Consider the following 112,305-nt stretch of genomic DNA (forward strand, 5'->3'; position numbering starts at 1 on the left):
TCGACCGGGGCGTGAAGCTCATCGGCGCCACTGCCCACTATGTCACTTCCGATCTCGACGAGGGCCCGATCATCGAGCAGGAGACCGAACGTGTCACCCATGCAATGAGCGCCGAGGATTTCGTCGCGGTCGGCCGCGACATTGAAAGCCGGGTGCTGGCGCGCGCGGTGAAGCTGCATCTTGAAGGCCGCGTCATGATCAACGGCCACAAGACGGTGGCCTTCTGAGACGACCGAGCGGCCGGCTGCTAGGCGCGAACGGACACCCTAATCAGGTTCATATCCGGAGCGTTTCACAAAACGCCACTTTGAATACCGCGTCAGCCCGGTCGCCTCAGCGTTCGCTTCAGACATTTTCGTGACGTCACGCAGAATCGTCGGATCTGGTCGCCGCCGGACGAAAATCCGAACGGAATTCGCCAGGCCGGCCGCGGATTTGGAATGGCGGTTCTTGGCCCGCCCTGCGGTCCGAGCGGATAATGCGGTCTTGTCGGCAAAGTGCCCCTTGAAAGCCCGCGCTCCGTGCTCATCGTTTCCGGCTGATCCAAAAAAGACAATCGAAGAAAGGGCCGTTCCATGGCTCAAGACCGAAAGCTGCGGCTCGGTGCCTTCATGCGGCCCGTCAGCCTGCATACCGGCGCCTGGCGTTATCCCGGCGCCTACGCGGATGCCAATTTCAACTTCGGCCATCTCAAGCATTTCGCGCAGAGGCTGGAAGCCGCGAAATTCGACGCCTTCTTCATGGCCGACCACCTGGCTGTGCTGAACATGCCGATCCAGGCGCTGCGGCGCAGCCATACGGTGACTTCGTTCGAGCCGTTCACGCTGCTCTCGGCTCTGGCGGCCGTCACCCAGCGCATCGGCCTGGTGGCGACGGCTTCCACAACCTTTGACGAGCCCTATCACATCGCTCGGCGCTTCGCCTCGCTCGACCATATCAGCAATGGGCGAGCTGGCTGGAACATCGTGACGACCTCCAATCCGGACGCGGCGCTGAATTTCGGGCTGGAGGACCATGTCGAACATGACGAGCGTTATCATCGCGCCCGCGAGTTCTACGATGTGGTCACCGGCCTGTGGGACAGCTTTGCCGACGACGCATTCATCCGCGACAAGGCGAGCGGGCTGTATTTCGACCCGGCCAAGCTGCATGTCTTGAACCACAAGGGTCCTCAGCTATCGGTGCGCGGCCCGCTCAACATCGCCCGGCCCGTGCAGGGCTGGCCCGTGATCGTCCAGGCCGGCGCGTCCGAGGCCGGGCGGCAGCTCGCCGCGGAAACGGCCGAGGTTATTTTCGCAGCGCATCAGGACCTCGCAGCCGGCCAGCGCTTCTATGGCGACGTCAAAGGGCGGGCGGAAAAGCTCGGCCGCCCCCGCGATTCCATCAAGATACTGCCCGGCGCCTTCGTCATCGTTGGCGACAGCGTCGAGGAGGCGCGCGCCAAGCGGGCTAAGCTCGACAGCCTGATCTATTACGAGAGCGGAATAGCCTCGCTGTCGATCGCGCTCGGCCACGATGCGTCGGCTTTCGATCCGGACGAACCGCTTCCCGACATCCCGGAGAGCAACCAGAGCAAGAGCGGCCGCGAGCGCGTGATCGACCTCGCGCGGCGCGAAAACCTGACCGTCCGGCAGTTGGCGCAACGGCTCGGCGGCTATTCCGGCCTCGCTTTCGTCGGGACGCCGCAAACCATCGCCGACGAGATGGAGTCCTGGCTTTACGGCGACGGCTCCGACGGCTTCAACGTCATGTTTCCGTATCTGCCGGCCGGCCTCGACGATTTCGTCGATCTGGTCGTTCCCGAATTGCAGCGCCGCAAGCTTTTCCGGACCGAATACGAAGGCGCGACGCTGCGGGAGAATCTCGGGCTCGCCCGACCGCAAAATCGTTTCTTCAGCGATGGCGCGCATCACTGACGTGAATGCAACGGCCAGCGACAGCGCCGCCACGGAACGCGGCAGCGTCCGCCTGCCATGCCGGGTAGACGGAGCGGGCGGTAGAGCCGCCGGCGTCATCACGCGCAACCGAAACGACGGCGACGCCCGCATCGCCAGCGGCAGCCTATCCAAGTACCCAGAGGAATGGTGGGAGGGGAAAGGCCGTCTTCGCCATAAAACTGTTCGACGCGGGCCAACGAATCGTCTGGTAATTGGGCAGGTCTTGGGAGGAAGACATGAGCCAGAAAGTGAACATAGGCGTGATCGGCGCCGGCTGGTGGGCAACGCTCGCGCATATCCCGGCGCTGCTCGCCAATCAGCATGTGGGCATCGTTGCCGTCAACCGGCCGGACCGCGACGGGCTTGACAGGGTGATCGCGGCCTTTCCCCAGGTGAAGCCGTATCTCGATGCGGCGGCGATGCTCAAAGACGAGACGCTGCATGGCGTCGTCGTCGCATCGCCGCATGTCCTTCACGCCGAACACGCCTCGCTCGCTTTCTCGAAAGGGCTGCATACGCTGATCGAAAAGCCCATGGCGACGACCGCGGCGGATGCACGCATGCTGGTGGCGAAAGCGCAGGCCCACGGCGTCGAGATCGTCCTGCCCTATGGCTGGAATTTCCGTCCGATCGTCGAGGCCGCGCATCGCCTGGTCGGCGAAGGCTGGATCGGGGAGGTTCGGCACGTGGTGGCGCAGATGGCCTCGGCGCTGGCGGACCTGTTCGGCGGCGAGCCGATGATCGAGACCAGGGACCATCTTTTCCGTCCGCCGGTGGCGACGTGGGCCGATCCGGCGAAATCCGGAGGCTATGGCTGGGGCCAACTGACCCACGGCCTTGGCGCTTTGTTTCGTATCGTCGATCTCGATCCGGTGCGCGTATTCGCCAAAACCGGCCTGTCGAAAGCCGGCGTCGATTTCTACGACGCGGCCGTGGTCGAACTGTCGAACGGCGCGACCGTTTCGCTGTCGGGCTCGGCGACCGTGCCAAAGTCGCGCGGCTACCAGATCGACATACGCGTCTTCGGGACGGAAGGCATGCTGCTCTTCGACATCGAGCGCCCGCGCCTCGAAGTGGTCCGCCACGACGGCAAGAGCCAGATCGTGGATTTTGGGCCTGGCGCAGGCGACTATGAACAGACCGCGCCGGTCAATCTGCTCGTCGATCTTTGCCGGGGCGAGAAGGTCTTCAATCCCGCCAACGGCATTGTCGGCATGCGGTCGAGCCTGGTGCTAGACGCCATGTACCGCTCGGCCGCAAGCGGCCGCATGGAAGAAGTGGGGTGAGAGGGCCTCAGTAGGTCGTGCGCCCGCCCGACAGGTCGAATACCGAGGCCGTGGTAAAGCTGTTTTCCTTCGACACCAACCAGGCGATCATCGAGGCGGCTTCGTCGACCTCAAGGAAACGCCCGCGCGGGATGCGCACCAGCATGTAGTTGATGAATTCCTCGGTGAGGCTTTCCAGGATGCGCGTGTTGGCGGTGGCCGGCGACACGGCGTTGACCGCGATATCGTATTTAGCGAGTTCCTTGCCGAGCGACTTCGTCAGGCCGATGACGCCTGCCTTGGCGGCGGAATAAGCCGACAGATTGGGATTGCCCTCCTTGCCCGCGACCGACGAGATGTTGACGATGCGCCCGTAATTCCGCTCCTTCATGGCCGGCACGACGACCTTGTTCACATAAAAGGTGCCGTTGAGGTTGATCTCGACGACACGCCGCCATTCGTCCGGGTCGTAAGCATCCAGCGATGCATTCGAGCCTGCGATGCCAGCGGAATTCACCAGAATAGACACGGGGCCGACCTCGGCTTCCACCTCGGCATGGACGCGCTGGAGGCCGGCAAGGTCGGTGATGTCGACCACTTTGGTGGAAGCCGCATCTCCCAGCGCCGCCTTTGCCTGATCGAGGATCTGGGCATTGATGTCCCACAGGCTGACCTTGGCGCCGGAAGCGATCAGCCGGCGAGCGATGGCAAAGCCGATGCCTTGGGCGCCGCCGGTCACGACGGCAACCTGGCCCTTCAAATCAATATCGTTCATCAGTCCAACTCCGAATGCGGGAAACGATGGTTATGGTCACCTATAGACGGGCGGCAAAGGCTTCGCCATGTTCTGCCCGGCTGGCGTATTTCATTAAATCGTCTGATCCGGCGACGCAGCGTGGACATGATGCGCCACTACCCGCATGCGCCGCAAAAGTTCCGAGACGTGCCTATCTGCCCAAGCCTGCCGCCACAAACTCCGCCGCCCGCTCGCCGACGACGAGCGCGGTGAGGTTGGTGTTGTGCTGGACATTGTCGGGATAGATGCTGGTGTCGGCGACGCGAAGATTGTCGAAGCCGTGGACCCTCAGATCCGTACCGACCACGGCCGTCGGGTCGTCCGCAGGCCCCATCTTCGCCGTACCTGCCTGATGGTGGGCGGCGCCCATGCGCTCGGCCAGCGCCTCGGCGATCGGCTGGTCGATGTCGTCCACCCATTCGGCGCCGTGCCGCCTGAAAGTGGCGGAAGCCAGCATTTCCTTGCAGAAGGTGCGGGCGTCGTCGAAGTTCTGCCGGTCCTGGATAACGGTGTTGTAGCGGTGGTCGATCAGTGGCGCCTGCCGGGGATCGCGGCTTTGGATGACGACCTCGCCCTGCGCCAGCGCATGGGTGAGGTAGGTCCAGAACCCGGCCATGCCTTCCTCCTCGTCGACGGGGAACGGATGGGTCTGCCATGCCGGTTCTCCCGTTGGTCCGCCAGGCCCGCGAACATCCGCCACGAAGGAGCGGCCCGTGGTCACGCCAAGCCCCTTGCCCTTGAAGATCATGCCGAAGCCGGGATGGTCGAGCAGGTTCTTGCCTACCGGCAGGTCGGCGGCGACGTCGATGCCCAGCGGTTTCAGCCATTCGGCGGGACCGATGCCGGAGCGCTGCAGGATAGCTGGCGTGTTGTAGACGCCGGCGCTGAGCACGATCTGGTCGGCGTAGGCCGTCGCCGTCTTCCCGTCGCTGCCGATATAGGCGACGCCTTCCGCCCTGCCGCCGGAAAGCACGACGCGCTCGGCCACGGCGCCGGCCATAAGCGTGAGATTGGCGCGCTTGCGCGCGGCGCGGATGTAGGTGACCAGCGTGCCGAGCCGCACTTCCTTGTAGCGATTGTGCGGCATCACGCCGACCACGCCGGCATGGGCGTCTAGGCCGTTCAGGTCGGGCGCCTCGCGAATGCCGAGTTCGACGCAGGCCTCGTACATGACGCGGTTCACCGGCGCCCAGCTTTCCGGCTTGTAGCGCTGGATGACGATCGGGCCATCCTTGCCGTGGATCGGCTGGTCGCCGAAGTCGAGGTCGTTCTCGATCTTGATGAAATAGGGCAGGACGTCATTCCAGGCCCAGCCCGAACAGCCCATCGAGGCCCAGCGGTCGAAATCGAACGGCGCGCCGCGCGCCGCTATGGTCGCATTGACCATCGACGTTCCGCCCATCAGTTTTCCGCGCGGCAGCCAGAGTTGCCGTCCGTTCAAGGTTCCAGAACGATCGGCATTGAAAAAATCCCAGTCGAATTCGGGGATGGCCGCGGTCTTCCAGCTATGCTCGCCGCTAACGGTGAACAGGGGAGGGATGGTTTCCTCGCGCGGAAAATCGGGGCCAGCCTCGATCAGCAGGACCTTGCAGTCAGGATTTTCAGTGAGGCGCGCGGCAACCACGCCGCCGCCTGATCCCGCGCCGACCATGATAACGTCGAATCGATCCATCGTTCCCCCTGACCGAAAATCGCGGCTGAGCTTTTTGCGATGATCCGCCTCGCGGCTTTCCGGCTATCGCAGACAATGGCTCGGCACCGTTTCCAGCCTAGCCAACGTGATGCGAAACGCAAGGGCCTCGGTTGGTATCTCGTGATCTCTCTAGGCCAGCGACGAACTTAAATTGTTGATATAAGTTCGCTTTCTGTCGCCACTGCTTTGTGATACGGCCCCTCCCATGAGCTCGATGACCAAACAAAATATCCGCAACCCACTTGCTCATCATGATAACGTTTCAATATAGTTGGCGTCGGGATTGCCTGGTAGAGAAGCCATAGTGGCCAACCTTGCGATCATGCCTGGGAGGTGGACGTCGTGACGGGTGCGGGAGGAGCGCATGCCGAAACTGCCCTGCCAGCCGCGCGCATCGGCGTTGCGGCGTCGGCTCCCGTGCTTGCCATGCGCAACATTGCAAAACATTTCGGCGCGACCCATGCGCTCGAGGATGTCTCCCTCGAACTATTCCCCGGCGAAATCCATGCGCTGCTCGGCGAAAACGGCGCGGGCAAGTCGACCCTGATCAAGATCATCACCGGCGTCTACCAGCCGGATCGTGGCGAGATCGAGCTCGATGGCAAGCCGGTCGTGGTCCGCAGCGCCGCCGAGGCCCAGCGCCTCGGCATAGCTGCGATCTATCAGGAACCGCTGCTCTTTCCGGACCTTAACGTCGCCGAGAACATCTTCATCAGCCACCAGGATCGCGGAAAACTGGTCGGCTGGAAAAAGATGTTCCGCGACGCCGAAGCCATTCTCGGCGAACTTGGCGTGGCGCTTGACGGCCGCAGCGCCGCGCGCGGCCTGACGCTCGCCGCCCAGCAATCGGTGGAAATCGCCAAGGCGATCTCACTCAATGTGCGTGTCCTGATCATGGACGAGCCGACCGCGTCGCTTTCGGCGCACGAGGTCGCGCAACTGTTCAGGCTCGTGCGCGACCTCAGCGCCAAGGGCGTTGCGATCCTGTTCGTCAGCCACCGCATGGAAGAAGTGTTTGAGATCGCCGACAAGGTAACCGTCTTCCGCGACGGCCGCCTGATCTCGACACGTCCGCGCGCGCAAACGACGGCGCGGGGCGCGATCGCCGATATGGTGGGCCGCGAGATGGGCCTGCTTCAGCCGCGCCCGCTGACTGCAACCAGCGACCTGTTGCTTTCCGTGCGGGGCCTGGCGCGTGAGGGAGCGTTCGAAAATGTCAGTTTCGATCTGCATCGCGGCGAGGTGCTGGGTTTCGCCGGCCTGATCGGGGCAGGGCGGACCGATGTCGGTCTCGCGCTGTTCGGCATCGAGCCCGCGACGTCGGGAACGATCGCGCTGAACGGCAAGGCGGTTGCCGTGAAGACGCCAAGCGACGGCATGGATCTGCGCATCGCCTATGTTTCGGAGGACCGGCGGCAGCTTGGCCTGTCTATGCCGATGTCGATATCGGCCAATATCACGCTGCCGATCCTCCGGCGATACCTCAACCGTTTCGGGCTGATCAAACGATCGATGGAGCGCGCGACGGCCGAGATGTTCCGCAAGCGGCTGGCCATTCGCACGGCGACGATCGATCTTGCCGTCTCAAAACTTTCCGGCGGCAACCAGCAGAAGGTGATGCTGAGCAAGTGGCTCAACACAAAGCCCGCGGTGCTGATCCTCGACGAGCCGACACGCGGCATCGACGTGGGCGCGAAGGCCGAGGTTCACGCGATCATCGGCGAACTTGCCGCCGAGGGTATCGGCATCATCCTGATTTCATCAGACCTTCCTGAGGTGCTCGCCATGAGCGACCGCGTGCTGGTTATGCGCGAAGGCCGGCAGATGGCGATTTTTGACCGCGCCGACGCCACCCAGGAAGCGGTGATGACGGCTGCCATGGGCCAGGCCGGCAATGATGTGTCCATCGGGGTGCCCGCATGAATTGGGTGCAGCGCCATGTCCGGCCGGAACAGGTGCGTGAACTCAGCCTGTTGTTGCTGATCATCGTCGCCATCCTGTTCTTCGGCTCGCTGATCGATAATTATTACAGCGCGCGCACCTTCAACCGTATCGCCTCCAGCGTCGCCGTCATCGCCATCGTCGCCGTCGGGCAGACGCTCGTCGTGCTGACCCGCAACATCGATCTTTCGGTGGGCTCCATCGTCGGCTGCACGGCTTATTTCGTCGGCACGCTGATCGCCGGCAACAACAACATGCACCCGCTGGTCGCCGTTCTCATCGCCGTCGGCATGGGCGCGCTGATGGGCGCGGTCAACGGCCTGCTGGTCGCGGTCGCGGGCATCCCGTCGATCATCGTCACGCTGGGCACGCTGGCGATCTTCCGGGGCATGCTCGTCGATCTGTCCGGCGCCAGGACCGTCACCACCGACAGCTTGCCGCCCTGGCTGGTCGACCTGCCGCGCCTCAATTTCATTGCGATCGACGGCTTCGACATAAGGGCGCTGTTCATGATCGCGGTGGCGATGGTCGTCATCTTCCATCTAGCGACGAACTATCTGTCGATCGGCCGCCGCCTGTACGCCATTGGTTCCAATCCCGATGCCGCCACGCTGATCGGCCTGCCGATGCGGCGCATGATCTTCCTGGTCTTCGTGCTGTCGGGTGCGCTCGCCGGCCTTGCCGGTTTCGTGACGCTCGCGCGGTTCGGAAACATCACCGTCGAGGCAGGGCGCGGGCTGGAACTTGCCGTCGTCGCGGCGGTCGTCGTGGGCGGCGTCAACATCTTCGGCGGATCGGGAACCGTGGTCGGCGCATTGCTTGGCGCGGTGATGATCGGCATCATCGAGCAGAGCCTGTTCCGGCTGCAGATCAGCGAATTCTGGCGCGACGCGCTGCTCGGCCTGCTGATCCTGCTTGCCGTTGCCAGTGACGCGGTGATCCTGCAGCGCCTGCGCGCGCTCTGGGCGCGGGGCGAACTAAAGCGCATCGCCGATCCGCCATCCGGAACGAAGCGAGCGCCGTCATGACCATGCTCGGGCGCCTGAGAAGCTGGGAAGGGCTGCTGCTGGCGATCCTGGTCGCCGTTGTTGCGGTGAACGCAGTGGCGTCGCCTTACTACTTCGGCGTCGGCAACATCGTGAACCTGTTCCAGCTCTCCATCGAGAAGATCATCGTGGCGTTGGTGATGACGCTGATCATCATCAACGCTGAGATCGACCTGTCGGTGGCGTCCGTCATGGGACTGGCCGCCTGCCTGCTCGCCTGGCTGTTCCAGCAGGGCGTGCCGATGCCGGCGGCAATCGCCGTGGCGCTGCTATCGGGTCTCGTGGCCGGCCTCTTTAACGGCTTCTGGGTTGCCTATATCGGGCTTCCCTCGCTGGCGGTGACGCTGGCCGGCCTCATCGGCTACCGTGGCGTCGCGCGCATCTTCGTCGAGGACCGGGCCATCGGCGGATTTCCGGCATGGTTCAACACGATGGGACAGCAGGCGCTGATCGGCCCGCTCACCGTCTCGATCGTGATCTTCCTTGTCCTGTTCGTCGTCGTCGCGGTTATCCTGCACGGATCGGCGTTCGGCCGGCTGGTCTATTTCATCGGCAACAATGCCGAGGCCGCCCGCTATTCGGGCGTGCGGGTGAAGCTGGTCAAGATGGCGCTGTTCGCGGCGTCGGGGTTTGTCGCAGCCCTTGCCGGCGTGCTCTATGCGGCCCGGCTCGGCTCGGTGCGCGGCGACATGGCCACGGGCTTCGAGCTCGACATCATCACCATCGTCCTCTTGGGCGGCGTCAGCATTTTCGGCGGTTCGGGAAACATCGTCGGGGTCGGCCTGTCGATCCTCGTGATCCTGAACCTCCGCAACGGAATGGGTCTCGCCAGCATAACCGGCAACACCCAGACAAGCGTGATCGGAGCCTTGCTGATCCTTTCGGTTCTGGTCCCGAACATAGCGCAGGCAATACGTCGCAATGTCAAAGGGAGAGTGACATGAGAAAGTACCTACTCGCCACCGCCACGACGGCGTTGGTCATGGCAATGGCACAGGGCGCATGGGCGCAGGCAAAGCCGGGCGCTGCGCTGGACATGGTCCTCCTGCCGAAATTCCTCGGTATCCTGCCTTTCGACCAGGCTCACGCCGGCGCGCTCGAGGCGGAAAAGGAACTGCAGAATTCCAAGCCGCTGCAGTTCCTCGGGCCGACGCCGGAAAACAGCGTCGCCGGACAGATCGAAATCACCACCAACGCGACAACGCAGGGCGTCGCGGCGATCATGATCTCCAACAATTCCGGCGACCAGATCGTGCCGGCCGCCAAGGCCGCGCACGACAAGGGCATCAAGGTCGTCACCTGGGATTCACCGATCCCGTCGGCCGAGGGCGAAGACGTGTTTGTCGCCCAGGTGGATTTTTCCGAGACCGGCAAGGTCATGGCGGACATGGCGCTGTCGATCCTCGGGGCCGATGGCGGCAAGTTCGCGATCCTGTCGGCATCGCCGGACGCGGCCAACCAGAACGCCTGGATCAAGGCGATGATGGAGGCGCTGAAGGACCCGAAATATGCCAAGCTCGAATATCTCGCGACGGTCTACGGCAACGACCAGTCGGAAGAGAGCTACGACCAGACCAACGCGCTGATCGACAAATATCCGGACATGAAGCTGGTCATGGCGCCGACTTCGGTCGGCATCGTGGCTGCGGCGAAGGCCCTTCAGGACGAAGGCCTGTGCGACAAGATCAAGGTCAGCGGCCTTGGCGTGCCGAGCGAGATGCTCGCCTACACCAAGAACGGCTGCGCGCCGGAATTCGCGCTCTGGAGTTTTGTCGATCTTGGCTATCTGACCTATCAAACCGCTTACCAGCTCGCGACGGGCACGCTGAAGGCGGAAGACGGCGCAAAATTCACGGCCGGCCGCATGGGCGAATACACGATCACGAAAGATCCGACCCGAGACGCCGGACTGCGCGTGCTGATGGGGCCGTTCTCGGTCTACAACAAGGACAATGTCGAGGCGGCTGCGAAGTAGCAGTTCCCTGGGAAACGGCTGGCGCGCCCTCGGCACGCCAGCCGTTTTCGTTTCCCGCGGCAGGAGACGCTTGCCATGAAGTCCTTTGCTTTGCGTTCAGATCGGGTTTCCCTCGCGGTAACGGAAACCGGAGGGCATCTGTCGGACGTCGCCTTCACGCTTCAGGATGGCAGGCGCGTCACTCCCATGCATGTCGCGCCCTGGGCGGATGAAGAGCTTCCCGCGGATACGCCGCCGATCATCCGGGTGCTGCGCGGCGATTTCTTCTGCGCCCCGTTTGGCGCCAGCGATTTGATTCCCGACATGCCGTTCGTTCATGGCCTTCCTGCCGGCGGCACATGGCGAGCGACGGAAGAGGCGGCGGGCAACATCGGGATGAAACTCGACGGCACGGTGATGGGTGCGACCGTCACCAAGCATGTCGAGCTTCGGTCGGGCGAGACAATTGTCTATCAACGGCACACCATGACTGGAGGATCGGGCCGGATTTCCATCGGGCACCACGCCATGCTGCGTGCCGAGCACGAACTGCAACTGGCGTTCTCTCCCTGGACGCTGGCGCTGACCACGCCGGAACCGGATGAGACACCGCCGCAGGGCCGGTCGCTCCTGCTCAACAACCAGACCATCGCCGATCTGCACCGAGCAGAACGCATGGATGGCGGTACGGTCGACCTGACCCGTTTCCCCAGTCCGGAGGGTTTTGAGGCGATCTGGATGGTGGTCGCCGATCGCAGCCCGTCTTTCGCCTGGACCGCCGCCGCCTGCGCGGAGGAAGGCTGGGTGTGGTTCGGGCTGAAGAACCCTCGCATCCTGCCGCAGACGCTGCTCTGGTTCTCGAATGGCGGCCGCGACTATGCGCCGTGGAACGGCAGGCATCGCAAGGCGATCGGGGTGGAGGAGATCTGCGGCTATTTTCACCTCGGACATGCAGCGTCCATCGCTGACAATCCGGTGGCCGCATGGGGAAGTCCGACGGCCGTCAGGCTGACGCCGGATGTGCCGACCGTCGTGTCCTACATGTTCGGCCTGGCCGCCGTTTCGCGTGACTTCGGCGCTGTCCGCGATATCGTCGGCGCCAGCGGCGGTGTCACGCTGATTGACGGCGAAGGCCGGGAGGCTTTTGTGGCCTGCGATTTGGGTTTCATCGCTGGCTGACCCTGTCGGAGGATGAGAGGCGGCTCGACCGACTTCGGGTCGTCGAGGCGATGTCGGCATCAGCCAAGCAGTTTTGCGGTAATCATCCGCCCGATCGGGATGGCCGAGGTCGCGGCGGGTGAGGGGGCGTTGCAGACATGCAGCGTCCGGCCCGTCTCCGCGAACAGGAAATCGTGGATCGCCTCGCCCTTCGGCGTCACCGCCTGGGCGCGGATACCCGCGGCATAGGGCTTCAGGTTCGCCAGCGTCAGGCTCGGGCAATATTTCCGACACTCCTCGAGATAGCCGCGCTTCCACAGCGAATTCCTAAGCTCGCCGGCGGCGTGCCGCCAATTTTTGCCGACGAGTTTCCAGAAACCCTGGAACGTCAGGAGGTCGAGCGTATCCCCAACGTTGATCGAAAGCCTCGGATAGCCTTCGCGTGAAAACCCGAGAACCGCGTTCGGGCCGACGGTGACGCTGCCATCGATTATGCGCGTCAGATGGATGCCGAGAAAGGGCAGGTCGGGGTCAGGCGCGGGATAGATCAGGTGCTTGACGATCCGGTTCTTTTCGGGCGGGAGGACGAAATATTCGCCGCGGAACGGCACAATGCGGAAATCCACCTTGGCCCCGGCCATGCGCGCCAGCCGGTCTGATTGCAATCCACCGCAGCAGACGAGTTTTAGCGCCTGCCAGGACTCGCCGACGGCTTCGATCCGTACGCTGTCCGCTTCCTCCTTGATGCCGGTGACAGCCTTGCCAAGGCGGATGTCGGCGCCTGAGGCCTTCAGAAGCTCGGCCATCTTCGCGCAGATCTGCCGGTAGCTGACGATCGCCGTTTCCGGGCTGAGCAAGGCGCCGATGCCGGTGATGTTGGGTTCGATCTCCCGCAATTCGCCGGAACTCACGAGCGAGAGTTTCAGCCCGTTGGCGGTGGCGCGCTCGTAAAGAGCTTCGGTGCGGCGCAGTTCCATCTCATTGGTGGCCACGATGAGCTTGCCGCAGGTGTCATAGGCGATGCCGTGCTCGTCGCAAAACGCCTTGGTGGCGTGCAGCCCTTCGAAGCAGAGTTTTGCCTTGAGACTGCCCGGTGCGTAGTAGATGCCGGCATGGATGACGCCGCTGTTGTGGCCGGTCTGGTGCTGGCCCACGGCCTGCTCCTTCTCCAGCAGCAGGAGGCTGGCGCCGGGCCTCTGGCGGAGCAATTCCAAAGCCGTCGCGAGCCCGACGATGCCGCCCCCGACCACGCAGAAATCGTAGATCATCGCCGCCTTTCAAGTTCACGATGCAACGCCGGCGCCGCTATACGCCGGTTTGCAGAATAGAAGTTTTGTTTCGGGACGCCATGTCCGGTCACGTACCCCTTCTTGATAAATCCGGGGTCGAAAGTTTCTTGCGGGGCTGCGCGCTACGCCGCTAGCATGGGGTCAGTCGGTATCGTCGCGGGAGGCTGCGTCGATACTTGGCGGAAGTTAATGGAGCCCACCCAGCCAAGGGGAGCGATTTCATGACAACCGACATTGCCGTCATCGCGGGAGCAGGGCCAGGGCTAAGTGCATCGCTGGCGCGGCTGCTTTCCCGCGAGGGTTTTGGCGTTGTTCTCGCCGCGCGCAATGTCGAAAAACTTGGCCCGCTGCTGGCCGAAACGGGCGCACAAGCCGTCGCCACCGACGTCTCTGATCCGGCCTCGGCGGCGCATCTGTTCGAGGTCGCCGACAGCGCCGGATCGCTTGCCCTCACCGTGTTCAATGCCGGCGTGCGCGCCCGTGGAAGCATTACGGAACTTGACGCCGAAGAGGTGAGGAAAGCCCTGCTCATCGGCGCCTATGGCGGCTTCCTGGTGGGCCAGCAGACCGCTCGCAGGCTGTTAAAGCGCGGCTCCGGCTCGATTTTCTTCACTGGTGCGACCGCCAGCGTAAAAGGCTTTCCGGGGTCGGCCGGTTTCGCCATGCCGAAATTCGGCCTGCGCGGACTGGTGCAGTCGATGGCCCGCGAGCTCGCGCCAAAGAACATCCATGTCGCGCATTTCATCGTTGACGGTGGGATCGCTTCCGAAGCCACCGGCCGCTCCGCTGTTTCCGATCCGCCGGACCGCTGGCTGTCTCCCGATGCTATCGCCGAAGCCTATCTGGCGATCCACCGCCAGCACCGCAGCGCCTGGACATGGGAGCTCGAACTCAGGCCTTGGGTCGAGACTTTTTGATCCTTGCCGGTCAGGGCAGGGGACGCCGCGGCTGGAAAGCCTCGCTTCAACGACGAAGATGCGTCATCCGTTTTCGGCTGTTCGTTTGGAAATCTAATTCCGATGAAGCGACCGGCGAAGGCGACGGTTCCTTCTTGTCCCCGGTTATCTCTATAAAATTTATAGACATTGGACGCGCATCGTCGAACTGGGACATCAAATCGATATGGCCAATCTCAATGTCGTCGGGTTTTCCGGTAATTTCGCCCGGCCCTCCAAAACCCGGACCTTCGTGGAGCATGTGGTCAAGGAGATCGCCCGGCGGCACGGGCTTTCGGCGGTCACCTATGACATCGAAGATCTCGGCCCTTCGCTGGGCGCCGCGAGATGGGCGCGCGATCTCGACGAAAACGCCCGCAACATCTTGCAAAGGGTGGTCGAGGCGGATGTGCTAGTCGTCGGCTCACCGACTTACAAGGGCAGCTATACTGGCCTCTTCAAACATTTCTTCGATCTGGTCGATCCGGCCGCGTTGCGCGGCAAGCCCGTCCTGCTGACCGCAACCGGGGGTGGAGACCGGCACGCGCTGATCGTCGAGCATCAGCTTCGGCCGCTCTTCGGTTTCTTCGAGGCGTTTGCCCTGCCCACCGCTGTCTACGCGACCGACAGGGATTTTGCCGACGGCGTGCTCATATCGGATCATATCCGCAACCGGGCGGCACAGGCGGTCGAGGAAGTCGGACGCACGCTTTCGCGCGCGCATCCGGTTCAGCGCGTGGCGGCGGAATAACGAGCGGCCTGTTATCGCATTGGCCGCGACGGCCGGCAGATGGGTCGTTTGAAACGCGGCAAGCCTGCGCTCAGTCCTTGGCGCGCTCCACATAGGAGCCGTCGGCGGTCATTACCACGATGCGCGTGCCGACGCCGATATGCGGCGGCACGGCGGTCTTGACGCCGTTGGAAAGCACCGCCGGCTTGTAGGATGAGGAAGCGGTTTGCCCCTTGGTCGTGGGCTCGGTATCGACCACTTCGAAGGTCGCACGCTGCGGCAGTTCCATGGCAATGGCCACGCCATTATGCAGCGAAAGCTGCACCGCCATGCCCTCCAGGAGATACGGCGCCTGGTCGGCGATATCTTCGGCGGGCACCGCCACCTGCTCGTACGTCTCGGGGTTCATGAAATGATACCCCTCGCCGTCGCCGTAGAGGAAAGTATGCTCACGGTCTTCCACATGGGCGCGCTCGACCTGCTCGGTGGTACGGTAACGCTCCGAAACCTTCACCCCGTCGGAAATGCGACGCATGTCGAGCTGGGTCACTGGCGTGCCCTTGCCGGGGTGGATATTTTCGGCAAACAGGATGACGTAGAGCTTGCCGTCCTTGTCGACGACATTGCCTTTGCGCAAGGAACTGGCGATCACCTTCACGGGCTTAAATCCTGATCGAGACAGGCCGGCACGCGCCAGCCGAAGAAGCGTTTGCGTGCGCCCTACAACATCTTTATGGCCGCCGCCAGTCACCTTCGCTGCCGGTAGTGCCTTGGCTTGACCTTTGGCCATGGATGATTGCGGGTATTTGGGGAGAGCACAGGATACCGAGATGAGACACGCCGAGCTTTGCTCAATCGCTCACAACTTCGCCGACTCGCTGGCCTGCGGTCTCGGACTCGTGATCGGCCATTACCCGACAGATGTCTTCAGGGAGGCAGGCAACTCTTCCAACGGTCACATTACCGTCGATTTCTTGACGGGAACCATTTTGGAAGGGCGGCCTTCGACAGGTTTAGCTCAGGCGATTGCGCTCTACAGCGAGGCGCTCCCCGCCTTTTGTGAGAAGCATGGGGCGTCGATATCGGATTTTCGTGAACTCGCGGTCCGTTACTCCGGAGGCCAACCGGACAGAAGGTTTGTCGTGACCGTCGTGGATGGACAAGGCCGTCGATCGTCAAGTGAATACGGGGGCCACGGTGAGCGCCTGATGGTTCTCGACCCTCTCGGGAGGCGGCGCCCCAAAGTCAGCGACGGCCCGTGAGCCGAATTCAATCTTCGCCGTTACTTTCCATTGGAACCCAAGAATGACCCAAGCCTCGCCCTGGTGGACGCCGCATGTCCATGCCGACCGCCGTCCCCGTCTGCTCGCGCGCAACGCCATCGCTGCCGCCATGCGCGATTGGTTCGCCCGCCGCGACTTCATCGAGGTCGAGACCGCGGCCCTGCAGATATCGCCCGGCAACGAGACGCATCTGTCGGCCTTCGCCACCGAGGCGATCCGCCCCGACACGATACGCCAGCCGCTCTACCTGCATACTTCGCCCGAATTCGCCTGCAAGAAGCTGCTCGCCGCCGGCGAGAAGCGCATCTTCAGCTTCGGTTCTGTATGGCGCAACCGCGAGCGCGGCCCACTGCACCATCCGGAATTCAGGATGATCGAGTGGTATCGCGTTGCGGAAACGTATGAGAGCCTGATGGCCGATTGCGCGGCGCTGCTGGCTCTGGCCGCCGAGCGGGCCGGTGCCACGCGCTTCTCCTTCCGCGACCGTGAGGCCGATCCTTTCGCCGAGCCGGAACGGCTGACGGTGAACGACGCCTTTTTGCGCCATGCCGGCATCGATCTGCTGGCAACGGTCGCGTCGGATGGGGAAACCGACCGCGACGGCCTCCATACCGCCGTTGCACAAGCCGGCATGCGCACCGCGCCCGACGATACCTGGTCCGATCTGGTCAGCCGGGTGATGGTCGAGCGTGTCGAGCCAGCCCTCGGGCAGGGCCGAGCCACCATCCTCTATGAATATCCAATCCCCGAAGCCGCGCTTGCCCGCCCAAGCGCCCGCGATCCACGCGTGGCGGAGCGTTTCGAACTCTATTGCTGCGGCGTCGAACTCGCCAACGCCTTCGGCGAACTCACCGACCCAGACGAGCAGCGCCGGCGTTTCGCCGCCGACATGGACGAAAAGGAAAAGATCTATGGTGAGCGCTATCCAATCGACGAGGATTTCTTAAACGCGCTTTCCATCATGCCGGAAGCCAGCGGCATCGCGCTGGGTTTCGACCGGCTCGTCATGCTGGCGACCGGGGCGCGGCGGATCGAGGAGGTGATCTGGACGCCGGTGGCGGATGTCTAGAAATCCCGGTGCCGGATCGAACTGCCCGGCAACAGGTTTCGGCAGATAAGAGAGGTTGTCAGTGCCTATATTGCTGAATCCGCGTGGTGCGAAGGCCGGCGAGGCCGTATTCGTCGATCGAGGCCTGCCAGGACAAAAATTCCTCGGTGGTCAGCTTGTAGCGCTGGCAGGCTTCCTCGAGGCTGAGCAAACCGCCGCGCACTGCGGCAACGACCTCGGCCTTGCGGCGAATGACCCACCGGCGCGTGTTCGAGGGCGGCAAATCGGCAATTGTCAGAGGGCTGCCGTCCGGCCCTATGACATATTTAACACGCGGCCTTACCAGATCGGTCATCGTACTCTCTACAATATTCACAGACCTAATCGTGCCCAGACTAACGCCACAGCTTTAAAAATTGCCTAAGCACCTCCGACAAGCGTAGGGACGACTCCCTCAACACTTCCTTTCCATCGGTCATACAATTTTAACGTTTTCACGCCTGGCGCGAACAAAGCAACGGGTTCAATGACTTGTCGGATGCGCCACGGTGCGCTTCCTGGAATCTCCGAGCGCCTTCGCCGTTCCCCGGCATTTCCGGTCGACCCAATTTTACCTGGCTCGGCTAAATTTTGGCCGGCGAAGTGGCCGCCGGTTCCCTAAAAAGGGGGATGGTAAATTCATGGCAACCAGAAAATTTTCCTCGACGCAGGCTGCATGTGCCAGCAGGCCCTTGTTCCTGCTTGACTTGCCTTCGGGCATGCCGGCCCGAAACAGGCATGATTGCGGAATCTCGTCCCCCTTGCCGAAAGCTGCTTCATACTCAGTGCAGTTTCTCCCGCGGGAACGCCGGTCATGACGGTGATTTGCGGGGAGGGGTCGGTGTCCGGAGGGTAGCGGCTAACGTGGCCGCGAGGGCCGGCGCTGCTTCGGAGTTCCGGAAGTCCCGCCCTGGTAGCGGGTACAAGGCTCTGCTATGGCCGGGAGCCGGCATGAACGGGATATCACCGGCATCGCGCCGGGATGTGTACAAGATCCCATGCTGTGGGGAATGAAGCGGCGGAGATCACCGGATGGGCGGCCGGAAGGTCGCAGATAAATAGTTAGATGAGCGAGCTTGCGGCCGCCCGTCTTCCCGAACCCATGACGCCCGACCGGCGAAGCCGGGTCGGACAGCGGATAATGGGCAAACAAAGAGTTCAATGGCCAGGGCGGCTTTCCGCAGCGTGGCAACGAGCAAGGCTGAATCGACGGCGCCGACCGCCCGATATGGCGACAAAGCCTTGCTTGACCTATATTCAAGGCCTTGGCATGAAACTTCGGTTCAAAACCTTGGAAATCGCTTCATGAACAGCCTCGATCTGCCGGGCAGGCCCGAGGATACCCGTGTCGTCGTGGCCATGTCGGGCGGCGTCGACTCTTCGGTAGTTGCCGGCATCCTCAAGCGCGAAGGCTACGACGTCGTCGGCGTCACGCTGCAGCTTTACGATCACGGCGCCGCCACGCATCGCGCCGGCTCCTGCTGTGCCGGGCGCGACATAGACGATGCACGCCGCGTTTCCGAGACGCTTCAAATCCCGCACTACGTGCTCGACTATGAGGAGCGTTTTCGCAAGGCCGTCATCGATCCCTTCGCAGAGAGCTATGTCGCCGGCGAGACGCCGATTCCTTGTGTCGCGTGCAATCAGACGGTCAAATTCGCCGACCTTCTGGCGACCGCGCGGGACTTGGGTGCCGCCGCGCTTGCCACCGGCCACTACATCCGCAGCCGTGCCAACGGCGCGCACCGCGCGCTCAACCGGCCTGTCGACGCCGACCGCGACCAGAGTTATTTCCTGTTCGCCACCACGCAGGAGCAGATCGACTATCTGCGCTTTCCGCTGGGCGGCCTGTCGAAGCCGGAGGTGCGCGCCATTGCGGCCGACCTCGGCCTGACCGTCGCCGACAAGCAGGACAGCCAGGACATCTGCTTCGTGCCGCAGGGCAAATATTCCGACATCATCTCGAAACTGAGGCCCGCCGCCGCAACGCCCGGCGAGATCGTCCACATAGACGGCCGTGTGCTCGGCCGCCATGAAGGCATATTGCGCTATACGATCGGCCAGCGCCGCGGCATCGGCATCGCCTCCGGCGAGCCGCTCTACGTCGTGCATCTCGACGCCGAGCGCGCCCGCGTCATCGTCGGCCCGCGCGAGGCGCTGGAAACCAGAAAAGTCTATCTGCGCGCCATGAACTGGCTGGGCGATGAGAGCCTGGACGCGGCCGGCGCCGAGGGCATCGAGCTGTTCGCAAAGGTCCGCTCGACCCGGCCGCCGCGTCCGGCGACGCTGCATCGCCGCGATGGCGTGACTTGGGTCGAACTCGCCGAAGGCGAGTCCGGCATCGCGCCCGGCCAGGCCTGCGTGCTCTACGGCGACGATTCCAACGAGGCGCGCGTGCTCGGCGGCGGCTTCATCGAGCGCTCGGAGCGCGGCGCCCAGGCCGAGGCAATGCTGGCGCGGCTCTCCGCTCCGGCGCATATTGCCGCGGAGTAGGGTCCCTTAGATGGGCCGAGTCGGGATTAGAGATAGGGCGACAGCGGTCGGTCGCACTTTGATCGCGTCCTTCCTCGCAATGACGGATTTCAGAACGCCTTCGCGAGCGAAGCTGGCAGTCGGATTCGTACTCGTCGGCTGGATGACCGCAGGAGCCCTGATCAATTCGTTGACGCCGCTAAACGGACTCTCTGAACTGGCCTGGACCGTTGTCGGCGTTGGTGCAGCCGTGACTATCTTGGACTGGCTCGTTCCCGCGAAACTTATGGGTGAACTCAGGGAGAAAGCCGGTTCGATAGAAATTCAAGCACGCCTTCGCGCTTATTTCGAATGTATCGCTCTGCTTGTCGCCGCAGCCGCGGTTTTCGCCATTTGGTACGTGGCTTGGCAATGACGGACCGCCTGGCATCGCCGCCACTTCGGGGTTGGCCGTCAGCTATGTGCGATGGTCCCGGCGGTCAGGATGCGCAGCACCGCGACCCCCTCCTCGCCGCTGGTGCGTGGCGGCTCGCGGGTCTCGATGCATTGAATAAAATGCTCCAGTTCGCGCGTCAGCGGCATGCCGCCTTCGACCGGCACATAGGTCGGCTCGTTGGTGGTGGCGAGCCATTGCCCGCTGTCCTGCCACACCTCATGATGGTAGATCGCAAGTTTGCGCTCCCACGGCTCGACATCGTCGAACACCGCCATGGCCTTGGTGCCGACGACCGTCAGCCTGCGCTCGCGATAGGGGTTGAGTCGCGAGGCGAAAAGGTGGCCGCGCAGGCCGCCGGGAAAATGCATGTGCAGATGCGCGAAGTCGCTGAGCCGGTCGAGAAGCGCCGCGCCTTCTCCGCGCACATCCGTCGGCGCCTGGCCGGTGATCGCGAGAATCATCGACAGATCGTGCGGCGCCAGATCCCAGAGCGCATCGTTTTCGGTGTGGAATTTGCCGAGGCCGAGCCGGTGCGAATGGATGTATTTGACCTCACCCAGCTCACCGTCGTCGATCAGCGCCTTGAGTTTTTCGAAAGCGGGATGAAAACGCAGCACATGGCCGGTCATGAAGATGCGGCCGTTGCGCTCGGCGGCGGCCACGGCCCGCTCCGCGTCGTGCACGGTCAGCGCGATCGGTTTCTCCACCAGCACGTCCTTCCCCGCCTCGACGGCGCGCACTGCCTGCTCGGCGTGGAACTGCGGCGGCAGCGCCATGACGACCGCATCGATATCGTCCCGCGCAAACAATTCCGACGGCGCAATCGCCAGGCAGTCGTGCTCGACGGCGAAGCCTTCGGCGCGCGCGCCGTTCACATCGGATACCGCGCGCAGAACCCCCAGTCCCCTCAACGTACGGACATGGTTCGCCCCCCAGTATCCGCAACCCAGGACAGCGATGCTTGGCTTCATCAAATCGAAAACTCTGGGGCGGGCATTCGCCGGCGGACTGTATGGCCGGGCAGACATAACCACGCGTGCATTTGAACTCAAGTCCATGCCATGCACGATTGATTTCAGCCGAAAACGTCGCTTCACCGGTAATGGCAGCGTTCACCCGCGACGGAGAGCCGGCACCGGATGGGAAACCTTCGATGCCAGGGGCCGGCGGCCCGATCTCTCGGAAACGCGATGTTTTTCCCGATCGTCACGGTCGCTTTCCAGGCGATGCGATATTCCAACGAATATGGCCCAGGAATGCACGGTGGTGTTCCCGCGCGATCTGTTTTGCGAGGCCGCGGCTCGACAGGGTCCCTTTTCGCCAGATACGCAACTTCCGAACTCGCCAACAAGTCGGTGTCTTCAATACACCGCGTGCTTGACAGGTCCGGTCCGCCGCCCCTATACCGCCGCAGCTTTCGCTTGCGGCGCGGTCAGCGGCCACTGCGGGCTTGGGCGGAGTAGCTCAGTTGGTTAGAGCACGGGAATCATAATCCTGGGGTCGGGGGTTCAAGTCCCTCCTCCGCTACCAAAAATTTCCTAGCATTTTCATTGCTTTGAGAGGTGGGCATATGCGCGCCGGAGGGCTTTTCATGTCGCGAGAGGCCCTGAGCGATGTCGACGAGATCGAGATCTTAGCGGCTAGCGTAGGATCGCCAGCGCAGCGAAGACGAGCCCACCGAAGACGCCGCAGGCACCGGCGGCCGTGTAAACGGTAACATCGCCAATTCTGCCGCGCAGTTGCGTTGCGAAGGCAAAATAGAAGATACCGATCGCGACGAGCGCGAAGCCGACAATCAGATAGAGGCCGGACCATTGATGCAACGAATCGTTCTCCGTCGATGACCCTGGAACGTTGGATTCTGTTCCCCGGTTCCGCCCAGACCGTCGATAGATCAAGGGCGAAACAGAAGCCCGCTCCCTGCTTGGCCAAAACCGCTAGTCGTCTCCTGGCCAGGGCGGCATCTGGTGGGCTTCGCGTTCCAAGCGGCGGACGGTTTCCCGAATATGCTTCGGGTCTTCGTGCTCCAGGCCGACCACGTCGTTGCGTGTCTCCCGCAAAGCCACAACGATCTCGTCGAGCTTCGCATGGATCGCGGCAGTGTCGCGGTACCCCTGAACGAGCACGACACCGGTGATGACGATTGCCGCGACACTCAGACCGAAGGTGATGAAGTCGGCGCTCAATCCCAACGGAACCAGTAGCGTGCATCCGAACATCAGAAGAAGGATGAAATAGAAACCCGGCGGCCGGCTGAGGAAGTCGGCGGCTCGAAAGAGATGCGGGTCAGGACGCATGATGCCTGTCCTCCAGACGTTAGATGTCGGCCCCCTCGGTTGACTGATTTGGAAGGTCGGCGAGCCCGATAAGTTCATCGCGCCCGCGAACGCCGCGCCGGAAAGCAAGGATGAGCGCGCTTGCGATTTCCCCTCCTCGTTCCGATCGCGAATCCAGGAAGCGCCTTGCCACGATCGTGTCGTAGCACTCCTGCAATAGCTTGATTTCGTCTGGTCGGAATGCCTGCGCTTCGCGGCGAGCCTGCATACGCCAACCTCCAAGATGCGCCCGTCGCCGAGTATAGCTTTTGACAGGCCCGGCGACGGGCAACAACCCTTTGGCCTGTTGGTGCAAGGGCCTGTCTGCGCAGTCGGGGAGGGGACCTGCGCATTTGTGAAACCGCGAACTCAACTGAAAATCACTTCCATGCTCAGGAACGCGACGCCCGCTGCCATGACCGGGAAGAAAAGCCAATGCGCCTGATAAACGCTGTTGTTCATGACCGCCTCCTTTGGGTTGGCCAGCAAACGGAAAGCCGTCCGGAGCGTTCCTCAACGCTGTGCGGCTGAGACCAATGCAGCCCCCGATTGGGACTTAGGTCCCGTACCCAATAGGCCCGAAGCCCCAAGCAGGAACCTCCGGGGCCAGGCCTCGTTGGGTCAGCAGCTTCGAGAAGAGCGGAGCATTCAGGCCTTCACAAGGAGATTGCTATGAAGGGGTATTTCATTAACACACTCGCCGGCCTGGTTCTGGCAGCGTTTGCTGGTTCTGCGATGGCGCAGGACGTCGTCGTCATCAAGCCGGAGCAGGAAACAGTGATCCGCGAGTATGTGAAGAAGGAGCCGCTTGCGTCGATCAGTCTGCTGGGCGTGGAACTGAATGTCGGCAATACGGTTCCGGAGACGGTCGAACTGCACGAAATCCCGGACGTACAATACCGCTACACGGTGGTCGACAACCGGACGGTGCTGGTCGACCCAGGCACCCACAAAATCATCCACGTCATGGACTGATTGGCGGTGTGGGCACGAACCCCGGCCTTCGCGCCGGGGTTTGTGTAATTCGACGATTGACGAAGGCCGCGAGGGTTATTTCACAACCATAGACCTTCATGGCTTGATCCACGCCGTTTGGGAAACGGATGTGCCGAACAAGAAGGGATTGCGGAAACGCTGTGGCGGCGGCGACATACCTGCCGGGGTGACGCTCCGGTGGAATCGCGAGGTTACACGCCCCCAACTGCGCAGCGCTGCCGCAACGTGAACGTCGGATGCGCTGAATGTCGTTTGTACTCGATCTGCGTCCCGCCCGGAACCGGGCCATGGTCCCCGCATTTCTGATGAATAAGCGCGAGCGAGGAACGCGGCATGAAACTCTTTCTGGTCGGGCTGAGCGGCTTCGTCCTGACGCTCGCGATATTTGCCACGGGTGCGATTTTCGCAGTCTACTTCACCACCGCCGAGCCCATACCAGCTTGGCAGCTCAACAAGGGTTCACGCTGGACGGTCGAACCAATCCCAGCCTATGCCGGACCCGTCGAGCGCTTGCCCGCGAAACCTTCCAAACACCTTGTAGTCGCCGATGACGCCGATGCTCCGGCGGTTGACATGATCACAACCAGCGCAATTTCAGATCAGGAGGCGGTGGAACCGGCACAAGCTGAAGTCGCCTCTATGGCGCACATGCGATGGTGCTCCGAGCACTATCGCTCCTATCGGCCGGAAGACAACAGCTATAGGTCCTATAGCGGCGTCCATCGGGAATGCATCTCTCCGTTTGGGACGAGCAATCGCGGCGATGAAATCGGTGCCGCCGAGCAGGCCACCGGTGAAACGGCTTTCGGGTATACCCTGAACGAGGTTGAACCGACGGCGTACGCGGATCCACGACATATCGCATCGTGCTTCGCGCGTTACCGGTCCTACAATCCAGAAGACAACTCCTATCAGCCGTATGGGCGCGGAGCGCGCCGGCAGTGTGAATAGTCGCCCCAATGCGGGCCGGGGCCGAGTGTCCGGCCAGCCTCTCGCGGTTGGGCGCTCAAGTCATGGAACGAGATCGCGGGCACGGCATTGATTTGTCAGCCCCGAATGTCCTGCGTTCACCCTGGACCAGGGGCGTGTTCGGCGAAAAGCGGGAGGTAGCGCCGTGAGCAAGGTTCAGACATTCAGGGCTCCTGAAAAGATCTACAAGATAGGCGATGTGGAATGTCCCGTTCGTCATAGCGACGCGCAACCCAACTTCGTCGATCTGGTCATCGAGAACAGGCACTGCAACGGCAATGTCTACCTGTCCGTGGGAGCTGTCATCATTGACGGGACGAACGTCCCCGAAATCCAGATCGTCAGCCGGCTGCGCATGAGCTTGGTCATAGCGCAGCACATGCGCGACTTGCTGACGGAAGTCATCGACCTGGCATTGAAGCCGGCCGACAAGAAGCATGCGAACTGAAAAAGCATGCCTGACGGCTAGCTATCGGCGGGGACGTTTTGGCAGTAAGTTTTGCGCTCGCAACCAACGCAAATTAGGCGTATCGTAGCATATCGTCGGTCGCTAATAGATGGGCCGTCGACTGAGAGCGCAAGACTCCCGCATTAGACTGGGCGCGCTGGCATCCACAACCAATAGACGCGCTCACCAGACCATCTGCCTCTGCCGAAACCTCTTTTGCTCGGTTCCGGCCGGAATTGCCTTTTTGCAATTCGGAAGAGGAGGGTTCCGATGCCGATCATCCAATCACGCCGCCGCTTCCTGGCCGGCGCTGCAATGGTGGGCGCCGCTGGTATCGTTGGTCTTCCAAAGCCGCTGCATGCGGAGCCGCCGCTGGAAACGACCACAGTTCGCCTGCCGAGATGGATTGGTGGTGCCTATTGCTGGGCCGGCGCGTACATCGCCGGAGAACTGATGCGCGCAGATGGCTTGACCGACGTTCGCTTCGTCGAGGCCGACAAAAGCGTCGATCAATCGGAGTGGATCGCACGCGGTGAGACCGATTTCTCCGTCAACTTTCCAGCGAACCAGATCGCGTCGATCGACAGCGGTGTGCCGATCAAGGTGCTTACCGGGTTGCACTCGGGATGCCTCGAACTGATCGCCAAAGAAAACATCGGCAGCATCACGGAATTGCGGGGCAAACGAGTCGGCGTGGACGGGTTCAACAACTCGCGACACGTCTGGCTGACCCTCATGTCCGCTTATGTCGGGCTCGATCCCGTGAACGATATCCAATGGGTCCTGACCGAAGACGCAACTCCAGCGGAACTCTTCGTCCAAGGAAAGATCGACGCATTTCTCGGCACGCCACCCCAGCCGCAGGAACTGCGCGTCAAGAAGATCGGCCACACCATCCTCAACAATGCCATCGACCGTCCATGGTCACAGTATTTCTGCTGCATGATCTCGGCCAGGACGGAATTCGTGGACAGGCACCCGGTGGCGACCAAGCGGGTCTTGCGATCGATCCTCAAGGCCGCCGACCTCTGCGCGTCGGATCCGCAGTTGGCGGCCCGGCAGATGGTCGAACGCGAATTCGTCCCGTCGTATGACTACGCGCTGCAAACGCTGAAGGATATCCGATACGACCGCTGGCGGGACTTCGATCCTGAAGACTCGCTGCGGTTCTACACACTGCGGATGCAGGAGACAGGCATGATCAAATCCAGTCCGCAACAGATCATCGCCGACGGAGCGGACTGGCGATTTCTCGACGAATTGAAGCGTGAGCTGAAAACCTGACTCCATTTGTCTCAACAGGAGACGTGGACATGCAACTCCTCCAGAGCCGCCGGCACTTCCTGGCCGGCCTTTCGGCAGCGGGCGCCGCGAGCCTCGTTGGGGTCAAGCAATCGCTCCCCGCGGAGCCACCGCCGGAAACGACTAGCGTCCGCCTTGCAAAGATCAGGGGCATCTGCATCGCGCCTCAATATGTTGCCGAGGACCTGCTGCATGGGGAGGGCTTTGCCGAGGTCCGCTACGTAATGACTGAGCCAGCCACCGGGCAATCTGACGCGGTCGCGAGTGGCCAGGTGGACTTCACTTTGAATTTCGCCGCGCCGCTTGTGATGACGATGGATGCAGGAGCCCCGATCAAGGTTCTGGCCGGGGTACACCCCGGCTGTTTCGAGCTATTCGGAAACGAGAATATCCGCGGGATCAGAGACCTGAAGGGCAAGAGTGTCGGCGTCCAAGCCCTCGGCTCGAGTCCGCATCTGTTTTTGACGGGTATGGCGGCTTATGTCGGGCTGGATCCAGTGAAGGATATAAACTGGGTTACCAGCCCAACCGTCAAACCAAAGACTCTCTTCATGCGAGGGGAAATCGATGCGTTCCTCGGCTTCCCGCCGGAGCCCCAGGAACTGCGCGCCCAAAACATCGGCCACGTCGTAATCAACAGCGCCATCGATCGTCCCTGGTCGCAATACTTTTGCTGCATGCTGGCGGGCAACGCCCACTTCGTTCAAAACAACCCGATCGCGACAAAGCGCGTTCTCCGCGCCATTCTGAAAGCGGCGGACCTTTGTGTCACTGAGCCGCAGCGCGTCGCGCGACAGATCGTCGATGACGGATTCACGGCCAACTATGACTATGCACTGCAGACGATGACCGACGTGCCTTACAACAAGTGGCGCGAATACGATCCGGAAGACACGATCCGGTTTTATGCGCTGCGGCTGGAAGAGGCCGGCATGATCAAGTCGGGGCCCCAGAAGATCATCGCGGACGGTACCGACTGGCGGTTTCTCGACCAGCTAAAGCGGGAGTTGAAGACGTAAGATGGCCTGAAACTCGCCATGCTGGCCCGGCCGACGCTCGGGCTCGTGCACCGCAGAGCATCCCCGGATCAGCGTTCCGGGCGTCACACTGGCCAGCATTTGGACGGGAGGTTTATATGCATACCTCATACCGACCTGAACGGTTCAACCGGCGGAAGTTTCTGAGCGGGGTAACGCTGGCGGGAACGGCAGGACTTTTGGGCTTGCACTCGGGGCCGGCGGCTGCGGAGCCGCCGCCTGAGACGACGCGAATCCGGCTCATCCGGATTCCCAGCATCTGCCAGGCCCCCCAATATGTCGCCGAAGAACTGCTGCGCGGTGAAGGGTTCACCGACGTGCAGTATATCCAAAAACGGGGTACGGCAGACATCGCTCCAGCCCTCGCCTCCGGCGAGGTCGACCTCAGTGCGCATTTCGCCGCCCCGCTCCTTCTCCACTTGGAGGCGGGGGATCCGATTGTCATCCTGACAGGACTCCACGTCGGCTGCTTTGAACTGTTCGGGACTGATCGCGTCCAGGCGATCCGGGACCTCAAGGGGAAAACCGTGGCTGTGCCGGCCCTGGATTCCAGCCGATACGTCTTTCTTGCCGCTATGACGGCGTATGTGGGCCTGGACCTCCACAGGGACATCAACTTCGTCGAACAACCGGGAGCCGAGTCCATCCGGCTCCTGAGGGAAGGGAAGATCGACGCCTATTTGGGCTTCCCCCCCGAACCCCAGGAGATGCGGGAGCAGCAGATCGGCCATGTGGTGATCAGCAGCACCGTCGACCGGCCCTGGTCGCAATATTTCTGCTGCATGTTGGCTGGGAACCGGGAGTTCGTCCGTACGAATCCGGTGGCTACCAAACGCGCTCTCCGCGCCATCTTGAAAGCAGCGGACTTCTGCGCTAGCGAGCCCGAGCAGTCCGCTCAGTTCATAGTGGGGCGGGGCTATACAAAGCGCTATGACCATGCCCTGCAGGTCATGAGGGCGATCCCCTACGGTTGGCGTGAGTATAGCGCCGAGGACACCCTGCGCTTCTACGCCTTGCGCCTCCACGAAGTCGGGATGCTCAAGAACACCCCTCAGGATCTCCTGGCCCAGGGCACCGACTGGCGCTTCCTCGACGAACTGAAGAAGGAGCTGAGGACCTGAAAGTTGGCTGGCTCGTTGTGCCTTTCCTGGGAAGGAGGAGCCCATGCAGATCATTCAAAGTCGCCGCACATTCCTGACTGGCCTGACAGCCGCCGGCACCGTGGGCCTCGTCGGCGCCCCAACGCAGACCCGGGCAGAGTCACCGCCCGAGACTACCCGTATCCGCACGTCGGTCTTCCGCAAGGTTTCCGATTGCCAGACGCCGTTCTATGCGGCCGAGGATCTTTTGCGCAGCGAAGGTTTTAGCGAGATCGAGTTCATCGAGCCGGCCAGTGATGCCGAGTCGCTGCAGATGTTGCCCAAGGGCGTCATCGATTTCGACTGGTGGTTCGCGCCGGAACTTGTTCGGATGATCGACCGGGGCACGCCGCTGGTGATCCTCTCCGGCATGCATACCGGCTGCCTCGAGCTGCTCGCCAATCAGGACGTAGGCAGCGTGAAGGCCCTGCAAGGCAGGAGGGTCGGCGTCAATGAACTGAACGGCATCCCGCACGTGCTGCTCAAGCTCATGGCCGCCAATGTCGGGCTCGATGTCGAGAGGGACATCGAATGGGTCGTGACGCCCAACTCGTTGGATCTGCTGGCCGCGGGCAAGATCGATGCGTTTCTGGCCACGCCGCCTGATCCGCAGATCGCTCACGACCGCAAGATCGGCCAAGTGATCCTCAGGACGGCACTCGATCGCCCATGGGCCCAGTACTACTGCTGCATGCTGGCCGCGAACGTGGATTTCGTTCGGCAATATCCGGTGGCCACCAAGCGTGTGATGCGGGCTGTGCTCAAAGCCGTCGACCTCTGCGTGTCCGATCCTCAAACGGCCGCGAGGCGCTCGGCGGACAAGGGCTTCGCCAGCAGCTACGACTACGCGCTGCGAACGCTCGGCGCCGCGCGCTACGACGTGTGGCGAGAGTTCGATCCTGAAGACACTTTGCGCTTTTATGCCTTGCGCATGCACGAACTTGGGATGATCGCCGCGAGCCCCCAAGAAATCATCGCCAAAGGCACGAATTGGCGTTTCCTCAACGAGTTGAAGCGCGAGTTGAAGCTGTGAACGGATTTTCGGCCAGATTTCCCGGTGATCGGGCGACGACTCGTCCGTCGGGAGGTGACCGGCGGGACGGTTGGCCATCCGAGCGCGCAATAGATGGAGGCTACAATGCAGTTCATGCAGAACCGTCGCCGCTTCCTGACAGGCCTGTCTGCGCTCGCAACCGCGGGGCTTGCGGAGAGCCGCGACGCCGCGGCCGCTGCTGAAGAAGCATCCGAAACCACGATCGCCCGCTTTGCAGCCGCGCCTGGTATCTGCATTGCTCCGCAATACGTTGCCGAGGATCTGATCCGCGCCGAGGGGTTCACGGATTTCGGCTTCGTTGCCGCCGACGCCGGCATTGCCCAGACCGAGATGCTGGCGCGCGGCGATATAGACTTCGGCATCGACTTTGCGACCGCCCTGATCATTCCGATCGACGCTGGAGCCCCGATCAAGGTGATCTCCGGCGTGCATGTCGGCTGCTACGAATTGTTCGGACGCGAAGACATCAAAAGCGTCGCTGACCTCAAGGGCCGTAAAGTCGGCGTCGGCGGCAATCTGTCATCGGACCCACATGTCTTCGTCAGTGCCATGGCGACCTATGTCGGCCTGGACCCGCAACGCGACATCGAATGGGTCGTCGGCGAGGCAAAGCCGGCGGAACTTTTCGCCGAGGGCAAGGTCGACGCGTTCCTGGCTTTTCCACCTGAGGCGCAGGATCTTCGCGCCCGCAAGGTTGGCAAAGTCATTCTCGACAGTTCCAAGGATCGGCCATGGTCGCAATATTACTGCTGCATGCTGGCGGTTAACGCGGCCTACGCCGAGAAAAATCCGGCTGCCACCAAGCGCGTCGCCCGCGCCATCATCAAGTCGGCCGACATCTGCGCGGCCGAACCGGAACGGGTGGCGCGCCTTCTGGTGGAGGGCGGACACACCGAACACTACGACTACGCCGTGCAGTCGCTCCGCGAGGTCCCGTACTCAAATTGGCGCGACTTCGATCCCGAGGATACGATGCGGTTCTTCTCGCTGCGGCTGCATGAAGCCGGGATTGTCGCGGCGAACCCGAACGACATCATTGCGAACGGCACTGACTGGCGGTTTTTCAACCAGATCAAGCGGGAGTTGAAGATGTGACCAGGTGGCCGGCGCTCATTCTGCTTTTGGCGCTGCTGGCCAATCCGGCGCATGCACATGACGCGCCGCATAATGAGCGCCTGCCGACGATCGGACAGGCGCCGGACTTTACCCTGATATCGCAGGATGGCGGACCTGTGTCGCTGCATGACTTTCGCGGCAAGGTGGTCGCCATTGCATTCATCTACACCTATTGCACCGACGTCTGCCCGATGCTGACCGCTCACATGGCGAGCGTGCAGGAGAAGCTGGGCTCGAGGTTCGGATCGAAGATCGTCTTCATATCGATCACTGTCGACCCGGAGCGGGATTCGCCCGCTGTTTTGAAGGAATATGCGCAGAATTTTGGCGCCGACCTTAGGGGCTGGTCATTTCTTACCGGTAATCCGGTGGTCGTCGATGAGGTGGTCCGGAAATACGGGGTCATCGCGAAGAAGGTTGCGAACGGAGACATCGACCATACCTTGCTGACCTCGCTCGTGGACCGCGATGGCATGTTGCGCGTGCAGTATCTCGGCGTCCGGTTCGACCTGGAGGAGTTCCGGGGTGACCTTCTCAGCCTCTTGGACGAGTCCAAATAGCATTACGAACCGGCGTTGGCTTGGTCCCGGTTGCCGCGCGTCAAGACCAACCTCTTGATCGCCTGCTCTTATTTCACCAGCCTCAGAATACGGCCAGCGTACATTTTGCGCCCACCCAGAACGTCCTCGCAGTTGGAGCCGACCTTCGAGTTTCCTGTCATCTCGATTGTCTTGCCTACGAGCCGCAAGCATTTGCCAGCCGCCGTCATGTCAGCGGTTCCGGCATAGGTGATCGGCGCACCTGGCGCATAGATGAAGCCGTCGACGTTGGACCCGGAGGTTCCGTTGATCACAAGCGGTTTGTCATTGTTGGCCGCCTGGTAGATCGTCACCCCAGCATAGGGCCCTGTGGTGGGCGGACTGAGATTGACGATCTCGTTTCCATTCGAGCTGAATTCGGCCCCTTCCATGAGGAAGATCGTCACGCCGCTGCCCATGAGCTTGCCGTTTCCACCCAGGTTGATCTTCCCGCCTCGGAGGATGTAGACGCCCGGCTCGAGTGTGACCTCTCCGGAAATGCTTCGGTCGCAGTAGGTTCCCGGTGACAGTTTCTTTGTCTTTCCGTTCGGAACATTCAGGCACCCCGTGTAGGATGGCGGGACAACATTGGCCAGCGGGTCCATCGAGGCCAGTTGTTTCTCATAGGGGGATGGACACACCAAGTCAGTGTTGGACGTCCGCAGTCCGAGCGTTTGACCGACGGTGGTCACGCATTCGGCCGCGAGCTGGGCCGATCCGCCACGGGAAACCGCGTCGGCCGCATCCGAGTTAGCGGCGATGACGCAGCCGTCGAAGCGCACCTGGGTCGAACCTTGAAGCTTGAACGCGGATGACGCATGCTCATCCAACGCAAGCGCACAGGCAGGCGGCCCCACCAAAATCTTCACATACGCTTCCCGCCAGGCCTTAAGCGTGTCCCGCCCTGCGATCATACCCTCGTGGGAGATATTTGATCCGACCTTGATGTAATAGTCCTGACCGCTGGCGGTTGCATCGACCTCCAGGGCGCTTACCTGGTCGGTGAATTCGAGTTCGAGGTCGCTTGGTGGCTTGTCCCCGTACAGATTGGCCGAAAAGAAGTAGTTGCCGAGCTGTTGCAGTTGCTGGTGGGTCATGCCCGAAAAGTACTTCGTCGCGATGGCAAGTGCTGTCGCGTCGAGCGAGTTCTGAAGATTTGAGGCTTTTGTACTAATGGACGAATAATCCACCGCCATGGCGACGCCGGCCAGGATCGGAACGCTGGCAATGGTGAAGATCGCGGCTAGGTTGCCGCGTTCATCTACTAGGAAACGCCGTAACATTGATCGAGCCGCCCCATTGGCTTGATCATGCAGATTCACGGCTGGATTATGTCTTACCAACGATCATAAAATTCTAACTGTTTGCGAAATTGGGGATTAGCGAAGCCTATCCGGCGAATCCTTGTCGTGTTTGCGTACAGCATTCCACAGGCTCCAGCGTTGCCGCAATTGGGTTCTCGCGCTCGGTTGAACTGCCCTGGACGACGACATGGACCGGATGGTAACGATCGTGCACAGCCGCGGCGTGGGAGAAAGTAATGAGCGTGCCCTCAATGAGCTCTGCGCAAGGGCGCCAATCGTACCCAGCGGTCATGGAAAAATATGCGCGAGTGTTCATCGGATCCGGAGCCCGCCCTTGCGCCCAGAGGCGGACTTGCTCATTCATCCATTCCCCAGCCTTACGAACGCTGCGCCGAACGGATGGCTGGCCGATTAGCTTCGTCTCAGATCACCACGAAATCGGCTGCGGTCAGAGCTAGGCCAGTGGCCACAGAAGCGAACTTGACGTTGCTGAAAGCGCCGTTCGAACCGTCTGCGTCGTAGTAGAGGCCGCCGGTGTCGGAGTTGTAGATGATGCGGTCGCTGACGTCCTTCGGCGCGGCTGCGATGTCCTTGAAGGCGCTCGCAGCGAGCGGCCCGGTCGTGGTCAGGGCTGCGAAGTAGGCGTTGTCGAGCTGGATCGTGTCGGCGGCAACATTGAAATCGGTAATGGTGTCGACATTGGTGGTGTTCGATAGCGCCGCGTTGAAGACGAAATTGTCCTTGCCGGTCCCGCCCGTGAGGATGTCGTTGCCGCCCAGCCCCTTGACGACGTCACTGCCCGCCTCACCGTCCAGCCGGTTGGCGCCGGAGTTGCCGACGACCTCCTGGTGGCGTTCGTTGCCGGTCAGATCGATCGCCGAGGTTCCAGCCGTGCCGTTGGTGGCCAGCCGCTCGATATAGGCACCGGCGGTCAGCACATAGTCCACCGCCGCCATGACTATGTCGTAGATGCCCTCCGACGCCTGCTCGACGATCGTGTCGCCGGCGTTGAAGACACGATAGGTGTCGTTGCCGCCGAGACCCTGCAAGATATCGGCAGCTCCAACCCCGCCGTCATGCAGGACATTGACCCCGGCGTTGCCCATGATGGTCTGCTTGAGCGTGTTCCCGGTGAGATCGATGGCCACGGTCCCGCCGTTTGACGTGGTGCGCAGCAGTTCCGCTTCCACTCCTGGGCCGAGAATGTAGGTGACATTGGCCGTCACCGTGTCCGTGCCACCTCCAGCAGCCTCGACCACCTGATCGGCTGCATTGTCCACGTAACAGGTATCGTTGCCCATGCCTCCATCAAGCGTATCGGCACCCCCGTCGCCGTTAAGAGTATCGGAACCGCCGAGACCGACGAGCAAGTTTGAAGCGCTGTTGCCACGAATTGAATCCACGCCGTAGCCGCCCGTGGCATTCTCGATCACAACGCCGTTGGCGATCGTGAAGCCCCCATGGACTCCTTTGGCTGAAGACACCCAGCCACCGCCTCCGACAGCCGCCTGAAGCGTTGCCGCCCGCAGGTCGATCGTATTGCCCCCGTCTCCTCCCACCATCCGATCGGTTCCGCCGGCATCCCAAATGCAGGCGTAGCCCGTTCCAACCTGATCAGCGACAGGAAGAGCATAGACATCGTCGCCCGCGTGGTACGATGTGTTCGCGCCGTACATGAACTGCAGAGCGGCAATGTCGAACGCCATCGGGGTGAGTTCGTAGCCGTAGCGCGGATCGGTGGTCTGGCCTTGCGGTGCCGTCTGCCAGCCGTCGTTATAGGACATCATGGTGAAGACGCCCTGGTTCATGTCGAAGTTGCCATAGCTCCCGAACGGCCCGGTGACGCCCGGGAACACTGTCGAGCTGCCGCCCGTGTCGTGCGGGTGTGCAAGGCCCATGGCGTGGCCGAACTCGTGGATGAAGGTGATATAATCGAACCCACCAGGGGCGATCAGGTCCGGATCGGGATGGTTGGGGTCGTATGCCTCGTAGTTGATGGCGATCAAGCTCTGAAAATCATTGTAGGTTGTTGAATGCTCGGTGCCGGGTGGGTTCGCCCATCCCAGAGCTCCGTCGGCATCCGTGTCATTGACGCTCGCCCATATGACATCCGCGGCTGACTGACTTGCGACACTCAGAAATTGCACGTTGCAGACGTTCGAGAAGGCCTGCATTGCACTCGTGATTGCCATCAGTTCCTGGAAATAAACCGGCGACGAGGCAGTAACCTGATTGTTGTCGAGAGTAATTGTCTCACTGCCGGTGAGCCCTGCGATATAGTAACAGATCTGCGTTTTGGCATCGCCCGTGGCGCCGCTGTCCCACTGTGTTCCCCAAAGGATGCCTTCGAGCCAGACGTTGCCGGTATTTGGTGTCGAAATCGGTGCCGCTGTGCCTGCCATCGACTTGCTCCACAAAGGACATGCAAATAGCGTGACATTTGCCGCGAAAGACTATCGGCCTGCTGGGATGATCATGTTGCAAAGCTCATTCCCTTGACGAGCGGGATCATCCACCAAGTTAGATTACCAGATACTTGCAAGTATTCAACGGACTGCTAGTTGCACGGCAACACGACTCCTGACGGGGCGCTAATTTCCCAGCCTCACGCCTTGCCTGTCATCGATGCGTGCCGCATGTCGTAGATGCGCCCGGCGATCGGAGGCAATAAGGCCTGCTTCCGCGCGAAGGCCGGTTCATTGCCAAAATCAACGGCTGGCAATTGCCGAGGCCGGTGCACACGTATATCGTGTATGAAAAAGGGTGGAGCACAAGGCTGGGCTCACCGTTCAAGGTGATTTTTCTTTCGGATTTTGCCGATAGCGCATCCCGAACCGCGCCGCCATCTGCTTGGATTCGATGGAGATTCTGTCATGCCTGTAAACGCCAGCTCGCTCACCCGGATTTCGGTCAACTCCGGCGAAGGCGGCGCCAATAACATCGCGACCGGCGGCGTCATGTCGGCCGACGGCCGCTACGTCGTGTTCCAGAGCACCGCGACCAACCTGGTGGCCGGCGATGTCAACGGCTTCTTCGATGTCTTCCTGCGCGACACGCTGACCGGCATCACCACGCTGCTCTCGACCGCGGCCGGCGGGACGCAGGGCAACAACGTCTCCAGCGTGGCAGCTATCACCGATGACGGCCGCTACGTGTTCTTCAACAGCACCGCGAGCAACCTGGTCGGCCTCGACAGCAATAACGCGCTCGATGTCTTCATGCGCGACACGCAGACGGGCTTAACCACCCGGGTCTCGACCGCGTCGAACGGCATCCAGGGTAACGGTGCGTCGCAGAATGTCGACGTGACCGGCAACGGCGCCTTCATCGCCTTCCAGACTACGGCCACCACGCTGGCTCTTGGCGACGAAAACGGCGCCAGCGACGTCTTAGTCAAGAACCTGTCGACCGGCTTCGTCACCCGCGTCTCGGTGGCGGACGACGAGTCGGAGGCGAACGGCAACTCCCTGGTGGCCCGCCTGTCCGACGACGGCAACCGCGTCTCCTTCGTCAGCACCGCCAGCAACCTGACAGCGAACGACAGCAACGGCGCCGTGACCGATATTTTCGTCCGTGACATCGCCGCCGGCACCACCACCCTGGTCTCCGTCTCCACCGCAGGCGGGTCTGGGGACGGTCAGTCCTCCGGCTCATCGATCTCCGGCAACGGCCGCTATGTCGTGTTCCAGAGCGACGCGACAAACCTGGTCGCCGGCGACACCAATGGCGCCACCGACATCTTCGTCCGCGACCTGCAGACCAACACCACCACCCGTGTCTCCACCGCCAGCGACGGCAGCCAGAGCGACGAACTGTCGGGCCAGGCGGTGATCTCCACCGACGGACGCTACGTCGTCTTCTTCAGCCTCGCCAGCATTCTGGTGCAGGGCGACACCAACGGGCTGCGCGACATTTTTCTGAAGGACATGGTGACAGGCACGGTGACGCGCCTGTCCGTCGGCGCCGACGGGAGCGAGCTCAACGACCTTTCGAACACGCCTTCGATCTCGGCCGACGGCCGCTACGTCACCTTCCAGACGCAGGCGACCGACACGGGCGTGGGTGTCGACGGCAACGGCAGCGGCTTCGACGTGTTCCGGGTCTCGCTGGTCGCGTCGGCCGTGGCCGACCGCATGATCGGCTCCGACGGCAACGACACCATCGACGGTTTGGCGGGCGACGATATCATCACCGGCGGCTTCGGCAACGACACCCTCACCGGCGGCGCCGGGGCCGATTCGCTCGACGGCGGCGACGGCACGGACACCGTCGACTATTCCGGTTCGTCCGCCGGCGTGAACGTCAACCTTGTTTCCGGCACCGGCAGCGGCGGTGACGCCACGGGCGACACTCTGACCGGTTTCGAGCATGTCGTCGGCTCGGCTTTCGGCGACGTGCTGACCGGCATTGGAACAGGCACGCTCGAAGGCCGTGACGGCAACGACCTGCTCGCCGGTGCAACCACGCTGGACGGCGGGACGGGTAACGACACCTTGCTCGGCGGCGCCGCGGCCGAGATCCTGAACGGCGGGGCCGACAGAGACACTGTGAGCTATGCCGCTTCCTCGGCTGGCGTGACCGTCGATCTCGGTCTGGCGGGACCGCAAGTTTCGACCGGCGATGCTTCCGGGGACACGCTCACGGGCATCGAGAACCTCAAGGGCTCGATCTTCGCCGACGTGCTGACCGGCGATGCCGGCGACAACATTCTCAACGAGGGCGGCGTCGGCGGGTCCGACACGCTGACCGGAGGCGGCGGCAATGACAGCTATTCGGTCTACAATGCCAGCGCGACCATCGTTGAGATCGCGGGCGAAGGCGCCGACCGCGTCAGCGCCGGGGTGAACTTCGTGCTGGCCAGCGGCGTCAGTGCCGAATATCTCAACACCACCTCGCTTCAGGCCACCTATGCGGTCAACCTGACCGGCAACGAGCTTGCGCAACTGGTGCGCGGCAATGACGGCGCCAATGTGCTCGACGGCGCGGGCGGCAACGATGTGCTGTGGGGCATGGGCGGGACGGACACCTTCCGCTTCTCCAGCGCGCTCGGCGCCGGCAATGTCGACCGCATCGGCGACTTCACCGTCGGCGAAGACCTGATCGAACTGGATGATTCGATCTTCTCGGCGCTTGGCCTGGGGACGCTGGACGCCTCGGCGTTCAAGGACAACGCGATTGCGCCGCGCGATGCCGACGACCGGATCTTCTACAATTCGAACACGGGTTCGCTGTTCTACGACGCCGACGGCACAGGCACGGATTTCGCGGCGGTCAAAATCGCGGTCCTCGCAACCGGCCTCAGCCTGAGCGCCGCGGACTTCATCGTGATCTGATCGGCGGATGGCGCGGTAGGAGGTCGCGGCTAGCGTGAAGCTTGCCGCCCCGCGCTGACCGCGTGAGTGTTTTCCGTCTTATCCCGGCACCGGTGCTTCCAAAATATCCGCGTTTCATCAGATCCGAGGCCCCGGCAGCTTTCACCAGCGATGGGCTTGCTTCCAGGTGCTTGACATGGCCGGCACATCTGCCACCAATCAGGTATGTTGAGCTCTGCGCTGAGGGGTGCGAGCGTTATGTCGACACACAGTCCGGATATTGGCCGCGCCACGCTGTTGGTGTTGTTCATAGGCGGCCTGCTGGTCGCGAGCTTCTGGATCCTGCAACCCTTCCTGCCGGCAGTCCTTTGGGCCACGACCTTGGTGCTGGCAACTTGGCCGGTGATGTTGTGGGTGCAGCGCCATACCGGCAATCGACGCGCTGTCGCCGTTCTGGTCATGACGATAGCGATCCTGCTGGTGTTGATCATTCCGCTTTGGCTCGCGGTCGGCACCGTGGTGGCCAACATCGACGTCATCAGCGACCTAGTCCGGACGGCGCTCTCCCTCAAAATGCCGCCGGCGCCGGATTGGGTGGTGCAGCTTCCACTGGTCGGCGAAAGTGTCGCGCAAGCATGGGAGCGGATCAGGCAATCCGGCGTGGCCGACCTTGCTTCGAGGCTGGCACCCTATGCGGGAGCACTTACGCAATGGGTTGCCGCCGCCGCCGGCAGTGTCGGCGCCATGTTCATCCAGTTCCTGCTGACGACGGTCATTGCCGCCGTCATGTATGCCGGCGGCGAACGCGCGGCCGCGCAGCTCGTGCGCTTCGGACGGCGTCTGGCCGGCGAACGCGGCGAAAAGGCGATATTCCTGGCCGGACAGGCCATCCGCAGCGTGGCCCTTGGCGTCGTGGTGACAGCCCTGGCACAGAGCGTCATCGGCGGAGTTGGACTTGCGTTGGTCGGCCTGCCATTCGCGGCGCTCCTGACCGCGCTGATGTTCGTGCTGTGCCTGATCCAGTTGGGCCCCGCCCTCGTGCTGGGTCCAACCGTGGTGTGGCTCTATTATTCCAATGAAGTCGTTTCTGGCAGCGTACTGCTCGTCTTCACGATCGTCGCCGCTACCATCGACCAGTTCATTCGGCCGATCCTGATCCGAAGAGGCGCGGATCTGCCTCTGCTGCTTATCCTGGCGGGGGTCATTGGCGGGCTCGTGGCCTTCGGCATTCTGGGCATATTCATCGGCCCGACTGTGCTCGCGGTAGCCTATACATTGATGAATGCCTGGATTGACGAGGCGGAAAGGTCGCAGCCAAAGTCGGAAGGTGAGTAGGGCGCCGAAGATGGCCTTCTCCGCACTGATCGAGATACGCCGGTTACGCCAAAAACATACGGACCGGCTACTTACGATGCTGGCCGTATTACTCACGCTTGAGATGTTCGTAATTGCTCCGCTTCAGGCGATGGGCATATTTGTGTTCCAGGGTTTCGCAATCGTTGCCCTAATCGGCATAATTGGCGGGATGATCGTTATTTCGAACCACCCTGGGGCGCTCGTCGTGATGTCGATCTGCCTTGGCGCCAATGTGGTCGTCTTTATTGTGCGCCTGTTTTACCCACCCTGGCCATATAATGTCTACCTATTGACGACTGCCTGGCTCGCCATCGCAGCCACGCTCGGATTGGTGACCGCTGAAGCAGTATTCAGAGGCGGCCGAATTACTTATCATCGAATTGCTGGCGCAATCCTGCTGTATTTGCTCATAGCACTGGCATTTGCAACGCTGTTTATATTTGTCGGGTTGGCAATCCCCGAGGCCTTCAAAGGAATTACGTTCGAAGAGAATTCAGGTCTTGCCAGCGAGGTCTTTTATCTGAGTTTTGTCACCCTGACATCGACGGGATATGGCGATCTGGTTCCGGTGCATCCGATAGCGCGAACCCTATGCAACATTGAAAGCGTAGTTGGTCAGCTTTACCCCGCGACGTTGTTGGCGAGGCTTGTGACCCTCCAGCTAAGTCATAGCCGCCGTGAAGAATGAGCTCACGCCCAATGGCGGATGGCGTCTTGAATGAGGAGAATGCACATTGTCTTGGCGAGCCACGGGCGCCGGCTGATTTCGCAGCGCAAGGCCCGTGGCTCCACCTGTCTTCCAACGCGCGCAAGCTAGCAGTTGTACACTCCGGTCGCACAACGCCGCGCCGACCGCCTCGCCACACCGGCGACGCTGACCGGCGTCAGCGGACGTCCGACCTTGGCCTCAGCCGTTGAGACAAAGCCTAAAGCACCTTGGATGGACAGGTGTTCGCTAAACGCGCCCGAACCGCCTAGGATTATCACAGCGGCGACCAGGATACCGACTTGCTTCAGTGCGTTCATTTGCTGTCTCCCCTCACAAAATTCGAAGGCAATTCACTCGTCTTGTCCTGCAAATCCTTCAGGTCGATTTTCTCCGCGTTCGTTGGATTGCTGAAGGCAAAATCGTCCTTGACGGCGGCATCGCCCGTTTTCCAGTTTGTGAATTCGACCGTATATTGCGGCCCATCAGCGACAAGCCTTGATGCAATGACGTACTTGCACGGGCTTGGTTGATCGCCCTGCCTGATCCACACCTGAAGGTCCACGTCGTCCTTGCGGAAGGCGACGAAATCACACTCGATGCCATGTATCACCCCGCTGCCGAGATCCTTCGAGTCATAGACGTCTTCCATCAGCGCCGCATAGGCATCCGACGTCAGCAGATCGGCGGCCGGCAGCGGCCTGTCGTATTTGTTCCTCAATTCATCGATGATTTGCTCGACGGTGCCGGGGACTTCAAGCTGCGTGTATTTGTTGGCGTTTTTGCCGAGCAAGGTCAGGGTTTTGCCGTCGAATACGGTTTCCAGATCGACGAAGCCGCCGGAGCGAGTGGTACGCACCTTGTCCGGTCGGTTGAGCGTCACCGTGCCGGAACTCGCAAGCGCAAGCGTCTGCTTGTCATTTGTCACGACTTCGAGGTTCGCGTCGTAATCGAATGATATGGCTTGCTGCTTCGCCAAATAGTCCGACATCGACTTGAGCAGTTGCTTGGCGGCCTCAGAGTCGGTGAACCTGATGAGTTCGACCCGGCGGTTTAGCGCACGTCCCTCCGGCGTATCGTTGCTGGCGACGGGCCGCTTTTCTCCGGCACCGGCCGTGGCCAGCTTTTGCGCATCAACGCCACGTTCGACCAGGGCAGCCTTGATCGCGTCGGCGCGCGCGAGCGAAAGAGCTTCGTTGTGCGCCGGATCGGCCGTCGCATCCGTGTGGCCGACAATCCTTAGATGCCATTCGGGATAATTTCCGAGTGTCGTGGCAATATCGTCGAGGAGGGTTTTTGCGTCACCCTCTATCGTCGCCTGGTCACTGGCGAAGCGCAGGCCGTAAAGCTCGTACCGCTCCTTGGTCTGCAGCGCCTGTTCCATCGTTTCCATTTTGTATTGCTTTGCCAGATCGTCTGCTGTCTGCGCCCAGCCCGGAACGCTGAGCACGGCAAGAGCGATGGCGACGGCGACACCCCTGAGTGCGCGTCTTGCTGTGCTTCTTTCGAACGACGCACGCTCCGGTGCACGAAGCCTATCCTCCCGCTGGCAAATTCGCTCATGTTTCAGAAACGTTCGGAAATGCATTTCTATCCTCCCTCTTGATAGATTCTTGGCAACCGATCACGTTACAGCCTGACCACGGCGCGCGAGGTCGTCCCTACTCCTCTTTTTGTCTGTAATGATTGACAGGCGGAAACCTCTTTTGCGGTGGCCGCTCGAGGAGTGGCAACGGCAATCGAGGGATTGGAGCGTGCTGCGCCTTGTCCGGCGCACCGAGCCCCGAAATGAACCCATTCGGATAAACCCTGCACATCGGCCAGGTTTCCCTCAACGGTCGCAGGGCCGGCTGCCGATCGTAGTGCCTTCGATCCCGGACCGGAGACGGAAGGGGCGTCCTTCACACTGCGAAACCCTATACTATCACTGATATCGAAACTCTCACAGTCACCTTGAGACCGACCAGCCGCAAGCAACAACCAATACCGCGTCAAAATCCTCCAGCCCTTGCCGCATTAACCCGGATTCACAGCCGTGAGGATTGCCCCCGTGTCCGGAAAGCCAAAAAGTTAGTGGCGCTCGACAGTGTCGCGCTTCACCAACGCCGAGGCGGAGGCGGTGAGCAAGGCGGAGGCGGCGAAGAACCACAGGCCGGGCCTGGTGAAGGCCGCTGCGACGCCGCTTGTCTTGGCCGCGAACACCACCAGTGCCACCAGCACCACATCCAGCATCGACCAGTTGGCGAGCGCCCTGAACCAGGCGGGGATGCGCGGAGAGCGATGTTCCGCATAGGCGGCGCAATGCAGGAGCATGAGCTTCAGCGCCGGAAAAACCAGCGAGAACAGTCCGATAACGGCTGCGAGCAGCCCGTCGCCCTGATTCCACAGGCCCGTGACGATGCCGATGAGCGAGGGCTCGTCAGTGAAGACGAAGAGCCTGTCGACCTGGATGAGCGGAAGGCTGACGCCGAGCGCGAAGCAGAATGTCGCGGCGAACAGGGTGAGGGGCAGGAGCAGCGGCATATCAGCCGCTTTAGCCGATAGGCCGACACCGGGGAAGCGTCGTCGTCAGGCTCGTCTGCTTTCAGGCGGAGTCCGTTGCTCGGGGAGCGGGATGTCGTTCAGCCGATCATGGCGCTACGGCCGTGGATGTCGGTGTCGCGCATCTTGGTGTCGCGCGATTCCAGCATCTGCGCCTTGGAAAGCTCCGCTTCAGCCTCGCGCAGTAAAGAGAGGGCGGTGGTCCGCTGGTCGGCGAGATCGCCCTGCGAATTCTTCAGATTGTCGCGGCGCTGGCGCGCGGCCTTGGCGAAGGTCGGATAGGCGAAATGGTTGATGTCGGTAATTCCAGCCTTCTTCTCCTCGGCACCGATCTGGACCTCGAGATCGTTCGCCATGCGTTCGAACTCGGCGATCATCATGTCCAGTTGCGCGAGCTGCCGGCGCTTTTCGTTCACCTGAAACTGCTTCAGCCGAACGAGGTTCTCACGTGACTTCATGTCCACACTCCGGAAACGCAACACAGGACCCTAATTGCTTCGTCACAAAACCTCCGTTTCGCTTCGTCCGGATGCTCCTTAACGAAATGAAACGAAACCCTAAGAAATTTTGCGCCCGGTAACCATTCGTTTACGGGCATTGTTAATCATACGCGCTAGGGCTTAAGGCGCGGTAAAAAAATCCGGTTGTTTCCGGTCGATGCCGAGTTGATGAGTCGGATGAGTCGCTTGGGCCGGTTTGTTAACGTTCGGCGTAAGTCGTTTCGAGGAATGATTCGCGAATTGAATCAACGGTATGTACCCCAAGGCTGATAGGCGATCTTACGACTTGCCAAGCGGAATCAGGTTTTGTTAACCATTCCGTGGCAGCTTTGGGGCCAGGCAATCACTGCTCTGGCACCGCATGGCCGGTGAAGGCCGGTGCGGCAGCAGAAAAGGGGAATTAGATGCGCGTTCTGCTGATTGAAGACGACAGTGCGACGGCCCAGAGCATCGAATTGATGCTGAAGTCGGAGAGCTTCAACGTCTACACGACGGACCTCGGCGAGGAGGGCGTCGATCTCGGCAAACTCTACGACTACGACATCATCCTGCTCGACCTGAACCTGCCCGACATGTCCGGCTACGAAGTGCTGCGGACTCTCCGCCTTTCCAAGGTCAAGACGCCGATCCTCATCCTCTCCGGCATGGCCGGCATCGAGGACAAGGTGCGCGGCCTGGGCTTCGGCGCGGACGACTATATGACGAAACCCTTCCACAAGGACGAACTCGTGGCGCGCATCCACGCGATCGTCCGCCGCTCGAAGGGCCACGCCCAGTCGGTGATCGCCACCGGCGACCTGATCGTCAATCTCGACGCCAAGACGGTGGAAGTCGGCGGCCAGCGCGTGCACCTGACCGGCAAGGAATACCAGATGCTGGAGCTGCTCTCGCTGCGCAAGGGCACGACCCTTACCAAGGAAATGTTCCTCAACCATCTCTATGGCGGCATGGACGAGCCGGAACTGAAGATCATCGACGTCTTCATCTGCAAACTGCGCAAGAAGCTCGACGCAGCCTCCGGCGGCCAGAATTTCATCGAGACCGTCTGGGGCCGAGGCTACGTGCTGCGCGAGCCCGAAGACATCCGCGAAAGCGCCTGAACGGAAAAGGCGGACGGCCCGAAACGCGCCTCGCCTGAGCCTGCCAATTCCAACGAACTTGTGGACTGACGCCACTCGCCCCCGCGAGCGGCTGACGGCATTCACGCCGCTGTTGCCGACGATTTCGTCGCGCTCATCGTGCGGAAGCGCTCCAGCAACTGGGCGCGGTTGAAAGGTTTCAGAATATAACTCTGCGCGCCCGCGCGCTTCGCCCTCATGATGGCGGCCACGTCCATCTCCGTCAGGCAGATGGCGATATGCGGAACGATGGCGCTGGGGATGGCACGGATGCGGCGGATGACGTCGACCGTCGGCAGATCCGGCAGTGCCGAATCGATGATCACGATATCCGGCATGTCAGCCTGGCACATCTCGATGGGGTCCAACCCGCTGCCCGCCTCGACCATCACCATGTCCGGACCGTTGAGGATGCGCTTCGCGACCTTGCGGATCACGCTCGAGTCGTCGACGAACATGCAGCGTTTCATCCGGAGCCCTCATCTCCACGGCCCAGCGAAAGGCCGTGGCGTGATCCAGGTGACGTTAGGATAGGGCCGGTAAAAATCGAGAGAATGTCTTAGGTAAAGTTTCCGCTAAATTTGCCGTATCGCCCGAATGACGCGATGTCTGTGCGTCATTCGGGGCGAGAGGCCGAGAAGACGATCTCGTCGGCCGTGGCGTGGATGGAGATGGGCATGCCGGATTCCCGCGACAGCAGCAGCGTATAGTAGGGTTGCACCGCGTGCGCGTCGATGGCCTCCTCGGGACGGTTTCCGGAATGCAGTTCGAGGAATTTCGGCGGCACGCGCAGCATGGGCCCCCGTGCGGAAACGGTGAATCTGGGATTGCTGTCGGTGCCGTCCAGCTTCACCGAAATCCTGCCGCCGCGCGGGATTGCCGCGTTGGCGATGAGCACGAGGTTGAGCAGCAGCTTGACGATGTTCTTGGGCAGCAACCAGCGCGGCCCGCTCCACTCAAATTCCGGCTTCTCGTTGCGCAGGAAGGCGGTGGCGACGGATTCCGCATCGCCGGTATCGATGACCATTCCCGCCGATCCGGCGGCCCCGAAGGCGATGCGGGCGAATTGCAGCCTGGCCGAGGCGTTTCGCGCGCTGGCCCGGATCAGGTTCATGGCGTCTTCGTCGGCGCCACCCTCGTCCAGCAGTTCCAGGCCGTTGTTGATCGCGCCGACCGGCGAGATGATGTCGTGGCATACCCTGCTGCAGAGAAGCGCTGCGAGATCGGCTGCGGAAAGCGTTAGAATGTCGGCCATCGATTGTTCATTCCCCGGCGATTCCCTCACGTCGGATCAGGCCACGGTCGCCGTGCCGGCCCGCCCGAATCATGCCTGTTTCGCGGTCGTCTGGCTATAAGGCATCCGGCCGCATCGGCAAATCCAGTCAGGAAAAAAGGGTCGGGATGCGGCAGTCCAAAGCCAATCCTCGCAGGCAAAAGACAGCTCCAGCAGGTCTTCGAACCGCCATCTTCATGTGGGAGCTTAATGGTTGAAAAAGGATTACGGCATAGGGTGTCATGGTGAACTTCTCGAGCGGCCTTGAAGAGCCGCCGAAGCCAGGGACGTCGGCGAAGCGCTCGCGGACGGAGATCAGAAGCATGAATTCCCGAATTTTTGGCCGGTTCGCGCTCCGGCTTGTGACGATCGTTGCGACGCTGATCGGCGCGATGGGCCTGGCGGCGACGCCGCTCAAGGCGCAGGAATACACGGCGCGGGAAATCGTCGATTCAGGACACCGCTTCTTCGGTGCGACCTCCGGCGGGCTGGCCACCGCCATCGAGACCATTTTCTCCTCATACGGGCTGCCCAACGGCTATGTGCTGGGCGAGGAGGGGTCCGGCGCCTTCGTCGGCGGCCTGACCTATGGCGAAGGCACGCTCTACACGAAGAATGCCGGCGACCACAAAGTGTTCTGGCAAGGGCCGTCGGTGGGCTTCGATTTCGGCGGTGAGGGCTCGCGCATCATGATGCTGGTCTACAATCTCGACCAGGTCGATGCGCTGTACGACCGTTTCGTCGGCGTCGCCGGTTCTGCCTATGTGGTGGCGGGAGTCGGCTTCAACGTGCTCAAGCAGGGCGATGTTCTGCTGGTGCCGGTACGCACCGGCGTCGGAGCGCGTCTCGGCATCAATGTCGGCTATCTCAAGCTGACGCAAAAGCCGACGTGGAACCCGTTCTAGGATTTTAGCCGCGTCCTTGCACTATCCTTGAAATCCGGCATTAGTGAAACGCGAAAGTCAGCGACTTTCGCGTTTCGCTTGTAAGGCTCGCCGTGATTCAGTCCGTGCTCTTTTTCGCCCTCGGCTTCCTGTGCGCGGGGTTTCTTGCGTTGATGATCGTCCCGGCGATCTGGCGGCGAGCGGTGAGGCTGACGCGCACGCGCATTGAGGCGTCGGTGCCTTTGTCGCTCGAAGAGATCCAGGCCGACAAGGACCGATTGCGGGCGGAGTTCGCGACGTCCACCCGCCGCCTCGAAATGAGCGTGAAGGAATTCCGCGAGAAGGCGTCCGCGCAGATCGTCGAGATCGGCCGGGGGCGGGAGGAATTGCGCCAGCTTGCCGCCGAGCGCGACGACCAGAACCGGACGCTGTCCGAACTGGAGGCGAAGGGCGCGGACCTTCGCGCCGAGCTGCGCCAGCGCGAGGAGGAGTTGCGGCAGTATTCGAACAGCTTGGAGGAGGCGGACCGCGCGCTGGAGCAGCGGGCGGCGGAACTGGAAAAACTCAACGGCCTCTACGAAAGCGCGAGCCTGTCATCGACCACCCGTCAGGTCGAATTGATTGCCAAGGAGACCGAGGTCGAGAAATTGACCGGCGATCTTGGGGTGCTGAAGGGCGAGCGGCGCGAGGTGGACCGCCGGCTGCAGGATCTGGCGGTGGAATTGCGCGCGGCGCAGGACGGAGCGCGGGCCGAGAAGCGGAAGGCGTCGGATCTGGAACGCAAGGTCGAGCGCATGGTCGCAAGCGTTGCCGACCGCGAGGAGACGATCGCGCGGCGCGAGAAGGATCTTTCTCAGTTCCGCGAGCGGCTCAAGGCGGCAACGGCGACCGAGAACGATCTGAACAGCAAACTCGCCAAGGCGCTTGAAGAGAAGCTCAGGCTCGAGTCGCAGGCCGCCGACCAGACTTTGCAGATGTCGAACCTGCTCTCCAGCGCTGGGGGAGGCGATGTTCAGGCAGCGGTTGCCAAGCTTACTTCGGAGCGTCGCCGCCTCGACGAGCGCCTCGTGGCGATGACGCGCGAGAACCAGAAGCTGCGCGCCGATCTCGCGGGCCGCCAACGCGCCAAGGCCGAGGAATGGGAGGTCGAGCGCCGCGAGAGCGCGCTGCTGCGCGAGCAGATGAACGATCTCGCCGCCGAGGTGATTTCTCTGACCGCGATGCTCGACGGGCCGGACTCGCCGATCCGCAAGGCGCTGGAAACGCCGGTGCAGGGCGTGGAGCAGGGCGGACGTCCAGCGTCCGGTGTGACGAGCCTCGCCGACCGGGTCAAGGCGCTGAAGAAGATCGCGCCGCTACCCTTGAGTTGAAGTCGTCTTCCGAGAGCCGGTGAAGCGCGATCGCCGAAGTCGCGGCGACGTTCAGGCTGTCGAAATCCGCTGCAATCGAAATGCGCGCCGTCTGCATCGCCGAGAGCACCGATTCGGGCAGGCCGTCGCCCTCAGTGCCCAGAAACAGCGCCGTGCGCTCCTCGTTGGCGATCTCTCTGATGTCGGTCGTTCCGCGCGGCGAAAGCGCGACCGGGTGGAAGCCGTGGTCGATCAGGCTGTTCGCAAAACTGGCCGTGCCGTCGAAGCGGGCGAAGGGAACGCGAAAGACGCCCCCGACCGAAACGCGGATGGATTTCCGATAAAGCGGATCGCAGCAGGTAGGGTCGATGAAGACCGCCGCCGCGCCAAAGGCGGCGGCGTTGCGGAAGATCGAGCCCATGTTGTCGTGGTTGGATATGCCGACCAGGACCAGCACCAGCGCGCGGCGGGGGAGGGACTGAAGCAACGCGCTGGCAGCCGGCATCATGCGCGGCCTGCCGATCGCCAGGATGCCGCGATGGATGTGAAAGCCGGCTACCGCGTCCATCACCGCGGCGCCTGCGGTGTAGATCGGGACAGTCGACGGCGCCTTGCCAAGCGCTGCCTCCAGGCCGGCAAGCCGGCTGTCGAGCACGAGCACGGACTGCACCTCGTACTTCTCCGCCGCCCACAGCAGGACGTTGAGGACCACCTTGCCTTCGGCGACGAAAAGTCCCTGCCGGCCGACGAGATCGCGCTCGCGTATATCGCGGTAGGCGGCGATGCGCGGATCGTTGGCATCGACGATTTGGATGGGATTCATCAGCAACATCTACCCAAGGCGGCGCCGGCCGGGAAGGACGTTCGCGGCCCAAAGCGGGGCCACGCCTGATCTGGTCCTTTCTGGCGAGCAGGTCGGGCGTACCCCGGGGCCTTCTCGGGCCTTTGTCTGGCCCTGCCTCGGCCAAGCCCTGACGATGCGCGCAACTCGGCTGAGCCATCGCAGATGGACGGCATGCCGCTTCAGACGAAGGCGTAGAGTTGCTGTAGGGCCTGCATGATCGCCCGTACCTTTTCCGAACGGCACGTATAGAAAATGGTCTGGCGGTCGCGTCGGGTTTCCACCAGGTTGGATTTGCGCAATTTCGCAAGATGCTGGGACAAGGCGGACTGGCTCAGGTCGACCTTGTCGGCTAACGCCCCTACCGACATCTCATTGTCGAGAATGCTGCTAAGTATTGCCAGGCGCTTCTCATTGCCGAGCATTGCGAGCAGATTGGCCGCATCCGCGCCTGTTGCCTGGACGTGTTCGAACCTCATCGTGACGCGTCGCCTCCTGAGAGGGGACGGGATGTTCCGAATGCTTTCCTGCCGCTTCTGTACGGTCCTCCCAGGGACACCGTATGGCCTCCGCACGCATGTTATACAACCTAGTGCGTCTATTGGTGATCACAAGAGGCTGTCGCTGCAATTTACGGTTGGTCCTGCAAGTTGTCCACACTGGCGCGAGCGGTTCGAGCCATTTCGACAAGCACTGTGCGAACTTCGGATGGCGCCTGCAAGGGAGCGGGGAAAAACACCCGCCGGACCTCATCGCCGCAAGCAAGGTCGAATCCATCCGCGTCCAAGCCGGTCATCGTCCAGCCTGCGCCACCTGCGCGGGCGAAATGCGCCGCGTACAGGTCGACGGCCGCGCCATGATCGGCGTTCATGTGATCGATCGCGCCTTGCTCTGAAGCGGTGAGCGCCTCGAGCGCCGGGCTCGCCGTCAGGATATCGTCCCGGGTCAGTGCGTAGGCCTTGCCGAAACCGCCATTGAGGCTGGCAGCGTCGATCTCCAGGCGGAACATACGGAAATCGCCGAGCCCGACATAAAGTTTTGCCTTGGGATTCTTGTTGAGATAGCGCCGCTGGGCGCGCGCCTGCTCCGGCGAATCCTTTTCGAGCGGGTTGGCGCGGCAGATCAGTGTGATGCGCGGATGGGCGAGGGGATCGCCCTTGCCCGGCTCGCCGAGCAGCAGCGAACAGCGTGGATCGGCTGTTATGGCGCGGGTATGGGCCGACAGCATCGACACGAGGATGAGCGGCGTTCCGTCGGCGTCGGTAGCGACGCCGACGCGGCTGGCGAGCGGCCCGCCGCTTGCCGGATCGAGCACGGCGATTGCCCCGTACCGCGCCGAGCGCAGCAAAGCCTTCGCCAGCCGGATGGCCTCTTCGTCCGTCGGGCGGACGACGTCGCGTTTTTCTTCCATGGCTGCCTCAATCATGAATCTCAATATCCACTTATCGGCGCGCGAGGCGGACGCCGCAAGTGGCCGGCTGGACTATCGGGGCGCCATGCGGATCGCGCCGTCAAGGCGGATGGTCTCGCCGTTCAGCATCTGGTTCTCGGCGATGTGGATGGCGAGCGCGGCATATTCCGACGGTTCGCCGAGCCGCGACGGGAAGGGGACGGCCGCGCCCAGCGAATCCTGCACATCCTGCGGCATGGCGGCCATCATCGGCGTCTTGAAGATGCCCGGCGCGATGGTGACGACGCGGATGCCGGAGCGGGAAAGGTCGCGCGCGATCGGCAAGGTCATGCCGACCACGCCGCCCTTGGACGCGGAGTAGGCCGCCTGGCCGATCTGGCCGTCGAAGGCGGCGACCGAGGCGGTGTTGACGATGACGCCGCGCTCGCCGCCGGCCAGCGGGTCGAGTTTTGCCGCGCGGTCGGCGAAGAGGCGGATCATGTTGAAGGTGCCGAGCAGATTGACCTCCAGCACCTTGCGATAGAGGTCGAGCGAATGCGGACCGTCCTTGCCGATCGTTTTCATGCCGGTGGCGATGCCGGCGCAGTTGACCAGGATGCGGGCAGGGCCGATCGCTTCGGCCGTCTTGGCGATCGCGGCTTCGGCGCCTTCGGCGCTGCTCACGTCGCAACTCGCCGCGAAGCCGCCAATGTCGCGGGCGACGGCTTCAGCGCGTTCCAGCCCGATGTCGAGCACCGCGACGCGGGCGCCCTTGGCGGCCAGCGCACGCGCGGTCGCCTCGCCAAGCCCGGAGCCGCCGCCGGTCACGAGTGCCGTCTGTCCGCTGATGTCCATTGCCTTCTCCCTGCTCTGTGCTGGCCAACCGTATGAACGGAAGCGCGACGACGCAACCAGCGTGCCGTTCGCGCCGGGGTGTCAACCTGCTTTGCGCATCGGCTCTGTTGCAATTTCCGGCGGGAGCGCCTTCGACTGATCCTCGTGGCAAACTTCGCCCTTGATGCGCTCGGCCGCGCCGGGCGTCAGTTCGTGGACCAGGATGCGGTCGAGGTCGACCGGCCGGGGCATGGAAAGCTGGCCGCGTGCAATGCGCTTGAATCCCAGCGGGCCGTAATAGGGCTCGTCGCCGACCAGCAGCACGGCATCGGCGCCGGCCTTGCGGGCCGCCTCGACCGAGATCGCCACCAGTTTTCTGCCGATGCCGAGATTCTTGTGAGCGGGACGGACGGCGAGCGGCCCGAGCAGCAGCGCGCGGCCTTGGCCCGCGGCAATGCGCGTCAGCCGGCAGGAGGCGATGACCTCGCCTTCATGCAGGGCGACGAAGGAAAGCCGACGCTCGTGCGGCCCGCCTTCGCGGATCTTGTAGGCGGCGCGCGCGAAGCGTCCAGGCCCGAAGGCTTCTTCGTTGATATGGTCGATTTCAGCATCATGCGCCGGGGTTTCCGGCATGAAGATCACGTCAGCGGGGATCATGGTGTGCGGCGTCCGGTCTATATGGATGAAGAGGTGCTGCCGCAGGGCAGCGTCGCAAGTCAGCGCTTCAAGCGCCGGCGCTCATCGTCGTCGTTCGAACCGGATATGCGTGCATCTCACCATGAGCAACGCCGCTATCACCAAATCGCCGCCGCGTCTACCGGACCAGAGGTGTTTTCTGATGGGCGCGCACCGGCGACGCTGCGTTCACGCATCGGCGGTTTTGCTTTCGGCCGGCAAGCCCTAAGTTCTCGGAACGAGGCACGGTGCGGAGAAAACGCCGATGGGACAATTGGTCGACGGCAAGTGGCAGGATGTCTGGTACTCGACAAAGGAGACCGGCGGGCGCTTCGTGCGTTCCGAGGCGCCCTGGCGCGACTGGGTCAACGCCGACGGCAAGCCGGCGCCAGGCCGCACGCGCGGTTTCCGGGCCGAGCCGGGGCGTTACCATCTCTACGTCTCCTATGCCTGCCCCTGGGCGCACCGGACGCTGATTTTCCGCGTGCTGAAGAAGCTTGAGGACATGATTTCGGTTTCGGTCGTCCACCATTTCATGGGCAAGGACGGCTGGACGTTTCTGGCCGAGGATGGCGCGACCGGCGACGACCTCTACGGCCTCGATTTTCTCCACCAGATCTACACCAAAGCCGACTCGCATTATTCCGGCCGGGTGACCGTGCCCGTGCTGTGGGACCGCAAGGAGCAGACCATCGTCTCCAACGAGTCGTCCGAAATCATCCGGATGCTGAACTCGGCCTTCGACGAATGGGGCGACGCCTCCGTCGATTTCTATCCGGAGCCGTTGCAGGCAGAGATCGATGCAATCAACGCGCTGGTCTATCCCGCCATCAACAACGGCGTCTACCGCGCCGGCTTCGCCACCACGCAGGAGGCCTACGAGGAAGCTTTTGGCGAGCTTTTTTCAGCGCTCGACACGCTGGAAAAAAGACTGTCGGGTCAGCGCTATCTGGTGGGCGAAAAAATCACCGAAGCCGACTGGCGGCTGTTCACCACGCTGGCTCGGTTCGACCCGGTCTATGTCGGCCACTTCAAGTGCAATCTGCGGCGCATCGCCGATTATCCCAATCTTTCCAATTATCTGCGCGACCTTTACCAGGTGCCCGGCGTGGCCGGCACGGTCAACATGCACCACATCAAGTCGCATTATTACGGCAGCCACACCACCATCAACCCGACCCGCATCGTGCCGGTCGGGCCCGAGATCGACTATGCCGCGCCGCATGATCGGGCGCGGTTCGGCTGATGGCGGGTGTCCTCACCGCTTGAGACAGGGTGCGCTGGCATGACGCGCGGCCGGCAGATCGCTTGGCCGCCGTTCCTTTTTTGTCTGCAATCGAAGACGGCTCCGGGTCGCTTGGTGCCTCTTTCCGCGAGCTTGGCCGATCCGCTCAGAACACGAAGAAATCCGCCGCCGTGATCGTCGGCGCGCCGGTCAGCGTGGCGAAATGGATGCTGGCACCTGCCGCATTGCCGTCGGCGTCGTAGAACAGCTTTCCGGTGTCGGTCTCGTAGATGATGCGATCGCTGGCATCGCCGGCAACACCGGTGGTGTTCGCCCGGAAAGCTGCGGCGGCCAACGCACCGGCCGGCAGCGCCTTGAACACGGCATCATCGAGCTGGATCGTGTCGGCGGCAGCGTTGAAGTCGGTGACCGTATCGGTGTTGGTGCCGGTCTTGGGTGCTGCGCCATTGAACCGGAAATTATCGTTTCCTGCTCCGCCGGTGAGCGTGTCGTTGCCGCCGCTGCCCGCGATCGTGTTGTTGCCGCCGTCACCGATCAGAATGTCGGCGAAACTGGAGCCGGTGAGGGATTCTATGCTGGAATAGGTGTCGCCGGCGGCGAAACCTTTGTTGGCCGCGGGATTGAGCAGACTGGCGGTGACGCCCGCCGTCGCGCCGGCATAGCTCGCCGTGTCGGTGCCGCTGCCACCCACAAGCTTGTCGCCCCCATCGCCGCCGATGAGCGTGTCGGAACTCGCACCACCATCGAGGACGTTGGCGCCTGCATCGCCGGTGAGGATGTCGCTGGCTGCTCCACCCGTGAGGTTTTCGAAGACGGCAAAAATAAACTTACCGACTCCTGTGTCCGCTGCGGCGGTCGTGGCAAGTGACGCAGTGACTTTCTGTGTGAAATTGGCGAAACTGATCAGATCAACTCCCAGGCCACCATGAATATAGACGTGATAATTCCCAAGCAGAGGAGACAGTATAACGGTATCGTTGCCGCCGCTTACCGTAATCGAATATGCACCGCCACTTCCTAATTTGATCGTGTCGTTCCCGGAGTAAGCCGTAATGGTGTCAACGTAACCAGTGGAGGTTGTCAGCGTGTTGTTCCCACTCCCAAGTCGAATTGCACCTAGATCGGTCGCACCAGTCGTCACAGTGTCGTTTCCGTCGCCACCCACCAGGGATCCAATAAAACCGGTGGCCTTTACGATATTGTTTCCACGTCCGACGTCGATCGTCCCCGCATCGGCATTGAGCGTGAGCACATCGACGCCGTCGGAGCCGACATAATTGCCCAGATAGCCGGCCGTGGTCACTTTATTCGTGCCACCATCCAGTCGTAGCGAACCGACCCCGCCGCTGCCAACCGTGACTGTATCGTTCCCGTCATGCGTGGAAACCGATTGAACATAACCTGCTCCGGATGTGAAGGTATTGTTGCCGCCGCCTAAAAGGATTGATCCTGCACCGCCAGAAAGATTGATGGTATCGTTACCGTCCCCGCCTTCAAGCATCGAGATGCCGCCGCTTCCCTTGACGCTGTTGTTGCCATGGCCGAGATCGATTTGGCCGATGCCGCCCGAACCAATGTTCAGCGTGTCAATCCCGCTGCCGCCCACGTATGTGTGGACAAAACCTGATCCGGTGGTGAAGGTGTTTTGGCCTTCAGCCAGATTAACGAAATTGGCGCCCCCAACGCCAAGTGTAACTTGATCCGCGCCCTCGTCCGCCATGAGTGTGTAGATATGCGTTCCGTTGAGTTTAACCTCACTTATCCCTTTGTTGGCCAACACGATGCTGTCTATGATGCGCCCGGGAGCGGCGACCGTGTCATTAATGACAACCTTCATGTTTGATTCGGATGCAAACCAGAGCCTGCCGATTATCCAATTCGAACCCGACAATGTTGCTGTCACGGTATATGATAGGCCAACCCCTGAGCCGAACACCTCAACTAGATTGGACCAAGTATATTTCTGGCCTCCTAAAATAAAATCGCTAACCCCATCCAGGATGAAGCTAGAATTTCCGCTAACTGTACTGAATGTCATTAGTGTCCCCCCTCTGACGAATTCACCTAGTATATTTTTAGTTGGTAGCTGAAATTTCCAATTCAGAAGAGTATTATATGACACAAGCGCCGACAACTCCCAAATGGGAGGTGGACGACGATGCGTTGGTTTGAAGGTTGGCCGCTTATGCGTCAGCGGCTGCGATCTACAGCAACCTCGACAACAGCAGCATCAATTGCCCCTGCCGCGACGTGTCCGTTTTCTGGAAAATGGTTTTCAGCCGCGTCCTGGCGGTTTCCAGCGAGATGCCAAGCCTGTCGGCGGCATCTGAAACCGATTCCCCGAGCATGAGCCTGCTGCAAAAAGTGACCTCCGCGGGAGTCAGGCCGAACATGGCGGACAGCACGGAAAGGCCGGTCGCGGCGGTGGGCCGGCCGACGTCGGTGACAAGGACCAGAACCAGCCGTTTGGGCGGAAGCAGCGACAGGACGCCTCTCCATACGGGAGCCGCCGGAAGGGCGGCCATCGTCACCCGCCAGGCGCCCGTGGAAGTCCGGAAGGAAATGTGTGAGCCATCTATGGGGATTCCCCTCGAAAGCCTGTCGATGGCGAAGCCGAAACGGGCATCCGCGGTCTTGTCGATCATGGCGCAGCGCCCGTTTCGAGCGGTCACCGACCGTCCGGATGCAAACAATTCGACAGCCATCTGGTTCGCTTCGCGTAGCTGCCGATTGCCTTCGACGACGAAGGCCGCGCCTCGAACGCGCTCGACGAGCGCCGCGCGGACCATGGCTCCCTCGGCATCGGCGCGCATGAGGCGCGCCAAACTGACGGCGCGCTGCAGGTTTCCGCGAACACCCGCCAAGATCGCGACCGTCGCCCTGCCGTAGGTTTCTGACATGGAAAGAGGGAAATTCGTCAGGAACTGTATGTTCTCTCCCCGGTCGCCGACGAGTTTCATCCCGGCCCCGGCGTCGACATCCTTCTGAGGGTGAAGCCAATCGTTGTAGAACTCGGTGTCGGCGATCATGCGTGCGGGGAGAACATTCTCCGAAAGAACGGCCGCTCCGCTGGTTGCGGACGCCCAGTACGCGGACCATGGATTGATGTATGCGAAATGGTCGACGTATGATCTCACAAAGTCCGGATCGACATTGTGGCTGGAAAACATGTCGACCCGGCTCTCTCCGAAATTGATATTCCAGAAGGCGCCAAAGGACCCCGGAAAAGCCCGGCTTAAAGCTGCCGGCACCTCGTCCCACGATGCATTTCCGAACAAAGCCGCGTCGATCGCTTCGGCAACATCCGCCCGTATGGCCGCGACGCGCTCTTCGCCATAAAGATCGAAAGCCTGTTTCCCCATCGTTTCAGTATTTCCACGCGGCGTTCCGAATAGTCAGCATTTACTATTATCATTTCGGGTCGGATTTGCCAGCCGAATGCATAGTCATGCCTTCTGCCTTTTGCGGTATAGTGGCGCGTAGTCACAATCACCCTTAGTGGGTAAGTTAAGGAAAGAACTCGCGGCCAGGGACTTCCGAAGCGTGGCGGAGATTGGTGCCGTTGCGGAGTAACGTTGACCATCTGGTGGCAAAGCCAGCCAAACCTGGCTGGTTGACCCTGCAGCCAGACGGTCGCTTCTCTCCTACCAATACGCCGACGCCATCTCCCCTCCAAACACCTCCGCGATCCGCCTTCGTGTCGCCGGCGTCGTCTCCTCCGGCAGGGCGTCGAGCGCGAAGAAGCCGGCTTCGGCGATCTCGCGGTCGGGCTGTTTCGGGCGGTCCTGCGCAAAACTCTCGATGAGGTAGAAGGCGACGTGGTCGCGGCGGGTGGCGACGCGGTTCAGGTGGATGGATTTCAGCAGCGGCGGGGCGGTGAAGGAAATATTGCCTTCCTCCGAAAACTCCCGCGCCAGCGCCTGTTCGCAGGTCTCGCCGAGTTCGACGCCGCCGCCCGGAAACTGCCACCCGGGCACGTAGGTGTGGCGGATGAGGAAGACGGCGTTGGCCTCGCGGTCGAACACCATGCCGCGCACACCCACCGTCATCGCCCGGCGCAGCAGGAAATATTTGTGGAAGAGGATGGCGCGAAGCCCCGGCCAGCCGGTCTGGCGGAACCTTTTGTCGCGGTCGGGCGTCATCGGCATGCCCGAGGCTGGAAAGCGCTGTGGCCGTACCGTAAGTAGGATCGATGCTCAGGCTCGCGCATATTTCCGACGTTCATCTGGGGCCGCTGCCCGACATATCCTACCGGGAACTCGCTTCCAAGCGGGTGCTGGGCTACGTCAACTGGCGGCGCAACCGCCAAAAACTGCTGACCCAGGGCACGCTCGGCTCGATCGTCGAAGCGATCGGGGCGGAAAAGGCCGATCACCTCGCCGTCACCGGCGATCTCGTCAATCTGGCGCTCGACGCCGAGCTGGAACTGGCGCGGCTGTGGCTGGAGACGCTGGGCAGGCCGGAGGACGTGTCGGTGGTTCCCGGCAACCACGACGCCTATGTGCCCGGCGCTTTCAACAAGGTCTGCGAGTTATGGGCGCCGTGGATGCGCGGCGACAATTTTCGCGGGCCGCTCGGCCGGCTGACCTTTCCCTATCTGCGCGTGCGCGGCAACGTGGCGCTGATCGGCGTCTCGACTGCGCGGGCCACTGCGCCGTTCATGGCCAACGGGTTTTTCCGGGAGGAACAGGCGGCGCGGCTGGGAAAAATCCTCGATGAAACGGGAAAGCGGAAGCTTTTCAGGCTGATCATGATCCACCATCCGCCGGTGCGCGCCGCCGTGCCGCAGCACAAGCGCCTGTTCGGCATCTCCAATTTCCACCAGACGGTTATCCGGCACGGCGCCGATCTCGTGCTGCACGGCCACTCGCATCTTCCGACGCTGTTCTGGATCGGCGAGCGCAAAAAACCGGTGCCGGTGGTCGGCGTGGCGGCGGCGGGGCAGGGATTGGGCGGCCATCATCCGGCGGCGCAATACAATCTGTTCGAGATTTCCGGCGAGCCCGGCCACTGGCATATCGGCCTGACACGGCGCGGCCTGACGGCACCAGGCACGATTTCCGATGTCGGGACGTTCGACCTCGGCTCGCCGCGCAAGGCGCCGGCGCCTTACGAAAAAGCGACGCCGCCCGAAGCTACGGAAGCAGGTTGACCAGCCGGTCCCAGAATAGGACGACCGCGGCGACAAGGCCGAACAGCAGCCCGGCAAACAGGATCGACAATTCGGAGAGCAGGCGCCGCCAGATGCTTTTTCGCGGGGGCGCGGCCTTGCCCGGTGCCGGTGCGTTCAGCAGCGAGGCCGAAAGTTTCGGCGTGCGCCTGAACGGACGCCTGGCCGCCGGTCTGGGCGCGGGTTCCGTGACGTGCTTCGCTGCCGGTTCGCGCGTTGGCTCGGCAGTCGGCCTGGCAACCGGTTCGAACGGGCGCGGCCGGGCGGTTTCGACCGCCGGGGCGATTTCGCCTTCCAGCATGCGCTCGCGTTCGACGATCCGCTCGGCGACATAACGCGTCACACGGTCGCCGACCTCATCCATCTTGTGCGATTCGGCCAGCACCACGCGGCCGTTGCGGGTGTCCTTGACGAAACGATAGGTGCGGCGGTCGCGCCCCATCGCGACGTGGCTGACCGCGTCGATCCACAGCCTGGGCTGCAGGCCCGACGATATGGCGAAGTCAAAAATGTCGATGTCCGAGGGCACCTCGTTGAAGACGGGGGCAAGCTCGGCCGCCAGCAGTTGCAGCCGGGTGAGGGTGGCCTCGCGCAACTCGACCACCACGTCCTCGCGGTCCGCCGCCGCGTTCTTGGCCGCGCTGATCGCCTCCGCCAGCTTGCGCTGGTGGGCGAGCGAGGCCTGCTTCTCGGCCATTTCACTCATCGTCCGACTCCGGCCCGTTAACCCATAGTTAACACAAACGGGCGGCCTGGCCAGTATCGAGGCGGATCATACCGGCAAATGAACTTTGAACAAAAGGGGTAAGCGGCGGCATGCCGCCCACCCCGGCTGCCGCTATTTCCCGCCGACAATTCGGTTGACGGCCGACACCACGGCCTCGAGCGAAGCGGCGACGATGTTGGTGTTGATGCCGGCGCCGAAAATCACGCCGCCGGGATATTCCATCTCGACATAGCTGATCGCCGCCGCATTCGAGCCGTGCTGGATCGAGTGCTCGGAATAGTCGCGCACCGAGACCTCCACGCCGACATGGCGCGAAAGCGCGTCGACGAAACCGTCGACCGGCCCGTTGCCACTGCCCTTGATGGTGATTTCCCTGTCATTGTCTAAGATGGTCGCCTCGACGATGCGCCGGCCTTTTGCCGCCGTATCGGGAAAAGTCTGGTGGTCGACGAATTTCAGGCGGCCGTCGGGCTGGTCGATATAGACCTCACGGAAACGCTCGTAGATGCGTTTCGACGACAGCTCCTTGCCCTCGGCATCGGTGATCGCCTGGATGTCCTTGGAGAACTCGACCTGCAGGTTGCGCGGCAGGTTGAGCCCATAGTCGGCCTGCAGCACATAGGCGATGCCCCCCTTGCCCGACTGCGAATTGATGCGGATGATCGCCTCGTAGGTGCGGCCGACGTCCTGAGGGTCGATCGGCAGGTAGGGCACCTCCCACAGCGGCTTGTTGGCGGTCTTCAGCGCTTTCATGCCCTTGTTGATGGCGTCCTGATGCGAGCCGGAGAAGGCGGTGTAGACCAGTTCGCCGACATAGGGGTGCCGTTCGCCGATCTTCAACTGGTTCGAGTACTCGTAGACGTCCCTCATGCGGGTGATGTCGGAGCAGTCCAGTTGGGGATCGACGCCCTGCGTGTACATGTTGAGCGCCAGCGTGACTATGTCGACATTGCCGGTGCGCTCGCCATTGCCGAACAGCGTGCCCTCGACGCGGTCGGCGCCGGCCATCAGGCCGAGTTCGGTGGTGGCGATGCCGGTGCCGCGGTCGTTATGCGGGTGCAGCGAGACGATGATGTTTTCACGGTTGTCGAGATTGCGGCACATCCATTCGATGCGATCGGCATAGATGTTGGGCGTCGACATCTCGACGGTCGACGGCAGGTTGAGGATCAGTTTGTTTTCCGGCGTCGGCCTGATGATCTCGGTGACTTCGTTGCAGATCTCCAGCGCCACCTCGAGCTCCGTGCCGGTAAAACTCTCCGGCGAATATTCGAAGCGATAACCGCCGCCAGCCTTGGCTGCCATGTCTGCGATCATCTTTGCCGCGTCGGTGGCGATCTGCTTGATGCCGGCGACGTCCTTTTGGAAGACCACGCGGCGCTGCAACTCGCTGGTCGAGTTGTAGAAATGCACGATCGGGTTCTTCGCACCCTGTAAGGCCTCGAAAGTGCGGGTGATCAGCTCCGGCCGGCACTGCACCAGCACCTGGAGCGACACGTCGTCCGGCACGTTGCCTTCCTCGATGCACCAGCGGGCGAAGTCGAAATCGGTCTGCGAGGCCGAGGGGAAACCGATCTCGATCTCCTTGAACCCCATGTCGAGCAGGAGCTGGAACATGCGCGCCTTGCGCTCCTGGCCCATCGGGTCGATCAGCGCCTGGTTGCCGTCGCGCAGGTCGACCGAGCACCAGATCGGCGCCTTGTCGATGCGTTTCGACGGCCAGGTGCGGTCGGGCATGTCGACCAGCGGATAGGGTTCGTACTTCACCGCCGATTGCGGCATGCCGTGCGCGGGGCGGATGCGGGTGGTCTGGTTCATCTTGCTTCTCTCTGCGCTTCAGGCGCGGGCGGTGCCCGGCGAAGCGTCTAAAACAGTTTGCTGACTGGAGTGCGACTGGCAAGGAGCAGGCGCCGCCTTCGGCGGTCGAACGACCGCCGGGCGCTCCTCTAGCGAGCCCGGCGGTCGCCGATAAGGCCGAGAAGCAGGATCGCGGAAGACAGCGCGCGCAAGGTCGCCGACGCAAAGGCGTCTCGGCGATGGGCTGCGCTGTTCACGGGCGAGTTCATGCGCGGGTTGATACAGCAGGCGGCAGGCGGAGGCAAGGGGATCGGAAAGGCGGTAGTAGGTCAGTTGAAAATTGAGTTGGGAGCAACAGGCTGAGCGCCCGCCGCTCCCAAAAAAAGATCAACGCCCAAAGGCTTTCTTAGCCGGCGGGCGCATCATCCCAATTTTAGGCTTGCCCGCTGAAGGGAGCAGCTTTTGGAGATACGGGAGAGCCGCCGGGTCACGGGAGCGCAAATAGTCGGGAGCTCGCGTAGGAATCCACACCGTATCCAAATATTCTCGGAAGAGAGGAAGCACAGAAAAGGGATACTGCCGAACCTCACCCTCCCACTCCGGAGTTTTGTGTATGTAGTAACTAAAGGCTGTAGAAACGGTGGGATGATTTTCTTTAAGCCAGTCTGAGAAACATCGTCCAACGCTCACGTCTGGTCGGTTCTCTTTTCCGTCTGGTGCCTTGTCTGCCATAATACGGCCTGCGTTCTCAAGTCGGCCCCAAAGATGGACAACCAGCTCGTTCAAAACCGAAAAATGTCCTGCGTCTACGCGATCCCAATTCTCGTTGTAGCGACGAATAAATGCAGGAACCTTTGCACCATAGCTGCCGGTCTTCCGAATTGAGGGCAAAACTTCCGACGTTACCCACTTCTGAAACGCCTTTGCCTTCGGAACGCGACTACGAATAATTACGCTGTAAAGTCCAGATTCACTGATGATGGTGGTCCTCTGGACGCGCCCGTGGGGGTCGGCAATGCCGAGGGCCGATTTTTCATCCGCGTCTAGACGGCTCGCCGCATCGCTCGGATTGGCGATGCCAAGCTTTGCGCACACCTCATTGAGGATGAACCAGGGCTCGCCATTTCGATCAATGACGCGGAATCGGTCGTGTTCGTGGTCTTCAAAAACTTTCATCACGTATTGCATTACGACATAAACCTTTCTGCATGTCGTTATGCGGTGCGCGGGAAAAGCCCTTGACATGTGAGCAAGATTTCCCACATGTACCGGAACGTGATCACGCGCCGCCGCTAGGTGGCTTCTACTTGGCCCGGCGATGCTGCTAACATCGACCGGGCCGCTCCATTTTCCCGACATTTCGGAGAAACTGCGATTAGGTAGGTCTGCCGACACCTACTGACAAGGCGTGGTTGCAACTTTTTTTCGCAGAACACCAACTGGCAGAAATAATCGGCTCAAAAAATCGTTTGTATGCAAACAATCGTGTGCGAGCGGCATTTCGCGATGCGGGCCGGTCATTCGACCGGGGCTTTTTTCTGGTAGAGGGTCAGTTGGAAATCTGTGGCGGCAGAGGCAAGGAGTGAGCCGCCTTTTTCTCACCCGGTGCCCAAGTCCCTGGGCGCGGTCAGCGTGAGCCTCTGGAACCCCATATGGGGCTGGCCTTCCCCTCTGCCACCACAAAAGAGCATATAGGAGTTTCGCTAGGATCGCGACAGGAGCGGGCTGAAATTTCAAACTGACCCACTACCCCAACGGGCAACGTGGGACGCGCCGGCTTGATGTCCGCGCTCCATCGGACTATCCAGCGGCGCGCGGCATGGCCGCCATTTTGAGAAAAAGCCCCGAGCGAGCCTTGCCCTCCTTGCGAAAAAGTTTTGACGCCCTGGTGGAGCGCCGCACCGCGGCGATCCCGACGGCCGCGCTGACTCCGGACGAGCGGCTGGCGCTGGTCGGCCGGCACGGCGATTTCTCGCTTGCCTACTCGACCGCCGTGCAGGACGACCTTTTCTATTTCGGCGGCGCCTCCGGCTACCTCGCCTTCGGCCGCAAGATGGGCAGCGCCGTGGCGCTGGCCGATCCGGTCGCGGCTCCTGCCGAGCGGGCGGACCTCGTCCGGCGGTTCGTCGACAAGGCGCGCGATCCGTGCTTCGTGCAGATCGGCGAGGCCAGCGCCCGCGTGCTGTCGGACCTTGGCTACAAGGTCAACCGCATGGGCATCGACACGCGGCTGATGCTGACGCCCAAGACCTTTGCGGGCAGCCGCAACGAGACCGTGCGCTATTCCGAGCGCTGGCTGTTCAAGAACGGATTTTCGATCGTCGAGGACGACGGCGGCGGCGTCCATGCCGCCGAGATCAAGCAGCTTTCCGATGCCTGGCGGGCGCAGCGCATCGTCAGCCACCGCGAGATGCGGTTCTTGAACCGCCCGTTTCGCTCGCAACTCGGCAAGGGCATGCGGCGCTTCATGCTGCTCGACCCGCAAAAGCAGCCGGTCGCCATCCTCGATTTCGACCCGATGGTCGAGAATGGCGAACTTGCCGGCTACACCACCTCGTTCAAGCGCAAGCTGCCGGGCATCACGTCGCATGCCGAGATCGGCCTCACCAAATTCGCCGCCGACCGCTTGCGCGACGAGGGCCGCAAATTCATCACGCTCGGCCTGTCGCCGCTCGCCGGACTGGCTGAAAGCGGATTTCCGGAAAGCCGGCTCATGCTTTCATCCATGCAGCGTTTCTACCGCTCGTCCTGGATCAACCGGCGCATCTTCAACGTCGAAGGCCAAGCGGCGTTCAAGCGGCGTTTTCACGGCGACGAGGAGCCGGTCTACATCGCCTTCCGCCGCCTCTCGCCTTTCCAGATGCTGGCTATCCTCAGGCTCAGCAAGGCGTTCTAAGGTTTTATCCCGCGGGCGACGAAACGCACCAGCGCGGGTCCGAAGAGCAGCACGAAGACCAGCCGCGCCGATTGCAGGGCCATGACCAGCGACAGGTTCACGTTGCTTGCGGCGGTGGCAATGATGGCCACGGAATCAAGTCCGCCGGGGCTGGTTGCGAGATAGGCCGTCAGCGGGTCGATGCCGAGTTCATGGCTGAGAAGCCAGGCGATTGCACCGCAAAATCCCATGAGCAGGAGGATGGACAGCATGACCTGCGGCAGCACGCGCAGCGCATTCCACACGACGGCGCGCGTAAAATTCAGGCCGATGGAACAGCCGACCACGATGTAGCTCGCGGCCTTCAGCCATTCGGGAATCTGGAAGGGAACGCCGGCGCCGAGATGCAGCGCGAGTGCGATCAGCGCCGCACCGATGAAATAGGGCGAGGGCAGGCGCAGCAGTTTTCCGATCCTGCCGGCAACGGCCGCCACAAGAACGGTTGCCGCGAAGGCTGGCCAGTCGAGCGGCGGGAACCAGGGATGCTCCGGCGTGACCATCGCCGACGGGTCGACCCACAGCCGCGCCACGAAGGCGGCGGCCAGCGTCACCATCACCACCCTGAGATACTGCATGAAGGCGACGAGCCTTGCATCGGCGCCGAACGCTTCGGCCATCAGCACCATGGCCGTAGCACCGCCCGGCGCAGAGCCCCAGACGGCTGTCGATCCGGGCAGGATGCGCAGGCGGCTGATCGACCAGCCAAGGAAGCTGGAGGCAACGATCGTCGACAGAACTGAGACCAGGATGATCGGCCAGTCACTGGCGAAGGAGGAAAAAACCTCGACCTGGATCGAGGAGGCGACCAGGCAGCCGACGACCGCCTGACCGAGGCCGAACAGCGGACGCGGCACGCGGATCGTCGCCCCGCCGGTGCCCGCCGCGATGGCGACCAGCATCGGCCCGATCAGCAGCGCGGCTGGAAAGTCGACGGTTTCGAGCGCGACGCCGAGCGCTGCCGCAAAGATGATCAGCAGCAGCCACTGCAAGGGCTGCGGCAGTTTGGCGAACGGTCCGGGAGACGGCGCGGGCGGGGAGGCCATGCGTCCCTTCTAGACCTAGCCTTCCGTTGCTGTCAGCCCCACAATCTCTGTTTTATGCCTGTCTCTCGTGCGGCGTGACGAAGCGGTAATCGCGAGCGACGAGCCGGCTCCGGCCGGCCCGCCCAATGCCCGCACATCGGATGGTCCATCCACGTCTCCGGACACTGTTATCCCCCGCTGATTGCCGTCAGGATAAAAACCTCCGTGCCGGGTTCAAGCTTCGTCTCCAGTCTCGCTCGCTCGCCGTCGACAAAGACGTTGATGTGTTTTCGGATGGCCGGCGTGGTGTCGCATAGCCGGTCGCGCATCCCCGGCCAACGGTCGTTCAGCGCCTCGATCATCTCGCGAACCGTGCGCGCCTCGACCTCGAGGCGCCGCACTGAGCCAGGAAACAGGTCGACCAGTGGCCCAGGCAGTCTCACCCGGACCGGGGCGCTTCCCTGAACGCGGTCCATCTTGCTGCCTCCCGCCGCCTACCGGTCGACAATCAGCGTTTCGACCGACAGCACCGTCGGCAGGTGCTCGGCGATCGGCATCCAGTTCTCGCCCTCGTCGGCGCTCGCATAGACCGAGCCGGAACTGGTGCCGAAATAGACGCCGGCCCGCTCGTGCCGGTCCGTCGCCATCGCCTGGCGCAGCACGCCGAAATAGGCGTTGTGCTGCGGCAGACCCTCGCGCATGTCCTGCCACGTCTTGCCGGCGTCGCGGGTGCGCCAGACGGCCGCCTTGGCGTCGGGCACGTAGCGGCCGGCGGAATCGCCGTTGAGCGGCAGCAGGAACAGCGTGTCGGGATCGCGCGGATGGGCGGCGGCCGGAAAGCCGAAGGTGGAAGGCAGGCCAGCCTCGATGCTTTTCCATTCCCTGCCGCCGTCCTCGCTGACATACATGCCGCAATGGTTCTGCTGGTAGAGCCGCTCCGGCTTGCCCGGCGCCATCACCACGCAATGCACGCACTGGCCGAATTCAGGATATTTCTGGTCGTCGGGGTTGAAATCGGCGCGGGTGCCGCGGTTGCGCGGTTCCCAGGTCTTTCCGCCGTCGGCGGTATGGAAGACGCCGGCGGCCGACACGCCGATCCAGATCTTGTCCTCGTGCTGGGGATCCACCACCAGCGAATGCAGCATGAGGCCGGCGCCGCCCGGCTGCCAATGCTCGCGCGACGGATGCTTTTGCAGTCCCTCCATATGCGACCATGTCTGGCCGCCATCGTCGCTGTGGAACAGCCCGGCCGGCTGCACGCCGGCATAGAGGCTGCCATTGCGGGCGGCGAGGCTCCACACCGCCTTCACCGGCTCCTTGCCTTCCTCATAGGCGAGGCCCTCGCTCGAATGCGTCCAGGTTTTTCCTAGATCGGTGGATTTCCACACGGCCGGTCCGAACCATTCATTGCCGCCGCCGGCATAGATGGTGCCGGTATTCGGGTCGGCGACGACATGGTTCATCGGCCAAGTCTCGCAGAACGGGCCGCTCAGCGTCCAATCCTTCCGCGCCGCGTCGCTCTCGGCGATGAAGGCGCCTTTCTTGGTTCCCAACAGCACAAGGGTTTTCTGTGTCACGTCGACTTCCTCCGCGCGATGACAGGCGGCCGTCGTCTCCAGTCGGGCCGCGAAAGCGATGGCCCTTCGCCTCGCTCCTACAGAGCGAGGACGAATGGCGGCATTCGAAGCCGACATCGCCGCTGGAAAGTCTAACGCTTTTTTCGATCCGGCGCATGGGCGCCGAAAGCCGTTACGCAAACGGCACCGCGCTGGTTCCGCGTGGCAGTTTCGCCTCGTCGTCCGGCTCGACATGGATAAGCACCCGCACCGACGGGATTTCGGCCCTCAGCGCGTCCTCGATGCGGTCGCAGATGACATGGCTCTCGCGCACCGGCATGTCGCCGTCGACGATCAGGTGGAACTCGATGAAGGTGGCGCGGCCGGCGGTGCGCGTCTTCAAATCGTGCACTTCCAGCGCCCCCTTGGAGTTCGCCGAAATGATGTCTCGGATGTGCATGTTGTCTTCCAGCGGCACCGCCTTGTCCATCAGGCCGCTTAGAGAACCACTGATCACCTGCCAGCCCTGGTAGAGGATGTTGAGGGCGACGAGGATCGCCAGCAGCGGGTCGAGGATGCTGTAGCCGGTCAGCACGACGCCGACGAGGCCGGCGATGACGCCGAGCGATGTCACCACGTCGGTCATGATGTGATGGCCGTCCGCGACCAGCGCCGGGCTCTTGTCCTGCCTGCCCGTCCGGATGAGCAGCCATGCCCAGCCGGCATTGATGACGGCGGCAAAGCCGTTGACGGCAAGGCCCTCCCACGGCTGTTGCAGCGGCTGCGGACGCAGCAGCGCCTCCCAGGCCGCCGCGACGATCATCAACGCGGCAAGCACGATCAGCACGCCTTCCAGCACAGCCGAAAAGTATTCGGCCTTGTGGTGCCCGTGCTGGTGGTCGCTGTCGGCAGGCTTGTGGCTCACCTGGATCGCCCAATAAGCGGCCGCCGAGGCGATGACGTTGACGATCGATTCCAGCGCATCCGAATAGAGCGCGACCGAACCGGTGATGAAAAAGGCGAACGCCTTCAGGCCGAGCACGCCGAAAGCGACGATGATCGACCAGAAGGCGAGGGTGGCGACGCGCTGCTTGGAGGGCATCTATGCACCCCCCTCTGTCCTGCCGGACATCTCCCCCTCAAGGGGGGAGATTGGCAGTGGCGACGCCGGCGATTGGCTGATCTCCCCCCTTGAGGGGGAGATGTCCGGCAGGACAGAGGGGGGTGTCATTTGCGCAGTCAATTGGATTAGGCCGCCTTTTCCCTGGCCTTGCGCGGCAGATGCGCCACGACGTTCTCGATCATCCGCATGCCGGCGTTCTGGCCGAGCGTCATGATCGATTCCGGATGGAACTGCACCGCCGCGATCGGCTCCTTGCGGTGCTCGAAGGCCATGATGACGCCATCCTCGGTCTCGGCGGTGACGACAAAATCGTCGGGCAGCCGCACCGGATCGGCGAAGATCGAGTGGTAGCGGCCGACGGTCACTTCCTTGGGCAGGCCGGAGAAGATGACGCCCGGCTTCGACACGCGGATGCGCGAGGGCTTTCCGTGCATCGGAATATGCAGGTGGCGCAACTCGCCGCCATAGGCTTCCGCCAGCGCCTGTAGGCCCAGGCATACGCCAAAAATCGGCAGGTCGCGCTGCCGCGCCTTCCTGATGGTGGCGGCGCAGTCGAAATCTTTCGGCGTGCCGGGGCCGGGTGAAAGCACGACCAGGTCGGGCTTCAGCCTGTCGAAGATTTCTTCGGGCACCGGCGTGCGCACGGTCGAAACATTGGCGCCGGTCTGCCGGAAATAATTCGCCAGTGTGTGCACGAAGGAATCTTCGTGATCCACCAGCAGGATGTTCACCCCGTCGCCGACGCGGGCAGCGCTGCGGTCGCCGGCGGCGGCGTTGCCGGCCCTGGCGTCTCGGATCGCGGAAATCATGGCGGATGCCTTCAGTTCGGTTTCGGCTTCTTCTTCCTCGGGCACGCTGTCGAACAGCAATGTGGCGCCGGCGCGCACCTCTGCGATGCCGTCCTTGATGCGGATGGTCCTCAGCGTCAGGCCGGTGTTCATGTCGCCGTTGAAATGCACCATGCCGATCGCCCCGCCATACCAGGCGCGCGGGCTTTTTTCGTGTTTTTCGATGAAGCGCATGGCCCACAATTTCGGCGCGCCGGTCACCGTTACCGCCCAGGCGTGCGAGAGGAATGCATCGAAGGCGTCCATGCCCTCGCGCAGCCGGCCCTCGATATGGTCGACCGTGTGGATGAGGCGCGAATACATCTCGATCTGGCGCCGGCCGATGACGCGCACCGAGCCCGGTTCGCAGACGCGGCTCTTGTCGTTGCGGTCGACGTCCGAGCACATCGTCAGTTCGGATTCGTCCTTCTTGGAGTTGAGCAGCTTCAATATCTGCTCGCTGTCCGAGATGGCGTCCTCCCCGCGCTTGATCGTGCCGGAGATCGGGCAGGTCTCGACGCGCCTGCCGTTCACCCTGACGAACATTTCGGGCGATGCGCCGATCAAAAACTCGTTCTCGCCGAGATTGATGAAGAAGGAATAGGGCGACGGGTTGATCTGCTTCAGCCGCCGCGAAATGTCGGACGGCAGGGATTCGCAGCGCTCGTAGAACATCTGGCCAGGCACGACCTCGAACAGGTCGCCGCGCCGAAACCTCTCCATCGCCTTCCTGACAAGCTCGGCATATTCGCCGGGCTCGTGGTCGCCGCGCGGCGGGATGCGGTCGGCCGTCCTGAACGGCTCCGCCACGCTGTCGCGCGGCAGGCCGGTCGTGTCGAAGCCGTTGCCGGAATAGTCGTAACGGTCGTGCCAGGCTTTTGCCGAGTGGTGGTCGACGACCAGGATCTCGTCGGGAAGGAAGAGCACGAGATCGCGCTGGCTCTCGGCGCGTTTCAGCGACAGTTCGACCGGGTCGAACTGGAAGGCGAGGTCGTAGCCGAAGGCGCCGTAAAGGCCGAGATTGGCATCCTGGTCGCTGTGGAACAGCGCGGTGATGGCGCGCAGCACGGTGAACACCGAGGGCACGCGGGAGCGCTCCTCTTCGGTGAAGACGCGGCCCGGCTCGGCGATCTTCAGCGCCAGCCGGTGTTCGGTGGTCTGGGTAAGGGTAATGTCCTTCAGCGGTAGTAGCGTTCGGGCTATGACCGGCAGCAGAACCTTGCCACGGCTGTTCAGTGCCTCGATGCGCATCGAGCGGCCGCGCGCAGAGATCACCAGCGGTGGGTCGATCACCGCCGTGTCCCAACGGGTGTAGCGCCCCGGATATTCGTAGTTCGACGAGAAAACCGCGCCGCGCCGGCTGTTCAGGCCGTCGACATAAGCCTCGATCGCGCCCTTGTAGGGCGTGTCATGGCGCTGCCGGACGATCGATATCCCGCCCGACGTCACGAATTTCTCGGCACCGTTGTCGAGGATCTCGACAGACATTCGTCTCTCCATCCGTTCGCCGCGCCGAGGTCCGGATAGGCATCAAAAACAAATGGCCGCCCGGACTTCTCCTGCGGCCACTCCCTCTTTTACGCGCACGCGTCTCGGCAGGCCGCTGTCAGCAGGCCCACCACCAAATGGTCTTGATCGAGACGATATGCATGGCCGACTCCATAGCGGCGAATATCTTGTGGAGCAAGCGGATTCCGGACGCCAATCCCCCCATCCTTCGGATCCCCTGCTGGGATTCTAAGCCCCGTTCACCGCAGGGTAGCGTGTTGTACCCCCACCCCTAACCCCTCCCCACAAGGGGGAGCGGGATTCGCCGGCCGCCCTGTCGAGCAAGGCCGGTGACGGTGGGAACAGCGCATCGCCGCCGGGTTCCCCTCCGCCTTGTGGGGAGGGGTTAGGGGTGGGGGTGCTTCATATGCGATTGCCCTGCCGTTCACAGCGGTTGGCGCGCCGACGGTCAAAAATACTGGCTGGTATCAATCCTCCAGCGCGCCCTCTCGTGCGCTCGCGCTCTTGGTATCGCCGACCAGCTTCACCAGATCGTCGCCGGCATAAGTCGAACGGCGGACGACTCGCGTCAAGATATAGCCCGCCTGCGGCGCGAACACGTCGGTCGAGCCACCTTCCTCGCCGGCGGCGTGCACAATGGTCGCCAGCCGGTCGCCTTTTCTTACGCGGTCGCCCGGCGCCACGTCGAACAGGATGGCGCCAGGCCGGGGCGCCGTGACCATTTCGATGTTCTCGATCGGCGCGACCAGTCCGGCAAATGGCCCAAGTGGCGGCAGCGCCTTGTCTTCGATCACGCCGCGGGCGACCAGCAGGCGGTAGAGCCCGTCCGCGTCGGATTGCGCCAGCTTGCGATCCACATCCAGCAGGCCGCGATATTCCACGGTCGTCACGGCGCGCCGCGCCAGTCCGGCTTGCTGCGCCGGCATCTGGAGATAGGGATGCAGCGATGCTTCGTCGAAGGACGCGCCGGACGAACCCTCCCACAGGATTACTGCCGCCACGCCCATCGCCGCCGCGCAATCCTCCATGCCCGGCCACAGCGCCTTCGGCACGTAGAGATAATCGACTCCCTCGTCGTCGCAGTGGAGGTCGAGCACGATTTCGTGGCCGACGGAGAGTTGCAGCAGCCGGTGCTTCAGCCGTTCATCGACCGTGCCGCCCTTCATCTGGAGGGCCGAGGCATCCGGCTTTTCCAGCAGCGGAAAGTCGCGGTTGAAATTGGTGCGCGTGCCGAGATGGAAGCGGCCCTGCACGGAGCCGAAATGATATTGCGCGCGGCCGACCGGATTGGCGTGCGGCACGACCGTGATCGCGCCGCGTATACGGCCTTCCGCTTCCGCCCTGCGCAGTTGCGGCATCAGCGCGTCGATGGCAACGGTGCCGGGCAGTTCGCTGGCATGCAGGGCCGCTTGGAGGTAGGCTTTCGGGGCAGCCGGATCGCTGCCTTCGAAGCGGAACACCGGAAAGGTGTAAGCGACGCCCTCGGTGTCGCCCGGAATGGTCTCGATGGTTTTCTGCATGGTGTCACCCACTCAAATTGTGGGGCGACAATGGCCGGTCCGCAAGAACCCTGCAACGGCCGCGGCGCGCGATCGTCTGGGCCAGCCTAAGATGAGGAAGGGCGGCGGCGAAAGAAACCGCCGCCCTGCCAGAAGATCAGTTCACCGCGGCAATATTGCCGAGGCGCAGGAACAGCGTCTCGCCGGAGGAATCGTCCACGCCGTCATTGTCGGTGACGACAAAGGCATTGCCGGAGGCGTCGATGGTGAAACCTTCGACCTTGTCGACGACATAACCGTTGGTCGCCGACTTGAGATCGGGGATCAGGTCGCGCACCTTTGTCTTCTCGACCACCGGCAGTTCGCCGTCGAGCGCAACCGGCTTGAAGGCCTCGAGCGAGACCGAATAGAGGTTCTTGGCCTTCGCGGCATCGCCGATCAGGTTGTCGCGCTCGATGACGTAGAGTTTTCCGTCATGGGTGGTAATCTCGGAAAGTCCCATCCAGCCGGCCTCGGTGGCGTCGAGCGGATAGCGTACGGCCGACCATTCCTTGGCCTTCGGCTTGTAGGCAAGCAGTTTCGTCTGGCCCTTCGGGTCGTCCTTCCACTCGCGCTGCACGGCCATGACCAGCGTCAGGTCGTCGCCGGAACCGACAATGGTGATGCCTTCGAGGCCGAAGCGGGTCTCGCCGGCCAGCAGGGCTGCCGGGAAGGGGATCTCCTTGTCGATCGCGCCCTTTTCGTCGACATGCAGCACGGCATGCGGCGTCAGCTTGGCGGCGTCGCCCTCATTGGCCAGCCAGAAGCCGCCTTCGCCGTCGGCGACGATGCCTTCGAGGTCCAGCTTCTGGGCCGGGTGGCCGCCGCGCGTCACGATGGTCTTGCCGGTGATGAGGGCCGGCGTCTGCGTGGCGTCGATGGTGAAGATGGCCGGCGCGGCTGTGTAGACCGAGTCCGAAACCGCATAGAGCTTGCCGGGGTTGGCCGGGTCGGCGGCGAGGCCGGAGAGTGCGCCCCAGCCGAGCGGGGTGCCGTCTTCCTTCGGTGCGGCGGTGATCATCGGATAGGCGGCCGGGCCTTCGGCGCGCTCGTAGATCATCACGTGCGAGCGGGCGAGCCCGTCTTCGCCGAGATCGGTCTCGTTAGCCGTGACCAGCAGGTTGCGCGACGGGATGGCGACCAGGCCCTCGGGGCCGATGCCCGACGGCAGCACCTGCAGGAATTGCGGCACCGCGCCGGTGTCCTTGTAGACGCCGACCAGCGAGCCGCGCTCGGAGGCGACGAAGAACAGTTTTTCGTCGCCGAAGCTTGCGGCCTCGAGACCTTCCGGCTCGACGCCCTTCTTGTTTCGGTGTTCCGGATAGTGGCCGACCTTGGCAACCTCGTATTCGAAGGCCGGGCCGGATTCGTAGACGACTTCGCCTGACTTGTTGAAGATGGTGAAGCCGCGCGTCCCGCCCTTGTAGTCGCCCTCATTGGCGATGACGAAACGATTGTCGTCCAGCCACTTGACGGCGTCGGGCTCGCGCGGCGTCGCCTTGACCTTGCCGTCGAAGGAAAGCGCGCCGTCCTTCTTGGTGTCGACGTTCTCCAGTTCGACCGAGCCGGCGGAGAAATGCTTGACCACCTTGCCGGAAGCGGCATCGACGATGGCGATGTGGTTGTTCTCCTGCAGCGTCACGGCGATCTCGCCGGCATCGTTGAAGGCGACGAATTCGGGCTCCGGGTCTTCCGGCGCGACTTCCGCGATGCCGGTCAGGTCGACGCTCTTCATACCAGCGCAATCCGGCGCGCCGTCCTTCAGCGACAGGATCTTCAGATTGCCGGCCGGCATCTGCGGGATTTCGCCGTCGTTCACGTCCTCGTCGCGCTCGTTCTCGATGGCGACGGCCAGCCAGGCCTTGTCCTTGCTGACGGCGACAGAATCCGGCTGGCCGCCGAGGTCGCAGGTCGCCTCGACCGTCTTGCCGGCGAGGTCGATGACCGACAAATTGCCGGACGGGTCCGCCTTCGACTTGGAGGTGTTGACCGCGGCCAGGATCTTGCCGTTTTCGATCAGGACGGATGTTGGCTCGCCTTCGAGCTTGATGTAGCCGCCGGCCTTCGGCGCCTTCGGATCGGTGATGTCGATGATGCCGATGCCGCCATGCGGGCTGTCGGAATAGACCAGCGTGTTGCCGTCCTCGCTGGCCGAGATGATCTCGGAGGAGGTCGGCGAGGCGCGATCCGCCTCGGGCAGGTTGTCGGCGACCGCGAAGGTGGCGACGCGGTTGAACATCATGTCGGCGTGAGCGGGCAGTGCCGCGGAAGCGAGAAGCGTGGCGGTCAGCGCCAGCAGGCGCGATTTTGTGGACATGGAACCCTCTCATGAATCTGGAGTGCGCGCCTGCTTTGCGCAACGCATGTTGCAGCGGCATGAAGGTTCAATGACAATTTTATGACGATAAATTCCCCTTTGTTCTTGCCTCCATTGACAAAGTTCGCGGGAAGGCAGTTGATCTGCGTTTTACCTTTGGGGGGTAATCATGAAACTAGTGAAAGTGCTTGCCGCTGCCGCGCTTGTTGCCGTCGCCAGCCCGTCGTTCGCGGAGGAACGCTGGCAGACCCTGCCTGAACCCGCGCCCATGCCGAAGCCAACCGAAAGCGGCTGTGCCAAAGTGAAAGGCATAGAGATGTATTATCAGGTATTCGGCTCCGGCGAGCCGGTCCTGCTCATCCATGGCGGGCTCGGCCATGGCGACCTGTGGTCGAGCCAGGTCGCCGATCTCGCCAGGGACCACATGGTGATCGTTCCGGACAGCCGCGGGCACGGCCGGTCGACGCGCAACGGCGAACCGTTCGGCTACGACCTCATGATGGACGACTATATCGCGCTGCTCGACCATCTCAAGATCGGCAGGACAGCGCTGGTCGGATGGAGCGACGGCGGCATCATCGGCATCGACATCGCCATGAACCATCCGGATCGGCTTACGCGGCTGTTCGCGCAGGCGGCCAACGTGACCACGGGCGGAATCGATCCCAAGGGGTTCGAAAGCAAGACCTTCGTGGCCTATATCGGCCGCAGCCGCAACGACTACAAGCGCTTGTCGAGGACGCCGGACGGATACGACGACTTCCTAAAGAAGATGGGCCTGATGTGGGAAACCCAGCCGTCCTGGGACTGGAAAAGACTGGAAAAGATCGCAGTGCCGACGGCGATCGTCGTTGGCGACCATGACGAGGTGATCAAGCGCAAGCACACGGAAGACATCGCCTCGGCCATACCGGGCGCGAAGTTGATCATACTGCCCGACGTCAGCCATTTCGCGCTGCTCCAGGATCCGGAGGGATACAACAAGGCGGTGCGCGATTTCATCGACGCAAAGTAGCCAAGGCTTCCCACGCGGTCTTTCGGCTGAGCCTTTCAACCGATATAAAACCTAGCGAGCGGACAGACGAAGCCTGCCCCTCGCTCGCACAGGAGACCTTGCCATGGCCGCTTCCCCGTCCCGCCTGATGATCCCGGACCTCGCCGGCAAGGTCGTGCTCGTCACCGGCGGCTCGACCGGCATCGGCGCGGCGCTTGTCGAAGCCTATGCCGCGCAAGGCTGCCGCGTCGGGCTGCACTACAACGCCAGCCACGACGTCGCGCTGGCCCTTGCCGCACGGCTCAACGACGGCGGCGGCAACGTCTTTCCGGTGCGGGGCGATTTTTCCGTTTCCGCCGATGTGATCCGCGTCGTGGAAGACACGGCCGCGCAGTTCGGCCAGCTCGACGGGCTTGTCAACAATGCCGGCGGCATGCTCGGCCGCGTGCCGTTTGCCGAGATGACGGACGAGCAATACGACAAGGTCATGGACCTCAACGCCCGCTCGGTGGTCACCGCGACGCGCGCGGCGATCCCGTGGCTGAAGAAGCGCGGCGGCTTCATCGTCAACACCTCGTCGGTCGCCGCCCGCAACGGCGCCGGCCCCGGGGCCGGCATCTACGGCTCGGCCAAGGCCTTCGTCTCCAACGTCACCCGCGGCATGGCCAAGGAACTGATCGGCCACGACATCCGCGTCAACGCCGTGGCGCCCGGCCTGATCCTGACGCCGTTCCACGAACGCTATTCGACCGCCGAACAGATCAAGGCCGGCATCGCCGGCATCCCGCAGGGCCGCGCCGGCACGGCGGAGGATTGCGTCGGCGCCTATCTGTTCCTGTCGTCGAAGGTGCTCAGCGGCTACGTCAGCGGCCAGGTGATCGAGGTCAATGGCGGGCAGTTGATGCCTTAGGCAGGCCGGCATCGGAGTTGCCGGACAGCAGGACGAACCCGCATGGCGCCAAGCGAACGGCAAAAAATGGCGGCGGGCGAATGGTATGTCTGTCTCGATCCCGAACTGGAAGCGCTGCGTGAAACGGCCCGCGACGCCGTGTTCGAGCATAATTCGCTGTCACCCCGAGATCGCGGCAATATCGGACCCGCACTGGCAAATCTGCTGAGAGCGGGCGAGGGCGCCCGCATCGAGGCGCCTTTCCACTGCGCCTACGGGTCCAACATTTCGCTCGGCGGCGGCGTCTTCCTCAATGCCGGCTGCGTCATCCTCGACACCGCGCCGGTCAGTATAGGCTCGGGAACGCTGATCGGTCCTTCGGTGCAGATCTACTGTGCCGAGCATCATAAAGGCGCCGCCGAGCGGCGCGCCGGGCTGGAGATCGCCCGGCCGATTGATATCGGCGAAAACGCCTGGATCGGCGGCGGCGCTATCATCTTGGGCGGCGTACGCATCGGCGCCAACGCCATCGTCGGCGCCGGCTCGGTCGTCACCCGCGACGTGCCCGATGGGGCGACCGTGGCGGGCAATCCGGCGCGGCGGATCGGAGGCGGCTGACGGCCCCGTTGCCGTGCAGCGGCCGCCGTCGCGTGGCAATCGCCGCTCCGCGCACCCGCTGGCGCGTCAACCGCTGCTCCCGCCATCCAGCCAGCCGCCGCTAAAACCGGCAAGCCGCAGGCCGTCGGCGATCGGCTTGCAGCGCCGCATCAGCGTCCACAAAAAGTCCGAGCGATGGTTTTCGATCATCAGCGCCATCGGTCCCTGGTTGATGGCGATGGTTTCCGGCGCGATCCATCCCGCCCGGTGGCCGCGGCCGGCGCCGAAGGTGGGATTGAAGCTGGCGGTGAATCCGTAGTCGCAGGTTTCGCGCAGGCCGATCTCGTGCAGATACCGCAGCGCCGGCAGCACGATCTCGGGCGCGAAGGGCAGCGAGGTTGCGACCGCCCAGGGCGAGAGCGTGCCGTCGTCGGGTCCATTGGGAATGCCGCGCGCCAGGTAGTCGTAGAAACTCCGCCGCACGCCATTGATGCGCCGCCGCGCCGGGCCGGGGCCGTCGCTCGCCGTGATGCCCCAGCAGTTCTCGCCGTAGCCGACGAAACCTTTGGGATTGCGGATGGCGTAGGCGCGCTGCGCATAGGTGGCGCGCCGGCTGTTCTCGAAATAGTCGATGCCGTGCCTTCGCATGAAATCGTCCTGGATGCCGCGAAAGTCGATCCAGATATGCGAGAGCTGATGAATGAAGAGGGGATCGGCGTGAAGGTATTCCTGATCCTCGACCATGCGCCAGTGAAAACTCCTGAGATAGGCATGGTAGGCGTGAAGAGAGAGGGGATGCGTGGGCGAGGCGAGGCCCAGCACATGCATGATGATGGACTCGTCATAGCCGTGCCAGCGGTATTTCAGGAAGCGGCTGCGCGGTTTCCAGCCGAGCGCGACGGTCTCGCCGCCATTTTCCGCCCAGCGCCAGTCGACACGCCGGTAAAGCGCGTCGGCAAGCTCGCGTATCTCAGTCTCTTCCCGGTCGGGCTCGTCGAAATAGCAGGCGGCGGCCAGCGCCCCGGCGATGAGGATCGCCGTATCGATGGTCGACAGTTCGCAGTTCCAGACCCGCCGGCCGGTGTGCATGTCGAGGAAATGGTAGAAGAACCCGCGATGGCCGCTGTCGTCCTCGCGCGTCCCCTGCGGCAGTTGCCAGAAGTACCGCAGCGTCGTCAGCGTGCGGGCGCGCCCCTCGGCGCGGGTGAGATAGCCGCGCGCCACGCCGACGGGATAGGCCGTCAGCGCCATGCCGACCGCCGCGATGCTGGCCGGCGCACCTTCGTGGTCTCGGTCGGCCACCAGCCCGTTCTCGGGATTGGTTTCCTTGACGAAATAATCGAACGTGTCGCGCTGCAAGGAGGACAGCATCGCCTCATCGCCCGGATGAAAGAGCGCGTCGGCGGAAGTTTCGGAATGTTTTAGCATGGGCTGTCGGCCTGCGTGGCGGGGGCGGCTTGCTCTAAGGGTGGCAACGAGCATCCATGCGACCCGCCGCAAGTCAAGCACGCAGGGCACCTAACTGACCCTGGCACATCGCCGGCGGTCGATATGCAGTTTGCCGTCATCTGACGAGCAGGCCGCGCCGAACGACGCTCACGAAACCGTTCGCTTCCCTGTGGAGGGGCCGGAGTTCTGTCAATGTATGTACAGGATTATTTTCCTCAAACTTATCCCCGCCATTTCCGCCTCGGCTATAATCCCGCCGCGTGTGTCGGAAGGAAGCGGCGATGGAGTGGAGTGCGGCAGTCGAGAAGAACCGGGAGGCGCTGAAGCGCATTCTGGCCATGCTCGTCGCCATGGCCGAGATGGGGCTTGGCGCCGGGGGACAGTTTACTTTCTTTCCGCGGAAGGGCGCGGTCGCTTCAAGGCTGGTGCGGGCGGAAAAAAGTAAACTGTCCCCGGCACTTAGCCTTCCTCGTCATCTCCACCGCGCCATCCTGAAACTGCTGTTTCCGGCCGAAGCCGCGGTTCGCCGGCTGATCATCGCGGTGGCGCAAGGCATCGTTCTTCCGCCGATGCGCCCGCGCAAGCCAAAATCCCCGGTCCTGCGAGGGGCCCGCGCCTTCATGCCGAAAGGGCCGAAGAGACGTCCGAAATCCGCCGCGGGCGCGCAAAATCTGCCGCTGGTCGATCCGGCGTGGCGGTGGAACACGCGGGCATGGCGGCCGGCAGCCACCAGCGTGCCGCGCATATTGGGGTTCGACGCCTATGCGCGGTTCACGCCGCTGCCGCCGCCGCCATCGCCAGACGATCCGGTCGATGCGGCGCGGCTGGCCCGCCGGCTGGAGGTGCTCGCCTCGGCGCTCGACGATTTGCCGGGCCAGGCAAAGCGGTTCGCCCGCTGGAAGGCGCGGCGCGACGCGGCGCTCAAGAAACCAGAAGGCACTGGCCGCATCCGGCGCCTGTCGCCGCTCAGGCCCGGGCGTCCGCCCGGCGGCCGGCTGTCGCGCTACGACCCGGTCGCGACGCATCCCCGCAACATCCGCGAGATAGACGAGATTCTGGCGCACGCCCATGCGCTGGCCGTCCACGCGCTGGAGCGGCCCGACACGTCCTGACGCCACCGCCAGCCGGGCATCGCAATCGGAAAAAAACGGCCCGCGCGGATTTTTTCCGCGTCGCGGGGCGATGGCTGCTGTCCGAAAATGCCCGGGCCTTTTGGCCGGTCGAACCTTGGCAGGCTGACCGGCTATCGTGCCTCTCGGAGTTCTGGCCGGATCAGAACAGCCCCTCGATCTGGCCCATCTCGTTGAGAAAAATCTTTTCCGAGGAGGGCGCCTTGGGCAGGCCGGGCATGGTCATGATCTCGCCGCAGATCGCCACGACGAAACCCGCCCCGGCCGACAGCCGCACCTCGCGCACCGGCACCACATGGCCGGTCGGGGCGCCGCGCAGGTTCGGGTCGGTCGAGAAGGAATATTGCGTCTTGGCCATGCAGACCGGCAGATTGCCGTAGCCGGCCTGTTCCCACTGGTGCAACTGGTCGCGCACCGACTTGTCGGCGATGGCCTCCGAGCCACGATAGATGCGCTTGACGATCGTGTCGATCTTGTCGAACAGCTTCATGTCATCGCGGTAGAGCGGCGCGAACTGCGAGGCACCGCTCTCGGCAAGCTGCACCACCTTGTGTGCCAATTCCTCGATGCCGGCCGAGCCGTGCGCCCAGTGCTTGCACAGGATCGCCTCCTCACCCATCGCCTCGACATATTCCCGCATCGCCGCGATCTCGGCTTCGGTGTCAGAATAAAAATGGTTGATGGCGACCACCGCCGGCACGCCGAACTGTTTTACGTTCTCGATGTGGCGGCCGAGATTGGCGCAGCCCTTCTTCACCGCCTCGATGTTCTCCTTGCCGAGGTCTTCCTTCTTCACCCCGCCATTCATCTTCATGGCGCGGACCGTGGCGACGATGACCGCCGCCGCCGGTTTCAGGCCGGCCTTGCGGCATTTGATGTCGAAGAATTTTTCCGCACCAAGATCGGCGCCGAAGCCGGCTTCCGTCACCACGTAGTCGGCGAGCTTCAGCGCGGTCGTGGTGGCGACCACCGAGTTGCAGCCATGCGCGATGTTGGCGAAGGGGCCGCCATGCACGAAGGCCGGGTTGTTCTCCAGCGTCTGCACGAGGTTCGGCTGGATGGCGTCCTTAAGCAGCACGGCCATGGCCCCGTCCGCCTTGAGGTCGCGGGCGTAGACCGGCGTCTTGTCGCGGCGGTAGGCGACGATGATGTCGCCGAGGCGTTTTTCCAGGTCTTTCAAATCGTTGGCGAGGCAGAGGATCGCCATGACCTCCGAAGCGACGGTTATGTCGAAGCCGGCCTCGCGCGGAAAACCGTTGGCGACGCCGCCCAGCGAACAGATGATCTCGCGCAGCGCGCGGTCGTTCATGTCCATGACGCGCCGCCACACCACGCGGCGGATGTCGATGCCCTGCTCGTTGCCCCAATAGATGTGGTTGTCGATCAGCGCCGACAGCAAATTGTGCGCCGTCGTGATGGCGTGGAAGTCGCCGGTGAAGTGGAGGTTCATGTCCTCCATCGGAACGACCTGAGCAAGGCCGCCGCCGGCAGCACCGCCCTTGACGCCGAAGTTCGGGCCGAGCGAAGCCTCGCGGATGCAAGTGATGGCGCGCTTGCCGATGCGGTTGAGACCATCGCCGAGACCGACCGTCGTCGTCGTCTTGCCTTCGCCGGCCGGCGTCGGGTTGATGGCGGTGACGAGGATCAGCTTGCCGTCGCGCTTGCCACGCTGTTCCTTGATGAACTCGGCGGAAATCTTCGCCTTGTCGTGGCCGTAGGGGAGCAGGTGCTCGGTCGGAATGCCGATCTTGGCGCCGATCTCCTGGATCGGCTTCTTCTTGGCGGCGCGCGCGATCTCGATGTCGGATTTGAACTCGGCCATAGGACTCCCCGGGATTCGGTTCAGGTGTTTGTCGCGGCGGACACTCCGCCTCTCTCCGGCGCGCATAGAAGCCCGAGCCCGCGATTTCGCGCCGTCTCAAAACAGCCGCCCGATGCACGGATTGCGACAGGGGAAATGAGCGAATAGCGAATAGGCAGTAGCGAATAGGGCGAGCGCCGCCCGTGCGGGTATCTGCTAGCGATCCCAACGTGCCCAGAGACCCTTCTCGCTATTCGCTATTCGCTATTCGCTATTCGCTATTTACTCAACTACTGCGCCAGCACGTTGCTGATTTCCACCATGTTGGAGCGCACGCGCAGGATGTAGAAGCCCATCGTGGTCAGGTGCGTGGCGAAGATACCGGTCTCGCTGCTGTTGGCGATCAGCCAGGGCTGGATCTTCAGCGCGGCCACGAATTGCGCGTCCATCGTCTGCCAGAGATTGGTCAGGTTGCGCTGCTTGATGACGTCTTCGAAATCGGCCTCGGCGGCCTTCATCAGGCCGTAATAAGCGTAGAGCTGGCCGTAGGCGAACCAGAAGCGGTCGTCGGCGCGCGGGTCGAAGAAGCCGTAATTGTAGTTCTCCGCGCGATCCTTCAGCAGCGCAGAGGTCGAGCCGATGTCGCTGGCAATGCGGTCGAGATAGATTTTCAGATTGTCGGCGCGCGCGTCGAACACTGTCTGGCACTTTTCCAGACGGCTGTTGAAGGACCGCAGTTTGGCGATGGCGTCGCGATAATAGCTCGGCGTCGGCGTCTTGGGGCCGAAGGGCTGCAGGCCGAAATACCAGGTCTCCTCGTCGAACTGCATGTTCCCGCGGGCGTCCTGAAGATCGTTGTCGATCTGCGAGGTGGTGCGCACGCGGCCGAGATTGTCGGCGAGTTCGGTGGTGGTGCGGCGGATCGCTTGGTTGATGCCGCGCTGGAACGACGCCTTGTTGTCCATGAACGGCGTGTTGTCCCAGTCGATGCCGAAGAAACCCAGCTTGTACAGGATCATCGACGAGATCCAGGCATTGTCGTTGACGTTGAACTGGATCAGGTCGGCCGAGACATCGGCGATGGCCGAGCGGCCGCAGGTGCGCGAAGAGTCCGTGCCGGAGCCGGCGGCGAACTGCTCGCCGGCCGAAACGTTGCGCTTCTCGAAACTGTAGGCGTCGACATAGTTCGGGTTGAAGCCGTTCCACACCTGGGTGACGTAGACGAAGCGGCCGTAGAGCGCGACCAGCAGGAGGATCGCCGCGCCGAAGATCAGCTTCAGGATCCAGCCGCTCTGCATGTACCAGCGGCCGAACCACATGAACGGCCACAGGATGATGCCGATCACAAAGCCGATGGCCTTGCCGATCATCTGGAAGATCCAGGTGAAGAAATTCACGATCGGATCGAGCATCCCGTCTTTACTCCCTCGCGGACCGGCGCCCGTCGCCGGGCATGTTCTGGGTCAGTCCGTCAGACCGTAGAGGCGCGTGCGCAACCCCACCTTGTCCTTCAGATATGAGGTTTTCAGCGTGTTCACAACATAGGCCCGGAAGCTTTCATTCCAGCCCTCGTAGTCGCGATAAAAACCCTGTTTGTTGAAGACATAACGCGCGACGAAATCATATGGCACGAAATCGGAGATCAGCCGGTTTGTCAGCCAGGCATCTGGGTGGTCGGGTCTGGCGCGCACCACCAGGAAACGGTGTTTCGGGAACACGTCCTCGATGCGCAACTGCCCGAGCTGGGCGATCTCGCGTTTCGCCGCGTTGAGGAAGGGAAACGTTCCCTCCCGGCCGATCAGTTCGGCGTGGCCGTGGATCCACGCCTGCAGCCATACCTTGTCGGCCTTTGCGAAATCGGCGACCGGATCGGTCTGGTGAATCAGCGAGGCGATCAGCATCTCGGCGCGGTGCTCGAGATAACCCGACGTCTCGATCCAGGACGCGCGCGGCAGTTCGAGGCGGCCGCTGGAGGCGAGGAAGGCGAACACCTTCTCGGCGTCTCCCGTGGAGAGATAACTGACCTGCCAGGGTCGCGAGCGTCGGAACCCTGGTGCCGACGGATCGCTGATCACCGTCGTCACGTCGGAATCGACGAAGACATAGATGCCGCCGAAATGGCTGGTCCAGAAGGCGTTGTGGCGGAAGATCACTTGGTCCGGCACCAGCGCATTCTCGCGGATGTCGCCGCAGACTTTCGCCAACTCGACCATGCGGTTCAACATGTCGTCGTCGCGCCAGGCTTCCGGCTCTTGCTTCAGCCGGTCGACCAGTTTGCCGAGTTCGGCCGCCTTACCCAGCACGTCCTCTGCCGACAGCACGCGGAACTCGACCTGGTTGATGGACAGCAGGTCCTCGATGTCCTCGACCTTGGTGACCGAATCCTCGATCTCGCCGTAGATCACGTCCTTGATGGTCAGCGCGTTGATGGCGCGCTGGTTTTTGGTCATGAATTCGTAGATGAGTTGCGAGGTGTTGGAGAAGGCCGTGTGGACCACCGGCAGGTCGGCCTGCGCGGGGGTCAGGATGATGAAGCGGCGGTTGACCTCGTTGGGGTCGAGATAGAGCGGATCGCCGAGTTCGTCGGCCACCTGCGGCGAGAAACCTGTGCGGTCGATCTCGAACGACGTCCGTTTTGTTGGCGGCAGGCCGAAGGCCGTCAGCGCCTTGTTGTAGCGCTCGACCAGATGCGGCTCCTCGACCGGCAGCAGTCGGCCGTAGATCAGTTCGTTGTCGCGCAGGAGGTCCATGTCCTATCCGACTCCTTCAGGCGTCCGGTAAGGGAGACGCGACGCCCGCTTGCCTTGCGGCATTCGCCAGACGCGCATCGAGCGTTGCCAGTGGCAACCCTAGGCGCTTTGCCAGCTCCAGATAGGTCGCGTCGTAAAGCGACAAGCCATGCGTATCCGCCAGATCGACGCAATTCGTCCATATGGAGTCGCTACCATCCGCATCCTGCTTCAGGGGCAATGCGCCGATCCTTTCAAACGCGCGCCCGCGAAATTCGGTAGTGATCCGCTTTCGTCTCACGGCAAGAAGAAGCGCGTTGCCGACCTCGATCCTGAACAATGCCGGCACGGTCCCGCCGTCAACAGCAACGCGCTGGAGAACCGTCTCTGCAAGAAGGCTGTTCTCGTCAGGCATGACCCAATTCAACGCGATCGAACAGTCGAGCACTACACTCAATAGCGCCTACCCATCTCGATATAGTCACGTATGGTGAGACCCTCGGGGTCAGGCCTTACCTCCTTGCGCATATCCAGAAGATCGCGCGCTGCCTGCCGCGCTTTCTCGACATCGCGCACCTGCGCAGGCACCAACCGTGCCACCGGCCTTCCATGGCGCGTGATCGTGATTTCCTCGCCGTGCTCGACGAGTTCCAGAAGGGCACTCAGCGAGTTCCGCGCCTCCAATGTTCCGACTTCACGCATAGTTACACCGTTTCTAGCCAGCCACGCCAGAATTTAGCGTCGCCGTCGCGAGCTTTCAATCCCTTGAGCAGCTAGTCTGGAAACTCCGACCCCTCGCGGTTGGCTTTTGCGGCCGATAGCGTCCAGTCGATCAACCTTTGCGTATCCTCAGGTTTGTTAATACCCCAGTCGCGTCCTCGACCTCCAATTGCGATGTAGGTCTTGAGGACTGCTTGAAACGCTTCTCTCGTCCGTGGCCCCCATTTCCCATCCAGCGCTCCCGAGTAGACGCCGTAGGCCTTTAGCGCAGTCTGAGCGTTGACCAGTTGTGGACCGCCGCCGGCAAAGTGTGCTTGAATGATCGCCAGTTCCGAGCGCACGTCAATCTCTTGGGCTTGGGCTTGGGCTTCGCCGAGCAGCCCAAGATCGACGCTTCGTGCCGCAAGGCTCCAAGCGGAGAGAGCCAGAAGCGCTATCGCCAGGCTGAATGCGATGCCTCGCTGGCTCCTACGCATCCCACAGCCCCTTCGCCTTCAGTTCCTCCATCTCCTTCACTGCCCGCTCGCGCAGCCGCGCATCCCGGATCAGCTTGCTCACCGCCGCATCGTCCGACTTGTCGGAGTAGCGGAATTCGGAATCGGCGTAGCGGTTGATCTCCTGCACGACCATGTCCATGGAAAACGGCCCGCGCAGTTCCTCGATCATCGCCTTCTTCTCGTCGTAGCCCTTGTGCATGAAGACTTCCGGTTTCTCGAACCAGTCGTCGGGAAGTTCGATGTCCATCGCCCGCATTTTTATCGCATCGGTGACGTTCTTGATGGCGCGGCCGGTGAAGCGGGGCTCGGCTTCCTTGATCATGTGGAGGTACTCGCCGACGTCGGCCAAGGTCTTAGGCTCGCCATTCTCCTTGGTGAAGCGCTCGAACACCTTCATCAGACCGTCTTCCCGCGGCTTGGCGTGCTCCTCATAGGCTTCGGTCACGGCTCGCTGGATTTCCTGAGCGGCATAGAGTTGGTGATCGCCCAGCGGGATTTTGTGGTTCTTGCCGGCGAGCAGGACAAAAATGTCGATGTAGTCGTCCTTCGTCTGCGGTCCGTCGACCAGCCAGCGGGCGCCGGCGCGCTGGCGCAGCGCATCGTCGACGTTCTCGGGATAGTTGGAGAACATACCGAAGGTTGAGTTGCCGCGCACCACCGTTCCAGCGCCGGCGAACGCGTCCATCAGCACGCCGGTGATCTCCTGCTGGCCGGCCGAAGCCCGGTCGTCCGAACGCTTCGCCGCCACCTGGTCGATGTCGTCGATGGTGCCGAAGCCGATGGCGCGGGGGTCGAGCACGTTGGTGATGAACTGCCGGCAGTTCTGGCCGGATTTTCCCTGGTAGGACGAAATCTGGTCGACGCCGAAATTCTCGTAGTGGAAGGGGTAGCCCGCAACCTGCGCGTAGCCGTTGACCAGGCCGGCGATCATCTGGATCAGCGTCGTCTTGCCGGTGCCCGGCGCGCCGTCGCCGATGAAGGTGAACAGGAAGCCGCCGAGTTCGACGAAGGGATTGAGCTCCCGGTCGAAATCATAGGCCATCAACATTTTTGCCAGCTTCACCGACTGGTATTTGGCAATGTGGTTGCCGACGACCTCTTCCGGCTTCTTGAAGGTCATCACCAGCGGTTTTGTCTTGCGCCCCGGCGCCACGTCGAAGCCGTCCAGCGTGAAATCGTCGGCATCGATGCGGATATGTGCATCCTCGAAGGCGCCGAGCGCACCGTCGAAGCGGCCTTTTCGCGACAATAATCCGTCTATGGCGACGCGGGCGAAAGCTTTTGCGCGGGTTGCGAGGTCGGCCTCGTCCTTGACGCCGGCGACCGCCTGGTCGAGGCCGGCGACCAGCGCCTTCAATGCATCCTGCGGCGTGTCGAAAACGAAATGCGGTTCGGCCACGTCGTTCGGGGCCTCGCCGTCGCTGTCGATGAGTTGCCAGAGATAGGAGGCGAAGGAGAATGCCGAGACGTAAGCCGCTGCCGACAGAAGTTTCTTGAACTGCGCCGCGTCGTCGCCCTCCAGCGGCGCGCGGGCATTCCGAGCCTGCAGCGCCTCGAGATCGGTGCTCTTTGCAAAAACATCCGCGACCGCCAGCGCCACTGCCAGCCCGCGCCGCGCTCGAAACAGCAGCGTGTGCTGGCCGATCGACATCAACTGGTCGTCGGGGCGGATCGCCGCCACCGTCTTGGTCAGTTCGACCTCGCGGGTGCGCCGCACCGAACCGGTCGAGACGGTGGAGACGAAGCGGCGGCCGGTGCCGGCCAGGGCCGTGCCGGACTGGCCGGACTGATCCTCCAGTACGACGACGCGGGTGATCATGGACTGCGCGATGGAGCGGTGCTTTTCGATATCGGCTTCGGCGATCGTGGTCAGGCCGGCGTCCATCTTACTCTCCCATCGATGGGCCGGTACTTGACCGCTTTGGCTTCGACCTCAAACATCCGAGATCACCTGTCCCTTCGACAGGATATGCACCTTGTAGCCCGTGAAAATCTTCTGCGTTTCGCCCGCCGCATAGAGCGCCTGGTAGGCTTCGTGCGGCACCAGCGCGTGTTTTTCGTAGGACGACACACCCTGACGCGCGGCCTCCAGATCGTCGGTGTTGATGTGGAATTCCTGCGTGGTCTTCTCGCTGGACCACAGGCCGCGCCGTCCGGGCTTTTCCGATTTGGAGAAGACTTCCTGCAGCGTCCAGGTGAGCAGCCAGGCGTTTTCCGGCCTGCGCACCTTGGAAAGGACTTCGGTCACCGTCGAATTGTTCTCGGTGATCCCCGCCGAATAGAACGGGCCGAGCACAACGCGGCGAAGCTGTTTTGGGTGAAGCGTCTCGAAATCCTTGTCGAGGTTGGTGGCGATGGTCACCGGCGACAGCGTGTAGGATGAGTTCTTCTCGGTGAAGTCGTCGAAGCGGTGCGCGAGTTCCGGATTGAGCAGGCCGTCGACGGGCAGCGGGATGTCGACCTTCTCGTTCAGCTTGCCGTTTTCCGCTACGAGTTGCTCGACCATCGCGGGCGAGGAATCCTCGATCGTCGCCATATAGATCAGCGGCAGGTTGGCGCTGCCGTCGAACGACGCCCAGTGCACGAGATAATAGGGCCGGGAGGTCTTCGGGTTGACCGAGACTTTCACCGTCTGCGCCAGGTTGAACGGGCTGAACACGGCGCCGGCGCCGACATCCTGCAGATAGAGCCGCTCGGCGAGCGAGCGCTGGAGCGCTTCCGGAAATTCCTTGTGGCGCAGGATGAAGTCGGCCATCTCGGCGCGCAACTCGTCCGGCTCGGGGATGGCGGCCAGCCGCTTGTCGGCGGTGCGGCGGTCATTCTCCAGTTCCAGCAGGTTCTGGAAGACGGGAAAACCGCTCTCGGCGCGCGAGATGCGGAATTTATCCATGAAACCCAGCCGGTTTTTCCAGCAGGCGAAGGAGATTTCCAGCCGCGCGATATAGTCGGCGACCACCTTGGCGACGATGCCGTGCCGGTAGAGCGGCGAGGAATCGTCGCGCATGAATATGCCGAGCCCGTCGAGCGCGGCCGAGATCGCGTCGAAATAGCGGATGGCGGGGTCGTCGGCAGGGGTGGTCATGCGTGTCTTTCCGGACGACCGGAGTTTCGTCGCACCCCCCTCTGTCCTGCCGGACATCTCCCCCTCAAGGGGGGAGATCGGTCGGCCGCTTTGTTTTCGCCAATCATCGACATTGGCGATTGAGCGGCAAGGTCTACGCTGCCAACCTCCCCCCTTGAGGGGGAGATGTCCGGCAGGACAGAGGGGGGCGCGACGAAACGCAAAGCGGGCCTAGTCGCGCCTACGACTGCACGTAGTCCGAGGCGTTGTGCTTCCTCAGCACCTCCTCGAAGCGGCGGGCGAAAGCGTCGTCTGCCAGCTTCTTGCGGCGCTGTACGTCGGCGGTGGCCACCATGTTCTTCTCGTGCATTTCCAAGAGGTCGCCGATGTGCTTCTGCGCGGCGGCTCCGATGCCCGCCATCGTTTCCTCGGCGGTGTTGTCGACCTGGCTGCCCAGGGTGTTGATCTTGTGCGCGACTTCCTGCTGGGCGGCGGTCTTCAAACTGTCCTCCAGCGCCTTGTAGAGGACGATGCGCTGCTCGGTGTCGATGGTCAGCTTGTTGATCAGCGTGTTCTGCGCGGCGATCTGGTTGTTCAAGGAATCGACGAAGGTCTGGAACATCGAGGTGTAGCGTTCCAGCGTCTGGCTCTCGGCCAGCAGTTCCTGCTCCTTCGCCTGCTTCTCGTTGTATTCGGTTGCCAGTTTCGAGCGCTCGCCTTCCAGTTCGGTGCGCTCCTTCTGGGTGGTGGAGGCGGCGATCTTGTTCTCGATGTCGAGCAGCAGCGGATTGAGTTCCTCGATGCGCTTTTGCACCGCTTCCAGATTGGCCATCGTGCCCTTGCGCCGCTCGATCACCGCGCCGAGGCTGGTCTCCGAGGTCTTGTAGCGTTCCGTCAGAACCTGCTTCTGGGCTTTCAATATGCCGACGATCGTGTCCGACTTCGAAAGCAGTTCCTGCAAATTGCCGGCGAGCGACATGTTGCGGACGCGATCGGTGCGCATGCGCTGCTTCGACTCGTCGGAAAAGATACCGACGAAGGTCTCCCAGCCGGTAAAGCTCTTCATGTTCTCGAATTCGGAGCCGAAGGCGTTGGTGGCGTCCTCCAGGCCGATGATCAGGTCGGCGATGTTGCTCTCCATCACCTTCTGCTGGTTGATCACGTCCGCGATGCGGGCGTTCTCGATGTCGAACTCGGCGGCGCCGATCTTCTGGTCGGTCGTGGCGATCTGGTCCAGAACCGTGCCCGACTGCTCTATCTTGGAGCGCATCTCCTGGACGACCTTCTGGGTCTTCGCAATCTCGGCATCGAAATTCTGCAAGGTCGCCATTCCACATCTCCCGCTAACGGCCTCAGATGACAGCGAATATATGTGGGGCATACGGCGAATGAAAGACGCTTCGGCGGAGCGTTTTTCTTGGCGGAAACCCGGCGGCGGCGGGTCGCGTCGGCTGCGAGCGCCGCGGATTGTCGCCTTTGGACAATCGCTTGGCGTGCATCGCGCCATCGTCCCGCTTGAATCCGCACAAGAATGGTGTTTGGCTTACCATCCCGCGGATGCGCTGGAACCGGTGCGCCCGCAAACAAAACAATGCAGTGGGAGAACTTTCGCATGTCACGTTTCACATATCTCGCAGCGTCGGCCGGCCTGGCCGTGCTGCTTGCAGCCGGCCCGGCTTTTGCCGGTGATGCCGAGAGCTGCAAGAAGGTCCGCCTGTCGGATGTCGGCTGGACCGACATCCAGGCGACGACGGGCGTCGCCTCGGTGCTGTTGACGGCGCTCGGCTACGAGCCCGAGGTCATCCAGCTTTCCGTGCCGGTCACCTATGCCTCGCTGAAGAACAACGACCTCGACGTCTTCCTCGGCAACTGGATGCCGTCAATGACCGCCGACATCAAGGACTATACCGCAGAAGGCTCGGTCGAGACGATCGGCGTGAACCTCGAGGGAGCAGGCTACGGCATCGTCGTGCCGTCCTACGTCGCCGAGGGCGGCGTCAAGACGCTGACCGATCTCGGAAAATTCAAGGACAAGTTCGGCAGCAAGATCTACGGCATCGAGGCAGGCAATGACGGCAACCGCATCATCCTCGACATGATCTCCAAGCCGGAGAACAATCTCGAGGGCTTTGAACTGGTCGAGTCCTCGGAAGCCGGCATGCTCACGCAGGCCGAGCAGTCGATCAAGGGCAACGAATGGATCGCCTTCCTCGGCTGGACGCCGCATCCGGTGATGGGCGCCATGAACCTCACCTATCTCGACGGCATGGGCGATTCCGGCTTCGGCGCCGCTACGGTCAGCACCAATGTGCGCAAGGGCTACGTCGCGGAATGTCCGAATGTCGGCAAGTTCATCGGCAACCTCAAATTCAACCTCGACATGGAAGGCGTGATGATGGACGCCATCCTGAAGGGTGCCGATGCCAACACCGCCGCCACCGACTGGCTGAAGGCCAATCCCGACGCGGTCACGCCGTGGCTTGCCGGCGTCACCACCTTCGACGGCGGCGATGCGGCGGCGGCGGTCAAGACGGCGCTGGGCAGCTAGGCGCTCGCCCCACACGAATGAGGGAGGGCAGTCTCTGCAAGGGGGCTGCCCTTTTTAGACGGCTATGACATGATCGGCTGTGGCCGCGGGCGGGAGGCCGAGAACAAGAGGGGGTGAAATGGATCCGATCTCGAAATTCCTGGCGGCCTACAAGATCCCGATCGGCGCCTGGGGCAAGGCGTTCTTCACCTTCCTCACCGACAATTTCAATGTCTTTTTCCGAGGTCTCTCCAGCGGCCTGAATTTCCTGCTCGACGGAATCGTCGACGGATTGCTTCTCCTGCCTCCGGTGCTGCTCGCGGTGCTGATCGCCGCACTCGCCTGGTATCTACAGCGCTCGCGCAACCTCGCCATCGGCGTGCTCATCGGCCTGCTGTTCATCATCAACCAGGGACTGTGGAAGCAGACCGTCGAGACGCTGGTGCTGGTCGCGGCGGCGGCCGCCGCTTCCATGGCGATCGGTGTGCCGCTGGGCATCTGGGCGGCGCACAAGCCAAAGGTCTACCGGGTCATGCTGCCCATCCTCGACCTGATGCAGACGCTGCCGACCTTCGTCTACCTGATCCCGGTGCTCACCCTGTTCGGCCTCGGCAACGCGCCCGGCCTCATCGTCACCATCATCTTCGTCATCCCGACAGCCGTGCGGCTCACCCATCTCGGCATGACCAGCATTCCGAAGGCGATCGTCGAGGCCGGCGAATCTTTTGGCGCGACCAAGAGCCAGCTTCTGTGGAAGGTGGAACTGCCGGCGGCGCTGCCGACCATCATGGCGGGGCTGACGCAATGCATCATGCTGTCGCTTTCGATGGTGGTGTTCGCGGCGCTGATCGGCGCGGGCGGCCTCGGCACCGAGATCAACCGGGCGCTCGGCTCGCGCAAGATCGATCTCGGGCTCGAGGCGGGCCTGGCGATCGTCGTGCTCGCCATCGTGCTCGACCGGATGACCCGCATCGGCGTGGGAGGCAAGAAATGAACGTTGCGGTCGATTTCAAAAATGTCGATATCGTCTTCGGCGCGGACACCAGCGGGTCGCTGGCGCTGATCGACAAGGGCGCGACACGCGCCGAAATTTTGGAGAAGACCGGCAATGTGCTCGGCTGCGCCGGGGCCAACCTCACCGTCAACGAGGGCGAGATTTCCGTCCTCATGGGCCTCTCGGGTTCGGGAAAGTCGACGCTGCTGCGCGCCGTCAACGGCCTCAACGTCGTCTCGCGCGGGAAGGTGCTGGTCAAGGAAGGCGACCGTCAGGTCGATGTCGTCTCCTGCGATTCGGCGACCTTGCGGCGCGTGCGCCAGCACCAGGTGGCCATGGTATTCCAGCAGTTCGGCCTGCTGCCGTGGCGGACCGTGGAAGAAAATGTTGGCTTCGGGCTGGAGCTTTCCGGCGTGCCCGAGGCCGAGCGCAAGGCGCGGGTGAAGAAGCAGCTCGAACTCGTGCATCTCGACCAGTGGGCAAAAAAATACGCGCACGAGCTTTCCGGTGGCATGCAGCAGCGCGTCGGCCTGGCGCGCGCCTTCGCCACCGAGGCGCCGATCCTGTTGATGGACGAGCCGTTTTCCGCGCTCGATCCGTTGATCCGGACAAAACTCCAGGACGAACTGCTGCAGCTTCAAAAGACGCTGAAGAAGACGATCATCTTCGTCAGCCACGATCTGGAGGAGGCGCTGAAGATCGGCAACACGATCACCATCATGGAAGGTGGGCGCATCGTGCAATCCGGCGCGCCGGAAGACATCGTGCTGAAGCCTGCCAACGCCTATGTGCGCGACTTCATTGCCAATGTGAACCCGCTGTCGGTGCTGACGGCGTGGAATGTGATGCGCGACCGGCGGGACCTGGAGCCGGCCGGCGAGGGCTGGACCTGGCTCGACCGGCGCCGCACCACTCGGTTCAAGGTCGACGTGGACGGGCTGGTGGCCGCCGCCGAGCGCGACGGCAAGCCGGTCGAGTGGGTGTCCTGCGCCGATGTCGAGCGGCATCCGGAGGACGGCTCGCAGGTGTTCTGGGCGACGCCGGGCACGTCCTTGAAGACGGTCATGCTCGCCATGCACCGCTCGCAGACCGCGCCGGTCGCGCTGTTCGACGACCAGTCGCGCTTCGTCGGCGCGATTGGCATTCGGGATGTGCTGAGCGCGGTGTTGAGGAGGTAGTGATTGGGCCTGCGCGATTGGACAAAGGCGTTCCGCAGGCCAAAACCTGCCGCGCATAGTGTGCAAGGCTACCACGTTTTCACCAAGGAGTTTGATGTCGTCGTCAGCGCCGATCGGCTGAACACTGTGAAGGAAGCGTTCAGCCCTGCACGTCAGGCGGAATATGATCACGCCTGTAGAGCCGCCTGGGAAGGCACGCTTGCTTGGCGCACTGTGGCGGACATTGCGGCACTGGATGCGGCCGGTCGCATCATGCAGGCAAAGGCAAGGACCGAGCTTGAAAGTACAGCCATCACAATCCTGGTTGATCATTCCGGCTCGATGCGCGGGCAAAACATCTTGCTAGCCATGGTCGCGGTGCAAGTGGTGGCAGACCTGCTTGCCCGATTGGGCGTCAAACTTGAAATACTCGGCTTTACGACGATGTCCTGGCACGGTGGATTGTCGCGCAAGCTCTGGAAGAATTCAGGAAAACCGGAAAGTCCGGGCCGTTTGTGCGACCTGCTGCACATCGTCTACAAGTCTTTTGCGGATTCGACCCACTTTTCGCATCGGTCCCTTCTGAACATGCTGCGTCCCGATTTGCTCAGGGAAAATGTTGATGGAGAAGCGATCGAGTGGGCAAGCGCCCGCCTGATGGAGCGGCCGGAGTTCGGCAAGATCATGATCATGCTTTCCGATGGAGCCCCGGTCGATGACTCGACGCTGTCGGTCAACGACACGAATTTTCTGTTCGACCACTTCAAGCAGGTGGTCGCTGAGACCTCTCGCAAGCTGTGTTTCGCGCAAGTTTCCATCGGGCATGGAACGTCCACACTGTTCGAGAGGCAGCGTTCGATCCTGACGCCGGTGGATTTGGGCGTTTCTCTCGTTAGTCTGATCGAGGAAACTATTTTGGCAACTCTACAACCCGGCCTGGCGACAGTTCCTTGATGATCGATTTTCTCTCCACCGGCCCCGTTGACGCCGTGGCCACACTTCTCCTCGCCCATGGCGCCGGAGCGCCGATGGATTCGGCGTGGATGAATACGATTGCCGAAAAGCTGGCGGGACGAGGGGTCAGGACTGTTCGGTTCGAGTTCGGCTACATGGGCGCGCGGCGGCAGGGCCAGCGGAAACCGCCGGCGCGCGGCGAGACGCTGATGCCGGAGTACCTTGCCGCGGTCGAGGCGTTTGGGGATAAGGGAAAACTGCTCATCGGTGGAAAATCGCTGGGAGGGCGGGTGGCGAGCATGGTCGCCGACGACCTGTTTCGGCAGGGAAAAATCGCGGGGCTGGTCTGCCTCGGCTACCCGTTCCATCCTCCGGGCCAGCCGGAAAAGCTGCGGACAGCGCATCTCGAAACCCTGGCCGCGCCGGCATTGATCTGCCAGGGCACACGCGACCCGTTCGGCGCCAGGGAAGAGGTCGCCAAGTACGGTCTTTCCCGGTCGATCGAGTTGTTCTGGCTGGAGGACGGCGACCACGATTTCAAGCCGCGAAAGCCCTATTCGCAGGACGGCCATCTCAGCCATGCCGCTGAAAAGATTGGCAAATGGACGGTCAGCAAGTGACGGTCGATTCCTGACAACAGCCGGCATTTTTGCATAGCTTGCGTATGCCCGTTGCGCCGGTCGTGGACCACGCGCGCCTGTTGTGGCAGAGTGAGAGGGTGGACATCGGAACTTCAACCGATGATGGACAGCCTTCCCGGATGATGACAAATCCTGCTCTTTCGGAAGAAATTCCGACGCAGATTCAATCGGTTGACAGGCGTCAAACGGTCGGCACCACCGGTCGTGGCGCTATTCCCATGGGCAAGACCCAGCCGCCGCTCATGATCGGCGACGACAAGGTCATCACGCGGCCGAGGACGGTCACCAAGCCCAAGGTCGAGCGGCCGAAGCTGCACAAGGTGATCCTGATCAACGACGATTTCACGCCGCGCGAGTTCGTGGTGACGGTGCTCAAGGGTGAGTTCAGGCTCTCCGAGGATCAGGCTTACCGGGTGATGATCACGGCCCACCGGCGGGGCGTCTGCGTGGTGGCCGTGTTTCCCAAGGACGTTGCCGAGACCAAGGCGACACGGGCGACGGATGCCGGAAAGGCAAAGGGGTATCCGCTGATGTTCACGACGGAGCCGGAGGAGTGAGGAGCGGTCGGCGAAGCCGATCGATCGACAACGATTTGTCGATCGCAGCGACGAAAGCCCGTAGCGAAAGCGAAGGGCTGGCGTTATCCCTTCGCCGCGCCGCCGATCACCGCTGACGTCAGCCCATTTCGATAATCCTCGCGGACCGGCGAAAAAGCATCGAGAATCACGCAGTCTGCGAGCGCGCGGCCGGAGTGGCGGGCGTTGGATGGGATGACACCGACTTGTCCCCGCGAAAGCGTCTCGGTGCGGCCGTCGACCGTCAGTTCGAACGTGCCGTTCAGGACGTGGACGACCTGCTCGTGGACATGCTGGTGCTCCGGCAGGACGGCATCCGCATCGATCCGCCACAGCGCGAAGGTCATTGAATCCGAATGCATTACCCGACCGGTGAAACCTGGAATGGGCGTCTGCGCTGCGATGTCTTTCCAGTCAACCATGGCGATGCTCCTGCGAGTTTCCATTGCGCGGTGAGTAGCTTAACCGAGACCTATGCGGGGATGCAAAGCAGGGCGGAAAAGCATGTGAAGTCCGTAATAGCGTTGAAAATCAGATGGTTAGTTCGACGATACGCGGCGTGACGCTGTTGGGCTTCAAAACAGGGGCCGTATTTCCGCTCCGCGCTTGCTTTTTGGCTGCCATCGCATTCGTACGGGCCGCAAACGGCTTCGAAGTTGAGGCGTCGGATATGACGAGTGGGTGAACGTCGGCCGCTCTGACCCCACCCGGCGCTTTGCGCCGACCTCCCCTCAAGGGGGAGGTGGACGTCGGTTCTATCTCCCAGGGGGAGGTGGGAGTCAGCGCCCCTCCCGATACCACATGCTGCCCAGCGCCAGCAGCAGGATGGCGAGGCCGAAGAAGCCGCCGAAGGTCGGCAGGCGCGAGACGGATTTCAGCACGCTGTCGTTGGTGGTGCGAAGGCCGATCCAGTCGCGGCCGGCGGCATCGGCGGTTCCGCGCATCGGCACGATCGAGGGCAGCGACAGGCCGCCCGCGCCGACTAGGCGGCGGACGCTGCCGCCGGTGGCTTCCGCGGCCGGGCGCAAAATGCTCTCGGTCGAGACGGTGTCCGAGAATTCCGGGGCGTTGACCGGGCCGATATGGGCAAGCGCCGAAAGGTCGCCATTGCCGATCTGGTAGAGACCGATCTCGCTGGTCTCGACGCTGCCGAGGAAAAGGCCGGGCTCCGCCTGGGTGAGGGGAACGCTCAGCGCCTTGCCGGAGGGTGTGATGACCTGCGCCGGGCCGGGATTGTCGCTCATGGTCTGGCGTCTGACGTCGAGCACCATGCCGCGGCCGTCGGCGGTCAGGCGCTCTTCCTCCAGTTCCGGTTCCTTCATCAGCCAGTGGGCGATGCGTCGGTAAAGCGCGACATGCGGGCCGCCGCCCTCGAAGCCGCGCGCCCACAGCCAGCCTTGGTCGGACAGGAACATGCCGACGCGGCCTTCGCCTTTGCGGTTGAGCAACAACAGCGGGCGGTCGTCCGGCCCCTTCATGACCACTTCGCCCTCGGGCTGCTCTACACCGATCATACGGAACCAGCGGCTCCAGTGCGGGGGCTCGAAATCGGAGCCTTCGAGACCGCGCGTTACCGGATGGCGTTTGCCGGTCTCGGTCAGGCGTGGATAAAATCCTTCCTCGACCACGTCGCCGGTCGGCAGCGCCGGCAGGGCGGACATCAGCGGCGTGCGGGCGATCGAGGCGTCGCCGGCATATTCCGGCCCGGCGGCGATCAGCAGCGCGCCGCCCTTTTCGACATATTCGGCGATGTAGTCGTAATAGAGGATCGGCAGCACGTCGCGGTGCTGGTAGCGGTCGAAGATGATCAGGTCGAAATCGTTGATCTTCTCGACGAAGAGTTCTCTTGTGGGAAAGGCGATCAGCGACAGTTCGTTGATCGGCGTGCCGTCCTGCTTCTCCGGCGGGCGCAGGATGGTGAAGTGAACGAGGTCGACCGAGGCGTCGGACTTCAAGAGGTTGCGCCAGGTGCGCTCGCCGGCGTGGGGCTCGCCGGAGACCAGGAGCACGCGCAGGTTCTCGCGGATGCCGTCCAGCAGCGCGATGGCGCGGTTGTTGGCGCTGGTGATCTCGCCGGGAACCGGGTCGATCGCCAGCTCGACGATGTTGCGGCCGGCGGTGGGGATCGTCACCTGCAACGGCATTTCCTGACCGATCTGGGCGCGTTCGACCGAGATCTGCTGGCCGTTCACCGAGACGCGGACATCGACCATGCCGCTTTCGCCGCCATTGGCGATGACCCGGTAGGTCATGTCCATCGGCTTGCCGACGATGCCGAAGCGTGGCGCGTTCTCGAAGCGGATGCGGCGGTCGATCTCGTCGGCATTACCCGTGATCAGCGCGTGCAACGGCGCGCTGCGGGCCGTCTTGGCCGGAACGTCGTGAACCTGGCCGTCGGTGATCATAACGGCGCCGGCGATACGCGATGGCGGGACATCGCGGAACGCGCCTTCCAGCGCACCGAACAGGCGCGTCTCGGTGCGGTCGTCGGCGGCGCTGGCCTTGCCCGCCTCGATAACGCGCACGTCGAATTGGCGGAAGCGGGCAAGCCGCTCCTGCAGGCCGGCCAGCGCCTGGTTGGTCTCCTCGGTTCGGTCGCCGATATCCTGGCTCTGGCTGCGGTCGACGATGACGGCGACGACGCTTTTCAGCGGCTCACGCTCCTCATTGAGGAAGACGGGATTGAAGAGAGCGGCGGCGAGGGCGACCAGGGCGGCCAGTCGCAGCAGGGAGCCGCGCTGGCGGAACCACAGGCCGGCCAGCGCCAAAAGCGCGACCGGGATCAGAATGGCCGTCAGCAAGGGCCATGAGAGCAGGGGTTCGAAGGCGACCGACCAGTTCATAGGGTGGCCTCCGGCTGCCTCGAACAGAAGTGGTCTTTGCAGCGAACGCCGCGCTCCGTCGCACCCCCCTCTGTCCTGTCGGACATCTCCCCCTCAAGGGGGGAGATTGCACCGGCCGCTTTGGTTTCGCTAATCGGCCATGTTGCAGAATGAGCAGCGAAGCTGAAGCTGCCAATCTCCCCCCTTGAGGGGGAGATGTCCGACAGGACAGAGGGGGGTGTGACGGAGTGCAAAGCGAAAGTCATCTCGATCACTGCCCCAGCCGCTCCAGAAGGTCGGGCACGTGGACCTGGTCGGACTTGTAGTTGCCGGTCAGCATGTACATGACGATGTTGACGCCGGCGCGCAGCGCATAGACGCGCTGCATCGGGTCAGAGGGAACGGTCGGCAGCATAGGGTCGCCGTTCTCGTCCATCGCCCAGGCGCCGGCGAAGTCGTTGGAGGTGATCATGATCGGGGTGACGCCGTCGCCGGTGCGCACCGGCCTGTTGTCGGTGTTGCTGGCCTCCAGAGAGGCTTCCACCCAGAGCGGGCTGCCGCTGAAACGGCCGGGAAACTCCTGCAGGATGTAGAATGATTTGGTCAGCACATGGTCTTCCGGCACGGGCTCCAGCGGCGGCACGTTAAGGTTGCCAAGGATGTCGCGCAGCCGCTGGGTGGCCGGGCTGGTTGAGGCATCCAGCGTCACCGCATACTGGTCGCGCGTGTCGAACAGCACCGTGCCGCCTTCCTTCATGTATTCGTCGATGCGGGCGATGGCCGCCTGCGACGGCATCGGCGCGGCCGGGTCGACCGGCCAGTAGATGATCGGATAGAAAGCGAGTTCGTCGCGGTCGAGGTTGACGCCCACCGGTTCGCCCGGCTCCAGCGCCGTCTTGTCCCTGAGGAATTGTCCAAGCCCATGCAGGCCGGCGCGGCTGATGGCATCGACGCTCGAATTGCCGGTGACGACATAGGCGAGGCGTGTGGTAGCAATCGCCTCGACCGCCTCGGCGTCGCCCGGCTTGGAGTCGTTGGCGTGGACAGGCGAGGGCGCCGACATCAGCGCGGAGAAGGCCGCAAGGGCGAGAGCCATCGTCACCGCGCGCCCGGCCACGCCGCCAGTCGGACGCCGCCGAAAGCGCTGGAAGACGCCGCCGAGCCACAGCACGATCAGGCTGTCGATGGCCAGGAACGCCAAAGCGGCGATCATCAACGGTCCTTTCAGGTCGCGCGATTCATCCAGCGCATAGCGTTCGTTTACCATGGGTACGGTCGTTTCCGGACGAACAATCGGTGCGAAGGCCGCGTCGGCCGGCAGCAGATTGTGCGCAAACACCCCTTCCTCGCTGCCGTAGAGGCCGGGCGGATTGTCGATGGTCACCGGCACCGGGCCCTTGCCGGTTTGCAGCGAGCGGGCATCAGGGTCGGGCGGCACGATCTGGCCGTCCGCGGCGATCATGCGATAGGGCGCCAGCGAGGCGGCGGCCTGGTTCTCGGCGGCGGCGCCCACCCCCTGGTTGCGCGACAGTTGCACGATGCGGCGCAGCATCTCGACGAAGGTTCCCGAGATCGGCAGGTTCGACCACGTCGCTAGCGGCGTGATGTGGAACAGCACGACCATGCCCTTGCCGCGCCGGTCGGCGGTGACCAGCGGCGTGCCGTCGGCAAGCGTGGCCCAGGTGCGGTCGGCAAGGTCGGGCGTCGGCTCCGCCAGGATCTGGCGGGTCACGGTGACCTCGGCCGGCGGCGGCAGGTCGGCGAAGGGGCCGTTGGCGGGAAATTCGGTCACCGCCTGCGGTTCCGTCCACGACAGCGAGCCGCCGAGCAGGCGCTCGCCGAGGCGCAGCTTCACCGGCAGCAACTCCTCGTCATTGCCCGAGGACAGCATGCGCGAGCTGGCGAATCGCAGCAGCGTGCCGCCATTGTCCATCCATTCGATGAGCGGGGCGCGCACGGTCTCCGGGATGGTGCCGACATCGCCCATGACGATGACGGCGGGCTTCTGCTCCAGCAATTGCGGGATGGCCTCGGTGAGGTCGGGGCTGGCGGGCTCGATCAGGTCGGCATAGGGCTCCAGCGCCCGGCGGATGTAGTAGAGCGGCGAGAGCAATTGCCTGGTTTCGTCAGCCGGGGTCTGCGACAGCAGGCCGACGCGCCGGCGCTTGTCGGTCTCGTCCAGCACGCGCACGGCCGCCGCATTGTTCTGGCCATCCAGGGCGATCGAGGCAAAATCGTTGCGCAGTTCGAACGGCACGACGATCTCGCCGGTGGCGGTCGTCTCGCCGGGGCGGAAGGTGACGGCGGCGTCACCGATGCGGCGGCCCTTCTCGTCGAAGGCACCGGCCGTCATGAGGCGCGGGGTGGGGCCGGCCGGTGCGCGGACGGCGGTGATGACGAAGCGGTCCACCACGTTGTTGGCGGCGGACAGCCCGACCATGTCGAGGCTGTCGGGTGCGGCCCAGACGACATTGGCGGGGTTTTGGGCGAGCAGCGTATCGAAAGCCGCCTGGTCCTGTGCCTGCGCGAGCCCGTCGGTGAGGAAGGCGAGCGTCGCGCCGGGCAGCGGCTTCAGTGCATTGGCGACGCTGGCGAAGACGTTGGCGCGATCGGGCGGGATGGGACGCGGCTTAACGGCGTTCAGGCGGTCGCGCGCCTCGCCGGCGCTGTAGGGGCCGATCGCCTCGTTGGGTTTCTCGGCGGTGAAGGCCAGGATGATCGGTATCTGGTTGCGCTCGGCGTCGGCGATCAGCCGGCGTGCGGTGGCGACGCGCATGTCCCACCCCGAGACGCTCGCCCAACCATTGTCGACGACCAGCGCCAGCGCCGATCCGCCGGTGGGCACGCGCTCGCGCGGGTTCCAGATCGGCTCGGCCAGCGCCATGATCACGAAGGCGGCGAGCAGCAGGCGCAGCAGCGTCAGCCACCACGGGCTGCGGTGCGGCGTGTCCTCGCGCTTCAGCACCTGGGCGAGGATGCGCAGTGGCGGGAACACTTCCGTCTGCGGGCGGGGCGGCGTGAGGCGCAGCAACCACCAGATCACCGGCAGCGCCAGCAGCCCCCACAGGACGGCGGGGAAGCCGAAGGAGAGGGGAAGCCAGCTCATATGCGGCCACCCGCAGCATATCCGCCTTCCGCCGACATCGCCATGTGGACGCGCACCAGCGCCTCGGAGGCGAGGCGGTCGGTGTGGTTGACGGTGTAGCTCCAGCCGAGACGGCGGCACCAGGCGCCGAGTTCCTGGCGGCGGGCGAGGTAGAGGCGCCGGTAGTCGTCGCCCAGCAGTTCGGCGCGGCCGGCGGCCAGTTTTTTGCCGGTCTCGGGATCGGTGAATTCGGTGCGGCCGGCGTAAGGAAAAGTCTCCTCGGCAGGGTCGGCAACCTCGATCAGGTGGGCGCGCACGCCGTGGCGGGCGAGCACATCCAGCCATTCGCGGGTCTCGTCGACCGGATCGAGAAAGTCGCCGGCAATGACGATGTCGGAAAAGCGGCGGATCATGGAGAGATCCGGCCGCGCGCTGAGCGTGGGCGCGTGGTTGAGCAGCGTGGCGACGCGCTCGGCGCCGTTGCGCGAGGTGATGGGATCGGTGAGGCCCGGCCAGGCGATGCGCTCGCCGCTGCGCGAAAGGAGTTCGGCCAGCGCCAGGATGAGGACCAGCGCCCGGGATTCCTTCGAGACGCCGGCGGCCGAGGATTTGTAAAGCATCGAGGGCGACGGGTCGGCCCACAGCCAGACGGTGTGGGCCGCTTCCCATTCGAGGTCGCGCACATAGGTGTGGTCGTCGCGGGCCGAGCGGCGCCAGTCGATGCGGGCCAGCGCCTCGCCTTCGACGTAGGGGCGGAACTGCCAGAAGTTCTCGCCGATGCCCTGCTTGCGGCGGCCGTGCCAGCCGCCGATGACGGTGTTGACGACCCGCCGCGCCTCGACCAGCAAGTCAGGAACCAGCGATGCACGGAGCCTGGCGCGGGCAAGCGCGTCGCGGGGGGCGACCTGTGAAGACGCCTCGCCGATGCGCGCCATCAGAGCCCTTTCACCAGCCGCGCCACGGCATCACGAACCGTCATGCCTTCGGCACGCGCGGCGAAGGTGAGCGCCATGCGGTGCTGCAGCACCGGCTCGGCCAGCGCCTTGACGTCATCGACCGAAGGCGCAAGCCGGCCTTCGTAGAGCGCGCGGGCACGGGCGCACAGCGTCAGCGCCTGGGATGCGCGGGGGCCGGGGCCCCAGGCGACATGCTTGTCGGTCTCGGCATTGCCCTGGCCGGGGCGGGCGGAACGGACGAGCTTCAGGATGGCCTCGACGACGCTTTCGGGTACCGGCATGCGGCGGACAAGAAGCTGGATCTGCTTCAGCCGCTCGGGCGTCAGCACGTTCGCGGCCTTTGCTTCGTCGATGCCGGTTGTCTCGAGCAGGATGCGGCGCTCCGCCTCCAGTTCGGGATAGAGGATATCGATCTGCATGAGGAAGCGGTCGAGTTGGGCTTCCGGCAGCGGATAGGTGCCTTCCTGCTCCAGCGGGTTCTGGGTGGCGAGAACATGGAACGGGGCGGGCAGGTCGTGGCGGGCGCCGGCAACGGTGACGTGATATTCCTGCATGGATTGCAGCAGCGCCGACTGGGTACGCGGCGAGGCGCGGTTGATCTCGTCGGCCATCAGCAATTGCGCGAAGATCGGGCCGGAGATGAAGCGGAAAGAGCGCTTCCCAAACTCGTCCTGCTCCATCACCTCGGAGCCGAGGATGTCGGAGGGCATGAGGTCCGGCGTGAACTGGATCCGGCGGGCGTCGAGGCCGAGCACGACGCCCAGCGTCTCCACGAGCTTGGTCTTGGCGAGGCCGGGAACGCCGACCAGCAGCGCATGGCCGCCAGCCAAGAGCGCCACGAGCGCGCGTTCCACCACGCTTTCCTGGCCGAAGATGACGCGCCCGACACCGTCCCTTACCCTGGAAATGTCAGCCAGAGCCGTTTCGGCTTCGGCGATCATCTCCTTTTCGCTGAGGGCAAGGTCCTTGATGATGGCGCTCATGCGGCTCCTGTCCTTTCCCGGCGCAAAACACCGGCAACGCGGCTGACGACTCGGGGTGTAGTGGAAACCCCAACATATCAACTTAAATCAGCCGACCCGGCTGACAAGCGAGACAACAGTGACTATTTCGTGACCATGCACAGGGAACTGGACGATACGCCGCAGGGCCTCGGCAAGGCTGGCGACACTGCCGGACTGTCGGCGCTGATTTCGCGCGCGGCCAGGGCTGGCAAGGGTTTGCCGCCGGTCGAGCGCTGGAATCCGCCCTTCTGCGGCGACCTCGACATGGAGATCCGCGCCGACGGCACCTGGTTCTATCTTGGCACGCCGATCGGTCGGATGCCGCTGGTGCAACTGTTCTCGACCGTGCTGCGCAAGGACGAGGACGGCAAGACCTACCTAGTGACGCCGGTCGAACGAGTGGGCATCCGGGTGGTCGATGCGCCGTTCGTGGCGGTGGAGATGAATGTTTCGGGCGAAGGTGACAGCCAAGTCATCACCTTCCGCACCAATGTCGGCGACGTGGTGGAGGCCGGGCCGGACCATCCGCTGCGTTTCGTCGACGAGGACGAGACCGGCGGATTGAAGCCTTATGTGCTGGTGCGCGGCCGGCTGGAAGCGCTGGTGGCGCGGCCGGTGATGTATGAACTGGTCGAGTTCGGCGAGGAGGTCGAGATCGGCGGCGTGCCGATGTTCGCCGTGCGCTCGAACGGCGCGGTCTATCCGATCATGCCGGCGGAAAAACTGAGGCGGCTGAGTGCCTGACATGCTGCGGTCGACGGGTTCGGTGCTCTATTCCACGGACGATTTCCGCCGGCGCGCGGCGCTCGAGGAAAATTTCCTCGTGCATCCCGAGGGGGACGGCGACCACCGTTTCAATCCCGGACATCCGCGGCTCAACCATGTGGGCGGGCTGCGCGCGGCGGCCGTGCTTATCCCCGTGATCGACCGCGGCGACGAGGCGACCGTGTTGCTCACCAAGCGGGCGGAGACCTTGCGCAATCACACGGGGCAGGTGGCCTTCCCCGGCGGCCGCATCGATCCGGAGGACAGGTCGCCGGAACATGCGGCGCTGCGCGAGGCGGAAGAGGAGGTCGGGCTCGCGGCCAGCCATGTCGAAGTGCTGGGGCGTATGCCGGATTATGTCTCCGGCAGCGGCTACCGCATCGCGCCGGTACTGTCCGTGGTGCGCCCCGGCTTCGGCCTGAGCATCAATCATGACGAGGTCGATGCGGCCTTCGAGGTGCCCCTTTCGTTCCTGATGAACCCCAGGAACCATACGCGCGACAGCCGCTTCTGGGGCGACCGCGAATGGTTCTTCTATGACATGCCCTATGGCGGCCAGCGCATCTGGGGCGTGACCGCCGGCATCATCCGCACGCTCTACGAAAGGCTTTACGCTTGAGCGGCGAAGTGACGTTGGCGGGACGCGCGGACTGGCTTGCAGACAGGAACCTGCAGCGCGTGCTCGCGGCCCTGAGCGTGGGCGGCGAGGAAGCGCGGATAGCCGGCGGCGCAGTGCGCAACAGTTTGCTCGGCGAGCCTGTCGCCGACATCGACATCGCCACCACGGTGCTGCCGGACGAGACGATGCGGCGCGGCGCGGCGGCGGGTTTCAAGGTGGTGCCGACTGGAGCTGAGCACGGCACGATCACGCTGGTCGTGGCTGGAAAACCCTACGAGGTGACCACCTTGCGCGCCGACATCGAGACCGATGGGCGGCGGGCGAAGGTGCGTTTCGGTCGCGATTGGCAGGCGGATGCTGAGCGCCGTGACTTCACCATCAACGGGCTCTATGCGCGGGCCGACGGCACGGTGGTCGATCTGGTTGGCGGCGTCGCGGACATCGAAAGCCGCATGATCCGTTTCATAGGCGATCCGGAAGGCCGTATCCGCGAGGATTATTTGCGCATCCTGCGCTTCTTCCGGTTCTTCGCCTGGTACGGCAAGGGCAGGCCAGACGCCGAAGGGCTGAAAGCCTGTGCCCGGCTGAAGGACGGGCTGGACGGGCTTTCGGCCGAACGTGTTTGGAGCGAGTTGCGTAAATTGCTGTCCGCTCCGGACCCTTCGCGGGCGCTGCTGTGGATGCGGCAGGCCGGCGTGCTGACGAAGATCCTGCCGGAAAGCGAGAAATGGGGGATCGACGCCATCCACGCGCTGATCGGCGCCGAGCGCGATCTTGGCTGGCCGCCCGACCCCATGCTGCGACTGGAGGCGGTCGTGCCGCCGGACGCGGCGCGCATGGCGGCGCTGTCGGAAAGGCTGAAGTTGTCGAAGGTCGAGTCCGCGCGCCTCGCCGACTGGGCTGTGGCCGTGCCGCCTGCGGCATCGTGGAGCGATCTGGCGCTCCGACAGGCGCTTTATCGCGGGCTGCCCGGCGGCATGCGCGATCGGCTCAGCCTCTCGCTGGTTTCGGCCCGCGCCCGCGCCATCGGCGAAACCGATGCCTTGCTGGAGGCCGGCGCTTACGGACGGCTGCTGAAAATCGCGGAGAACTGGGGCAGGCCGGTCTTCCCTCTCAAGGGCGCCGACCTTGCGGCGATGGGCGTGGTTCCCGGCCCTGGGTTGGGCAGGCTGCTGCGGTCGCTGGAGGAAGAGTGGATCGAATCCGGGTTTTCGCTGGAGCGCGACGCGCTGCTCGAACGCGCCGCGAAGCTCGCGGAGGGCGACCGCTAGGCGGCGTCGCGAACCTTTTCAATGCGCGACCGGATTGCCTCGATCATGGTCTCGCGGATGATGGTCTCGCCATGCGTTTCGCGCATGTGCTCGACGGCGCGGCGCATGACCTCCGCCTCGTCCTGGTGCCGGGTGTGCCAGTCGCAGCCCGGAACCAGCGAACCGCAGTGAAATTCTTTCATCATCTTCTCCTTCCGGCTCGTTTCAACGGTGCGGAACATAACACGGACCAGCGCATTTGGTTGCCGAAACTTTGCGCTCGTGCACCGAGCGTAGGGGCATTTCGAAGATGAGGTCCGCTCCGTCGTTTTTGGTATGGTCCTACGCCGCTTATATCTCCTCGAAGGAACATCTCGACGGTTAGATGCACAGACCGTATGAGGGAGATCGTGTTCCGAGGACGGTTACAAATATCAAAATACATTGATGCCGGCTAAGGGCGGTTTCCTGAAAATTCCAAGTATTGAATATTTCATGAATTGGTCGCCGTTTGTATGCCCGAGAGGAGGCGGAGAGCATTGACTGATCGCTACGGTGACCATGCCGATTTTGATCCTGAAGACGTCGTGCGGGCGGCGAGGCAGTTGATGGCGACGTATGGGCGCATTTCTGCGCAGGATGCCCTTGACCGTGCGCGTCTCTTGGAACGAGATTCGATGGTTCCGCACTTTGCGACCGCGGTGCGCAGGGAAGTTGAGCGCATGTGCGAGCGACCAGGCTAAGGCGCTAGGATCCAAAAAGCCTCTCCATCCATCGACCGCTACGCTACCGGGCCATAGGACCTGCGGTTTTGTGGTGTACGGCGCCGCGGTCAGGATCGGATTGGCAGGGATGCGTGGTCGCAGGGGTGAGGTCGTGCGCGAGAGCCGGAAGCTTCGGATGGATTGATCCGACCCAAATCCAGCGAGTTCGGGTTCGGTTTGTCCGGAACAACACCGCTCTTAACCTTCGCGAATTGTGTTTGGCGGAGCGTATCAAATTGAACGCGCCTACCCCCGGGCTTTTCGTTTCCACATTGTAGTGGCTCTCGAAGGGTGCGATCATGTTCCGGGCGACAAGCAGGGCGGCGAGGGAAATTCGAATCGTTTCCTTTGACGCCTCAGGTGTTTCCTTGTCGGCCACGGTTTGGAAGTGTCCAGGCTGGTGCCGAAACAGCTGTTGCAGGCTCTGAGGGGGGGCAAATCGGTGCACAACGTCGATCGGCAGAGTGTGAAGGAAGCCGTCGAGGCGGGACGGAATGCGCGGCTGGACTACATGCAGGGCATGTTGCGTGAACTCCGCGACATGGCTGTCGCGGAACGCTGCACATTCCTCGCTTACCAGTTGGAGATCGCTTACATGGAAGTCGGCGACCTCTTGCGTGCCCAGCACGCCGCCGCGCTGCAAAGCAAGAAGAAACCGGAGCATTGCGGGACGGTCGCCTGAGCTGTGATCGTTCCCGTCCGGCGTGCCTCGAAGGATGCGCGCCGACATCGGAGCGCCGTTGAGGTGGCGGCCCCGAACTGACTCATCGGCGATGAAAGGCGGGGTGGCCGATCCCGCCTTTCCGCATTCGAGCGTGGCCGAGGCCTACTTCGCGATGGTGACGCTCTCCGCCATCTTGTGTTTGCCCTGCATGTCCCAGGCGATGTTGACTTTCTCGCCGGCCTTGAGCCCAGGGTTCTTGAAGGTCTTCGGCAGCATGTAGACCGAGCCGTCGGCCAGCGTCAGCGTGGCCTTCTTAGCATCGTAGGATTTCACCGTGCCGTTGGCCTGCTGGCCGGCGGCAAAGGCAAACGGAGCGAAGGCAAGCGAAGCGGCGACAGCCGCCGGGATGAGGTACATGCGCATGGCAGGCACTCCTTCAGAATTGACGGCTGTTCAAGTCATGCCGTCGCACTATCGGGCCGTCCGGTCGCGTCGGGTCGCGGTCTCGGTTCGAAGCCGCCGGCGTTTCCCGGCCCGGCGAGAGAAATAATCCGCCGCCCCCGGCAGGCTATTAGACTAAAAATAAAGTTCTCTTCTGCTCAGGCGCCGCAATCGATGGCGGATTGTGGCGAATATGGCGCGATTGCGACCTCTCTTCATCAAATAGAATTGTACACGACAGTACAGTTGTATTTATCTCGTTGCTATTCTCAGACGTTATCTTGAGCCGAACGATCGTGCCGCGCACCTTGCCGGCAGGCTGGCGGCCTCGGCGCAGGCGGGACAGCAGGCGGGCTCTCAGCCAATACCTTGCGGCTTCCATCGCGCGGCCCCGGCTATTTGTTGAGCGACACGGCGTCCGAAGCGGCCAGCCATTCGGCCACGACCCTGACGTCGTCGTCGCCCAGCAGGTGACCCGCCTTCACCGTCCTGGCTTCGACACGGGCGCCGCGGTCCCGCAGGATGGCGTCGAGTGTCGGCCCGAAAGGCGCATAGGTCGCGTCGTTGACGCCGACCACGGTGAGGAACCGCGACTTGCTGAGATCGGCGTCCGGCACTGTCTCCAGCACGGGCATCGACCGCAACAGCACGGCGCGCTCGACGAGGCCGGGGTGCAGCAGGGCGAGCGCGCCGAGCAGGTTGGCCCCGTTGGAATAGCCGACGAAGACCGTGCGGGAGAGGTCGAGCTTCTTCGCCTTGACCGCATCCTGCAGCAGGGCCGCGAAGGCTTCCGCCTCCGAGCGGATATCCTTCTGGTCGAAGGAGGTCGGCGTGATGCGCTGGTACCAGCGGCTGGTGCCCTCCTGCGTGACCCGGCCGGCGACCCCCATCAACACGGCATGGGGGGCCACTTGGGAGGCGAGCGGCATCAGCGTCGTCTCATCGCCGCCGGAACCGTGCAACAGCACAAGCGTCTCGTCGGAGGCATTTTCCGGGCGCTTGTAGACAACCTTGAACTGCTTCGCATGCTGGATGAGCGCTGCGGCCGCCTCGGGAAGCTTCGACTTGCGCGGCGCGGCAGCCGGTCTTTTCGCCATGTGGTCCTCGGTGCCTTTTACTGCGCATGTGGCGGTTTTGTCCTGAACCACCGTATCCGGCAGGGCGAATAGCTCCAGCGCCTGTTTCGGTTCGAGCACGCAGGCGTTCCGCGCCTTTGCGGGCAGCGCCAGAGCGGCAAGCGAGAAAAGAGAGGCGCAGCAAAGCGCGCGGAAGTCAGCCATGGGCGAAACCCTGTCAGCGAAAGGTTAAGGCAAATTTTACCGACTGCCGGTCGGCGCCCGGCGAAGGCCGGCCGTGGATTGGCGCACGAGAAAGTGCGGACAGGACATCCGCCGCGCCTTGTCGTCGATGACGAAATCCACGCCGTCCGCTTCGCCCAGGCGAATTCCGGACAGTTCATCAGAGGCTGCGTCCCAAGCCGGACCGCCCACCCTCTCCCTCAACCAACGAAGCTGGCTTCTTAGGGCCCGCACCCGAATGGCGGCGCCTCTATAGCGAGGTTTTCGGGAAAGTCATCAGCGCGGAAGCAACAGCCGGGCCGAATCAAATCGCCTCGCGCAATTGTGATCGCCGGTGGGCGGATTTTCCCACCCCCTTGAGGGGGTCCGAAGGACGGCCGCGAAGCGGCCGGGTGGGGTCGCTGCCGCCAAACGCCTACGTTGTTTTGTGTCGGAACGCTGCCGGCCGCACACCGGCCCGCGGCCGGCCCCTCCCTCAAGGCGGATGGGAAGGCCGTGTTACGGCCACTTCACCTCGGGCGGCATGCTGGAGAGGATCGCGGCGACATTGCCGCCGGTGTTCAGGCCGAAGATGGTGCCGCGGTCGTAGAGCAGGTTGAACTCGACATATCGGCCGCGGCGGATCAATTGTTCCTCGCGGTCCTCGGAAGTCCAGGTGTTGAGGAAGTTACCCCGAACTACGCGCGGATAGATGTCGAGGAACGCGAGGCCGACGGTCTGAGCGAACTGCAATCCGGCGTCCCAGCCGCCATGTTCCGGCGCCGGCTGCAGCCAGTCGAAGAAGATGCCGCCGGTGCCGCGCGGCTCGTTACGGTGCTTCAGGAAGAAATACTCGTCGCACCAGCCTTTCAGTTTTTCGTAGTCGGCGATTGCAGCGTGCGCCTCGCAGGCGGCGCGCATGGCCGCGTGGAAGGCCAGCGTGTCCGGATCGTCCTGGCTGCGACGGCGGTCCAGCACCGGCGTGAGATCGGCGCCGCCACCGAACCACCAGCGTGAGGTGGCCACCATGCGGGTGTTCATGTGCACGGCGGGCACATTCGGATTCCTTGGGTGGGCGATCAGCGAAATGCCGCTTGCCCAGAAACGCGGGTCATCGGCGCCGCCCGGCATCTGCTTGCGAAACTCCGGAGAGAATTCACCGTGAACGGTCGAGGTGTGGACGCCAACCTTCTCAAAGACGCGGCCATGCATCATCGACATGACGCCTCCGCCGCCGGCACCCTGATCGCGCAGCCAGGGCGTACGTTCGAAGCGGCCGGCGTGGCGGTCGGCGAGCGATCCGGACAACTCATCCTCGATAGCCTCAAAGGCGGCGCAGATGCGGTCGCGCAGCTCCTCGAACCAGGTTTTTGCGCGGGCCTTGCGCGCTTCGATGTCGGGGGGCAGGCCGGGGGAGAGTTCAGGACGTTCCATACCGCAATCCATGCTCGGTCGAAGCGGCGATCTGCAATGCCGCATTTCGCCGCGAGGTCATAAGGCGGCGCCACAAAAGACTCGTAATTCTGCCGGCGATCCCTAATCTACCGGTTGTGAGCGTCAAGCCGGATGAGGTTTGCCGATGCCCGCGCCGATGAGACCACCGCTCGATGGCCTGAAAAGGCAACTCGACCGTGCTCGCGCGGAAAACAGGCGGCCGGGCGACGGTTTCATCCGCGAGACTTTTGTGCTGCCGCGCACCGACGCAAGATTGAAAGCGCAGGAATGGTTCGACCGTTGGCCGAAGCAGGCCTATTGGACCAGCATCGAAAGCTGGTTCGAGCGGCCGAACGACGTGATCGAATTCACCATCAGACGGCTGCCGGCGGCGGATTGAGCTTTTCGGGCAGCGCAGGATCGCGTCAGGACCGCCGTGGAACGCGTTTCGACACGGCGCGACTCATGTAGCCATGGTTTTCGGCGATCGCGTCCGCCACGCAGAGCGCCGGTGCGTATTGGCGCACGGGCATCGCCAGCCTTCTCTCGATCTTCCGGCGCAAGACCCCGAATTTGGCGTTGGGCCTGAGTTGCTCGGCCTTCCCTGCCGGCCGCTTGGCGACAAGCTCTTCGTAAATTTGAACGGCGCCGCTCCTGTCGCCACTGAATTTCAGGACGAGCTTGGTGGAGCCCTCCGAAATTCGGAAGCTTCGGTCGCATGATCATGACCGCCGCACAACCGTCCCCTTCAGCGAACGAAAGAGGTTCGTTACCTTGGCAGCAAGCGGGCTGGAAGCGTCCTGTTCCGGACTTGCGTCCTGCGTGGAAAGCAGTGCGATCCGTTTTTCGATGCGGTCGAGCAGTCTGGTGTAAGTGGGATGGCCGGGCTGCAACTGCAATGCGCGCCGCGACGCTTCCCGGGCTGCGGGAAAATTGCCCTGTCTGTAGTGAATGCCGGCGATCTGGTTGTGGGCCGCCGCAAGATCGGGCTCCGCGGCGATCGCCTCCTTCAACAATGTCATTGCACGGTCAAGTTCTCCCAGTTTCGTCAGGGAATTCGCCAGCAGAAATTTGTAGCTCGCATTGTTCGGAGCCAAGGCTAGCGCTTTCTCCGCGAAGCCGACAGCCTCGGAAGCCTGGCCGGTCCCAAGCAGGGCCTTCGCGGTCAGGTATAAGGCGACGTGAAGGTCCCCCTTGATCGAGATTGTCCGGCGGCCAGCCTCGATCGCCTCGACGGGGCGGCCCGCCCACATGTGCCTGTGGAGATCGTAAAATGCGTCAGCGAGGCCCGAACACGCGAGCGCATCGCCTTCCTCACCGGTGAACGGAAGCGACGGGCCATCCACGAATGCCCGAAGCAACGGGATCAGCCTGTCCGTCTGGTGCAGATAGGCGGCGAGGTGATGCCCTTGGCCTGCTATGGTGCGCGGGTGATAATTGGGCAGTCCGCTGGCCTTGCTCGCGCAATAGAGGTCAACCGGATCCTCTTCCCCCGCAAAGGCGAATACAGGCTTTTCCGCCGAAGCAATCACGTCGTGCAGATTCGGATAGAGAATGGCCGCGTCATCCCGGCGCAACCTTTCACTGCGGCTGGCCTCCAGGCCGAGAATGGTTTCGGCGCCGAACGCCAGCACACTTGCCCCGAGCTTCGCGCCGTAGAGGATGGCACCGTAGGCACCCATGCTTTGACCGATCGCATAGATCCCGGTGACGCCGAGAGCCGCAGCCTGTCGGCGAATATTCACAACCGTTTCGTCGACGCTTGATCCGAGCCCTTCCACCCCGTCTTGATACCAGTGCTTGCGACCGTCGCTGAGGAATAGGCAGTGTGTGCCGAGCGACTTGCCCACCCTCCAGTATTGAAACCTACCGTCGCGCGCGCCGACGCCGCTGAAGAACAGCACCAGCTTCTTCGAACCTTTCGATATCTGTAGGTCGAAACTGGGACCACTTGAGGCGGTGGTGTAGTTCATCGATCAGGAAATCCATCGCCCATGCCAGCCGGGCCGTGCGCCGTCTTCGACAGGATTTGCTCAGGGGCGCAACAGGAATGCATCGACAAGCGATAGATAGATGCGGCGGGGCATGGAGCGCGCGGCAAGTCGCCTTTCCGAGCGTTTCCGAAGATCGGCAAATTTTGCGACTGTCGGCTTAAGGTCTGCGGCATGCCGAGCCGCCTGCAGCGCCTCGTGGTAATTGCCTCGCGCGAAATGTATCCGGCCGAGTTCATGAAACGATACGGCCGAGTCGGGCCGATCAGCAATCACCGACTCAAGCATTGAAACAGCTCGGTCCCTTTCCCCGCACATTGCGAGACATCTGGCCATCGCTACCCGGTAGTCAACAAACCGTGGCGCCATCGCCAGCGCTTTTTCGAGCAAGGGTCGAGCCTGCGTTTCTTTCTTCAGTGCCAGCAACGCGCTACCGGTTAGATAGTAGGCATGATCAGCCCGGTCGTAAAGCGAGAGTGCCAGCCTGCCGGTCTCGGCAGCTTCAGCATGCCGCCGATCCGCCAACTGGCAATGCAGGTTGTAGAATGCCTCGGTGAAGCCATGCCGCATGAGGGCCTCGCCGTCTTCCCGCATGGGCGGAGGACGATGGTTTGAAATGAACCTTTGGAGTAGGGGAACCAGTCTTTCGCGATTGCGCAGGTGGCTGGGGATGCCATGTCCCACGCTCATCAATGAGCGTGGGTAGTAGTTGCGCAGCCCATTTGCTTCGGACATGCAGTAAAGATCGACTGGATGCCGCTCGCCGGCAAAGCCGAAGATCGGTTTGCGGGCATTGGCTATGACCTCATGCAGGTCGGGATACAGAATCTGGGGACGATCCTGCATCAGCTTGATGCTGTGGCTTCCCTTCAGGTTTACGATGGTTTCGGCGCCGAAGGCCAGGACGCGCGCGCCGAGCTTGCTGCCATAGAGGATGGCGCCAAACGCGCCCATGCTCTGGCCGACCGTGTAAAATTCCTTGGCGTGAATCCTGCGAGCCCAAAGATGAATATTGACGGCGGTTTCCTCGACGCTCTCGCCTAGTCCTGGAATGCCGTCCTGATACCAGTGGTTGCGGCCATTGTTGAGAAAAAGACGGTGCGTATCGACTTGATTGCCCGTTTTCCAGAAATCGAATTGGCCATCCGAACGACCCGTCCCGCTGAAATATATGACCAGCTTGCTCGAGCCCTCGGATATCTGGAAATTGAAGCTGGATCCGCTCGGTAGGGCAGGATAGTTCATCGATCAGGCAGTCCACATGGGTCGACAATCGTCCAAGACCCGCCCGATTACTATTTCGCGTCCCCGATCACAAGCCGCCGAGCGCCGGTCCCTTCCTCGGCGAGCCGGTCGTCCGGGTTGCGCAGCTTGCAGTGCTCGATCGACAGGCAGCCGCAGCCGATGCAGTCGTCGAGGCCGTCGCGCAGGGCTTCCAGCTGGCGGATGCGGCGGTCGAGCTTGTCGCGCCAAGCTTTTGAAAGCAGAGTCCAATCCTTGGCGGTCGGCGTGCGTCCTTCAGGCAACGATTCAAGCGCGGCGCCGATCTCGGCCAGCGAGATGCCGACTTCCTGGCCGATGCGGATGACAGCGACGCGGCGCAGCACGTCGCCGCCGTAGCGACGCTGGTTGCCTGACGTGCGATGACTTCGGATCAGGCCCCTGGCCTCATAGAAATGCAGGGCTGACACC

At 62.8% G+C, this 112,305-nt stretch carries 104 protein-coding genes and 1 tRNA gene (2 of these 105 cut by a window edge); 48 read left to right on the forward strand and 57 right to left on the reverse strand.

Annotated elements, in window-relative coordinates:
• From purU to ABMA59_RS00280, 3 genes are all read left to right on the forward strand, one after another.
• Nucleotides 1-227, forward strand: the end of a protein-coding gene (purU, locus tag ABMA59_RS00270; RefSeq protein WP_349003291.1) for a formyltetrahydrofolate deformylase. It extends 667 nt beyond the left edge of the window; only the last 227 of its 894 coding nucleotides appear in the window; its start codon lies off the left edge, out of view; it ends in the stop codon at nt 225-227.
• Nucleotides 228-575: 348 nt separating this feature from the next.
• The gene (locus ABMA59_RS00275; RefSeq protein ID WP_349003292.1) at nt 576-1,916 is read left to right on the forward strand and encodes an LLM class flavin-dependent oxidoreductase; all 1,341 of its coding nucleotides are present in this window, start codon (nt 576-578) and stop codon (nt 1,914-1,916) included.
• 257 nt (nt 1,917-2,173) lie between these two features.
• Nucleotides 2,174-3,223 carry a Gfo/Idh/MocA family protein gene (locus ABMA59_RS00280; protein WP_349003293.1) on the forward strand — a complete coding sequence of 350 codons (1,050 nt, stop codon included), beginning with the start codon at nt 2,174-2,176 and terminating at the stop codon, nt 3,221-3,223.
• A 7-nt stretch (nt 3,224-3,230) separates the two neighbouring features.
• Here the strand turns inward: ABMA59_RS00280 and ABMA59_RS00285 are convergent, their stop codons facing one another.
• Both ABMA59_RS00285 and ABMA59_RS00290 read right to left on the reverse strand, forming a co-directional pair.
• The gene (locus ABMA59_RS00285; RefSeq protein WP_349003294.1) at nt 3,231-3,977 is read right to left on the reverse strand and encodes an SDR family NAD(P)-dependent oxidoreductase; all 747 of its coding nucleotides are present in this window, start codon (nt 3,975-3,977) and stop codon (nt 3,231-3,233) included.
• A 172-nt stretch (nt 3,978-4,149) separates the two neighbouring features.
• A complete protein-coding gene (locus ABMA59_RS00290) occupies nt 4,150-5,670 on the reverse strand; it encodes a GMC family oxidoreductase (protein WP_349003295.1) in 1,521 nt (506 codons plus the stop codon).
• Between the two features lie 363 nt (nt 5,671-6,033).
• Here ABMA59_RS00290 and ABMA59_RS00295 point away from each other — a divergent pair, with 363 nt between their 5' ends.
• From ABMA59_RS00295 to ABMA59_RS00315, 5 genes are all read left to right on the forward strand, one after another.
• Nucleotides 6,034-7,614: a sugar ABC transporter ATP-binding protein gene (locus ABMA59_RS00295; RefSeq protein ID WP_349003296.1), complete on the forward strand. Its 1,581-nt coding sequence runs from the start codon at nt 6,034-6,036 to the stop codon at nt 7,612-7,614.
• Nucleotides 7,611-8,660, forward strand: coding sequence for an ABC transporter permease (locus ABMA59_RS00300; RefSeq protein WP_349003297.1), 1,050 nt, complete (start codon nt 7,611-7,613; stop codon nt 8,658-8,660). Before ABMA59_RS00295 ends, ABMA59_RS00300 begins: the two co-directional genes overlap by 4 nt.
• Entirely contained in the window at nt 8,657-9,622 is a 966-nt protein-coding gene (locus ABMA59_RS00305) for an ABC transporter permease (protein WP_349003298.1), read from the forward strand. Before ABMA59_RS00300 ends, ABMA59_RS00305 begins: the two co-directional genes overlap by 4 nt.
• Nucleotides 9,619-10,653, forward strand: coding sequence for a substrate-binding domain-containing protein (locus tag ABMA59_RS00310; RefSeq protein WP_349003299.1), 1,035 nt, complete (start codon nt 9,619-9,621; stop codon nt 10,651-10,653). The genes ABMA59_RS00305 and ABMA59_RS00310 overlap by 4 nt, the downstream gene beginning before the upstream one ends.
• A gap of 75 nt (nt 10,654-10,728) precedes the next feature.
• Nucleotides 10,729-11,811, forward strand: coding sequence for a hypothetical protein (locus tag ABMA59_RS00315; protein WP_349003300.1), 1,083 nt, complete (start codon nt 10,729-10,731; stop codon nt 11,809-11,811).
• A 59-nt stretch (nt 11,812-11,870) separates the two neighbouring features.
• Here ABMA59_RS00315 and lhgO read toward each other — a convergent pair whose 3' ends face one another.
• Nucleotides 11,871-13,055 (reverse strand): L-2-hydroxyglutarate oxidase, encoded by a 1,185-nt coding sequence (lhgO, locus tag ABMA59_RS00320; protein ID WP_349003908.1) that lies wholly within the window; start codon nt 13,053-13,055, stop codon nt 11,871-11,873.
• 245 nt (nt 13,056-13,300) lie between these two features.
• Between lhgO and ABMA59_RS00325 the strand changes: the two genes are divergently transcribed.
• Together ABMA59_RS00325 and msuE are read left to right on the forward strand one after the other, a co-directional pair.
• Complete coding sequence (locus tag ABMA59_RS00325; RefSeq protein ID WP_349003301.1) at nt 13,301-13,996, forward strand: SDR family NAD(P)-dependent oxidoreductase; 696 nt, start codon at nt 13,301-13,303, stop codon at nt 13,994-13,996.
• Between the two features lie 205 nt (nt 13,997-14,201).
• Nucleotides 14,202-14,765 (forward strand): FMN reductase, encoded by a 564-nt coding sequence (gene msuE, locus ABMA59_RS00330; RefSeq protein ID WP_349003302.1) that lies wholly within the window; start codon nt 14,202-14,204, stop codon nt 14,763-14,765.
• Nucleotides 14,766-14,835: 70 nt separating this feature from the next.
• On the opposite strand, the gene efp is transcribed toward msuE, so the two are convergent.
• Nucleotides 14,836-15,402: an elongation factor P gene (gene efp / locus ABMA59_RS00335; RefSeq protein ID WP_349003303.1), complete on the reverse strand. Its 567-nt coding sequence runs from the start codon at nt 15,400-15,402 to the stop codon at nt 14,836-14,838.
• A gap of 172 nt (nt 15,403-15,574) precedes the next feature.
• Between efp and ABMA59_RS00340 the strand changes: the two genes are divergently transcribed.
• Nucleotides 15,575-16,006: a hypothetical protein gene (locus ABMA59_RS00340; protein ID WP_349003304.1), complete on the forward strand. Its 432-nt coding sequence runs from the start codon at nt 15,575-15,577 to the stop codon at nt 16,004-16,006.
• Nucleotides 16,007-16,049: 43 nt separating this feature from the next.
• On the forward strand, nt 16,050-17,096 hold the full coding sequence (gene epmA / locus ABMA59_RS00345; RefSeq protein WP_349003305.1) for an EF-P lysine aminoacylase EpmA: 1,047 nt from the start codon (nt 16,050-16,052) through the stop codon (nt 17,094-17,096).
• Between the two features lie 58 nt (nt 17,097-17,154).
• Here epmA and sciP read toward each other — a convergent pair whose 3' ends face one another.
• A complete protein-coding gene (gene sciP, locus ABMA59_RS00350) occupies nt 17,155-17,430 on the reverse strand; it encodes a CtrA inhibitor SciP (RefSeq protein WP_026227425.1) in 276 nt (91 codons plus the stop codon).
• A 989-nt stretch (nt 17,431-18,419) separates the two neighbouring features.
• Here sciP and mnmA point away from each other — a divergent pair.
• Both mnmA and ABMA59_RS00360 read left to right on the forward strand, forming a co-directional pair.
• On the forward strand, nt 18,420-19,607 hold the full coding sequence (gene mnmA / locus ABMA59_RS00355; RefSeq protein WP_349003306.1) for a tRNA 2-thiouridine(34) synthase MnmA: 1,188 nt from the start codon (nt 18,420-18,422) through the stop codon (nt 19,605-19,607).
• Nucleotides 19,608-19,686: 79 nt separating this feature from the next.
• The gene (locus ABMA59_RS00360) at nt 19,687-20,001 is read left to right on the forward strand and encodes a hypothetical protein (RefSeq protein ID WP_349003307.1); all 315 of its coding nucleotides are present in this window, start codon (nt 19,687-19,689) and stop codon (nt 19,999-20,001) included.
• A gap of 38 nt (nt 20,002-20,039) precedes the next feature.
• Here the strand turns inward: ABMA59_RS00360 and ABMA59_RS00365 are convergent, their stop codons facing one another.
• A complete protein-coding gene (locus ABMA59_RS00365) occupies nt 20,040-20,993 on the reverse strand; it encodes a Gfo/Idh/MocA family protein (protein ID WP_349003308.1) in 954 nt (317 codons plus the stop codon).
• Between the two features lie 482 nt (nt 20,994-21,475).
• Between ABMA59_RS00365 and ABMA59_RS00370 the strand changes: the two genes are divergently transcribed.
• Nucleotides 21,476-21,552 (forward strand) — tRNA-Met (locus ABMA59_RS00370).
• Between the two features lie 110 nt (nt 21,553-21,662).
• On the opposite strand, the gene ABMA59_RS00375 is transcribed toward ABMA59_RS00370, so the two are convergent.
• The 3 genes from ABMA59_RS00375 to ABMA59_RS00385 form a co-directional block, all read right to left on the reverse strand.
• A complete protein-coding gene (locus tag ABMA59_RS00375) occupies nt 21,663-21,845 on the reverse strand; it encodes a hypothetical protein (RefSeq protein ID WP_349003309.1) in 183 nt (60 codons plus the stop codon).
• Between the two features lie 114 nt (nt 21,846-21,959).
• Nucleotides 21,960-22,319 carry a low affinity iron permease family protein gene (locus ABMA59_RS00380; protein ID WP_349003310.1) on the reverse strand — a complete coding sequence of 120 codons (360 nt, stop codon included), beginning with the start codon at nt 22,317-22,319 and terminating at the stop codon, nt 21,960-21,962.
• A 19-nt stretch (nt 22,320-22,338) separates the two neighbouring features.
• Nucleotides 22,339-22,566 (reverse strand): hypothetical protein, encoded by a 228-nt coding sequence (locus ABMA59_RS00385; protein WP_349003311.1) that lies wholly within the window; start codon nt 22,564-22,566, stop codon nt 22,339-22,341.
• Nucleotides 22,567-23,009: 443 nt separating this feature from the next.
• On the opposite strand from ABMA59_RS00385, the gene ABMA59_RS00390 reads away from it, so the two are divergent.
• From ABMA59_RS00390 to ABMA59_RS00430, 9 genes are all read left to right on the forward strand, one after another.
• Nucleotides 23,010-23,312 (forward strand): DUF1236 domain-containing protein, encoded by a 303-nt coding sequence (locus ABMA59_RS00390; RefSeq protein WP_349003312.1) that lies wholly within the window; start codon nt 23,010-23,012, stop codon nt 23,310-23,312.
• Between the two features lie 354 nt (nt 23,313-23,666).
• Entirely contained in the window at nt 23,667-24,284 is a 618-nt protein-coding gene (locus ABMA59_RS00395) for a BA14K family protein (protein WP_349003313.1), read from the forward strand.
• A gap of 163 nt (nt 24,285-24,447) precedes the next feature.
• Nucleotides 24,448-24,750 (forward strand): hypothetical protein, encoded by a 303-nt coding sequence (locus ABMA59_RS00400; protein WP_349003314.1) that lies wholly within the window; start codon nt 24,448-24,450, stop codon nt 24,748-24,750.
• Between the two features lie 270 nt (nt 24,751-25,020).
• On the forward strand, nt 25,021-26,034 hold the full coding sequence (locus ABMA59_RS00405) for an ABC transporter substrate-binding protein (RefSeq protein ID WP_349003315.1): 1,014 nt from the start codon (nt 25,021-25,023) through the stop codon (nt 26,032-26,034).
• A 29-nt stretch (nt 26,035-26,063) separates the two neighbouring features.
• Nucleotides 26,064-27,071 (forward strand): ABC transporter substrate-binding protein, encoded by a 1,008-nt coding sequence (locus tag ABMA59_RS00410; RefSeq protein ID WP_349003316.1) that lies wholly within the window; start codon nt 26,064-26,066, stop codon nt 27,069-27,071.
• Between the two features lie 116 nt (nt 27,072-27,187).
• The gene (locus tag ABMA59_RS00415) at nt 27,188-28,210 is read left to right on the forward strand and encodes an ABC transporter substrate-binding protein (RefSeq protein WP_349003317.1); all 1,023 of its coding nucleotides are present in this window, start codon (nt 27,188-27,190) and stop codon (nt 28,208-28,210) included.
• Nucleotides 28,211-28,253: 43 nt separating this feature from the next.
• A complete protein-coding gene (locus ABMA59_RS00420; RefSeq protein ID WP_349003318.1) occupies nt 28,254-29,261 on the forward strand; it encodes an ABC transporter substrate-binding protein in 1,008 nt (335 codons plus the stop codon).
• A 105-nt stretch (nt 29,262-29,366) separates the two neighbouring features.
• Nucleotides 29,367-30,377, forward strand: a complete 1,011-nt coding sequence (locus tag ABMA59_RS00425) for an ABC transporter substrate-binding protein (RefSeq protein ID WP_349003319.1) — start codon at nt 29,367-29,369, stop codon at nt 30,375-30,377.
• Complete coding sequence (locus tag ABMA59_RS00430) at nt 30,374-30,958, forward strand: SCO family protein (protein WP_349003320.1); 585 nt, start codon at nt 30,374-30,376, stop codon at nt 30,956-30,958. The genes ABMA59_RS00425 and ABMA59_RS00430 overlap by 4 nt, the downstream gene beginning before the upstream one ends.
• A gap of 68 nt (nt 30,959-31,026) precedes the next feature.
• On the opposite strand, the gene ABMA59_RS00435 is transcribed toward ABMA59_RS00430, so the two are convergent.
• Entirely contained in the window at nt 31,027-32,259 is a 1,233-nt protein-coding gene (locus ABMA59_RS00435; protein ID WP_349003321.1) for a TadE/TadG family type IV pilus assembly protein, read from the reverse strand.
• 443 nt (nt 32,260-32,702) lie between these two features.
• Nucleotides 32,703-34,682 carry a M10 family metallopeptidase gene (locus tag ABMA59_RS00440; protein ID WP_349003322.1) on the reverse strand — a complete coding sequence of 660 codons (1,980 nt, stop codon included), beginning with the start codon at nt 34,680-34,682 and terminating at the stop codon, nt 32,703-32,705.
• 471 nt (nt 34,683-35,153) lie between these two features.
• Here ABMA59_RS00440 and ABMA59_RS00445 point away from each other — a divergent pair, with 471 nt between their 5' ends.
• The 3 genes from ABMA59_RS00445 to ABMA59_RS00455 all read left to right on the forward strand — a co-directional run bounded on the left by ABMA59_RS00445 (nt 35,154) and on the right by ABMA59_RS00455 (nt 39,636).
• Complete coding sequence (locus tag ABMA59_RS00445; protein ID WP_349003323.1) at nt 35,154-37,613, forward strand: beta strand repeat-containing protein; 2,460 nt, start codon at nt 35,154-35,156, stop codon at nt 37,611-37,613.
• 237 nt (nt 37,614-37,850) lie between these two features.
• Nucleotides 37,851-38,927: an AI-2E family transporter YdiK gene (ydiK, locus tag ABMA59_RS00450; protein ID WP_349003324.1), complete on the forward strand. Its 1,077-nt coding sequence runs from the start codon at nt 37,851-37,853 to the stop codon at nt 38,925-38,927.
• A 10-nt stretch (nt 38,928-38,937) separates the two neighbouring features.
• Nucleotides 38,938-39,636 (forward strand): ion channel, encoded by a 699-nt coding sequence (locus ABMA59_RS00455; RefSeq protein WP_349003325.1) that lies wholly within the window; start codon nt 38,938-38,940, stop codon nt 39,634-39,636.
• Nucleotides 39,637-39,761: 125 nt separating this feature from the next.
• Here the strand turns inward: ABMA59_RS00455 and ABMA59_RS00460 are convergent, their stop codons facing one another.
• The 4 genes from ABMA59_RS00460 to ABMA59_RS00475 form a co-directional block, all read right to left on the reverse strand.
• Nucleotides 39,762-39,974 carry a hypothetical protein gene (locus tag ABMA59_RS00460; RefSeq protein ID WP_349003326.1) on the reverse strand — a complete coding sequence of 71 codons (213 nt, stop codon included), beginning with the start codon at nt 39,972-39,974 and terminating at the stop codon, nt 39,762-39,764.
• Nucleotides 39,971-41,242, reverse strand: a complete 1,272-nt coding sequence (locus ABMA59_RS00465; protein WP_349003327.1) for a DUF2092 domain-containing protein — start codon at nt 41,240-41,242, stop codon at nt 39,971-39,973. The genes ABMA59_RS00460 and ABMA59_RS00465 overlap by 4 nt, the downstream gene beginning before the upstream one ends.
• A 482-nt stretch (nt 41,243-41,724) precedes the next feature.
• Complete coding sequence (locus tag ABMA59_RS00470) at nt 41,725-42,177, reverse strand: paraquat-inducible protein A (RefSeq protein ID WP_349003328.1); 453 nt, start codon at nt 42,175-42,177, stop codon at nt 41,725-41,727.
• A 98-nt stretch (nt 42,178-42,275) separates the two neighbouring features.
• Nucleotides 42,276-42,653, reverse strand: a complete 378-nt coding sequence (locus tag ABMA59_RS00475) for a flagellar export protein FliJ (protein ID WP_349003329.1) — start codon at nt 42,651-42,653, stop codon at nt 42,276-42,278.
• 446 nt (nt 42,654-43,099) lie between these two features.
• Here ABMA59_RS00475 and ctrA point away from each other — a divergent pair, with 446 nt between their 5' ends.
• Nucleotides 43,100-43,795, forward strand: a complete 696-nt coding sequence (gene ctrA, locus ABMA59_RS00480; RefSeq protein ID WP_349003330.1) for a response regulator transcription factor CtrA — start codon at nt 43,100-43,102, stop codon at nt 43,793-43,795.
• A gap of 101 nt (nt 43,796-43,896) precedes the next feature.
• On the opposite strand, the gene ABMA59_RS00485 is transcribed toward ctrA, so the two are convergent.
• Together ABMA59_RS00485 and chpT are read right to left on the reverse strand one after the other, a co-directional pair.
• The gene (locus ABMA59_RS00485) at nt 43,897-44,283 is read right to left on the reverse strand and encodes a response regulator (protein WP_349003331.1); all 387 of its coding nucleotides are present in this window, start codon (nt 44,281-44,283) and stop codon (nt 43,897-43,899) included.
• A 146-nt stretch (nt 44,284-44,429) separates the two neighbouring features.
• Entirely contained in the window at nt 44,430-45,068 is a 639-nt protein-coding gene (gene chpT, locus ABMA59_RS00490) for a histidine phosphotransferase ChpT (protein WP_349003332.1), read from the reverse strand.
• A 410-nt stretch (nt 45,069-45,478) separates the two neighbouring features.
• Between chpT and ABMA59_RS00495 the strand changes: the two genes are divergently transcribed.
• The gene (locus ABMA59_RS00495) at nt 45,479-45,991 is read left to right on the forward strand and encodes a DUF1134 domain-containing protein (RefSeq protein ID WP_425475859.1); all 513 of its coding nucleotides are present in this window, start codon (nt 45,479-45,481) and stop codon (nt 45,989-45,991) included.
• Nucleotides 45,992-46,095: 104 nt separating this feature from the next.
• Nucleotides 46,096-47,340 (forward strand): coiled-coil domain-containing protein, encoded by a 1,245-nt coding sequence (locus ABMA59_RS00500; RefSeq protein ID WP_349003334.1) that lies wholly within the window; start codon nt 46,096-46,098, stop codon nt 47,338-47,340.
• On the opposite strand, the gene ABMA59_RS00505 is transcribed toward ABMA59_RS00500, so the two are convergent.
• The 5 genes from ABMA59_RS00505 to ABMA59_RS00525 all read right to left on the reverse strand — a co-directional run bounded on the left by ABMA59_RS00505 (nt 47,300) and on the right by ABMA59_RS00525 (nt 51,041).
• Entirely contained in the window at nt 47,300-48,142 is an 843-nt protein-coding gene (locus ABMA59_RS00505; RefSeq protein WP_349003335.1) for a TrmH family RNA methyltransferase, read from the reverse strand. The genes ABMA59_RS00500 and ABMA59_RS00505 overlap by 41 nt on opposite strands.
• Nucleotides 48,143-48,342: 200 nt before the next feature.
• The gene (locus tag ABMA59_RS00510; RefSeq protein ID WP_349003336.1) at nt 48,343-48,639 is read right to left on the reverse strand and encodes an ArsR/SmtB family transcription factor; all 297 of its coding nucleotides are present in this window, start codon (nt 48,637-48,639) and stop codon (nt 48,343-48,345) included.
• A gap of 152 nt (nt 48,640-48,791) precedes the next feature.
• Complete coding sequence (locus ABMA59_RS00515) at nt 48,792-49,571, reverse strand: HugZ family pyridoxamine 5'-phosphate oxidase (RefSeq protein WP_349003337.1); 780 nt, start codon at nt 49,569-49,571, stop codon at nt 48,792-48,794.
• Nucleotides 49,572-49,643: 72 nt separating this feature from the next.
• Complete coding sequence (locus ABMA59_RS00520; RefSeq protein ID WP_349003338.1) at nt 49,644-50,405, reverse strand: 3-hydroxyacyl-CoA dehydrogenase; 762 nt, start codon at nt 50,403-50,405, stop codon at nt 49,644-49,646.
• Between the two features lie 81 nt (nt 50,406-50,486).
• Complete coding sequence (locus ABMA59_RS00525) at nt 50,487-51,041, reverse strand: GNAT family N-acetyltransferase (protein WP_349003339.1); 555 nt, start codon at nt 51,039-51,041, stop codon at nt 50,487-50,489.
• 283 nt (nt 51,042-51,324) lie between these two features.
• Between ABMA59_RS00525 and ABMA59_RS00530 the strand changes: the two genes are divergently transcribed.
• Nucleotides 51,325-52,305: a glutathione S-transferase family protein gene (locus tag ABMA59_RS00530; RefSeq protein ID WP_349003340.1), complete on the forward strand. Its 981-nt coding sequence runs from the start codon at nt 51,325-51,327 to the stop codon at nt 52,303-52,305.
• A 145-nt stretch (nt 52,306-52,450) separates the two neighbouring features.
• Here the strand turns inward: ABMA59_RS00530 and ABMA59_RS00535 are convergent, their stop codons facing one another.
• The 3 genes from ABMA59_RS00535 to ABMA59_RS00545 form a co-directional block, all read right to left on the reverse strand.
• The gene (locus tag ABMA59_RS00535) at nt 52,451-54,142 is read right to left on the reverse strand and encodes a beta strand repeat-containing protein (protein WP_349003341.1); all 1,692 of its coding nucleotides are present in this window, start codon (nt 54,140-54,142) and stop codon (nt 52,451-52,453) included.
• Nucleotides 54,143-54,509: 367 nt separating this feature from the next.
• Nucleotides 54,510-55,667, reverse strand: a complete 1,158-nt coding sequence (locus tag ABMA59_RS00540) for a helix-turn-helix transcriptional regulator (RefSeq protein WP_349003342.1) — start codon at nt 55,665-55,667, stop codon at nt 54,510-54,512.
• A 282-nt stretch (nt 55,668-55,949) separates the two neighbouring features.
• Nucleotides 55,950-56,447, reverse strand: a complete 498-nt coding sequence (locus tag ABMA59_RS00545) for an NUDIX domain-containing protein (RefSeq protein ID WP_349003343.1) — start codon at nt 56,445-56,447, stop codon at nt 55,950-55,952.
• 50 nt (nt 56,448-56,497) lie between these two features.
• On the opposite strand from ABMA59_RS00545, the gene ABMA59_RS00550 reads away from it, so the two are divergent.
• A complete protein-coding gene (locus ABMA59_RS00550; protein ID WP_349003344.1) occupies nt 56,498-57,457 on the forward strand; it encodes a metallophosphoesterase family protein in 960 nt (319 codons plus the stop codon).
• On the opposite strand, the gene ABMA59_RS00555 is transcribed toward ABMA59_RS00550, so the two are convergent.
• The 3 genes from ABMA59_RS00555 to ABMA59_RS00565 form a co-directional block, all read right to left on the reverse strand.
• Nucleotides 57,441-58,181 (reverse strand): hypothetical protein, encoded by a 741-nt coding sequence (locus tag ABMA59_RS00555; protein WP_349003345.1) that lies wholly within the window; start codon nt 58,179-58,181, stop codon nt 57,441-57,443. The genes ABMA59_RS00550 and ABMA59_RS00555 overlap by 17 nt on opposite strands.
• Nucleotides 58,182-58,313: 132 nt before the next feature.
• Nucleotides 58,314-59,984, reverse strand: a complete 1,671-nt coding sequence (gene leuA, locus ABMA59_RS00560) for a 2-isopropylmalate synthase (protein WP_349003909.1) — start codon at nt 59,982-59,984, stop codon at nt 58,314-58,316.
• Nucleotides 59,985-60,386: 402 nt separating this feature from the next.
• Nucleotides 60,387-61,175 (reverse strand): BRO-N domain-containing protein, encoded by a 789-nt coding sequence (locus ABMA59_RS00565; RefSeq protein WP_349003346.1) that lies wholly within the window; start codon nt 61,173-61,175, stop codon nt 60,387-60,389.
• 679 nt (nt 61,176-61,854) lie between these two features.
• Between ABMA59_RS00565 and ABMA59_RS00570 the strand changes: the two genes are divergently transcribed.
• Complete coding sequence (locus ABMA59_RS00570) at nt 61,855-62,895, forward strand: phosphatidylglycerol lysyltransferase domain-containing protein (RefSeq protein WP_349003910.1); 1,041 nt, start codon at nt 61,855-61,857, stop codon at nt 62,893-62,895.
• Here the strand turns inward: ABMA59_RS00570 and ABMA59_RS00575 are convergent.
• From ABMA59_RS00575 to ABMA59_RS00605, 7 genes are all read right to left on the reverse strand, one after another.
• Nucleotides 62,892-63,977, reverse strand: coding sequence for an AbrB family transcriptional regulator (locus tag ABMA59_RS00575; RefSeq protein WP_349003347.1), 1,086 nt, complete (start codon nt 63,975-63,977; stop codon nt 62,892-62,894). The genes ABMA59_RS00570 and ABMA59_RS00575 overlap by 4 nt on opposite strands.
• A 167-nt stretch (nt 63,978-64,144) precedes the next feature.
• The gene (locus tag ABMA59_RS00580; RefSeq protein ID WP_349003348.1) at nt 64,145-64,432 is read right to left on the reverse strand and encodes a MoaD/ThiS family protein; all 288 of its coding nucleotides are present in this window, start codon (nt 64,430-64,432) and stop codon (nt 64,145-64,147) included.
• 18 nt (nt 64,433-64,450) lie between these two features.
• Nucleotides 64,451-65,533, reverse strand: a complete 1,083-nt coding sequence (locus ABMA59_RS00585) for a WD40/YVTN/BNR-like repeat-containing protein (protein WP_349003349.1) — start codon at nt 65,531-65,533, stop codon at nt 64,451-64,453.
• Nucleotides 65,534-65,705: 172 nt separating this feature from the next.
• The gene (locus ABMA59_RS00590; RefSeq protein ID WP_349003350.1) at nt 65,706-66,614 is read right to left on the reverse strand and encodes a cation diffusion facilitator family transporter; all 909 of its coding nucleotides are present in this window, start codon (nt 66,612-66,614) and stop codon (nt 65,706-65,708) included.
• 146 nt (nt 66,615-66,760) lie between these two features.
• The gene (locus ABMA59_RS00595; RefSeq protein ID WP_349003351.1) at nt 66,761-68,950 is read right to left on the reverse strand and encodes an anthranilate synthase; all 2,190 of its coding nucleotides are present in this window, start codon (nt 68,948-68,950) and stop codon (nt 66,761-66,763) included.
• Between the two features lie 488 nt (nt 68,951-69,438).
• A complete protein-coding gene (locus ABMA59_RS00600; RefSeq protein WP_349003352.1) occupies nt 69,439-70,491 on the reverse strand; it encodes a M14 family metallopeptidase in 1,053 nt (350 codons plus the stop codon).
• Between the two features lie 136 nt (nt 70,492-70,627).
• Entirely contained in the window at nt 70,628-72,826 is a 2,199-nt protein-coding gene (locus ABMA59_RS00605) for an esterase-like activity of phytase family protein (RefSeq protein WP_349003353.1), read from the reverse strand.
• A gap of 169 nt (nt 72,827-72,995) precedes the next feature.
• On the opposite strand from ABMA59_RS00605, the gene ABMA59_RS00610 reads away from it, so the two are divergent.
• The 3 genes from ABMA59_RS00610 to ABMA59_RS00620 all read left to right on the forward strand — a co-directional run bounded on the left by ABMA59_RS00610 (nt 72,996) and on the right by ABMA59_RS00620 (nt 75,327).
• Nucleotides 72,996-73,841 (forward strand): alpha/beta fold hydrolase, encoded by an 846-nt coding sequence (locus tag ABMA59_RS00610; protein WP_349003354.1) that lies wholly within the window; start codon nt 72,996-72,998, stop codon nt 73,839-73,841.
• 103 nt (nt 73,842-73,944) lie between these two features.
• The gene (locus ABMA59_RS00615; RefSeq protein ID WP_349003355.1) at nt 73,945-74,730 is read left to right on the forward strand and encodes an SDR family NAD(P)-dependent oxidoreductase; all 786 of its coding nucleotides are present in this window, start codon (nt 73,945-73,947) and stop codon (nt 74,728-74,730) included.
• Nucleotides 74,731-74,772: 42 nt separating this feature from the next.
• Nucleotides 74,773-75,327, forward strand: a complete 555-nt coding sequence (locus tag ABMA59_RS00620) for a sugar O-acetyltransferase (protein ID WP_349003356.1) — start codon at nt 74,773-74,775, stop codon at nt 75,325-75,327.
• A 66-nt stretch (nt 75,328-75,393) separates the two neighbouring features.
• Here ABMA59_RS00620 and ABMA59_RS00625 read toward each other — a convergent pair whose 3' ends face one another.
• Nucleotides 75,394-76,734: a glucoamylase family protein gene (locus ABMA59_RS00625; protein ID WP_349003357.1), complete on the reverse strand. Its 1,341-nt coding sequence runs from the start codon at nt 76,732-76,734 to the stop codon at nt 75,394-75,396.
• A 302-nt stretch (nt 76,735-77,036) separates the two neighbouring features.
• Here ABMA59_RS00625 and ABMA59_RS00630 point away from each other — a divergent pair, with 302 nt between their 5' ends.
• Entirely contained in the window at nt 77,037-77,867 is an 831-nt protein-coding gene (locus ABMA59_RS00630) for a hypothetical protein (RefSeq protein ID WP_349003358.1), read from the forward strand.
• Nucleotides 77,868-78,027: 160 nt separating this feature from the next.
• Here ABMA59_RS00630 and ABMA59_RS00635 read toward each other — a convergent pair whose 3' ends face one another.
• The 9 genes from ABMA59_RS00635 to ABMA59_RS00675 all read right to left on the reverse strand — a co-directional run bounded on the left by ABMA59_RS00635 (nt 78,028) and on the right by ABMA59_RS00675 (nt 88,023).
• Nucleotides 78,028-79,707: a formate--tetrahydrofolate ligase gene (locus tag ABMA59_RS00635; RefSeq protein WP_349003359.1), complete on the reverse strand. Its 1,680-nt coding sequence runs from the start codon at nt 79,705-79,707 to the stop codon at nt 78,028-78,030.
• 269 nt (nt 79,708-79,976) lie between these two features.
• A complete protein-coding gene (locus ABMA59_RS00640) occupies nt 79,977-81,098 on the reverse strand; it encodes a DUF2333 family protein (protein ID WP_349003360.1) in 1,122 nt (373 codons plus the stop codon).
• A gap of 51 nt (nt 81,099-81,149) precedes the next feature.
• Nucleotides 81,150-82,436 (reverse strand): DUF6638 family protein, encoded by a 1,287-nt coding sequence (locus ABMA59_RS00645; RefSeq protein ID WP_349003361.1) that lies wholly within the window; start codon nt 82,434-82,436, stop codon nt 81,150-81,152.
• 16 nt (nt 82,437-82,452) lie between these two features.
• Nucleotides 82,453-82,863 (reverse strand): type II toxin-antitoxin system VapC family toxin, encoded by a 411-nt coding sequence (locus tag ABMA59_RS00650; RefSeq protein WP_349003911.1) that lies wholly within the window; start codon nt 82,861-82,863, stop codon nt 82,453-82,455.
• A gap of 5 nt (nt 82,864-82,868) precedes the next feature.
• Nucleotides 82,869-83,117, reverse strand: a complete 249-nt coding sequence (locus ABMA59_RS00655) for a type II toxin-antitoxin system Phd/YefM family antitoxin (protein WP_349003362.1) — start codon at nt 83,115-83,117, stop codon at nt 82,869-82,871.
• A gap of 71 nt (nt 83,118-83,188) precedes the next feature.
• On the reverse strand, nt 83,189-83,611 hold the full coding sequence (locus tag ABMA59_RS00660; RefSeq protein ID WP_349003363.1) for a peptidoglycan-binding domain-containing protein: 423 nt from the start codon (nt 83,609-83,611) through the stop codon (nt 83,189-83,191).
• Nucleotides 83,604-85,517, reverse strand: a complete 1,914-nt coding sequence (locus ABMA59_RS00665; protein ID WP_349003364.1) for an AAA family ATPase — start codon at nt 85,515-85,517, stop codon at nt 83,604-83,606. Before ABMA59_RS00665 ends, ABMA59_RS00660 begins: the two co-directional genes overlap by 8 nt.
• Nucleotides 85,518-85,565: 48 nt before the next feature.
• On the reverse strand, nt 85,566-86,714 hold the full coding sequence (locus tag ABMA59_RS00670; protein ID WP_349003365.1) for a hypothetical protein: 1,149 nt from the start codon (nt 86,712-86,714) through the stop codon (nt 85,566-85,568).
• 220 nt (nt 86,715-86,934) lie between these two features.
• Nucleotides 86,935-88,023 carry a hypothetical protein gene (locus tag ABMA59_RS00675; protein WP_349003366.1) on the reverse strand — a complete coding sequence of 363 codons (1,089 nt, stop codon included), beginning with the start codon at nt 88,021-88,023 and terminating at the stop codon, nt 86,935-86,937.
• Between the two features lie 282 nt (nt 88,024-88,305).
• Between ABMA59_RS00675 and choX the strand changes: the two genes are divergently transcribed.
• From choX to clpS, 6 genes are all read left to right on the forward strand, one after another.
• A complete protein-coding gene (gene choX, locus ABMA59_RS00680; RefSeq protein WP_349003367.1) occupies nt 88,306-89,241 on the forward strand; it encodes a choline ABC transporter substrate-binding protein in 936 nt (311 codons plus the stop codon).
• 118 nt (nt 89,242-89,359) lie between these two features.
• Nucleotides 89,360-90,214, forward strand: coding sequence for a choline ABC transporter permease subunit (choW, locus tag ABMA59_RS00685; RefSeq protein ID WP_349003368.1), 855 nt, complete (start codon nt 89,360-89,362; stop codon nt 90,212-90,214).
• On the forward strand, nt 90,211-91,392 hold the full coding sequence (choV, locus tag ABMA59_RS00690; RefSeq protein ID WP_349003369.1) for a choline ABC transporter ATP-binding protein: 1,182 nt from the start codon (nt 90,211-90,213) through the stop codon (nt 91,390-91,392). The genes choW and choV overlap by 4 nt, the downstream gene beginning before the upstream one ends.
• A 3-nt stretch (nt 91,393-91,395) precedes the next feature.
• The gene (locus ABMA59_RS00695; RefSeq protein WP_349003370.1) at nt 91,396-92,325 is read left to right on the forward strand and encodes a cobaltochelatase CobT-related protein; all 930 of its coding nucleotides are present in this window, start codon (nt 91,396-91,398) and stop codon (nt 92,323-92,325) included.
• Nucleotides 92,325-92,945, forward strand: a complete 621-nt coding sequence (locus ABMA59_RS00700) for an alpha/beta hydrolase family protein (RefSeq protein WP_349003371.1) — start codon at nt 92,325-92,327, stop codon at nt 92,943-92,945. Before ABMA59_RS00695 ends, ABMA59_RS00700 begins: the two co-directional genes overlap by 1 nt.
• Before the next feature lie 239 nt (nt 92,946-93,184).
• Complete coding sequence (gene clpS / locus ABMA59_RS00705; RefSeq protein WP_425475852.1) at nt 93,185-93,523, forward strand: ATP-dependent Clp protease adapter ClpS; 339 nt, start codon at nt 93,185-93,187, stop codon at nt 93,521-93,523.
• An 83-nt stretch (nt 93,524-93,606) separates the two neighbouring features.
• Here the strand turns inward: clpS and ABMA59_RS00710 are convergent, their stop codons facing one another.
• The 5 genes from ABMA59_RS00710 to ABMA59_RS00730 form a co-directional block, all read right to left on the reverse strand.
• Complete coding sequence (locus tag ABMA59_RS00710) at nt 93,607-93,963, reverse strand: cupin domain-containing protein (protein ID WP_349003372.1); 357 nt, start codon at nt 93,961-93,963, stop codon at nt 93,607-93,609.
• Between the two features lie 357 nt (nt 93,964-94,320).
• A complete protein-coding gene (locus ABMA59_RS00715) occupies nt 94,321-96,384 on the reverse strand; it encodes a glutamine amidotransferase (protein WP_349003373.1) in 2,064 nt (687 codons plus the stop codon).
• A gap of 250 nt (nt 96,385-96,634) precedes the next feature.
• Nucleotides 96,635-99,469, reverse strand: a complete 2,835-nt coding sequence (locus ABMA59_RS00720) for a DUF4159 domain-containing protein (protein WP_349003374.1) — start codon at nt 99,467-99,469, stop codon at nt 96,635-96,637.
• Nucleotides 99,466-100,383 (reverse strand): DUF58 domain-containing protein, encoded by a 918-nt coding sequence (locus ABMA59_RS00725; RefSeq protein ID WP_349003375.1) that lies wholly within the window; start codon nt 100,381-100,383, stop codon nt 99,466-99,468. The genes ABMA59_RS00720 and ABMA59_RS00725 overlap by 4 nt, the downstream gene beginning before the upstream one ends.
• The gene (locus ABMA59_RS00730) at nt 100,383-101,387 is read right to left on the reverse strand and encodes an AAA family ATPase (protein WP_349003376.1); all 1,005 of its coding nucleotides are present in this window, start codon (nt 101,385-101,387) and stop codon (nt 100,383-100,385) included. Before ABMA59_RS00730 ends, ABMA59_RS00725 begins: the two co-directional genes overlap by 1 nt.
• A gap of 135 nt (nt 101,388-101,522) precedes the next feature.
• Here ABMA59_RS00730 and ABMA59_RS00735 point away from each other — a divergent pair, with 135 nt between their 5' ends.
• The 3 genes from ABMA59_RS00735 to ABMA59_RS00745 are packed head-to-tail and all read left to right on the forward strand — an operon-like array spanning nt 101,523 to nt 104,063.
• Nucleotides 101,523-102,152, forward strand: a complete 630-nt coding sequence (locus tag ABMA59_RS00735) for a DUF1285 domain-containing protein (RefSeq protein ID WP_349003913.1) — start codon at nt 101,523-101,525, stop codon at nt 102,150-102,152.
• 1 nt (nt 102,153) lies between these two features.
• A complete protein-coding gene (locus ABMA59_RS00740) occupies nt 102,154-102,792 on the forward strand; it encodes a CoA pyrophosphatase (protein WP_349003914.1) in 639 nt (212 codons plus the stop codon).
• Nucleotides 102,789-104,063, forward strand: a complete 1,275-nt coding sequence (locus ABMA59_RS00745; RefSeq protein WP_349003377.1) for a CCA tRNA nucleotidyltransferase — start codon at nt 102,789-102,791, stop codon at nt 104,061-104,063. Before ABMA59_RS00740 ends, ABMA59_RS00745 begins: the two co-directional genes overlap by 4 nt.
• Here ABMA59_RS00745 and ABMA59_RS00750 read toward each other — a convergent pair.
• On the reverse strand, nt 104,060-104,245 hold the full coding sequence (locus ABMA59_RS00750; RefSeq protein ID WP_349003378.1) for a DUF1059 domain-containing protein: 186 nt from the start codon (nt 104,243-104,245) through the stop codon (nt 104,060-104,062). The two genes, ABMA59_RS00745 and ABMA59_RS00750, sit on opposite strands and share 4 nt — an antisense overlap.
• A gap of 961 nt (nt 104,246-105,206) precedes the next feature.
• Here ABMA59_RS00750 and ABMA59_RS00755 point away from each other — a divergent pair.
• Nucleotides 105,207-105,488 (forward strand): hypothetical protein, encoded by a 282-nt coding sequence (locus tag ABMA59_RS00755; protein ID WP_349003379.1) that lies wholly within the window; start codon nt 105,207-105,209, stop codon nt 105,486-105,488.
• 144 nt (nt 105,489-105,632) lie between these two features.
• On the opposite strand, the gene ABMA59_RS00760 is transcribed toward ABMA59_RS00755, so the two are convergent.
• From ABMA59_RS00760 to hemF, 3 genes are all read right to left on the reverse strand, one after another.
• Nucleotides 105,633-105,893, reverse strand: a complete 261-nt coding sequence (locus ABMA59_RS00760) for a DUF1344 domain-containing protein (RefSeq protein ID WP_349003380.1) — start codon at nt 105,891-105,893, stop codon at nt 105,633-105,635.
• Between the two features lie 413 nt (nt 105,894-106,306).
• Complete coding sequence (locus ABMA59_RS00765; RefSeq protein WP_349003381.1) at nt 106,307-107,191, reverse strand: alpha/beta hydrolase; 885 nt, start codon at nt 107,189-107,191, stop codon at nt 106,307-106,309.
• Nucleotides 107,192-107,707: 516 nt separating this feature from the next.
• Nucleotides 107,708-108,622: an oxygen-dependent coproporphyrinogen oxidase gene (gene hemF, locus ABMA59_RS00770; protein ID WP_349003382.1), complete on the reverse strand. Its 915-nt coding sequence runs from the start codon at nt 108,620-108,622 to the stop codon at nt 107,708-107,710.
• A gap of 145 nt (nt 108,623-108,767) precedes the next feature.
• Here hemF and ABMA59_RS00775 point away from each other — a divergent pair, with 145 nt between their 5' ends.
• Entirely contained in the window at nt 108,768-109,022 is a 255-nt protein-coding gene (locus tag ABMA59_RS00775; protein WP_349003383.1) for a hypothetical protein, read from the forward strand.
• A gap of 322 nt (nt 109,023-109,344) precedes the next feature.
• On the opposite strand, the gene ABMA59_RS00780 is transcribed toward ABMA59_RS00775, so the two are convergent.
• The 3 genes in view from ABMA59_RS00780 to soxR are tightly spaced (at most 60 nt apart) and all read right to left on the reverse strand, a layout consistent with a single transcriptional unit that may run on beyond the window.
• Nucleotides 109,345-110,595, reverse strand: a complete 1,251-nt coding sequence (locus tag ABMA59_RS00780; RefSeq protein ID WP_349003384.1) for a tetratricopeptide repeat protein — start codon at nt 110,593-110,595, stop codon at nt 109,345-109,347.
• Between the two features lie 60 nt (nt 110,596-110,655).
• Entirely contained in the window at nt 110,656-111,858 is a 1,203-nt protein-coding gene (locus tag ABMA59_RS00785) for a tetratricopeptide repeat protein (RefSeq protein WP_349003385.1), read from the reverse strand.
• Between the two features lie 50 nt (nt 111,859-111,908).
• Nucleotides 111,909-112,305: the 3' portion of a redox-sensitive transcriptional activator SoxR gene (gene soxR, locus ABMA59_RS00790; protein ID WP_349003386.1), read on the reverse strand. Its footprint extends 50 nt past the window's final position; 397 of the gene's 447 nt are visible here — the last part of the coding sequence; its start codon lies beyond the right edge, outside the window; its stop codon occupies nt 111,909-111,911.

Source organism: Mesorhizobium yinganensis, assembly GCF_040081985.1.
GTDB lineage: Bacteria > Pseudomonadota > Alphaproteobacteria > Rhizobiales > Rhizobiaceae > Kumtagia > Kumtagia yinganensis.

Bases quoted from the DNA above. Each gene is read 5' to 3' on its own strand.
- ABMA59_RS00300 (WP_349003297.1), top strand. From the start codon at position 7,611: ATGAATTGGGTGCAGCGCCATGTCCGGCCGGAACAGGTGCGTGAACTC.
- ABMA59_RS00360 (WP_349003307.1), top strand. From the start codon at position 19,687: ATGACGGATTTCAGAACGCCTTCGCGAGCGAAGCTGGCAGTCGGATTC.
- ABMA59_RS00710 (WP_349003372.1), bottom strand. From the start codon at position 93,963: ATGGTTGACTGGAAAGACATCGCAGCGCAGACGCCCATTCCAGGTTTC.
- ABMA59_RS00505 (WP_349003335.1), bottom strand. From the start codon at position 48,142: ATGAATCCCATCCAAATCGTCGATGCCAACGATCCGCGCATCGCCGCC.
- ABMA59_RS00325 (WP_349003301.1), top strand. From the start codon at position 13,301: ATGACAACCGACATTGCCGTCATCGCGGGAGCAGGGCCAGGGCTAAGT.
- ABMA59_RS00765 (WP_349003381.1), bottom strand. From the start codon at position 107,191: ATGGCTGACTTCCGCGCGCTTTGCTGCGCCTCTCTTTTCTCGCTTGCC.
- ABMA59_RS00595 (WP_349003351.1), bottom strand. From the start codon at position 68,950: ATGTCTGTCGAGATCCTCGACAACGGTGCCGAGAAATTCGTGACGTCG.
- ABMA59_RS00280 (WP_349003293.1), top strand. From the start codon at position 2,174: ATGAGCCAGAAAGTGAACATAGGCGTGATCGGCGCCGGCTGGTGGGCA.
- ABMA59_RS00285 (WP_349003294.1), bottom strand. From the start codon at position 3,977: ATGAACGATATTGATTTGAAGGGCCAGGTTGCCGTCGTGACCGGCGGC.
- ABMA59_RS00625 (WP_349003357.1), bottom strand. From the start codon at position 76,734: ATGCTAAAACATTCCGAAACTTCCGCCGACGCGCTCTTTCATCCGGGC.
- ABMA59_RS00700 (WP_349003371.1), top strand. From the start codon at position 92,325: ATGATCGATTTTCTCTCCACCGGCCCCGTTGACGCCGTGGCCACACTT.
- ABMA59_RS00465 (WP_349003327.1), bottom strand. From the start codon at position 41,242: ATGCATTTCCGAACGTTTCTGAAACATGAGCGAATTTGCCAGCGGGAG.
- ABMA59_RS00730 (WP_349003376.1), bottom strand. From the start codon at position 101,387: ATGAGCGCCATCATCAAGGACCTTGCCCTCAGCGAAAAGGAGATGATC.
- ABMA59_RS00590 (WP_349003350.1), bottom strand. From the start codon at position 66,614: ATGCCCTCCAAGCAGCGCGTCGCCACCCTCGCCTTCTGGTCGATCATC.
- ABMA59_RS00545 (WP_349003343.1), bottom strand. From the start codon at position 56,447: ATGACGCCCGACCGCGACAAAAGGTTCCGCCAGACCGGCTGGCCGGGG.
- ABMA59_RS00785 (WP_349003385.1), bottom strand. From the start codon at position 111,858: ATGAACTATCCTGCCCTACCGAGCGGATCCAGCTTCAATTTCCAGATA.
- ABMA59_RS00775 (WP_349003383.1), top strand. From the start codon at position 108,768: ATGCCCGCGCCGATGAGACCACCGCTCGATGGCCTGAAAAGGCAACTC.
- ABMA59_RS00495 (WP_425475859.1), top strand. From the start codon at position 45,479: ATGGGCCTGGCGGCGACGCCGCTCAAGGCGCAGGAATACACGGCGCGG.
- ABMA59_RS00525 (WP_349003339.1), bottom strand. From the start codon at position 51,041: ATGATCCCCGCTGACGTGATCTTCATGCCGGAAACCCCGGCGCATGAT.
- ABMA59_RS00485 (WP_349003331.1), bottom strand. From the start codon at position 44,283: ATGAAACGCTGCATGTTCGTCGACGACTCGAGCGTGATCCGCAAGGTC.
- epmA (WP_349003305.1), top strand. From the start codon at position 16,050: ATGACCCAAGCCTCGCCCTGGTGGACGCCGCATGTCCATGCCGACCGC.
- ABMA59_RS00665 (WP_349003364.1), bottom strand. From the start codon at position 85,517: ATGGACGCCGGCCTGACCACGATCGCCGAAGCCGATATCGAAAAGCAC.
- ABMA59_RS00455 (WP_349003325.1), top strand. From the start codon at position 38,938: ATGGCCTTCTCCGCACTGATCGAGATACGCCGGTTACGCCAAAAACAT.
- ABMA59_RS00365 (WP_349003308.1), bottom strand. From the start codon at position 20,993: ATGAAGCCAAGCATCGCTGTCCTGGGTTGCGGATACTGGGGGGCGAAC.
- choV (WP_349003369.1), top strand. From the start codon at position 90,211: ATGAACGTTGCGGTCGATTTCAAAAATGTCGATATCGTCTTCGGCGCG.
- ABMA59_RS00655 (WP_349003362.1), bottom strand. From the start codon at position 83,117: ATGCGTGAAGTCGGAACATTGGAGGCGCGGAACTCGCTGAGTGCCCTT.
- choX (WP_349003367.1), top strand. From the start codon at position 88,306: ATGTCACGTTTCACATATCTCGCAGCGTCGGCCGGCCTGGCCGTGCTG.
- ABMA59_RS00610 (WP_349003354.1), top strand. From the start codon at position 72,996: ATGAAACTAGTGAAAGTGCTTGCCGCTGCCGCGCTTGTTGCCGTCGCC.
- ABMA59_RS00740 (WP_349003914.1), top strand. From the start codon at position 102,154: ATGCTGCGGTCGACGGGTTCGGTGCTCTATTCCACGGACGATTTCCGC.
- ABMA59_RS00315 (WP_349003300.1), top strand. From the start codon at position 10,729: ATGAAGTCCTTTGCTTTGCGTTCAGATCGGGTTTCCCTCGCGGTAACG.
- ABMA59_RS00645 (WP_349003361.1), bottom strand. From the start codon at position 82,436: ATGGACCTCCTGCGCGACAACGAACTGATCTACGGCCGACTGCTGCCG.
- ABMA59_RS00615 (WP_349003355.1), top strand. From the start codon at position 73,945: ATGGCCGCTTCCCCGTCCCGCCTGATGATCCCGGACCTCGCCGGCAAG.
- ABMA59_RS00640 (WP_349003360.1), bottom strand. From the start codon at position 81,098: ATGCTCGATCCGATCGTGAATTTCTTCACCTGGATCTTCCAGATGATC.
- ABMA59_RS00555 (WP_349003345.1), bottom strand. From the start codon at position 58,181: ATGAGTGAAATGGCCGAGAAGCAGGCCTCGCTCGCCCACCAGCGCAAG.
- ABMA59_RS00425 (WP_349003319.1), top strand. From the start codon at position 29,367: ATGCAGTTCATGCAGAACCGTCGCCGCTTCCTGACAGGCCTGTCTGCG.
- ydiK (WP_349003324.1), top strand. From the start codon at position 37,851: ATGTCGACACACAGTCCGGATATTGGCCGCGCCACGCTGTTGGTGTTG.
- ABMA59_RS00635 (WP_349003359.1), bottom strand. From the start codon at position 79,707: ATGGCCGAGTTCAAATCCGACATCGAGATCGCGCGCGCCGCCAAGAAG.
- ABMA59_RS00520 (WP_349003338.1), bottom strand. From the start codon at position 50,405: ATGGACATCAGCGGACAGACGGCACTCGTGACCGGCGGCGGCTCCGGG.
- ABMA59_RS00575 (WP_349003347.1), bottom strand. From the start codon at position 63,977: ATGGCCTCCCCGCCCGCGCCGTCTCCCGGACCGTTCGCCAAACTGCCG.
- ABMA59_RS00675 (WP_349003366.1), bottom strand. From the start codon at position 88,023: ATGGCGACCTTGCAGAATTTCGATGCCGAGATTGCGAAGACCCAGAAG.
- msuE (WP_349003302.1), top strand. From the start codon at position 14,202: ATGGCCAATCTCAATGTCGTCGGGTTTTCCGGTAATTTCGCCCGGCCC.
- leuA (WP_349003909.1), bottom strand. From the start codon at position 59,984: ATGCCGCAATCGGCGGTGAAGTACGAACCCTATCCGCTGGTCGACATG.
- chpT (WP_349003332.1), bottom strand. From the start codon at position 45,068: ATGGCCGACATTCTAACGCTTTCCGCAGCCGATCTCGCAGCGCTTCTC.
- ABMA59_RS00275 (WP_349003292.1), top strand. From the start codon at position 576: ATGGCTCAAGACCGAAAGCTGCGGCTCGGTGCCTTCATGCGGCCCGTC.
- ABMA59_RS00445 (WP_349003323.1), top strand. From the start codon at position 35,154: ATGCCTGTAAACGCCAGCTCGCTCACCCGGATTTCGGTCAACTCCGGC.
- ABMA59_RS00470 (WP_349003328.1), bottom strand. From the start codon at position 42,177: ATGCCGCTGCTCCTGCCCCTCACCCTGTTCGCCGCGACATTCTGCTTC.
- ABMA59_RS00670 (WP_349003365.1), bottom strand. From the start codon at position 86,714: ATGACCACCCCTGCCGACGACCCCGCCATCCGCTATTTCGACGCGATC.
- ABMA59_RS00725 (WP_349003375.1), bottom strand. From the start codon at position 100,383: ATGGCGCGCATCGGCGAGGCGTCTTCACAGGTCGCCCCCCGCGACGCG.
- choW (WP_349003368.1), top strand. From the start codon at position 89,360: ATGGATCCGATCTCGAAATTCCTGGCGGCCTACAAGATCCCGATCGGC.
- ABMA59_RS00535 (WP_349003341.1), bottom strand. From the start codon at position 54,142: ATGAAGGTTGTCATTAATGACACGGTCGCCGCTCCCGGGCGCATCATA.
- ABMA59_RS00760 (WP_349003380.1), bottom strand. From the start codon at position 105,893: ATGCGCATGTACCTCATCCCGGCGGCTGTCGCCGCTTCGCTTGCCTTC.
- ABMA59_RS00380 (WP_349003310.1), bottom strand. From the start codon at position 22,319: ATGCGTCCTGACCCGCATCTCTTTCGAGCCGCCGACTTCCTCAGCCGG.
- ABMA59_RS00310 (WP_349003299.1), top strand. From the start codon at position 9,619: ATGAGAAAGTACCTACTCGCCACCGCCACGACGGCGTTGGTCATGGCA.
- ABMA59_RS00780 (WP_349003384.1), bottom strand. From the start codon at position 110,595: ATGAACTACACCACCGCCTCAAGTGGTCCCAGTTTCGACCTACAGATA.
- ABMA59_RS00605 (WP_349003353.1), bottom strand. From the start codon at position 72,826: ATGTCCACAAAATCGCGCCTGCTGGCGCTGACCGCCACGCTTCTCGCT.
- ABMA59_RS00600 (WP_349003352.1), bottom strand. From the start codon at position 70,491: ATGCAGAAAACCATCGAGACCATTCCGGGCGACACCGAGGGCGTCGCT.
- ABMA59_RS00630 (WP_349003358.1), top strand. From the start codon at position 77,037: ATGGAGTGGAGTGCGGCAGTCGAGAAGAACCGGGAGGCGCTGAAGCGC.
- ABMA59_RS00290 (WP_349003295.1), bottom strand. From the start codon at position 5,670: ATGGATCGATTCGACGTTATCATGGTCGGCGCGGGATCAGGCGGCGGC.
- hemF (WP_349003382.1), bottom strand. From the start codon at position 108,622: ATGGAACGTCCTGAACTCTCCCCCGGCCTGCCCCCCGACATCGAAGCG.
- ABMA59_RS00620 (WP_349003356.1), top strand. From the start codon at position 74,773: ATGGCGCCAAGCGAACGGCAAAAAATGGCGGCGGGCGAATGGTATGTC.
- ABMA59_RS00405 (WP_349003315.1), top strand. From the start codon at position 25,021: ATGCCGATCATCCAATCACGCCGCCGCTTCCTGGCCGGCGCTGCAATG.
- ctrA (WP_349003330.1), top strand. From the start codon at position 43,100: ATGCGCGTTCTGCTGATTGAAGACGACAGTGCGACGGCCCAGAGCATC.
- sciP (WP_026227425.1), bottom strand. From the start codon at position 17,430: ATGACCGATCTGGTAAGGCCGCGTGTTAAATATGTCATAGGGCCGGAC.
- ABMA59_RS00440 (WP_349003322.1), bottom strand. From the start codon at position 34,682: ATGGCAGGCACAGCGGCACCGATTTCGACACCAAATACCGGCAACGTC.
- ABMA59_RS00385 (WP_349003311.1), bottom strand. From the start codon at position 22,566: ATGCAGGCTCGCCGCGAAGCGCAGGCATTCCGACCAGACGAAATCAAG.
- ABMA59_RS00410 (WP_349003316.1), top strand. From the start codon at position 26,064: ATGCAACTCCTCCAGAGCCGCCGGCACTTCCTGGCCGGCCTTTCGGCA.
- mnmA (WP_349003306.1), top strand. From the start codon at position 18,420: ATGAACAGCCTCGATCTGCCGGGCAGGCCCGAGGATACCCGTGTCGTC.
- ABMA59_RS00660 (WP_349003363.1), bottom strand. From the start codon at position 83,611: ATGCGTAGGAGCCAGCGAGGCATCGCATTCAGCCTGGCGATAGCGCTT.
- ABMA59_RS00565 (WP_349003346.1), bottom strand. From the start codon at position 61,175: ATGAAAGTTTTTGAAGACCACGAACACGACCGATTCCGCGTCATTGAT.
- ABMA59_RS00735 (WP_349003913.1), top strand. From the start codon at position 101,523: ATGCACAGGGAACTGGACGATACGCCGCAGGGCCTCGGCAAGGCTGGC.
- ABMA59_RS00720 (WP_349003374.1), bottom strand. From the start codon at position 99,469: ATGAGCTGGCTTCCCCTCTCCTTCGGCTTCCCCGCCGTCCTGTGGGGG.
- ABMA59_RS00420 (WP_349003318.1), top strand. From the start codon at position 28,254: ATGCAGATCATTCAAAGTCGCCGCACATTCCTGACTGGCCTGACAGCC.
- ABMA59_RS00540 (WP_349003342.1), bottom strand. From the start codon at position 55,667: ATGGGGAAACAGGCTTTCGATCTTTATGGCGAAGAGCGCGTCGCGGCC.
- ABMA59_RS00435 (WP_349003321.1), bottom strand. From the start codon at position 32,259: ATGTTACGGCGTTTCCTAGTAGATGAACGCGGCAACCTAGCCGCGATC.
- ABMA59_RS00390 (WP_349003312.1), top strand. From the start codon at position 23,010: ATGAAGGGGTATTTCATTAACACACTCGCCGGCCTGGTTCTGGCAGCG.
- ABMA59_RS00750 (WP_349003378.1), bottom strand. From the start codon at position 104,245: ATGAAAGAATTTCACTGCGGTTCGCTGGTTCCGGGCTGCGACTGGCAC.
- ABMA59_RS00530 (WP_349003340.1), top strand. From the start codon at position 51,325: ATGGGACAATTGGTCGACGGCAAGTGGCAGGATGTCTGGTACTCGACA.
- ABMA59_RS00395 (WP_349003313.1), top strand. From the start codon at position 23,667: ATGAAACTCTTTCTGGTCGGGCTGAGCGGCTTCGTCCTGACGCTCGCG.
- ABMA59_RS00415 (WP_349003317.1), top strand. From the start codon at position 27,188: ATGCATACCTCATACCGACCTGAACGGTTCAACCGGCGGAAGTTTCTG.
- ABMA59_RS00515 (WP_349003337.1), bottom strand. From the start codon at position 49,571: ATGGAAGAAAAACGCGACGTCGTCCGCCCGACGGACGAAGAGGCCATC.
- clpS (WP_425475852.1), top strand. From the start codon at position 93,185: ATGGGCAAGACCCAGCCGCCGCTCATGATCGGCGACGACAAGGTCATC.
- ABMA59_RS00510 (WP_349003336.1), bottom strand. From the start codon at position 48,639: ATGAGGTTCGAACACGTCCAGGCAACAGGCGCGGATGCGGCCAATCTG.
- ABMA59_RS00305 (WP_349003298.1), top strand. From the start codon at position 8,657: ATGACCATGCTCGGGCGCCTGAGAAGCTGGGAAGGGCTGCTGCTGGCG.
- ABMA59_RS00475 (WP_349003329.1), bottom strand. From the start codon at position 42,653: ATGAAGTCACGTGAGAACCTCGTTCGGCTGAAGCAGTTTCAGGTGAAC.
- ABMA59_RS00460 (WP_349003326.1), bottom strand. From the start codon at position 39,974: ATGAACGCACTGAAGCAAGTCGGTATCCTGGTCGCCGCTGTGATAATC.
- ABMA59_RS00340 (WP_349003304.1), top strand. From the start codon at position 15,575: ATGAGACACGCCGAGCTTTGCTCAATCGCTCACAACTTCGCCGACTCG.
- ABMA59_RS00580 (WP_349003348.1), bottom strand. From the start codon at position 64,432: ATGGACCGCGTTCAGGGAAGCGCCCCGGTCCGGGTGAGACTGCCTGGG.
- ABMA59_RS00715 (WP_349003373.1), bottom strand. From the start codon at position 96,384: ATGAACTGGTCGGTCGCCTTCGAACCCCTGCTCTCATGGCCCTTGCTG.
- ABMA59_RS00550 (WP_349003344.1), top strand. From the start codon at position 56,498: ATGCTCAGGCTCGCGCATATTTCCGACGTTCATCTGGGGCCGCTGCCC.